At 65.4% G+C, this 114,990-nt stretch carries 105 protein-coding genes, 7 tRNA genes and 1 pseudogene (2 of these 113 only partly in view); 69 read left to right on the plus strand and 44 right to left on the minus strand.

Features of this window, described 5'->3' with window-relative positions; translation table 11 throughout:
* Positions 1-105: the 3' portion of a type II secretion system F family protein gene (locus tag E3T35_RS00435; protein WP_134377588.1), read on the plus strand. Its footprint begins 774 nt before the window's first position; the window shows 105 of its 879 coding nt (coding positions 775-879); its start codon lies off the left edge, out of view; it ends in the stop codon at positions 103-105.
* Positions 106-309: 204 nt separating this feature from the next.
* Here the strand turns inward: E3T35_RS00435 and E3T35_RS00440 are convergent.
* Positions 310-380, minus strand: a tRNA-Gly gene (locus tag E3T35_RS00440).
* Positions 381-563: 183 nt separating this feature from the next.
* Here E3T35_RS00440 and E3T35_RS00445 point away from each other — a divergent pair.
* The 5 genes from E3T35_RS00445 (at position 564) to clpX (ending at position 4,995) form a co-directional block, all read left to right on the plus strand.
* Positions 564-637 (plus strand) — tRNA-Pro (locus E3T35_RS00445).
* A 43-nt stretch (positions 638-680) separates the two neighbouring features.
* Positions 681-2,105, plus strand: a complete 1,425-nt coding sequence (tig, locus tag E3T35_RS00450; RefSeq protein ID WP_166789795.1) for a trigger factor — start codon at positions 681-683, stop codon at positions 2,103-2,105.
* A gap of 165 nt (positions 2,106-2,270) precedes the next feature.
* The gene (locus tag E3T35_RS00455; RefSeq protein WP_134377589.1) at positions 2,271-2,873 is read left to right on the plus strand and encodes an ATP-dependent Clp protease proteolytic subunit; all 603 of its coding nucleotides are present in this window, start codon (positions 2,271-2,273) and stop codon (positions 2,871-2,873) included.
* 27 nt (positions 2,874-2,900) lie between these two features.
* A complete protein-coding gene (locus E3T35_RS00460) occupies positions 2,901-3,584 on the plus strand; it encodes an ATP-dependent Clp protease proteolytic subunit (RefSeq protein ID WP_092339947.1) in 684 nt (227 codons plus the stop codon).
* A gap of 133 nt (positions 3,585-3,717) precedes the next feature.
* A complete protein-coding gene (gene clpX, locus E3T35_RS00465; RefSeq protein WP_134344106.1) occupies positions 3,718-4,995 on the plus strand; it encodes an ATP-dependent Clp protease ATP-binding subunit ClpX in 1,278 nt (425 codons plus the stop codon).
* Between the two features lie 116 nt (positions 4,996-5,111).
* On the opposite strand, the gene E3T35_RS00470 is transcribed toward clpX, so the two are convergent.
* Complete coding sequence (locus E3T35_RS00470) at positions 5,112-5,876, minus strand: hypothetical protein (RefSeq protein ID WP_134377590.1); 765 nt, start codon at positions 5,874-5,876, stop codon at positions 5,112-5,114.
* Positions 5,877-6,019: 143 nt separating this feature from the next.
* Positions 6,020-8,083, minus strand: coding sequence for a M3 family metallopeptidase (locus E3T35_RS00475; RefSeq protein ID WP_134377591.1), 2,064 nt, complete (start codon positions 8,081-8,083; stop codon positions 6,020-6,022).
* Between the two features lie 62 nt (positions 8,084-8,145).
* Between E3T35_RS00475 and E3T35_RS00480 the strand changes: the two genes are divergently transcribed.
* Positions 8,146-8,979, plus strand: a complete 834-nt coding sequence (locus E3T35_RS00480; protein WP_134377592.1) for a methyltransferase domain-containing protein — start codon at positions 8,146-8,148, stop codon at positions 8,977-8,979.
* Positions 8,980-8,993: 14 nt separating this feature from the next.
* Here E3T35_RS00480 and E3T35_RS00485 read toward each other — a convergent pair whose 3' ends face one another.
* The 9 genes from E3T35_RS00485 to E3T35_RS00525 form a co-directional block, all read right to left on the minus strand.
* Positions 8,994-9,350: a GntR family transcriptional regulator gene (locus E3T35_RS00485; RefSeq protein ID WP_134377593.1), complete on the minus strand. Its 357-nt coding sequence runs from the start codon at positions 9,348-9,350 to the stop codon at positions 8,994-8,996.
* Positions 9,351-9,360: 10 nt separating this feature from the next.
* Positions 9,361-10,017, minus strand: a complete 657-nt coding sequence (locus E3T35_RS00490) for a hypothetical protein (RefSeq protein WP_134377594.1) — start codon at positions 10,015-10,017, stop codon at positions 9,361-9,363.
* A gap of 78 nt (positions 10,018-10,095) precedes the next feature.
* Complete coding sequence (locus tag E3T35_RS00495; protein ID WP_092339953.1) at positions 10,096-10,365, minus strand: hypothetical protein; 270 nt, start codon at positions 10,363-10,365, stop codon at positions 10,096-10,098.
* Positions 10,366-10,368: 3 nt separating this feature from the next.
* On the minus strand, positions 10,369-10,815 hold the full coding sequence (locus E3T35_RS00500) for a GNAT family N-acetyltransferase (protein ID WP_134344100.1): 447 nt from the start codon (positions 10,813-10,815) through the stop codon (positions 10,369-10,371).
* 8 nt (positions 10,816-10,823) lie between these two features.
* Entirely contained in the window at positions 10,824-13,433 is a 2,610-nt protein-coding gene (gene valS, locus E3T35_RS00505) for a valine--tRNA ligase (RefSeq protein ID WP_134377595.1), read from the minus strand.
* 122 nt (positions 13,434-13,555) lie between these two features.
* Positions 13,556-15,244 carry an ABC transporter ATP-binding protein gene (locus E3T35_RS00510; RefSeq protein ID WP_198420984.1) on the minus strand — a complete coding sequence of 563 codons (1,689 nt, stop codon included), beginning with the start codon at positions 15,242-15,244 and terminating at the stop codon, positions 13,556-13,558.
* Positions 15,241-16,119, minus strand: a complete 879-nt coding sequence (locus E3T35_RS19540) for an ABC transporter permease (protein WP_134377597.1) — start codon at positions 16,117-16,119, stop codon at positions 15,241-15,243. The genes E3T35_RS00510 and E3T35_RS19540 overlap by 4 nt, the downstream gene beginning before the upstream one ends.
* Positions 16,116-17,138: an ABC transporter permease gene (locus tag E3T35_RS00520; protein WP_370449280.1), complete on the minus strand. Its 1,023-nt coding sequence runs from the start codon at positions 17,136-17,138 to the stop codon at positions 16,116-16,118. The genes E3T35_RS19540 and E3T35_RS00520 overlap by 4 nt, the downstream gene beginning before the upstream one ends.
* A complete protein-coding gene (locus E3T35_RS00525) occupies positions 17,123-18,781 on the minus strand; it encodes an ABC transporter substrate-binding protein (RefSeq protein ID WP_134377598.1) in 1,659 nt (552 codons plus the stop codon). Before E3T35_RS00525 ends, E3T35_RS00520 begins: the two co-directional genes overlap by 16 nt.
* 392 nt (positions 18,782-19,173) lie before the next feature.
* On the opposite strand from E3T35_RS00525, the gene ileS reads away from it, so the two are divergent.
* From ileS to ndk, 4 genes are all read left to right on the plus strand, one after another.
* Positions 19,174-22,581, plus strand: coding sequence for an isoleucine--tRNA ligase (gene ileS, locus E3T35_RS00530; RefSeq protein WP_134377747.1), 3,408 nt, complete (start codon positions 19,174-19,176; stop codon positions 22,579-22,581).
* A gap of 70 nt (positions 22,582-22,651) precedes the next feature.
* A complete protein-coding gene (locus E3T35_RS00535) occupies positions 22,652-24,022 on the plus strand; it encodes a folylpolyglutamate synthase/dihydrofolate synthase family protein (protein WP_166789804.1) in 1,371 nt (456 codons plus the stop codon).
* Positions 24,019-24,465, plus strand: a complete 447-nt coding sequence (locus E3T35_RS00540) for a DUF4233 domain-containing protein (protein WP_241987615.1) — start codon at positions 24,019-24,021, stop codon at positions 24,463-24,465. Before E3T35_RS00535 ends, E3T35_RS00540 begins: the two co-directional genes overlap by 4 nt.
* On the plus strand, positions 24,462-24,884 hold the full coding sequence (ndk, locus tag E3T35_RS00545) for a nucleoside-diphosphate kinase (RefSeq protein ID WP_092339961.1): 423 nt from the start codon (positions 24,462-24,464) through the stop codon (positions 24,882-24,884). Before E3T35_RS00540 ends, ndk begins: the two co-directional genes overlap by 4 nt.
* Positions 24,885-24,943: 59 nt before the next feature.
* Here ndk and E3T35_RS00550 read toward each other — a convergent pair whose 3' ends face one another.
* Complete coding sequence (locus tag E3T35_RS00550) at positions 24,944-25,543, minus strand: vitamin K epoxide reductase family protein (protein WP_241988677.1); 600 nt, start codon at positions 25,541-25,543, stop codon at positions 24,944-24,946.
* Between the two features lie 945 nt (positions 25,544-26,488).
* On the opposite strand from E3T35_RS00550, the pseudogene E3T35_RS20110 reads away from it, so the two are divergent.
* Positions 26,489-27,673 (plus strand): annotated as a pseudogene (locus E3T35_RS20110) (Rne/Rng family ribonuclease); the annotation flags it as partial.
* 198 nt (positions 27,674-27,871) lie between these two features.
* On the opposite strand, the gene E3T35_RS20115 reads toward E3T35_RS20110, so the two are convergent.
* Complete coding sequence (locus tag E3T35_RS20115) at positions 27,872-28,174, minus strand: pentapeptide repeat-containing protein (protein ID WP_370449289.1); 303 nt, start codon at positions 28,172-28,174, stop codon at positions 27,872-27,874.
* Between the two features lie 787 nt (positions 28,175-28,961).
* On the opposite strand from E3T35_RS20115, the gene E3T35_RS00560 reads away from it, so the two are divergent.
* From E3T35_RS00560 to E3T35_RS00570, 3 genes are read left to right on the plus strand one after another with little or no spacing between them, the layout of a single operon-like run.
* Positions 28,962-29,945: a permease gene (locus E3T35_RS00560; protein ID WP_241988678.1), complete on the plus strand. Its 984-nt coding sequence runs from the start codon at positions 28,962-28,964 to the stop codon at positions 29,943-29,945.
* Positions 29,935-30,708 carry a TIGR03943 family protein gene (locus tag E3T35_RS00565; protein ID WP_134377602.1) on the plus strand — a complete coding sequence of 258 codons (774 nt, stop codon included), beginning with the start codon at positions 29,935-29,937 and terminating at the stop codon, positions 30,706-30,708. The genes E3T35_RS00560 and E3T35_RS00565 overlap by 11 nt, the downstream gene beginning before the upstream one ends.
* Complete coding sequence (locus E3T35_RS00570) at positions 30,698-32,185, plus strand: hypothetical protein (protein ID WP_134377603.1); 1,488 nt, start codon at positions 30,698-30,700, stop codon at positions 32,183-32,185. Before E3T35_RS00565 ends, E3T35_RS00570 begins: the two co-directional genes overlap by 11 nt.
* A 6-nt stretch (positions 32,186-32,191) precedes the next feature.
* Here the strand turns inward: E3T35_RS00570 and E3T35_RS00575 are convergent, their stop codons facing one another.
* Entirely contained in the window at positions 32,192-32,464 is a 273-nt protein-coding gene (locus E3T35_RS00575; RefSeq protein WP_092339966.1) for a DUF4031 domain-containing protein, read from the minus strand.
* Between the two features lie 249 nt (positions 32,465-32,713).
* Here E3T35_RS00575 and rplU point away from each other — a divergent pair, with 249 nt between their 5' ends.
* The 14 genes from rplU (at position 32,714) to E3T35_RS00645 (ending at position 42,290) form a co-directional block, all read left to right on the plus strand.
* Entirely contained in the window at positions 32,714-33,022 is a 309-nt protein-coding gene (rplU, locus tag E3T35_RS00580) for a 50S ribosomal protein L21 (protein ID WP_134377604.1), read from the plus strand.
* 18 nt (positions 33,023-33,040) lie between these two features.
* Positions 33,041-33,298, plus strand: coding sequence for a 50S ribosomal protein L27 (gene rpmA / locus E3T35_RS00585; RefSeq protein ID WP_035836705.1), 258 nt, complete (start codon positions 33,041-33,043; stop codon positions 33,296-33,298).
* 158 nt (positions 33,299-33,456) lie between these two features.
* Positions 33,457-35,118: a GTPase ObgE gene (gene obgE / locus E3T35_RS00590; protein WP_104129904.1), complete on the plus strand. Its 1,662-nt coding sequence runs from the start codon at positions 33,457-33,459 to the stop codon at positions 35,116-35,118.
* A complete protein-coding gene (gene proB, locus E3T35_RS00595) occupies positions 35,115-35,921 on the plus strand; it encodes a glutamate 5-kinase (protein ID WP_134377605.1) in 807 nt (268 codons plus the stop codon). Before obgE ends, proB (E3T35_RS00595) begins: the two co-directional genes overlap by 4 nt.
* 154 nt (positions 35,922-36,075) lie before the next feature.
* The gene (gene proB / locus E3T35_RS00600) at positions 36,076-36,882 is read left to right on the plus strand and encodes a glutamate 5-kinase (protein WP_092339970.1); all 807 of its coding nucleotides are present in this window, start codon (positions 36,076-36,078) and stop codon (positions 36,880-36,882) included.
* Between the two features lie 44 nt (positions 36,883-36,926).
* Entirely contained in the window at positions 36,927-38,195 is a 1,269-nt protein-coding gene (locus E3T35_RS00605) for a glutamate-5-semialdehyde dehydrogenase (protein ID WP_134377606.1), read from the plus strand.
* A 131-nt stretch (positions 38,196-38,326) separates the two neighbouring features.
* Positions 38,327-38,542, plus strand: a complete 216-nt coding sequence (locus E3T35_RS00610; protein ID WP_134377607.1) for a hypothetical protein — start codon at positions 38,327-38,329, stop codon at positions 38,540-38,542.
* A 15-nt stretch (positions 38,543-38,557) separates the two neighbouring features.
* Positions 38,558-39,151, plus strand: coding sequence for a nicotinate-nucleotide adenylyltransferase (gene nadD, locus E3T35_RS00615; protein ID WP_255409998.1), 594 nt, complete (start codon positions 38,558-38,560; stop codon positions 39,149-39,151).
* Positions 39,148-40,221, plus strand: coding sequence for a hypothetical protein (locus E3T35_RS00620; RefSeq protein WP_134377608.1), 1,074 nt, complete (start codon positions 39,148-39,150; stop codon positions 40,219-40,221). Before nadD ends, E3T35_RS00620 begins: the two co-directional genes overlap by 4 nt.
* Before the next feature lie 118 nt (positions 40,222-40,339).
* Complete coding sequence (gene rsfS, locus E3T35_RS00625) at positions 40,340-40,753, plus strand: ribosome silencing factor (protein ID WP_092339974.1); 414 nt, start codon at positions 40,340-40,342, stop codon at positions 40,751-40,753.
* A 73-nt stretch (positions 40,754-40,826) separates the two neighbouring features.
* Positions 40,827-40,902: transfer RNA gene (locus tag E3T35_RS00630), tRNA-Ala, on the plus strand.
* 192 nt (positions 40,903-41,094) lie between these two features.
* Complete coding sequence (locus E3T35_RS00635; RefSeq protein WP_092339975.1) at positions 41,095-41,436, plus strand: Lsr2 family protein; 342 nt, start codon at positions 41,095-41,097, stop codon at positions 41,434-41,436.
* A 98-nt stretch (positions 41,437-41,534) separates the two neighbouring features.
* The gene (locus tag E3T35_RS00640) at positions 41,535-41,855 is read left to right on the plus strand and encodes a YchJ family protein (protein ID WP_370449281.1); all 321 of its coding nucleotides are present in this window, start codon (positions 41,535-41,537) and stop codon (positions 41,853-41,855) included.
* A 99-nt stretch (positions 41,856-41,954) separates the two neighbouring features.
* Positions 41,955-42,290, plus strand: coding sequence for a TIGR02611 family protein (locus E3T35_RS00645; protein ID WP_134377610.1), 336 nt, complete (start codon positions 41,955-41,957; stop codon positions 42,288-42,290).
* 17 nt (positions 42,291-42,307) lie between these two features.
* Here E3T35_RS00645 and E3T35_RS00650 read toward each other — a convergent pair whose 3' ends face one another.
* The gene (locus tag E3T35_RS00650) at positions 42,308-42,688 is read right to left on the minus strand and encodes a hypothetical protein (protein ID WP_104090451.1); all 381 of its coding nucleotides are present in this window, start codon (positions 42,686-42,688) and stop codon (positions 42,308-42,310) included.
* A gap of 179 nt (positions 42,689-42,867) precedes the next feature.
* Here E3T35_RS00650 and E3T35_RS00655 point away from each other — a divergent pair, with 179 nt between their 5' ends.
* From E3T35_RS00655 to E3T35_RS00685, 7 genes are all read left to right on the plus strand, one after another.
* Positions 42,868-43,902, plus strand: coding sequence for an LLM class flavin-dependent oxidoreductase (locus E3T35_RS00655; RefSeq protein WP_134377611.1), 1,035 nt, complete (start codon positions 42,868-42,870; stop codon positions 43,900-43,902).
* 143 nt (positions 43,903-44,045) lie between these two features.
* Positions 44,046-46,232: a glycogen debranching protein GlgX gene (gene glgX, locus E3T35_RS00660; protein ID WP_134377612.1), complete on the plus strand. Its 2,187-nt coding sequence runs from the start codon at positions 44,046-44,048 to the stop codon at positions 46,230-46,232.
* A 10-nt stretch (positions 46,233-46,242) separates the two neighbouring features.
* Positions 46,243-48,630 carry a malto-oligosyltrehalose synthase gene (gene treY / locus E3T35_RS00665; protein ID WP_241988679.1) on the plus strand — a complete coding sequence of 796 codons (2,388 nt, stop codon included), beginning with the start codon at positions 46,243-46,245 and terminating at the stop codon, positions 48,628-48,630.
* A complete protein-coding gene (gene treZ / locus E3T35_RS00670; protein WP_134377613.1) occupies positions 48,627-50,381 on the plus strand; it encodes a malto-oligosyltrehalose trehalohydrolase in 1,755 nt (584 codons plus the stop codon). Before treY ends, treZ begins: the two co-directional genes overlap by 4 nt.
* A 58-nt stretch (positions 50,382-50,439) precedes the next feature.
* Entirely contained in the window at positions 50,440-50,961 is a 522-nt protein-coding gene (locus E3T35_RS00675) for a hypothetical protein (protein ID WP_134344081.1), read from the plus strand.
* The gene (locus E3T35_RS00680; protein WP_134344080.1) at positions 50,958-51,704 is read left to right on the plus strand and encodes an enoyl-CoA hydratase/isomerase family protein; all 747 of its coding nucleotides are present in this window, start codon (positions 50,958-50,960) and stop codon (positions 51,702-51,704) included. Before E3T35_RS00675 ends, E3T35_RS00680 begins: the two co-directional genes overlap by 4 nt.
* A gap of 201 nt (positions 51,705-51,905) precedes the next feature.
* Complete coding sequence (locus tag E3T35_RS00685) at positions 51,906-52,901, plus strand: hypothetical protein (protein ID WP_134377614.1); 996 nt, start codon at positions 51,906-51,908, stop codon at positions 52,899-52,901.
* Between the two features lie 121 nt (positions 52,902-53,022).
* Here the strand turns inward: E3T35_RS00685 and E3T35_RS00690 are convergent, their stop codons facing one another.
* The 6 genes from E3T35_RS00690 to E3T35_RS00715 all read right to left on the minus strand — a co-directional run bounded on the left by E3T35_RS00690 (position 53,023) and on the right by E3T35_RS00715 (position 59,778).
* Positions 53,023-54,417 carry a DUF2079 domain-containing protein gene (locus E3T35_RS00690; RefSeq protein WP_134377615.1) on the minus strand — a complete coding sequence of 465 codons (1,395 nt, stop codon included), beginning with the start codon at positions 54,415-54,417 and terminating at the stop codon, positions 53,023-53,025.
* A gap of 400 nt (positions 54,418-54,817) precedes the next feature.
* Positions 54,818-56,242, minus strand: a complete 1,425-nt coding sequence (locus E3T35_RS00695; RefSeq protein WP_134377616.1) for a dihydrolipoamide acetyltransferase family protein — start codon at positions 56,240-56,242, stop codon at positions 54,818-54,820.
* Positions 56,242-57,261: an alpha-ketoacid dehydrogenase subunit beta gene (locus E3T35_RS00700; protein WP_134344076.1), complete on the minus strand. Its 1,020-nt coding sequence runs from the start codon at positions 57,259-57,261 to the stop codon at positions 56,242-56,244. Before E3T35_RS00700 ends, E3T35_RS00695 begins: the two co-directional genes overlap by 1 nt.
* The gene (gene pdhA / locus E3T35_RS00705; RefSeq protein WP_134377617.1) at positions 57,258-58,400 is read right to left on the minus strand and encodes a pyruvate dehydrogenase (acetyl-transferring) E1 component subunit alpha; all 1,143 of its coding nucleotides are present in this window, start codon (positions 58,398-58,400) and stop codon (positions 57,258-57,260) included. Before pdhA ends, E3T35_RS00700 begins: the two co-directional genes overlap by 4 nt.
* A gap of 109 nt (positions 58,401-58,509) precedes the next feature.
* Positions 58,510-58,998, minus strand: a complete 489-nt coding sequence (locus E3T35_RS00710; protein ID WP_134344074.1) for an Lrp/AsnC family transcriptional regulator — start codon at positions 58,996-58,998, stop codon at positions 58,510-58,512.
* Positions 58,999-59,004: 6 nt separating this feature from the next.
* Positions 59,005-59,778 carry an oxygenase MpaB family protein gene (locus E3T35_RS00715; RefSeq protein ID WP_134344073.1) on the minus strand — a complete coding sequence of 258 codons (774 nt, stop codon included), beginning with the start codon at positions 59,776-59,778 and terminating at the stop codon, positions 59,005-59,007.
* 218 nt (positions 59,779-59,996) lie between these two features.
* On the opposite strand from E3T35_RS00715, the gene E3T35_RS00720 reads away from it, so the two are divergent.
* Entirely contained in the window at positions 59,997-60,557 is a 561-nt protein-coding gene (locus E3T35_RS00720) for a YceI family protein (protein ID WP_092339990.1), read from the plus strand.
* A gap of 50 nt (positions 60,558-60,607) precedes the next feature.
* Here the strand turns inward: E3T35_RS00720 and E3T35_RS00725 are convergent, their stop codons facing one another.
* Positions 60,608-61,462: a phosphotransferase family protein gene (locus E3T35_RS00725; RefSeq protein ID WP_134344072.1), complete on the minus strand. Its 855-nt coding sequence runs from the start codon at positions 61,460-61,462 to the stop codon at positions 60,608-60,610.
* 207 nt (positions 61,463-61,669) lie between these two features.
* Entirely contained in the window at positions 61,670-61,960 is a 291-nt protein-coding gene (locus tag E3T35_RS00730) for a DUF4287 domain-containing protein (protein ID WP_134344071.1), read from the minus strand.
* Between the two features lie 127 nt (positions 61,961-62,087).
* Between E3T35_RS00730 and E3T35_RS00735 the strand changes: the two genes are divergently transcribed.
* The 4 genes from E3T35_RS00735 (at position 62,088) to E3T35_RS00750 (ending at position 66,250) form a co-directional block, all read left to right on the plus strand.
* Entirely contained in the window at positions 62,088-62,675 is a 588-nt protein-coding gene (locus tag E3T35_RS00735; RefSeq protein WP_134344070.1) for a DinB family protein, read from the plus strand.
* A 149-nt stretch (positions 62,676-62,824) separates the two neighbouring features.
* Entirely contained in the window at positions 62,825-63,859 is a 1,035-nt protein-coding gene (locus E3T35_RS00740; RefSeq protein ID WP_241987612.1) for a nitronate monooxygenase family protein, read from the plus strand.
* Positions 63,860-64,034: 175 nt separating this feature from the next.
* Positions 64,035-65,510: an amino acid ABC transporter substrate-binding protein/permease gene (locus E3T35_RS00745; RefSeq protein ID WP_241987611.1), complete on the plus strand. Its 1,476-nt coding sequence runs from the start codon at positions 64,035-64,037 to the stop codon at positions 65,508-65,510.
* Entirely contained in the window at positions 65,507-66,250 is a 744-nt protein-coding gene (locus E3T35_RS00750) for an amino acid ABC transporter ATP-binding protein (RefSeq protein ID WP_134344068.1), read from the plus strand. Before E3T35_RS00745 ends, E3T35_RS00750 begins: the two co-directional genes overlap by 4 nt.
* A gap of 131 nt (positions 66,251-66,381) precedes the next feature.
* Here the strand turns inward: E3T35_RS00750 and E3T35_RS00755 are convergent, their stop codons facing one another.
* From E3T35_RS00755 to E3T35_RS00775, 5 genes are all read right to left on the minus strand, one after another.
* Positions 66,382-67,425: an aromatic acid exporter family protein gene (locus E3T35_RS00755; RefSeq protein ID WP_134377619.1), complete on the minus strand. Its 1,044-nt coding sequence runs from the start codon at positions 67,423-67,425 to the stop codon at positions 66,382-66,384.
* Between the two features lie 47 nt (positions 67,426-67,472).
* On the minus strand, positions 67,473-67,745 hold the full coding sequence (locus E3T35_RS00760; RefSeq protein ID WP_134377620.1) for a hypothetical protein: 273 nt from the start codon (positions 67,743-67,745) through the stop codon (positions 67,473-67,475).
* A gap of 163 nt (positions 67,746-67,908) precedes the next feature.
* Positions 67,909-69,513, minus strand: a complete 1,605-nt coding sequence (locus E3T35_RS00765; RefSeq protein WP_134344065.1) for a tripartite tricarboxylate transporter permease — start codon at positions 69,511-69,513, stop codon at positions 67,909-67,911.
* On the minus strand, positions 69,514-70,053 hold the full coding sequence (locus tag E3T35_RS00770) for a tripartite tricarboxylate transporter TctB family protein (RefSeq protein WP_134344064.1): 540 nt from the start codon (positions 70,051-70,053) through the stop codon (positions 69,514-69,516).
* Between the two features lie 2 nt (positions 70,054-70,055).
* Complete coding sequence (locus E3T35_RS00775; RefSeq protein ID WP_134377749.1) at positions 70,056-71,054, minus strand: tripartite tricarboxylate transporter substrate binding protein; 999 nt, start codon at positions 71,052-71,054, stop codon at positions 70,056-70,058.
* 180 nt (positions 71,055-71,234) lie between these two features.
* Here E3T35_RS00775 and E3T35_RS00780 point away from each other — a divergent pair, with 180 nt between their 5' ends.
* Positions 71,235-72,911, plus strand: a complete 1,677-nt coding sequence (locus tag E3T35_RS00780) for an ATP-binding protein (protein ID WP_134377621.1) — start codon at positions 71,235-71,237, stop codon at positions 72,909-72,911.
* On the plus strand, positions 72,904-73,590 hold the full coding sequence (locus E3T35_RS00785) for a response regulator (RefSeq protein WP_166789792.1): 687 nt from the start codon (positions 72,904-72,906) through the stop codon (positions 73,588-73,590). Before E3T35_RS00780 ends, E3T35_RS00785 begins: the two co-directional genes overlap by 8 nt.
* Before the next feature lie 14 nt (positions 73,591-73,604).
* Here E3T35_RS00785 and sepH read toward each other — a convergent pair whose 3' ends face one another.
* Entirely contained in the window at positions 73,605-74,738 is a 1,134-nt protein-coding gene (sepH, locus tag E3T35_RS00790) for a septation protein SepH (RefSeq protein ID WP_134377622.1), read from the minus strand.
* A 200-nt stretch (positions 74,739-74,938) separates the two neighbouring features.
* On the opposite strand from sepH, the gene E3T35_RS00795 reads away from it, so the two are divergent.
* Positions 74,939-75,232, plus strand: a complete 294-nt coding sequence (locus E3T35_RS00795) for a DUF4193 domain-containing protein (protein WP_092112645.1) — start codon at positions 74,939-74,941, stop codon at positions 75,230-75,232.
* Between the two features lie 9 nt (positions 75,233-75,241).
* Here the strand turns inward: E3T35_RS00795 and E3T35_RS00800 are convergent, their stop codons facing one another.
* Positions 75,242-75,694 carry a DUF3093 domain-containing protein gene (locus E3T35_RS00800; RefSeq protein WP_092340004.1) on the minus strand — a complete coding sequence of 151 codons (453 nt, stop codon included), beginning with the start codon at positions 75,692-75,694 and terminating at the stop codon, positions 75,242-75,244.
* A gap of 38 nt (positions 75,695-75,732) precedes the next feature.
* On the opposite strand from E3T35_RS00800, the gene dut reads away from it, so the two are divergent.
* From dut to dxs, 5 genes are all read left to right on the plus strand, one after another.
* Complete coding sequence (gene dut, locus E3T35_RS00805) at positions 75,733-76,230, plus strand: dUTP diphosphatase (RefSeq protein ID WP_134344060.1); 498 nt, start codon at positions 75,733-75,735, stop codon at positions 76,228-76,230.
* A 35-nt stretch (positions 76,231-76,265) separates the two neighbouring features.
* Positions 76,266-76,856 (plus strand): DUF3710 domain-containing protein, encoded by a 591-nt coding sequence (locus tag E3T35_RS00810; RefSeq protein ID WP_134377750.1) that lies wholly within the window; start codon positions 76,266-76,268, stop codon positions 76,854-76,856.
* A gap of 18 nt (positions 76,857-76,874) precedes the next feature.
* Entirely contained in the window at positions 76,875-77,693 is an 819-nt protein-coding gene (locus E3T35_RS00815) for a DUF3159 domain-containing protein (protein WP_134377623.1), read from the plus strand.
* 209 nt (positions 77,694-77,902) lie between these two features.
* Positions 77,903-80,749, plus strand: a complete 2,847-nt coding sequence (locus E3T35_RS00820) for an aconitate hydratase (protein ID WP_134377624.1) — start codon at positions 77,903-77,905, stop codon at positions 80,747-80,749.
* 130 nt (positions 80,750-80,879) lie between these two features.
* Positions 80,880-82,829, plus strand: a complete 1,950-nt coding sequence (gene dxs / locus E3T35_RS00825; RefSeq protein ID WP_134377625.1) for a 1-deoxy-D-xylulose-5-phosphate synthase — start codon at positions 80,880-80,882, stop codon at positions 82,827-82,829.
* Positions 82,830-82,967: 138 nt separating this feature from the next.
* Here the strand turns inward: dxs and E3T35_RS00830 are convergent, their stop codons facing one another.
* The 4 genes from E3T35_RS00830 to E3T35_RS00845 all read right to left on the minus strand — a co-directional run bounded on the left by E3T35_RS00830 (position 82,968) and on the right by E3T35_RS00845 (position 88,252).
* Complete coding sequence (locus E3T35_RS00830) at positions 82,968-85,133, minus strand: 3-hydroxyacyl-CoA dehydrogenase NAD-binding domain-containing protein (RefSeq protein ID WP_134377626.1); 2,166 nt, start codon at positions 85,131-85,133, stop codon at positions 82,968-82,970.
* Positions 85,130-86,335: a thiolase family protein gene (locus tag E3T35_RS00835; protein ID WP_104090423.1), complete on the minus strand. Its 1,206-nt coding sequence runs from the start codon at positions 86,333-86,335 to the stop codon at positions 85,130-85,132. The genes E3T35_RS00830 and E3T35_RS00835 overlap by 4 nt, the downstream gene beginning before the upstream one ends.
* Positions 86,336-86,445: 110 nt before the next feature.
* A complete protein-coding gene (locus E3T35_RS00840; RefSeq protein WP_134377751.1) occupies positions 86,446-87,642 on the minus strand; it encodes an HRDC domain-containing protein in 1,197 nt (398 codons plus the stop codon).
* Between the two features lie 19 nt (positions 87,643-87,661).
* Positions 87,662-88,252, minus strand: a complete 591-nt coding sequence (locus tag E3T35_RS00845; protein ID WP_092340012.1) for a DUF3000 domain-containing protein — start codon at positions 88,250-88,252, stop codon at positions 87,662-87,664.
* 64 nt (positions 88,253-88,316) lie between these two features.
* Here E3T35_RS00845 and E3T35_RS00850 point away from each other — a divergent pair, with 64 nt between their 5' ends.
* A complete protein-coding gene (locus tag E3T35_RS00850; protein ID WP_134377627.1) occupies positions 88,317-89,528 on the plus strand; it encodes a S9 family peptidase in 1,212 nt (403 codons plus the stop codon).
* Positions 89,529-89,531: 3 nt separating this feature from the next.
* On the opposite strand, the gene E3T35_RS00855 is transcribed toward E3T35_RS00850, so the two are convergent.
* Positions 89,532-89,960, minus strand: a complete 429-nt coding sequence (locus E3T35_RS00855; protein WP_241987609.1) for a SufE family protein — start codon at positions 89,958-89,960, stop codon at positions 89,532-89,534.
* Positions 89,957-90,862, minus strand: coding sequence for a sulfurtransferase (locus tag E3T35_RS00860; protein WP_134377628.1), 906 nt, complete (start codon positions 90,860-90,862; stop codon positions 89,957-89,959). The genes E3T35_RS00855 and E3T35_RS00860 overlap by 4 nt, the downstream gene beginning before the upstream one ends.
* A gap of 134 nt (positions 90,863-90,996) precedes the next feature.
* Here E3T35_RS00860 and zapE point away from each other — a divergent pair, with 134 nt between their 5' ends.
* Both zapE and E3T35_RS00870 read left to right on the plus strand, forming a co-directional pair.
* On the plus strand, positions 90,997-92,049 hold the full coding sequence (gene zapE, locus E3T35_RS00865) for a cell division protein ZapE (RefSeq protein WP_134344051.1): 1,053 nt from the start codon (positions 90,997-90,999) through the stop codon (positions 92,047-92,049).
* Positions 92,050-92,205: 156 nt separating this feature from the next.
* Entirely contained in the window at positions 92,206-93,432 is a 1,227-nt protein-coding gene (locus tag E3T35_RS00870; protein ID WP_134344050.1) for an ammonium transporter, read from the plus strand.
* Positions 93,433-93,557: 125 nt separating this feature from the next.
* Here the strand turns inward: E3T35_RS00870 and E3T35_RS00875 are convergent, their stop codons facing one another.
* Complete coding sequence (locus E3T35_RS00875; RefSeq protein WP_134377629.1) at positions 93,558-94,739, minus strand: MarP family serine protease; 1,182 nt, start codon at positions 94,737-94,739, stop codon at positions 93,558-93,560.
* A 166-nt stretch (positions 94,740-94,905) separates the two neighbouring features.
* Here E3T35_RS00875 and E3T35_RS00880 point away from each other — a divergent pair, with 166 nt between their 5' ends.
* Positions 94,906-95,637 (plus strand): YqjF family protein, encoded by a 732-nt coding sequence (locus E3T35_RS00880; protein WP_092340019.1) that lies wholly within the window; start codon positions 94,906-94,908, stop codon positions 95,635-95,637.
* A 20-nt stretch (positions 95,638-95,657) separates the two neighbouring features.
* On the opposite strand, the gene E3T35_RS00885 is transcribed toward E3T35_RS00880, so the two are convergent.
* The 3 genes from E3T35_RS00885 to E3T35_RS00895 all read right to left on the minus strand — a co-directional run bounded on the left by E3T35_RS00885 (position 95,658) and on the right by E3T35_RS00895 (position 97,224).
* Complete coding sequence (locus E3T35_RS00885) at positions 95,658-96,302, minus strand: SDR family oxidoreductase (RefSeq protein WP_134344048.1); 645 nt, start codon at positions 96,300-96,302, stop codon at positions 95,658-95,660.
* A 36-nt stretch (positions 96,303-96,338) separates the two neighbouring features.
* Positions 96,339-97,052, minus strand: coding sequence for a M50 family metallopeptidase (locus E3T35_RS00890; protein WP_134377630.1), 714 nt, complete (start codon positions 97,050-97,052; stop codon positions 96,339-96,341).
* Between the two features lie 96 nt (positions 97,053-97,148).
* Positions 97,149-97,224: transfer RNA gene (locus E3T35_RS00895), tRNA-Val, on the minus strand.
* A gap of 442 nt (positions 97,225-97,666) precedes the next feature.
* Between E3T35_RS00895 and E3T35_RS00900 the strand changes: the two genes are divergently transcribed.
* The 16 genes from E3T35_RS00900 to E3T35_RS00975 all read left to right on the plus strand — a co-directional run bounded on the left by E3T35_RS00900 (position 97,667) and on the right by E3T35_RS00975 (position 112,124).
* Positions 97,667-97,738: transfer RNA gene (locus E3T35_RS00900), tRNA-Gly, on the plus strand.
* Positions 97,739-97,811: 73 nt separating this feature from the next.
* A tRNA-Cys gene (locus E3T35_RS00905) sits at positions 97,812-97,885 on the plus strand.
* A 60-nt stretch (positions 97,886-97,945) separates the two neighbouring features.
* Positions 97,946-98,017 (plus strand) — tRNA-Val (locus tag E3T35_RS00910).
* A gap of 202 nt (positions 98,018-98,219) precedes the next feature.
* Positions 98,220-100,205: a threonine--tRNA ligase gene (gene thrS / locus E3T35_RS00915; RefSeq protein WP_241988698.1), complete on the plus strand. Its 1,986-nt coding sequence runs from the start codon at positions 98,220-98,222 to the stop codon at positions 100,203-100,205.
* A gap of 10 nt (positions 100,206-100,215) precedes the next feature.
* A complete protein-coding gene (locus tag E3T35_RS00920) occupies positions 100,216-100,824 on the plus strand; it encodes an HIT domain-containing protein (RefSeq protein ID WP_370449290.1) in 609 nt (202 codons plus the stop codon).
* 102 nt (positions 100,825-100,926) lie between these two features.
* Positions 100,927-101,829 carry a pyridoxal 5'-phosphate synthase lyase subunit PdxS gene (pdxS, locus tag E3T35_RS00925; protein ID WP_134344045.1) on the plus strand — a complete coding sequence of 301 codons (903 nt, stop codon included), beginning with the start codon at positions 100,927-100,929 and terminating at the stop codon, positions 101,827-101,829.
* A 26-nt stretch (positions 101,830-101,855) separates the two neighbouring features.
* Positions 101,856-102,482, plus strand: coding sequence for a pyridoxal 5'-phosphate synthase glutaminase subunit PdxT (pdxT, locus tag E3T35_RS00930; protein ID WP_134344405.1), 627 nt, complete (start codon positions 101,856-101,858; stop codon positions 102,480-102,482).
* A gap of 74 nt (positions 102,483-102,556) precedes the next feature.
* Complete coding sequence (locus tag E3T35_RS00935) at positions 102,557-103,111, plus strand: DUF1697 domain-containing protein (protein ID WP_134377632.1); 555 nt, start codon at positions 102,557-102,559, stop codon at positions 103,109-103,111.
* Positions 103,112-103,186: 75 nt separating this feature from the next.
* Complete coding sequence (locus E3T35_RS00940; protein ID WP_092340026.1) at positions 103,187-103,951, plus strand: YebC/PmpR family DNA-binding transcriptional regulator; 765 nt, start codon at positions 103,187-103,189, stop codon at positions 103,949-103,951.
* 4 nt (positions 103,952-103,955) lie between these two features.
* On the plus strand, positions 103,956-104,582 hold the full coding sequence (gene ruvC / locus E3T35_RS00945) for a crossover junction endodeoxyribonuclease RuvC (RefSeq protein WP_092340027.1): 627 nt from the start codon (positions 103,956-103,958) through the stop codon (positions 104,580-104,582).
* Positions 104,579-105,244, plus strand: coding sequence for a Holliday junction branch migration protein RuvA (gene ruvA / locus E3T35_RS00950; RefSeq protein WP_134377633.1), 666 nt, complete (start codon positions 104,579-104,581; stop codon positions 105,242-105,244). Before ruvC ends, ruvA begins: the two co-directional genes overlap by 4 nt.
* On the plus strand, positions 105,241-106,305 hold the full coding sequence (gene ruvB / locus E3T35_RS00955; RefSeq protein ID WP_134377634.1) for a Holliday junction branch migration DNA helicase RuvB: 1,065 nt from the start codon (positions 105,241-105,243) through the stop codon (positions 106,303-106,305). Before ruvA ends, ruvB begins: the two co-directional genes overlap by 4 nt.
* Before the next feature lie 105 nt (positions 106,306-106,410).
* Positions 106,411-106,797, plus strand: a complete 387-nt coding sequence (gene yajC, locus E3T35_RS00960) for a preprotein translocase subunit YajC (protein WP_092340030.1) — start codon at positions 106,411-106,413, stop codon at positions 106,795-106,797.
* A gap of 149 nt (positions 106,798-106,946) precedes the next feature.
* Positions 106,947-108,668 (plus strand): protein translocase subunit SecD, encoded by a 1,722-nt coding sequence (gene secD / locus E3T35_RS00965; protein WP_134377635.1) that lies wholly within the window; start codon positions 106,947-106,949, stop codon positions 108,666-108,668.
* Positions 108,668-109,687 (plus strand): protein translocase subunit SecF, encoded by a 1,020-nt coding sequence (gene secF / locus E3T35_RS00970; protein ID WP_134377636.1) that lies wholly within the window; start codon positions 108,668-108,670, stop codon positions 109,685-109,687. The genes secD and secF overlap by 1 nt, the downstream gene beginning before the upstream one ends.
* A 181-nt stretch (positions 109,688-109,868) precedes the next feature.
* Positions 109,869-112,124, plus strand: a complete 2,256-nt coding sequence (locus E3T35_RS00975) for a bifunctional (p)ppGpp synthetase/guanosine-3',5'-bis(diphosphate) 3'-pyrophosphohydrolase (RefSeq protein ID WP_134377637.1) — start codon at positions 109,869-109,871, stop codon at positions 112,122-112,124.
* On the opposite strand, the gene E3T35_RS00980 is transcribed toward E3T35_RS00975, so the two are convergent.
* The 3 genes from E3T35_RS00980 to E3T35_RS00990 all read right to left on the minus strand — a co-directional run.
* Positions 112,121-112,735, minus strand: a complete 615-nt coding sequence (locus tag E3T35_RS00980) for a type IV toxin-antitoxin system AbiEi family antitoxin (RefSeq protein ID WP_134377638.1) — start codon at positions 112,733-112,735, stop codon at positions 112,121-112,123. The genes E3T35_RS00975 and E3T35_RS00980 overlap by 4 nt on opposite strands.
* A 116-nt stretch (positions 112,736-112,851) precedes the next feature.
* Entirely contained in the window at positions 112,852-114,084 is a 1,233-nt protein-coding gene (locus E3T35_RS00985) for a DUF349 domain-containing protein (protein ID WP_134377639.1), read from the minus strand.
* Positions 114,085-114,195: 111 nt separating this feature from the next.
* Positions 114,196-114,990: the 3' portion of a peptidylprolyl isomerase gene (locus E3T35_RS00990; RefSeq protein WP_134344038.1), read on the minus strand. Its footprint extends 6 nt past the window's final position; the window shows 795 of its 801 coding nt (coding positions 7-801); its start codon lies off the right edge, out of view; it ends in the stop codon at positions 114,196-114,198.

Genomic DNA, 114,990 nt, shown 5'->3' on the forward strand with positions numbered 1-114,990 from the left:
CCGGTCAAGGTCATCTTCCCGCTCGTGTTCTGCATCCTGCCGGTGCTGTTCATCGTGCTGCTGACGCCCGCGGTGATCAACATCATGAAGGTCTTCTCGCTCTGAGCCCGGGGAGATCGTGACCAGGCTTGGACAGAACCGCCTCCGCTGCAGCAGCGGAGGCGGTTCTGTGTGGGGTGAATCGTGGCTGGTCAGGCACGTACCGGGGACTTCTTGGGTAGAAAACTACGGTGCTAGTCACGGGTTGCACCTCACCTTGCGGGAGACACGCAGAACCGAAGCCATCTGGCTTCGGTCCCCTCAATTGGGAGGGGTCGACGGGAATCGAACCCGCGTCATAAGTTTGGAAAACTCAGGCTCTACCATTGAGCTACGACCCCACGCCCAACATTCGAGCACTGGGATAGCGTAGTACAAGAAACCGGGCACCGGATGCCAGTGCGGGCGCATCCGCTCGAATGCCGTGCATTAGACTGGCTGAGGTCAATCCGGCTGTCGCAAGCTTCTGCCTGCGCCGACAGATTGATTCCCCAACAAAAGTAGTACCGACGGATCGAACGATCCGGGGCGTAGCTCAGCTTGGTAGAGCGCTCGTTTTGGGGGCGAGAAGTCGCAGGTTCAACTCCTGTCGCCCCGACATTACCCGCAGCACACCGTTTCAATACACAGGAGAGTCTCGAGTGAAGTCCACGGTCGAAAAACTGAGCCCCACGCGCGCCAAGCTCACCATCACGGTGAGCCCCGACGAGCTGAAGCCAGCCATCACCCACGCCTACGGCCACATTGCCGAAGACATCAACATCCCCGGTTTTCGTAAGGGAAAGATCCCGCCCGCGATCATCGACCAGCGCGTCGGCAAGGCTGCCGTTCTGGAACACGCCGTCAACGAGGGCCTCGACGGTTTCTACCGCGCCGCCGTCGAAGAGAACAAGCTGCGCCCGCTGGGTCGCCCCGAAGCCGACATCGTCGAATGGCCGAGCAACACCGACTTCTCCGGTGACCTGCTTCTCGCCATCGAGGTTGACGTGCGCCCCGAGATCGACCTGCCCGACTACGCCGGCCTCAAGCTCACCGTCGATGCTGTCTCGGTCTCCGACGAAGAAGTCGCCGAAGAACTCGACAAGCTGCGCAGCCGTTTCGGCACGCTCATCACCGTTGACCGCCCCGCGAAGACCGGCGACTTCGCCCAGATCGACCTGAACGCCGCGATCGACGGCGACGAGGTTGACACCGCCAGCGGAATTTCCTACGAGGTCGGCTCCGGCGACCTCATCGACGGCATCGACGAGGCGCTCGATTCGCTCAGCGCCGGCGAGACCACCACCTTCAACTCCGACCTCATGGGCGGAGACCACGAGGGTGAGACGGCCGAGATCACGATTACGGTCATCGCTGTCAAGGAGCGCGAACTGCCAGAGGCCAACGACGACTTCGCTCAGATCTCGAGCGAGTTCGACACGATCGCCGAGTTGACCGAGAGCCTCAAGGTTCAGGTCGAGAAGTCCAAGGCCTTCGGTCAGGGCAGCCAGGCCCGCGAGCGTCTCATTGAGACGCTGCTTGGTTCGGTCGACGTTCCGATCCCCGCCGCGATCATCCTCGACGAGGTGAACCGTCACCTTGAGGGCGAAAGCCGTCTCGAAGACGACACCCACCGCGCCGAGGTCACCGAGGCTAGCGAGAAGACGTTCCGTCAGCAGATTCTGCTCGACACGATCGCCGAAGCGGAGCAAGTCAAGGTCAGCCAGGACGAGCTCACCCAGTACCTCATCCAGGGCGCCAGCCAGTACGGCATGGACCCGAGCGAGTTTGTACAGACGCTCAACACCAACGGTCAGATTCCGTCGATGGTCGCCGAGGTTGCCCGTAACAAGGCCCTCGCCATCGCCCTGGGCAAGGCCGAGGTCGTTGACTCCAACGGCAAGCCGGTCGACCTGAGCGAATTCACCGGCCCGGTCGCTGATGATTCCGCCGACGACGCCGCTGTCGAAGCGGATGCCGCCACCAGCGACGACGACGCCCCCGTCGTCGAAGCCGCCCCCGTCGTCGAAGCCGACGCCGAGGTTGAAGAGAAGCCCAAGAAGAAGAAGGCCGCTGCCAAGAAGTAGCGCTTGTTTGCGTGAACGGGCCGGCTGGAATCTTTCCAGTCGGCCTTTTGCATGCTGAGGGAGCCGTGTGCGCGGCCCGGTAATCTGCCGAGGGCGAACAGAGCCGTTTTCGCTCGCGCGCTCCGATAGATTCATTGAGAAGCGACAACTGAAACGGAGCACGACATGGCCGACCCGACACCCACCAACGGTGTATTTGACCGACTGCTGAAGGACCGCATCATCTGGCTCGGCTCAGAGGTCCGTGACGAAAATGCCAACGAGATCTGCGCCAAGATCCTGTTGCTGGCAGCCGAAGACTCGAATCGAGACATCTACCTCTACATCAACTCACCCGGTGGTTCGATCACCGCCGGAATGGCAATCTACGACACGATGCAGTTCGTACCCAACGACATTGTCACCGTCGGTATCGGCATGGCCGCCTCGATGGGGCAGTTCCTGCTGACCAGTGGAACCAAGGGCAAGCGGTACATCACCCCGAACGCCCGGGTGCTGCTGCACCAGCCGTCCGGCGGATTCGGTGGCACGGCCGCCGACATCCAGACCCAGGCGCGCCTCATTCTCGACATGAAGCAGCGACTGTCAGAGATCACGGCCGCGCAGACCGGCAAGACGCCAGAGCAGATCAACGCCGACGGTGACCGCGACAACTGGTTCAGCGCTCAGGAAGCCCTCGAATATGGTTTCGTCGATCACCTCCGCGCATCCGCTTCGGATGTCATCGGCGGCGGCGGCACTGACCCCGACGCGGCAGTCACCAAGTAGTCCACCGAAACTGAACAGGAAGAAATCATGACTATCCCCACATTCGGTGGAACGGCCTACAGCTCGATGGGCGGCTCGACCAAGAACGCTCCTGAATCTCGCTACATTCTCCCCACCTTTGAAGAGCGCACCGCCTACGGCTACAAGCGCCAGGACCCCTACGCCAAGCTGTTCGAAGACCGCATCATCTTTCTCGGTGTGCAGGTCGACGACGCCTCGGCCGATGACGTCATGGCCCAGCTCCTCGTGCTCGAGAGTCAGGACCCCGACCGCGACATCACCATGTACATCAACTCGCCCGGCGGTTCGTTCACCGCTATGACGGCGATCTACGACACCATGCAGTACATTCGCCCGCACGTGATGACCGTGTGCCTCGGCCAGGCGGCATCCGCTGCCGCCGTGCTGCTTGCCGGTGGTACAGCGGGCAAGCGTCTCGCCCTGCCGAACGCGCGCATCCTCATTCACCAGCCCTCGGTTGGTGGCCAGGGCGGCGGCCAGGCCTCGGACATCGAGATTCAGGCAGCCGAGATTCTGCGCATGCGCGTCTGGCTTGAAGAGACCCTCGCTCACCACTCCAACCGGAGCGTGGAGCAAGTCAACAAGGACATTGACCGCGACAAGATCATGAGCGCGGCCGAGGCCCTCGAATACGGCCTGATCGACCAGGTTCTGACCAGCCGCAAAAACCTTCCGATGCTGGTCAAATAGCCTGTGCCCTGAACCGGTACGACTGGCGCGTCGCCTGCGGGCGGCGCGCCGTTTCGGTTTATGGCGTGCTGCACGTAACTGTCACACGCACAGGCTAGGCTCAATTGCAGCGAGACCAATGGAGGAGGCTGACATGGCCCGAATCGGTGAAAGTGCCGACCTGCTCAAATGTTCCTTCTGCGGAAAGAGCCAGAAGCAGGTACAACAGCTCATCGCCGGCCCCGGCGTGTACATCTGCGACGAATGCGTCGAGCTGTGCAACGAAATCATCGAAGAGCGACTGGCTGAAGCCGGCTCTGAAGCCATCGCCGGCGAGTTCGACCTCCCCAAGCCCAAAGAAATCTTCGGCTTCCTCGAGGAATATGTCATCGGGCAAGAACCCGCCAAGCGTGCCCTCGCCGTCGCCGTTTATAACCACTACAAGCGCGTGCGGTCACGAGCCACGCTCACCGCCGCTGAGGCCATTCACGACGACGTTGAGATCGCCAAGTCCAACATCCTGCTGATCGGCCCCACCGGCTGCGGCAAAACGTACCTCGCCCAGACTCTGGCCAAGCGCCTCAACGTTCCCTTCGCCGTAGCGGATGCGACGGCCCTCACCGAAGCCGGCTACGTCGGTGAAGACGTCGAGAACATTCTGCTGAAGCTCATTCAGGCCGCCGACTACGACGTCAAGCGGGCCGAGACCGGCATCATCTACATCGACGAGATCGACAAGATCGCGCGCAAAGCCGAGAACCCGTCCATCACCCGCGACGTGTCGGGCGAGGGCGTGCAGCAGGCGCTGCTGAAGATTCTCGAGGGCACCATCGCGTCGGTCCCCCCGCAGGGCGGGCGCAAGCATCCGCATCAAGAGTTCATTCAAATCGACACCACGAACGTGCTGTTCATCGTGGCCGGTGCGTTCGCCGGGCTCGAAGACATCATCTCGTCCCGCGCCGGCAAGAAGGGCATCGGCTTCGGTGCGCCCCTGCACATCAAGGGCGACGACATCAACCTGTTCAGCGAAGTGCTGCCCGAAGACCTGCACAAATTCGGGCTGATCCCCGAGTTCATCGGCCGACTTCCCGTCGTCACGACCGTCACCCAGCTCGACCAGGTGGCCCTCATGCAGATTCTCACTGTTCCCAAGAACGCCCTGGTGCGTCAGTACCAGCGCATGTTCGAACTCGACGGGGTGGAGCTCGAGTTCGAGCAGCCGGCCCTCGAGGCCATCGCCGACCTCGCCGTGCTGCGTAAGACCGGTGCCCGTGGGCTGCGAGCCATCCTCGAAGAGGTACTCGGCCCGGTCATGTTCGAGGTGCCGTCCAGCACCGACGTGGAGCGGGTCATCATCAACCGCGACACCGTGCTGAACAACGCTCCGGCCGAGATGGTGTTGCACAAGACCCGCCAGGTCAAGTCCGCCTAGCAGCGTACGCGTTCAGGTGCGTCAACCTCCGGGTTGAGCGAGGCCGTCACTCTTCTGCCGCCGTGGTGGGGAGGGCGGAGTGCAATCGGTGTGTGGGTCGTAGTCTGCGGGGGTGCTCAGTCGACATGTGAGGTGTTGCGACGTATCTGGCGGACTTCGAATCGGGTACTCACGACGATGCCGGCCGTGGTGCGTTCGATACTGAGCGCGGCAAGAGTTGCGGCGAGGGCCAGCAGCGCTCCGGCTGCCTCAAGACTCTCCTCCACGCCCAGCAGTACGTGGTATTCGAGGCTCGCACGAGCGAGGTCATCTTGGCGCCCGCCAACGATGTACCCGGTGAGTGCTTCGATTCCGACCGCGCCGAGCAGGTAGATCGTGCCCGCGACGATGAGCCTCCGCCGAAGACGGCGGTCAATTCGTCGAGCGATCCACAACACCACCAGGCCAGCGGCGATGGCGAGCGGCACCCCGAGGGCGAGCCACGCGAACGTGAACGACGAACCGAGATTGAACCGGGCCAGCTTCTCATGCAGCTGGGCGATCTCATCGGCAGACATCTCAAGTGCGACAGCGCCGAGGAAGAAGTACGGCAGCGCGGCCCTGCCCTCGTGTCGCGCGGTGAATCCGACGACGCCGAGGGCGACGCCGACGCCCGCCAGGAGAAGGCCGGAAATCCAGGCCCACAGGTTGGCTTCACCATCGGCGTAGAGCAGACTCGCCGTTCCGCTGAGAAGAGCCCAGCCCGGTACGGAGCTGTCGATGTTCTCGCGGATGAAATGCAGCACCAGTCCGGCCAGCAGCATCCCGGCCAAAACGATGGCAACGATCCACAAGAAGCGCCGCCGGCCCGCGCCCTGGCGTGACAGTTCCGGAGTGTCCATGGTCATGTAGCTTACGGCCAGACCGAGCCGGTCGCATCCTCAATCCTGAGGGTGCAGGGTCCACCTGCCGCTCAGTAGACAACTTCGTGGGGTGTGGTGCCACCTGCACCCCACGAAGTTGTCCAGTGAGCGGATGCCGCGGTCTAGTTGAGGCCGCGGCGGTCGAGCAGCGGCTGCAGCTCGGCATCCCGACCGCGCCAGTGCCGGTAGGCCTCCAGCGGGTCCGTGGTGCCGCCGACTCCGAGCAGTCGGTCCCGAAAACGATCACCATTGGCACGAGTGAGGCCGCCGTTCTCCTTGAACCATTCGACGGTGTCGGCGTCGAGTACTTCACTCCAGATGTAGGCGTAGTACCCGGCGTCGTACCCGCCCGAGAAGGTGTGGGCGAAGTACGTGCTGGCGTAGCGGGTGGGAACTGCGGGGTTGTCGAGACCGACGGAAGCAAGGGCATCCGCTTCGAACCTGGCAACGACGGTGACGGTCGTGTCGGCATCGATCCGGTGCCAGGCCTGGTCGAGCAGCGCTGCGGCCAGGTATTCACTGGTGAGGAAGCCCTCATTGAAAGCCGACGACGCCTGGATGCGGTCAACGAGCTGCTGCGGCATCGCCTCACCGGTCTGGTAGTGGCGAGCGTAGTTGGCCAGCACCTCGGGCCAGAGCATCCACATTTCGTTGACCTGGCTGGGAAACTCGACGAAGTCGCGGTAGACATTGGTGCCGGAGAACTTGGGGTAGGTGGCCCGGGCGAGCAGGCCGTGCAGGGCATGGCCGAATTCGTGGAATAGGGTCGTGACCTGGTCGTAGGTGAGCAGGGTCGGCTGTCCGGCGGCAGGCTTGGAGACATTGAGGTTGTTACAGACCACGGTCGTCTCGGTGCCGAGCAGGGTGGACTGCGCGACCAGGGCGTTCATCCAGGCCCCGCCACGCTTGGAATCGCGGGTGTAGAAATCGCCGATGTACAGCCCGAGGGCCGAGCCATCTTCGGTCGTGACCTCGAACACCCGCGACTCGGGGTGCCAGCCGACCAGATCGGGCCGAGCGGTGAAGGTGAGGCCATAGAGCTGGTGGGCCGCGTAGAAGACCCCGTTGGCCAGCACGCTCTCGAGCTCAAAATAGGGACGCATGGCGGCGGTGTCCACGTCGTACTTGGCCCGGCGTACCTTCTCGGTGTAGAACGCCCAGTCCCAGGCGGCCAGCTCGAAACCGCCGCCCTCGGCGTCGATCACGGCCTGCAGGTCGGCCTGCTCCACGCTGGCGTTCCGCGCAACGGCCGGCGCGAGACGCCCGAGCAGATCCCAGACCGCGCCGGGAGTCTTGGCGGTCTCATCGGCGGTCACGTAGGCGGCGTGGCTGTCGAACCCCAGCAGGCGGGCGCGCTGGGCCCGCAGGTGGGTGATCTCGATCACGAGCGGCCGGTTGTCGCTCGCAGCTCCCGCGTCATCTGAGCGGATGCCGCGGGCCCGGCTCGCTGCCAGCAGCCGTTCGCGCACCCCGCGGTTGGTGAGGCTCGCCAGGTAGGGGTGCGAGGTGGGCAGCACGAGGCTGATCAGGTACTTACCGTCGAGCTGGCGTTCCCGCGCAGCCTCCGCGGCGGCCGAGATCTCACCGTCGGTGAGCCCGTCGAGCTCGGCCACGTCGTCAATGACGAGGGCGAGCTCGTTGGTGTCGGCCAGCAGGTTCTTTTCAAACCGGGTGGTGAGGGTCGACAGCCGCGAGTTGAAATCACGCAGAGACTGCTTATCGTCGTCGCTCAGGCCGGCCCCGGCCAGTGTGAACTCGGTGAAGTACCGGTCGAGCAGGTAGAGCGACTCGGCATCGAGTTCGAGATCGGAGCGCTGGGCATGCAGAGCGGCGATGCGGGCATACAGGGCGGGGTCGAGCCTCATGGCATCGGCGTGGGCGGCCAGCAGCGGCGCAAGTTCTTCTTCGAGGTCGTTGGTGAAGTCGCTGGAGTCGGAGGAGCTCTTGTTGAAGAAGACTTCGGCCACCCGCGACAGCGTCTGCCCGCTGCGCTCGAGCGCGACAAGCGTGTTTTCGAAGGTGGGGGCATCCGCTGTGTGGGTGATTGCCCCGACCTCGGCGAGCTGCTCGGTCATGCCCTGCAGAAAAGCCGGGCGGTAGTGCTCGTCACTGATCGACGCGAACGGCGGTAGCTGGTAGGGCAGAGTACTGCGGGCGGAAAAGGGATTGTTCACGGTGGAAGCCATGCCTCCACCCTAGCCAAACCCGCCGGCCCGGCCCGGTCACCGGCTGCGCGTAGGATCTCACCATGACCCACCTGACCGGCAGTTCAGAGTCCGCTCCACGTGACGAATACACCCACGGGCACCATGAGAGCGTGCTGCGCTCGCATACCTGGCGCACGGTCGCGAACTCGGCGGCCTACCTCATTCCAGAATTGCAGGCCGGGAGCGTGCTGCTCGATGTGGGCTGCGGCCCCGGCACGATCACGGTCGATCTGGCCCATCGGCTCGCTCCGGGCCGCGTGGTCGGCATCGACGCGTCGAGCGATATCGTCGCGCGCGCGACCGGCCTGGCCGCCGATGAGGGGGTACACAACGCGAGTTTCCAGGTCGGGGACGTCTACGCACTCGCCTGGCCCGATGCGACGTTCGATATCGTGCACGCCCACCAAGTGCTGCAGCACCTGGCCGACCCGGTCGCGGCGATGGCCGAGATTCGCCGGGTGCTCAAGCCTGGCGGCGTGTTCGCCGCCCGCGACGTCGACTACGGCGGAGTCATGATCGCACCGAACATCGACGGCCTGGTCGACTGGATGCGGGTCTACCGCGAGGTTCACTCCTGGAACGGAGGTGACCCCGATGCCGGTAGGTCGCTGAAGGCCTGGGCCCGGCGGGCCGGATTCACCGCGGTGACCAGCAGCGCATCCATCTGGTGCTTCGCGTCGGATGCCGAGCGCGAGTGGTGGGGCGAATCGTGGGCGGTGCGAGTGACCGAATCAAGTTTTGCAGCGCACGCTATCGAGTCGGGGCTGGCCGACCTCGCCGATCTCAAACGGATGGCCGTGGGCTGGCGCGAGTGGGTACGCGACCCCAACGGCTGGTTCGGCATGCCGCACGGCGAGATTCTGGCCCGAGCCTGACGCGAGGCCGCGAATCAGGGCAGGCGGGGCCACTCGGCGCGCACCGCACTCAGCGCGTCGTCGAGACTGACCCCGCGCTGCTGCAGGGCGTGCACGAAGCGTCGAGCGCTGGCCCGGGATTCGTCGTCGAGGCACTGATCGGCGCGAACCCGGGTGCCGCTGCCACGGCTGGTTGAGATAAGCCCGGCCGCTTCCAGCGCCGCGTAAGCGCGCGCGATGGTGCCGGTCGCCACGCGTAAATCGGCCGCGAGCTGGCGCACCGACGGCAGGCGATGGTCGGCCGCAAGCGTTCCGGCGCGGATCTGATCCGCCAGCTGCGCGCGGATCTGTTCGAACGGAGGTGTGGGGTGCTCGTCGTCGAGGGTGATCATGCGCGGGTGGTCATGACTCGCGAGCGGATGCCGCATCCACTGCCGGGGTGCCGACGACGGCAACCCGGCCGAGTGGCTGCCTGGTCGCATCAAGAATAGCCAGGATGACCAGAACCCCGCCGAGCAGAGCGACCACCAGCCCGGCGATGACCTCGGTGAGGCCGATGGCGGCGGCCGGCTGCACGGAGGAGAGAGCAACCCCGCCCGGGGCGAAGACGGTCGCGGCGTTGCTGGTGGTCCAGCCGGCGAACAGCAGAACGCCCCCGAAGTACAGAAACAGCGCTCCGGAACTAAGCTGCATGACCACCCGCGTGGCCAGAATGCGCACGGCACGATCGAGGTCGCTGAATTGTTCGGAGCGTGCGGCCGAGGCGATGCGGCCGAGCGCGAACAGAGTCGCTGCGGCGAGCAGCACAGTCAGGCCGATCAGCGGCAGGCCGTACCAGCCGGGCTGGGCCTGGTTGACCAGGTCGAGCGCCCAGAGCACCACGCCGCCGGCCGCGAGGGCGCTGATGTTGCGCACCATGATCGAGCGGGCGAACCGGCGCGCTCTGACCGTGCCAATGTCGTCAACCGTCACGACCAGGCCGGCCAGGCGCTTGCGGCTGCCCACCCGAACAACCCCGACAACGATGAAGACGAGGACGAAGTAAAGGAGAAAGAGCACGCTGGCCACCTTTCGTGTATCACTAGGATAATACACAGACGGTAGCATGTGTATCACCGAGAGGCTACACGGGCGAAGCTAGATCCATTCCTCGTCGTCGTCATCGACAGTGGTCGACGGCTGTGTGATGGTGGCGCTGTCGTCCACCGGGTTGTAGCGGATGATGGTGCCATCGTCGAGCTCGATCACCGGCTTGGACTCCAGCCAGGTCAGCGTCCAACGCCAGGTGCTGGTGTCGACGGCGAGAGCTGTGGAGTCTTCCTCGACGGCGCGCACGGCGATTTCGACAACGTGCGGAAGACCGGTCGGCAGGGTGCCGCCGAGGGTCCACCGGGTACCCAGTTGCATGGTCTAGACGTCGATTTCGTAGGTGACCCAGTCGGTACGCGTGCCAAGCTGGTCATAGAGCACCTGCGCGGTCGCGTTGTCGGCCGCGGTCAGCAGCTGAACCTGGGCGAGTTTGTGCTGTCGGGCGTAGTCCTTGGTGAACTCCATCAACTGGGTGCCGACGCCTTGGCCGCGAGCGTCCTCGGCGACGTAGAGGTCGTCCAGGAACAGTGCGAGGTCACCGCTGAGCGTGCGCGGCACGCTGCGGTAGTGCGCGAAGCCCACGAAGTCACCGTCGTCGTTGACCGCGACGGCGCCGTCGAGGTCGTTGTTCGCGTCGATGATCCAGCTCCAGACCTGCAGGGCTTTCTGGTCGGTTAGTTCGCTCTCGTAGAACGCGCTGTAGCCCTCGAACAGGCCCAGCCAGGCGAAAAAGTCTTTATCGCCCAGCGGGCGCACGGTTACGGACATCTGGTCTCCTAGCTTTCCAACACGGTGGCGAACACGATCTCGGTCACAGCGAGTTCGCTGCCGTCGACAAAGGTTAGTTCTTGAATCCGACCGACCGCTTTGAGATCAGCGGCGGCCAGGGTGAGCAGTGCGATCTCGGCGGGTGCACCGCATATTACTGCGGAATCCACCTCGGACTTCTGCGACGCTTTCGCATCAGTCTTGGCACGACGGATGCCCGTCAGCGCCCGGCTGGCCAAATCAAGCAGAGCGATGTTGCCGGTGGCGACCTCGTCGCTGCCGAGCAGGTCGGCCGCGATCGGCCACGGAGCGGTGTGCACCGAGCCCGCGTTCGACCACGACCACGCCTCTTCGGTCGCGAACGGAACAAACGGTGCGAACAGGCGCAGCAGGGTGGCCAGCGCGGTGCGCAGCGCGGCAACAGCGGATGCCTGCGCCGGGCCGGGCTCGCCGTAGGCGCGTTCCTTCACCAGTTCGAGGTAGTCGTCGCAGAAGGTCCAGAAGAAGCTTTCCGTGGTTTCCAGGGCGCGCGCGTGGTCGTAGTTCTCGAACGCGGTCGTGGCCTGGGCGACTACGGCGGTGAGACCGGCGAGCATGCTCTGGTCGACCGGCTCGGTGATCGGGGCGTCGATGCTGCCGGCAGACATGGAGACGAACTTGCTCGCATTGAGAATCTTGATGGCCAGGCGTCGGCCGATCTTGATCTGCGTCGGGTTCTGCGGGTCGAAGGCCGCGTCGGTGCCTAGGCGAGAGGATGCCGCCCAATAGCGCACCGCGTCGGAGCCGTGCGTTTCGAGCATGTCGGCCGGGGTGACCACGTTGCCCTTCGACTTCGACATCTTCTTGCGGTCGGGGTCCACGATGAAGCCGCTGAGCGCGGCGTGCTGCCATGGGGACGTGCCGTGCTGCTGCTCGGCGCGCAGCAGGGTGGAGAACAACCAGGTGCGAATGATGTCCTGGCCCTGCGGGCGAAGCGAGTACGGGAAGACCAGCTCGAACAGCTCCGGGTCGCGTTCCCAGCCGCCGGCGAGCTGCGGGGTGAGCGAGGAGGTGGCCCAGGTGTCCATGACGTCGACCTCACCGACGAAGCCGCCGGCCTGGCCGCGCTGGCTTTCGGTGTAGCCGGGTGCGGCATCCGATGACGGGTCCACCGGCAGCAGGTCGCGGGTGGCGACGATCGGCTGGTCGAAGACGGGGTTGGCGCCCTCGTCGAGCGGGTACCAGACCGGCAGCGGCACGCCGAAGAAACGCTGGCGGGAGACGAGCCAGTCGCCGGTGAGACCGTTGACCCAGTTCTCGTAGCGCACCTTCATGAATTCGGGGTGCCAGGCCAGCTCGGTGCCGTGCTCGAGCAGGCGCGAGCGCAGCTTCTCGTCGCGAGCACCGTTGCGGATATACCACTGCCGGGTGGAAACGATTTCGAGCGGCTTGTCGCCCTTTTCGAAGAACTTCACCGCGTGCACGATCGGTTTCGGGTCACCGATCAGGTCGCCGCTGGCTTTCAACAGCTCGACCACGGCGGCCTTGGCGCCGAACACGGTCTTGCCAGCGAGTTGCGCATACGCTGCACGCCCGGCTTCGGAGGTGATCGCCTCTGGCACGTCGGCAATGATTCGGCCGTCGAAGCCCATGATCGCGCGATTGGGCAGGTCGAGCTCGCGCCACCAGACCACGTCGGTCACATCGCCGAAGGTGCAGATCATGGCGATGCCTGACCCCTTGTCCTTCTGGGCGAGGTGGTGGGCGAGCACCGGAACTTCGACACCGAACACGGGGGTCGTCACCGTGGTGCCGAACAGGTGCTTGTAGCGTTCGTCATCCGGATGCGCCACCAGGGCCACGCAGGCCGGCATCAGTTCGGGACGGGTCGTCTCGATCTCGATCGTCGTTCCGTCGGGCTTTGCGAACGACACCCGGTGGTATGCGGCCGGCATGTCTTTGTCTTCGAGTTCGGCCTGGGCCACCGCGGTGCGAAAGGTGACGTCCCAGAGCGTGGGCGCCATGGCCTGGTAGGCCTCGCCTCGTTCGACGTTGCCGAGAAAGGCGAGCTGTGAGGTGAACAGGGCTTCCGGGCCGATGGTGCGGTAGGTCTGGGTCCAGTCGACACTCAGACCGAGGGTGCGCCAGAGGGCTTCGAACTGCTTCTCATCTTCTTTGGTGAGGGTTTCGCACAGCTCGATGAAGTTGCGGCGGCTGACGGGCAGCTGATCGGCAGCCTTGGTGCTCTTGCCGTCGCCACCCTCGAACGGCGGCACGAAGTTCTCGGTGTAGCCAAGCGATGGGTCGCAGCGCACGCCGTAGTAGTTCTGCACGCGCCTCTCGGTGGGCAGGCCGTTGTCGTCCCAGCCCATCGGGTAGAAGACGTTCTTGCCGCGCATCCGCTGGAACCGGGCGACGACGTCGGTGTGGGTGTAGGAGAACACGTGCCCGATGTGCAGCGAACCGGAGGCGGTCGGCGGGGGAGTGTCGATCGAGTAGATCGTTTCGCGGGTGGCGTTCTCCCGGGCGAAGCGGTAGGTTCCATCGGTGTCCCAGCGGGATTCCCACTTGGCTTCGAGCCCTTCGAGGGCGGGCTTTTCGGGAACGTTGGATGCGGGGGCGCGATCGGTGTTGGTCATACTTCTCCGGTTCGGTATTCGGCACCGTGTCGATGGTGAGGTGCCTCGTGTGCCCATCTAATCTACCTGATCGGTTCTTTTTCCCCGAACGGGGGCTTCCGGTACGGCTTGTCGGCGTGGGATCAGGCCGACAAGCGGGGCACGGCGGCGAGCAGCTGTGCTGAATACGGATGCTGCGGCTCGGCAAACACGCGCAGCGCTGGACCGAGCTCCACGATGCGGCCCGCACGCATGACCGCGATCTGATCGCTGACGTGCGCCACGACACCGAGGTCGTGTGAGATGAAGACGAGGCTGAGCCCGCGTTCCCGCTGGACGTCGTCGAGCAGGTCGAGCACCTGGGCCTGCACGGTCACGTCGAGCGAGGAGACCGGTTCGTCGCAGATGAGAATCTGGGGCTTCCCGGCCAGGGCACGGGCGATACCGACCCGCTGCCGCTGCCCGCCGGAGAGCTCGAGCGGACGTCGGAGCAGCACCGTGGCGGCGAGGCCGACCTCGTCGAGCAGGGTCGCGAGCCGCGCCGTCGTCTGCGGCGTGCGGCGCTGTCGGCCAAGGCTCAGGGCGTCACTGAGGATCTCGGCGACGCTCCAGCGCGGATCGAACGAGCCGAGGGCATCCTGATAGATCGCCCCAACGCCGGGGCGCAGAGCACGCCGCGTTTTCTCGCGGGCCGTGCTCCAGGGCTGGCCGAACACCCGAACCTCGCCGTGCTCCGGCGTGAGGAGCGCGAGCAGAAGTCGCGCCGTCGTGGTCTTGCCGGAGCCGGATTCGCCCACAATTCCGAGGGTGCTGCCGCGGGGCAGGGCGAACGAGACCGTATCCACGGCGAGCTGCCGGGTACCGTCGGGGTGTCGAAAACTCTTGGACAGGCCGATGGCTTCGAGCACGATGGTGTTGTCGGCGGGAGTCTTTTGAACAGAGTCGATCGCGGTATCGGGAATGTTCGGGGTGTCGGCTTCGCTCAGCCTCGTGCCGCGCGGCTTGTCGGCGGGTATCGCGGCGACCATGCGCCGGGTCTGTTTCTGCTCGGGCCACCCCAAAACCCGCTCGGTACGGCCGGTCTCCACCAGCACGCCATCGTGCAGGACTGCCACCCGGTGCGCGATGCGGCTGACCACGGCGAGGTCATGACTGATCAGCAGCACGGCGGTGCCGGCACCGGTGATCTGCTCGAGCAGCGCCAGGATCTGGGCCTGAACGGTCACATCGAGGGCCGTCGTCGGTTCGTCGGCAATGAGCAGCGGCGGGCTCAGCGCTATCGCCGCGGCAATCAGGGCGCGTTGGCGTTCCCCGCCGGAAAGCTGCCCGGAGAGCTTCTGCACCTGCAACTCGGGGTCTGGCAGACCGACGGCGTCGAGCAACTCGAGCACCCGCTCTGCCCGCGCGGAGGCGCCGAGACCGGTGTGCAGACGGAGGGAGTCGGCGATCTCCCGGCCGATCGGTCGCAGCGGGTCGAGCGAGACCAGAGCATCCTGCAGCACCAGTCCGACGTCCTTGCCGCGGCGGGCCTGCCAGGCAGGCTCGGTCAGGCCGAGCACGCTGTGGCCGCCGAGCTCGAGCCGGTCGGCGCTGACCCGGGCGTTCGCACCGGCCAGACCGAGCAGGCTGCGGGCGGTCACGCTCTTTCCCGAGCCGGATTCGCCGACGATGGCGAGGCACTCGCCCGGCGCGATATCGAAGGATACGCCCCGGACAACCGGTGCGGCTGCGCCGAATCCCACCCGCAGATTACGTACGGACAACGCGGCAGCGCGCTCACTCCGAGATGTGTCGCCGTTCCGGCGTGCCGCGCTCGTGTCTGCCTCGCTCATGCGTGCCTCATTCGACGGTCGATGCTGCGGCCGAGCACAGTGGCGGTGACGGCGGTCAGCACGATGAACAGACCGGGAAAGAAGCTCATCCACCAGGCCGATGTGATGTAGGTGCGTCCGGCCGAGAGCATGGCGCCCCATTCCGCGGTCGGCGGTTCGGCTCCGAGCCCGAGGTAGCTGAGAGTGGCTGCCCAGACGATGGCCTGGCCGATGCCGAGGGTCGCGAGCACGAACAGGGGAGCAAGGGTGTTCGGCAGGATGTGGCGCAGCAGAATCTGCCAGCGGGTGCGTCCGAGCACGGTCGCGGCCTCGACGAAGGCAGCGGAGCGCACCGAGATCAGCTGGGCCCGAATAATGCGGGCATACCCGGGCGCGGTCGACAGCCCGACAGCGATCGTGGCGGTCGCCACGCCGGGGCCGAAGATCAGGATGAACAGCAGGGCCAGGAGCAGTCCGGGAAAAGCGAACAGCACCTCGAGAACTCGGTTCACGGTGAAGTCAACGACGCGGCCGAGCATTCCGGCCAGGGTGCCCAGCACGATGCCGAGCCCCAATCCGATCGCGGTGGCGGCGCCGCCGATCAGGAGCGAGTACTGGGTGCCGTGAACGACCCGGGTGTAGATGTCTCGACCCGATTCATCGGTGCCGAAGCCGTGCGCGCCGGAAGGCGGCTGAAAGGCCGAAAGTGGGTCGATGCCGAGCGGGTCGCCCGGGGCGAGCAGCTGCGGCACCACGGCCGATGCCAGCAGGAACAGGGCGAGCACTGCGGCCGCTGTCTCGGCGACGCCGACGCGTCGTCGTCGACCAGACTGTGCCGCCCGGTCGGGCTGGCCGGCCTGCGCGGCCAGCCCGACCTGCACCTCCAGGTCGCTCATGAGAGGCGCAATCGGGGATCGACCAGACGACTGACGGCATCCGTCAGCAGGGTCATGAGAATGTAGGCGACCGCGACGATCATCACGACGCCGATCACCACGGGAACGTCACGCAGGGTGACCGCGTTCAGCAGGGTGCGGCCGAGGCCGGGGCGAGCGAAAATGGTTTCGACCACGACCGCGCCGCTGATCAACGAGCCGAAGGCCCAGCCGGACAGGCTGATCGCGGGCAGGGAGGCGTGGCGTAGCGCGTGGATCCAGCGCACGCCGCTCTCGCTTTCGCCGCGGGCGCGGGCCGAGAGCACGAACGGGCTCTCCAGGGCGCGGAGCAGGGATTCGCGCATGATCTGGCCGAGAAATCCGGCCAGCGGTATGGCCAGGGTGAGTACCGGCAGCACCAGGCCGAGGGCGCCGCCGGTGCTGATCGGCGGCAGCACGCCGAGCCAGATGCTGAACACGACGATGAGCGAGGTGGCCAGCCAGAAATGCGGCAGCGCTGCCGCGACGATTTCGAGCGCCGACCCCACCCGGGAGGCGATCCGACCGCTTAGGGTAGACCAGGTCGCCAGGGCGAGGGCGAGCAGCCAGGCCAGGGCCAGAGCGTGCACGGCCAGCAGCAGGGTGCCGCCGAGCTGGCTCAGCATGAGCGACCCGACGTCCTGGTTGAGGGCGTAGGACCGGCCCAGGTCGCCGGTTGCGAGCCGGCCGAGCTGGGCGAAATACTGCACGATCACGGGCTGGTCAAAGCCGTACTCGGCGTTGACCGCGGCGAGGGCTTCCGGAGAAGCCTGCGATCCGGGGCCGCCGAGCACGGCCTGGGCCGGGTCGCCCGGAATGAGGCGCACCGCGAAGAAGGTGACGGATGCCACCGCCCACAGTACGAAGACCGCTCCGCCCAGGCGGGCGAGAACGCGTCTCAGCAGGCGCAGCACGGCCCGGCGTCGACCGGGAGCGCTGTCAGAGGCCGGTCGAACCGACCCCGCCCCGGGCCGATCGGGCGGCGCTACCGGTTCAGCCACGTGTCGTAGAGCGTGGGCACGGCCACGGTCGGCAGGGTGCGCAAGCCTATGACGTCGCTGCGCAGCAGGTAGTGGTTCTGCTGGTCGTAGAGCGGCAAGATGTAGAAACCCTCCAGAATGCGGTTCTGGGCGTCGGCGTAGAGCGAGGCGCGCTCGGCGGCATCCGTGGTGCGCGCCGCGGTCGTCAGCAGCTCGTCGATGGCGGGGTCATTGACCTGGGCCAGGTTGGCGAAGTACCCGCTCGGCGCCGGCACGATACTGGCGGAGTGGTACAGAATGCGCAGCACGTCGGGGCCGACCTTGGTGTACGGCGCGCTCACCGCGTCATAGTCGTTACTGGCGAGGGCGGCGTACCAGCTCGAGAGGTCCATCGGGGCCAGCTTGACCTCGAAGCCGGTCTCCTTCGCCGTGGCCTGAATCTGTTCGAACACGCTCTGCTCGGCCGGGATCGACTGGTTCGTGCTCACCGGAAACTCCACGCTCAGCCGCACGCCGTCTTTGATGCGGTAGCCGTCGGCATCCGTTTCGCCCCAGCCGGCCGCCTGGAGCAGCGTAACGGCGGCGGCCGGGTCGTAGTCGAACAGTGCGGGGTTCGAGACGGCGGTGCTCTCTGCGCTCGACAGGGCCGAATACGACCGGGTGGCGGTGCCCTGGAAGAGGCTCGAGACGGCGTCGTCGACGTTGGCTGAGCGGATGAACGCCTCACGAACGCGCACATCGTTGAAGGGGGCCTGACCCGAGTTCAGTTCGATGCGGTTGGAGGCACCGGGTCGCGGAGAGTCGAGCTGCTCGATCGAATCGCTCTGCTTCGCCTGCACGATGGTGTCGGGCTGGGCGTTGTCGATCACGTCGACCTCACCGGACTGCAGGGCGGCGTAGCGGGAGGCGGAGTCGGGGATGAACCGCCAGATGACCTTGTCGAGGTAAGCGGGGCCGGCGTGGGCGGCATCCGCTGGTGGGGAGACGTAGTCGTCATTGCGCACGAGGGTGATCGCGTTCTGCTTCACCCAGCTGTCCACGAGGAACGGGCCGGTACCGACCGGGCTCGCGCAGTTCTCGTCCTGGCTGCGCTCGAGCGCGGTCGGCGATTCCATGGCGAGCCAGGTCTGGGAGAGCGATTCCAGCAGGGCGCTGTCCGGTTCGCTGAGGGTGAAGCGCACCACGGTGGGGGAGACCGCTTCGGTGCCGGTGACCTTACCGAGCGCGAGATAGCCGGTCGACGACAGGGTTGTCGGGTCTTGCAGGTGGACGATATTGGCCTGCACGGCCGCCGCGTCGAACACGGTGCCGTCGGTGAAGGTCACGTCAGAGCGCAGGGTGAAGTCCCAGGTCAGGCCGTCCTCGCTCGGGATCCAGGACTCGGCCAGCCACGGGATGATCGTGCCGGCGGTGTCCCGGGAAACGAGAGATTCCAGGTATTGGGCGCTGACCAGCGCCTGAGGAAAGTTGCCGCCGACGTGCGGGTCGAGGCAGGTCGGTTCGGCGTCGCCCGAGGCATAGGTGAGCGTGCCGCCGGTTTTCGGTTCCCCGACCGGTTCGTTCGAGCCGGCCGGGGTGCAGCCGGCGACGAGCAAGCCCAGGGCAATGATGCCGGTGGTGGCGGCGAGCAGACGACGGGTGCGCCAGGGGTGCCGAAGGGGCATGAAGAATCTCTTTTCCCGGCGGATGCGCGCCGAGTTTGCGTTCACAGGTATGCCTTGCGGGGCACCCCTCAACGTTAGGCTACGTCGGGCCAACGGGGGACAGTCAGTACGCGCATCCGTTCTTCTGCCGACATATCAGTCACGAGCATTCATCCGGTACGATTAAAACGAATGACAGTGACCCGGCCATCACCGGGAAGTCTTCGGAAGAACAGCTGGAAGCCCTCGGGCAGCCAGCTCAGTAGAACCGAACGAGTCGGGCCCGTTACAGCCTGTGAACAAGCGGTCATCCGGCAGTTTCGGGTGGCAAGCGAGGTGGTACCGCGGCGATTTCTCCAGAATCGTTCGTCCTCGTGGAGCAGGGCCCAGTGACCCGTCCCGGTAGGAGAAGCATTTTGTACCCCAAGAGCCGCAATACCCAAAACGGTGCCACACCCGGCGAAGCCATCGTTCCGTCGCCGAATTTTCCGGCCCTCGAGACCGAGGTGCTGGAATTCTGGAAGAACGACGACACCTTTCAGGCCTCCATCGACCAACGCGCCGGCGCCGAGGAATGGACCTTCTACGACGGCCCGCCGTTCGCCAACGGTCTGCCGCACTACGGCCACCTGCTCACCGGCTACGCCAAGGACCTGTTCCCCCGTTTTCAGACCATGCGCGGCAAGCAGGTGCACCGCCGGTTCGGCTGGGACACCCACGGTCTTCCCGCTGAGCTGGAGGCGGAGCGCAAACTCGGCATCACGGACAAAAGCCAGATCGAAGAGATGGGCCTCGCCGCATTCAACGCGGTCGCCCGCGAGTCGGTGCTGGAATACACCAAAGACTGGGAAGAGTACGTCACCCGCCAGGCCCGCTGGGTTGACTTCAAGAACGACTACAAGACCCTCGACATCACCTTCATGGAATCGGTAATCTGGGCGTTCAAACAGCTGCACACCAAGGGCCTCGCCTACGAGGGCTACCGAGTGCTGCCGTACTGCTGGCGCGACCAGACCCCGCTGTCCAACCACGAACTGCGCATGGACGACGACGTCTACAAGATGCGCCAGGACCAGACCGTCACCGTGACCTTCCCGCTGATCGGCGCCAAGGCGGAGACGCTCGGCCTCACCGCCGTGCGCGCCCTGGCCTGGACCACGACCCCGTGGACCCTGCCGACGAACTTCGCGCTCGCCGTTGGCCCCGAGATTGTCTACGCCGTCGTTCCGGCCGGCCCGAACGGTACGCCCGACGCCGAGGTGCTGCGCGAAGGCACCGATACCGCAGCGACTGTGCTCGGTGCCGAATACCTCATCGCCATCGATCTGGTCGGCAACTACGCGAAGGACCTGGGCTACGAGAGTGCCGCCGAGGCATCCGCTGCCGTGTCGCGCACAATTATCGGCAGCGAGCTCGAGGGCGTCAGCTACGACCGCCTGTTCGATTACTACGCCGACGAGTCGGTCTGGGGCACGCAGAATGCGTGGCGCATCCTCGTGGCCGACTACGTCACCACGAGCGACGGTACCGGCATCGTGCACCAGGCTCCCGCTTACGGCGAGGAGGACCAGAAGATCGGTGAGGCCGCCGGCATCCCGGTGATCCTCTCGCTCGACGACGGCGGCAAGTTCCTCAGCGACGTTCCCGACGTCGCCGGAGCGCTCTGGAGCGACGCCAACAAGCCGCTCACCGCGCTGCTCAAGGCCAACGGCCGGCTGCTGCGCCAGGCCAGCTACGAGCACTCCTACCCGCACTGCTGGCGCTGCCGCAACCCGCTCATCTATAAGGCCGTCTCGAGCTGGTTCGTGCGCGTCACCGACTTTCGCCCGCGCATGGTCGAGCTCAACCAACAGGTGAACTGGGTACCCGAGAATGTGAAGGACGGCCAGTTCGGCAAGTGGATCGGCAACGCCCGCGACTGGTCGATCAGCCGCAACCGTTACTGGGGCTCACCGATCCCGGTCTGGAAGAGCGACAACCCCGATTACCCCCGAACGGATGTCTACGGCTCGCTCGACGAGTTGGCCGCCGATTTCGGGGTGCGCCCCACCGACCTGCACCGCCCTTACATCGACGAACTGACCCGTCCGAACCCGGACGACCCCACCGGCCAGTCGACGATGCGCCGCATCACGGACGTGCTCGACGTCTGGTTCGACTCCGGATCGATGCCGTTCGCCCAGGTGCACTACCCGTTCGAGAATCGGGAATGGTTCGAAGCGCACAACCCGGCCGACTTCATCGTGGAGTACATCGGACAGACTCGCGGCTGGTTCTACCTGCTGCACGTGCTCTCCACCGCCCTGTTCGACCGGCCGGCCTTCAAGAACGTGGTCAGCCACGGCATCGTGCTCGGCAACGACGGCCAGAAGATGTCGAAGTCGCTGCGCAACTATCCCGACGTCAATGAGGTCTTCGACCGCGACGGCGCCGACGCCATGCGCTGGTTCCTGATGAGCTCGCCGGTACTGCGCGGCGGCAACCTGGTCGTCACCGAGGAAGGCATTCGAGAGGGTGCTCGCCAGGTCATGCTGCCGCTCTGGAGCACGTACTACTTCTTCACCCTGTACGCGAACGCCTCGGGTACTGACGGTGCCACCGGCTATGAGGCCACCTGGCGCACCGATTCGACCGACGTGCTCGACCGCTACCTTCTGGCCAAGACCCGGGACCTGATCGTGGGCGTCACGGCCGACCTCGAAGCCCTCGACAGCACGGTCGCCGCGGCGCGCCTGCGCGACTTCGCCGACGTGCTCACCAACTGGTACGTGCGCCGGTCGCGCGACCGGTTCTGGGGTGGCGCGGCTTTCGGTGCCACCGAGCACGAAGCCTTCGACACCCTGTACACCGTGCTCGAAACCGTCTGCCGGGTGACCGCGCCGCTGCTGCCCCTCGTCACCGAGCGCATCTGGCAGGGCCTCACCGGCGGTCGCAGCGTGCACCTCGAAGACTGGCCGGACGCCACCCTGTTTCCCGCCGACGAGACCCTCGTCACGGCGATGGACCAGGTGCGCCTGATCAGCAGCACCGTGCTCTCGCTGCGCAAGCAGGCCGGCCTGCGCGTGCGCCTGCCGTTGACCAACCTCACCGTCGTCACCGGCAACACCGCGGCGCTCGGAGCCTTCAGCGGCATCCTGCGCGACGAACTCAACGTGAAGACGGTCACCCTGATCGAGCTCGAAGACGACAGTGCCGCCGCATACGGAGTCACGAGCAAGCTCGTCGTGAATGCCCGCGCCGCCGGTCCGCGCCTCGGCAAGCAGGTGCAGCAGGTCATCAAGGCCGCCCGCGCCGGCGACTGGAGGGAGACCGACGGCCGTGTCACGGCCGGCGGCATCGCCCTGGAACCGAGCGAGTACGACCTGACCCTCGAGGCGAACAGTGACGCCGACGACGGCGGAGCCGCACTCGCCCTGCTGCCCGGCGGCGGATTCACGCTGCTCGCCACGAATACCACGCCTGAACTCGAGGCTGAGGGGTTCGCCCGCGACCTGATTCGCGCCGTGCAGGACACCCGCAAGTCGGCCGGTTTTCAGGTGAGCGACCGCATCCGTCTCGATCTGGTCTTTCAGAGCGAAGCGGATGCCGACAGCTTCGACCTCGCCCTCGGCGTCGACGTCGCGGCGGAAACTCTCGCCACGAGTTTCACAACGCACCGCCCGTCAACCGGCGAATTCTCGGCCGAGCTCCCGTCGGAGTGGCTGGAAGCCCGGGTCGGCGCGCCCGTCGAGCACTACGTTCGCTTTGAAGCCGACCACTATGTCAATCTGGGCGCCGTCATCGTGGCCGTCGCACGCGTGAATGGAGCAATCCTTGTCTGACAACGACAATCCCACTGACGACACCGCTGACTGGAAGAACATCACCGGTCGCGGCGACGACGAGGAGCCGATGAATCAGCCGGCCCCGCTCGACGCCTTCCGCGAAGCCGGAGACGCCGTCTTCGCCGAGCTTCTGCAGCGGGTGGGGGAGGCCCAGCCGCAGCCGCGCCTGGCGCCCACCCGGCGTGCCCTCGACTTTCTCGGCGACCCGCAGGGCTCGTATCCGATCATTCACGTGGCCGGCACCAACGGTAAAACCAGCACGAGCCGCCTGGTCGAGAGCATCGTGCGGGCGTACGGGCTGCGCACCGGCCTGCTGACCAGCCCGCACCTGGTGCGTCTGAACGAGCGCATCGTCATTGACGGCGAACCGATCAGCGACCAGATCCTGGCCGCGAACTGGGCCGATATCAAGCCCTACCTGCAACTCGTCGACACAGAACTCGAAGCTGCCGGGGATGTCCCGCTGACCTTCTTCGAAGCGCTGACCGTGCTGGCCTTCGCCTGCTTCGCCGACGCGCCGGTCGACGTGGCCGTGATCGAGGTCGGCATGGGCGGTGAGTGGGATTCCACCAACGTCGCCGACGGCCAGGTCGCGGTGTTCACCCCGATCGCGCTCGACCACACGCTGCGCCTTGGCAACACCGTCGCCGAGATCGCCCGCACCAAGAGCGGCATCATCAAGCCGGCGGCATCCGTTGTCTCCGCGGCGCAAAGCGCCGACGTGCGGGCCGAGCTGGATCGTGCGGCAGAACTGAGCGAGTCGACCCTGGCCCACGAGAATGAAGGCTTTGAACTGCTTTCGAGCACCGTGGCCGTTGGCGGCCAGGTCATCTCGGTGCGCGGTCTGGCCGGCACATACACCGAATTGTTCCTGCCGCTCTACGGTACCCATCAGGCGCAAAACGCCGCGGTGGCCATCGCCGCCGTCGAATCGTTCCTCGGCGCTGGCAGCCAGGCCCTGGTCGGTGACCTGCTCGCCGAGGGCCTCGCCACGGCGACCTCGCCCGGCCGCCTGCAACTCGTCGGCATCGAACCGACGGTGCTCGTGGATGCCGCGCACAACCCGCACGGAGCGATGGCCCTCGCCGCCGCGCTCGAGGCCTACTTCGACTTCGACGACATCGCCGTGGTCGTTGGAGTCCTCGCCGACAAGGACGCCGAGGGCATCGTCGCGGCGCTCGCCCCTCAGGTCGACCGCTTCTACGTCACGGAGCCGCACTCCGAGCGGGCCGTGCGCATGGACGACCTGGCCGACAACATCGCCAAGTGGACCAGCGACGAGGTCACCTTCCGCTTCGACGATCTGGCCGCTGCGCTCGAGAGCGCCCGCGAGTGGGCGGCCGAGGCGCCCAAACGCGCTGTGCTGGTCACCGGCTCGATCGTGCTCGTCGGCGAAGCGATCACGCTCGCCGCCGCCGGGGAATGGATGGAGAAGTGAGCCTCGTGGCCGACGGCGCTGACGAGTCTGGCGCAGGCAGGTCCGGCGCAGGCCGGTCTCGCCGGTCGTCGGGGCCGCGCTCGGTGAAACGGTCGCTCGCCACGATTTTGCTCGGCTTCGAGACGATCGTTGTCTTTCTCGGTGCCGTCGTCACCCTGGGTCTCGTGTCGGTGGCGACCGAACCCACACCGGTCTCGCCGCTGGCCGTCATCATCGGAGGCGTGTTGCTCGTGCTGGCCATGGTCGGCCTGATCGGACTGCTCCGCTACAGGTGGTCCTACCCGATCGGCTGGGCGCTGCAGGCGATCATCATCGCCACCGGGTTCGTCACCCCGGCCATGTTTTTTGTCGGCGCCCTCTTTGCCGCCATGTGGGCCTACTGCATGATCACCGGCTCTCGAATAGATCACACGAATCCAGATCAACCCAAGGAGATTGCATGAACACCCCGATCGAAGAAACCCTCGTCTTGGTCAAGCCCGACGGCGTTGCGCGCAACCTGACCGGCGAGATTTTGCGCCGCATCGAGGCCAAGGGCTATTCCCTGGTTGACCTGAAGCTGGTTGAACCCGACCGCTCGCTGCTGGCCGCGCACTACGCCGAGCACGAGGGCAAGCCGTTCTTCGAACCCCTCGTCGAATTCATGGAAAGCGGCCCCATCGTCGCCTTCCGCATTGCCGGCAACCGCGTCATCGAGGGTTTCCGAGCCCTGGCCGGTACCACCGACCCGACAACTGCAGCTCCCGGCACCATTCGCGGTGACCTCGGTCGTGACTGGGGTTCGAAGGTTCAGCAGAACCTCGTGCATGGCTCCGATTCGCCCGAATCCGCCGCTCGCGAGCTCGCGCTCTGGTTCGACTAACCAGAGCGTCACGAAAGGCCCCGTCTCGTTTTCGAGGCGGGGCCATTCTGGTTGTGCAACTAAAGACGGTTGAGCACGTCCATGTTGACCTGCGCCACGATGAAGAACACGATGTAGCAGACGATCGTGATGACGAAGATCCAGGAATACGCGGCTCCGGCGAACCGGCGAACGGATGCCCCGCCCGGCAGATTCCCGACCTTGAAGTTGTAGAGGGTCACGGCCAGAAAAGCCGGAATGGTCACCGCCCAGGTCACCATGCACCATGGGCACAGCACATCGAGCACGAAAATGCTCTGGCCGATCAACCAGATCACGAATATGATCGCGGCGAGCATACCGATGTTGAAGCCCACCCAGAACCAGCGGGCGAATCGGGCCCCGGCCAGAATGGCCACGCCGATCGTGATGACCACGCTCCAGGCGGCGAGTCCGATCAGCGGGTTCGGAAAGCCGAGGATGGCGCCCTGTGGGGAGGCGAGATTGGTCGCGCAGCCGATGAGAACGCTGAAGCTGCAGCTCAGTTGAGCGTTCTTGTCTTCCAGCAGGTGGAGCTTGTCGAGCGTGAGCGCGAATGCCGCCGCAAACGCGATGATCCCGGCGATGATCAGGAAAATAGCCAGGCCGGTTGGACGCTGAGAACGCTCTGTCGTTGGCACTCTTGTGATTATGCCACTCGCGCTGCACGGCTTTGTGCGATTACATGCGATAATCGTGGGTAGTCGTTGAGCCGCGCTCAAGCAGACGCCACTGAGCTTAATGAGTCTTAATGAGTACAGAGCTTGCCTGGGCAACAGTCGCCCGGAATTAGGGTCCCACGATCCGAAGTATTTGCAGCCAGAGCACAGTCCCCGAGCACAGTTTCGACCAAGACCGGGGGGCAAAGCCGGTTGCCGCAGTAAAAAATTCGCGGGGTTTTCACGAAGGTGACAACCTCGCACGAGAGAGTAACCGGTGGGTGGCGCGGTCATCCACAGCGGTCAAGGAGCGCACCAGTGATGGTGGAAGACAACGAAAACAAGAAACGCAAGAGCCTGTTCGGCACTCGCAAATCAACCCGGAAGGCGCCGGTCACCCGGTCGACCGCCGCCCCAGCAGCCGAGGCACCCGCAACGCCGGTCGTCGCCGAGCCAGAGCCCGCCAGGGTCACCATCGCGGAGTACAACAACGTCACCGGAGCGCAGCAGATGACCGACGTCACGCCCGATCTCGCCGCCGACGACAAGGCGACAGTACCCGTGCGCCGGTCGTTCTCCCTGCTGTTCCAGGCGCCGGAGATCCTGCCGATGCCGGCGCGCACCGGCATCCGCCAGTCGCACCAGGACGACGACGACGACGAAGAAGAAACCACGACGGTTCGTCGTCGTGCCCGTCGTCGCACCGGCGACGAGAGCCGCTCAGGCACCGACGACCCGGCCAACACCGTCGTCAAGGTGCGCGCCCCGCGCGAACCCGAGCTCATCACCGAACCCCAGCGCATCAAGGGATCCACACGGCTTGAAGCCAAGAAGCAGCGTCGCCGCGACGGCCGTGATGCCGGGCGCCGTCGCCCGGTCATTACCGAGGCCGAGTTCCTCGCCCGCCGCGAGTCCGTCGACCGTCTCATGGTCGTGCGCGCCAAGCACAACAAGATCCAGATCGGCGTCCTCGAAGACGGCGTGCTGGTCGAGCACTACGTGGCCAAGAATCAGGACGCCTCGCTCATCGGCAACGTCTACCTGGGCCGGGTGCAGAACGTGCTCCCGAGCATGGAAGCCGCGTTCGTCGACATCGGACGCGGCCGCAACGCCGTGCTCTACTCCGGTGAGGTCGACTGGGACGCTGCCGCCGAGAACTCCGGCAGCAGCAACCAGGCCCGCCGCATCGAGCTGGCCCTCAAGCCCGGCGACAAGGTCCTTGTGCAGGTCACCAAAGACCCGATCGGTCACAAGGGCGCCCGCCTCACCAGCCAGGTGTCCCTGCCTGGCCGCTACCTCGTTTACGTGCCCAACGGTTCGATGAACGGCATCAGCCGTAAGCTCCCCGACACCGAGCGTGCGCGCCTGAAGAAGATCCTCAAGGAGGTTCTGCCCGACAATGTCGGAGTCATCGTGCGCACCGCCGCCGAGGGCGCCACCGACGAGCAGCTCACCGTCGACGTCAACCGACTGCGCGAACAGTGGGCGCACATCGCGGAGCAGGTCGAATCGGCCCAGGCCCCCGCCGAGCTGCACAGCGAGCCCGACCTGCTGGTCAAGATCGTGCGCGATGTTTTCAACGAAGATTTCCAGCGGATGGTCGTGGCCGGCCCTGACGTGCGCGCCACTATTGAGACCTACCTCAGCCAGGTAGCTCCCGACCTGCTCGAGCGCGTTGAAACCTACGAGGGCGAGGTCGACGCGTTCGACGAGTTCCGCATCTCGGAGCAGATCGAGAAGGCTCTCGACCGCAAGGTCTGGCTGCCGTCCGGCGGATCCCTCGTGATCGACCGCACCGAGGCCATGACCGTCGTCGACGTCAACACCGGCAAGTTCGTCGGCAGCGGCGGCAACCTCGAAGAGACCGTCACCAAAAACAACCTCGAAGCGGCCGAGGAGATCGTGCGCCAGCTGCGCCTGCGCGACATTGGCGGCATCATCGTGGTCGACTTCATCGACATGGTGCTCGAATCGAACCGCGACCTGGTGTCGCGTCGCTTGATCGAGTGCCTCAGCCGCGACCGCACCAAACACCAGGTGGCCGAGGTCACCTCGCTCGGACTCGTACAGATGACCCGTAAGAAGCTCGGCCTCGGCCTGCTGGAGTCGTTCAGTGAAAACTGCGAGGCCTGCGCAGGTCGCGGCATCATCGTGCACCACGACCCGGTGATCAAGCACCGCCAGACCGCGCAGCCGCCGCAGGAGCGCCGACCGCGCGCCAAGGCCGGCAGCTCCGCCCCCAATAACAGTGGCGGCAGCAACGCCTCCAGCACTGGCGGCTCCGGCAGTAACCGGGACAACGGGCACAACTCAGGTCAGCGCGACAGCGCTTTTGACGCGCCGAAGAGCGGCCAGGGCACCCACGGCATCACCGAGGACGCCAAACAGGCTCTCGCACTGATCGCCGCGCGCACCATCACCCGCACCGGCTCGATCTCGATCATTCCGCCCGAAAGCAGGGAAGCGGATGCTGACGCAGCGACCATAGCGCCGGTCACGACCGAATCTGCCCACACCGATTCGGCCGGCACCGTGCAGGTCGGTACCGTGCAGGTCGGTACCGAGCAGGTCGGTACCGAGCAGGTCGGCACCGCACCGGTCGACGCCGAGCACGCCGACACGGCGAACGCCGAGCAGGCCGGACCGGCAGGCGCCGAACCGGCGAGCACCGAGCGTTCACGCGGTCGGCAGTCGCGGTCGCGCGGCCAGAACGCGCGCACCCAGCAGTCGCGGTCCGAGCAGGCCCGCGCCCGCCAGGCCAGCACGGAACTGGCCAACGCGCAGCAGGCCGGCACGGAACTGTCTAGCACGCAGCAGGCCGGCACGGAACTGTCTAGCACGCAGCAGGCCGGCACGGAACTGTCTAGCACGCAGCAGGCCGGCACGGAACTGTCTAGCACGCAGCAGGCCGAGCCCGAGGCATCCGCTGCCCCCGTCACTGAGCAGTTCGTCGCGACGAAAGCAACGGATACCGCACCCCGCACCCGCGGTGGGCGCAGCACCCTCGCAGCCGGAGCGCCGACCGTTTCAACACCGATCGTGCCGACCCCCGCCCCCGACACATCGGAGTCTGTTGACATCCTCGACATTCCGGTGAAGAAGTCCACACGCACCACCCGGCGCCCCAGCAAGCAGGTCACCGACCAGCTGCTGGATTCGGTGCTCGACTCGCTGCCGGAACCGAAACTTCCCGGTCAGGGACGCGCGCGCAGCCGTCGCGTCACGACCGCCGGCGGTTCCGCCGGGCAGGCCATTTTGACCGCAACCGGTTCGGCGACCTCAGCGTCGACGTCCAGCCAGCCGCCGCACGGCGACTAGGCCCAAACAGAAGTCAGACGGTAACGCAATCGGCGGGCAGCTCCCTCTCCTGCGGCGATGGCCTCTCGGCCTCACCGCGGGGGTGTTGGTGGTGCTCGCCGTTTTCGTCGTGCGGGCGCTTTCGCCCGCCTTCATCGACGAGCAGCTGAGCGATTTCCAACTGCCCGACCGGGTGCAGGACACCCTGACCCTGGCGATCAGCGTCATCATCGAGTCGGTGCCGTTCGTATTTCTGGGCATCCTACTCTCGGCGGTCGTGCAGGTTTGGCTGCCGCACGGCGTTCTGGCCCGGCATCTGCCACGCAACCCCATTCTGCGGCGCGCCACGATCTCGCTGCTCGGCATGTTCTTTCCGGTCTGCGAGTGCGGCAACGTGCCGCTCGCCCGCGGATTCATGGTCGGTGGGTTCACCGTCTCCGAATCGATCACCTTTCTGCTCGCCGCGCCCATTCTCAACCCGATCACCATAATCACCACGCACCAGGCCTTCGGCTGGGACGGCCACATTCTGGTCGCGCGGCTGGTCGGCGGATTCCTCATCGCCAACGTCGTAGGCTGGCTGTTCAGCAAGCACCCCGACCCGCAGAGCCTGCTGACGACCAGGTTCGCGGCCGCCTGCGCGGTCGGGTCCACGAGCGGGCACGATCATGCACACCACCGGGAGAGCCGGTTCAGCCAGACCACCGAGATCTTCATTCGCGAAACATCGGTCATCATGCCGGCCCTGTTCATCGGCTCCGCCGTAGCCGCCCTCACCCAGGTGTTCGTGCCGCGGTCGGTGCTGCTCGCGCTCGGCAGCAACCCGGTCTGGTCGGTGCTCGCCATGATGGCGCTGGCTTTCATCGTGGCGGTCTGCTCCAACGTTGACGCGTTCTTCGTGCTGTCGTTCGGCAGTACCTTTCTGCCCGGCGGAATCGTGGCGTTCCTCGTGTTCGGTGCCCTGATCGACGTCAAGATGCTCGCCCTCATGCGCACGACCTTCACCAGTCGCACCCTGGTGCAGATCACGGTCGTGGTGGGCCTCATGAGCGCCGCGCTCGGATTGCTGGTGAACTATGTTGCCTGACCGAAAGCTGTTCGGGGCCCTCCGCTATTGGGCTGAGCGCTGGCAGGGTGTGCTGCTCAGCCTCGTGGTCGTTGTCGCGACCCTGTGGCTGGCCCTGAGCGGCCAGCTCGGCCTCTATATCCACCCTCGCTATTTCGTTTTCACGATCGCCATGGCCGTGGTCGGGCTTGTGCTCGTCGCCGCCGGGTTCGCCCGTCGACGCGGTTTTGAGGTCGAACGCAGCGGTCGGGTCCAAACGACTCTGACCGGGGTCGGAGTCGGGCTGCTGCTGATCATGGGCGTCGCCATGGTCGTGGTCCCGCCGACCACCCTGACCAGCGCCACGGCAACCCAGCGCGAGGTCAATTCCGGCGGGCTCGGCACCGACGACGACGCCGACCAGGCCGCGGCGCTCATCGGCACCGGCGACTTTGAGCAGCTCAGCGTGCGCGAGTGGGTCTCCCTGCTCGCGCAATCCTCCGATCCGGCCTTCTACGCCGACAAAACCGCTCAGGTCACCGGGTTCGTCACGCCTGACGCCAAAGACCCCGATAACGTGTTCTATGTGGCCCGGTTCGTCGTCACCTGTTGCGCGGTCGACGCCCAGCCGATCGGCGTTCCGGTCTACCTGCCGGGCTGGCAGGCCGAGTACAAGGTCGATGACTGGGTGCAGATCACCGGCCGGTTCGAGCTGAGCGTGAGCGCATCAGCGAGCGATCCACTCGCGATCACCCCGGTCGAGATCCTTCCCGTAGACCAGCCGAATGACCCCTATGTCTACTGACCCCTCTGCTGACCTGTTGACCGGGCAACCGCTCCCGGCACGGTCGACCCGCCCATTCCGCCGTACCCTCTGGATACTCGTCGGCGGCCTGGTCGCGGCCTGCGTTGCCCTGGTCGCCGTCAACCTGCTGACCGGCCCCCGGCTCACCGACGTCGACGTCGACACCACCGCCGTGGTCTCTTCCGCAAACGCGCGCCTCGTGCTCGCGACGAACCGTCAGTTGACCGACATCGCCCCGGAGCAGGTGAGTATCGAGCCGTCCGCAGCCTTTCAGGTCACCACGAGCGCGAATTCCGTCGTGATCTCCTTCCCGCAGCCACTCGCCTACAACACCGACTACGCGGTCTCCGTGCAAGGCATTACCGGCACGGCCGTCGACCGAGAATCGACCGTCAGGGCAGCCTTCAGTACGAGCGAACCCTCGCTGTACTACCTCAGTCGCGCGGCGTCGGCCGCCGAAGCCGGCACGCGCGGCACGGACCGCATCCTGCGGACCACGACCGGCAGGGCTGACACCGAGGTGGCCTTCGAGTCGGCGAACATCCAGCAGTTCGTGCCGATGGGCAGCGAACTCGCCGTGGTCACGGTGAACCCCGATCTGGCCAACGCGCTCTATCGCGTTGATGCCGACGGTACCGCCGAAGCTCTCAACCTGCCCGGTGTCGGCCTCGTGCAGGATCTGCAAGCCGCGCCCGGCCAGTCCCTGCTCGGTTTTCGTTTCACCAGCGCAGCGGATGCCGCAGGCCCGCACTACGACAACGTGCTGTTCGTGCTCGACCTGCGCACCAACAATGCCACTGCGGTCCCCGCCCTCGAGGGTGGCCCGCTGAGTGTTACGACCTGGGGATTCATGGCCAATCGCGCCGACATCGTTGCACAGCAATTCGATTCGACCTTGCTGCTGATCAATCCGCTAAACCAGTCCGGCGGCAACCCGCTCGAGAATGAACCCGAATTCGACCCATCGGTACCGCTCGGGCAATTCGCGAACCTCACCGCGTTCGCGCCCGACGGCGTGCGCATCGCCGTGTCGGACCGCGACGGCCAGTACGTGCTTGATCTGTCGCAGGGCACAGAGTCCGCCATCGTGCCGCAGAGCGTGGAAGGCACCACCCAGTACACCGCCGAGCTGCGCTTCCTTGCCGGGGGAGCCGGCACGGACTCCGACAGCTACGTGCAGCGCGTCGCCGAGTTCGACGCCGCTACCGGTTCGGTCAGGCAATATCTCTCGCTGGTGCAGGGTGGTGAGGCGCGCACCATCTATGCGCCGGCATCCGCTGACGAAACCATTGTTGGATTCGAGCTCTCGCCGAACGACCAGTTCCTGGCCGTGCAGATCGTGCCGAACCGTGAGACCGAGCGCTCCGACGGATACCCGGTCAATGCTCAGGCAACGGATGCAACGACCCTGTTCGTGAACGTGGCTACCGGCGCGGTGCGCCGCAGCGTGCTCGGCTTCGACGCCACCTGGCAGTAGCCGAGGCTACAGTCCGCGCCGCTCCCGGGCGGTCACACGCAGCCCGCTGGAGCGCAGCCGCACGATCATCTCCCGAAAGCTCACCGGCACGGCCCCGGCGGCCACCAGGTCCGCGTAGCGGCCTTCAGGCACGTCGTAGTGGTCGAGGTCGAAGCCACGCCGGGGAATACCGGCCTGAGCGGCGAAAGCGTGCAATTCGTGCAGATTCGAGTCGCTCACGAGGTGTGCCCACACCGTTCCGTGCGCCGGCCAGCTAGGCTGATCGATAAGTATTGCCATGATCGAAGTCTACGAGCCGCCCTGTGTTTCAGAAGTGGTTCAGACACGCCGTGCCGTTGGTTTGACCACGGGTAGCGGATCAGGTAAAGTCAACCCTTGGTGTGCGTTAGATAAATAAACGCGAATACCAAGGTTTTCTGAGTGCGCTGGGCCAACCGGTCCGTGTACTGCAGTGAATGCAGCAGTCAAGTTTGAGCAGTGAGTTTCCGCAAATTGGAGCCTCAGGCTCCCCAGAGATTGGTACGTAAAGTGGTTTACGCAGTTGTGCGCGCCGGAGGGCGGCAGGAGAAGGTAGAGGTCGGTACCATCGTGACGATGGACCGAATCAAGGCTGACAAGGACGGCAACGTCGAGCTGGCCGCTGTGCTCCTCGTCGACGGCGACAAGATCACCACTGACGGGGCGTCACTGGCCAAGGTCAAGGTCACCGCTGAGGTTTTGAACAACCTTCGCGGTCCGAAGATCGTCATCCAGAAGTTCAAGAACAAGACCGGGTACAAGAAGCGTCAGGGGCACCGTCAGGAGCTCACTCGCGTTCAGGTTACCGGCATCGCCTAGGCCAGAGGAGATAGACAGATGGCACATAAAAAAGGTGCGAGTTCCACTCGCAACGGTCGTGACTCGAACGCTCAGCGCCTCGGCGTGAAGCGCTTCGGCGGTCAGGTTGTCGGCGCGGGCGAGATCATCGTTCGGCAGCGCGGCACGCACTTCCACCCCGGCGTCAACGTCGGCCGTGGCGGCGACGATACTCTCTTCGCTCTCGAAGCCGGCTCCGTGCAGTTCGGCGCCAAGGGTGGCCGCAAGGTCATCAACATCGTGGTTGCAGCCGAGTAGGTTTTTACAGCACAGTATTTTTCGTACACAACGTCAGGGCGGGCTTCGGTCCGCCCTGACGTGTTTGTTCAGCACTTTTTGTAGCACATCGTTCCACGCACGGGTTTCATAGCACCTCGTTTTGAAGCATTTCTTGCGCCACCTGAAAGGGGCACTCCATGGCCACATTCGTTGACCACGTGACGCTGCATTTACGAGCGGGCAATGGAGGAAACGGATGCGTTTCGGTCAAGCGCGAGAAGTTCAAACCTCTTGCCGGTCCCGACGGCGGTAACGGCGGCAGCGGCGGAGACCTCGTGCTCGTGGCCGATCCCAGCACGACCACCCTGCTCGGCTTCCACCGGTCACCGCACCGCAGTTCCGACAACGGCGGCCCCGGCATGGGCGACCACCGCAATGGCCACAACGGCGAGATGCGCGAGCTCATGGTTCCCATCGGCACCGTGGTCAAGGACATCGAGGGCAACCAGCTCCTCGACATGGACGAACCCGGCCTGCGCCTCATCGTCGCGCCCGGCGGCCAGGGCGGGCTCGGCAACGCCGCCCTCGCCTCGACCAAGCGCAAGGCCCCCGGCTTTGCCCTGCTCGGCACGCTCGGCTGGGAAGGCGACGTCTACCTCGAGCTCAAGACCGTAGCGGATGTCGCGCTCGTCGGGTACCCTTCGGCTGGCAAGTCCAGCCTGATCGCCGCCATGAGTGCGGCTCGGCCCAAAATCGCCGACTACCCCTTCACCACGCTGCACCCCAACCTCGGCGTCGTCGAATCGGGTGAGTCGCGCTACACCATTGCCGACGTGCCCGGCCTGATCGAGGGCGCGAGCGAGGGCAAGGGGCTCGGCCTTGAGTTCCTTCGCCACGTTGAACGCTGCACCGCCCTGCTGCATGTGCTGGACTGTGCCACGCTCGAGCCCGGTCGCGACCCGATCAGTGACCTCGACGTCATTCTCGGCGAACTCGACGCCTACCCGGTGCCCGACGGCCAAAAGCCGCTGCTGCAGCGCTCCCAGCTCATCGCCCTGAACAAGATCGACGTGCCGGAAGGCCGCGAACTGGCCGCCTTCGTCAAGGCCGACCTCGAAGCCCGTGGCTACCGCGTATTCGAAATTTCCAGCGTCACCCACGAGGGCCTCAAACAGCTCAACTACGCCCTCGCCGAGGTCGTCGAACAGGGCCGCGCCGAGGCTGCCGCAGCCGAAGCGAAGAAGCCGCGCATCATCATCCGTCCCAAGGCCGTCGATGAGGGCGGCTTCGTCATCAAGGTCGAGGGTGGCACCTTCGGCAACATTTACCGCATTCTCGGTACCAAGCCGGAACGCTGGATTCAGCAGACCGACTTCACGAACGATGAGGCCGTCGGCTTCCTCGCCGACCGACTCGCCAAGCTCGGTATCGAGAATGAGCTGTACAAGTCGGGAGCCATCGCCGGCTCGACCGTCATCATCGGCCCCGGCCACGGTGTCGTCTTCGACTGGGAGCCCACGCTCACCTCCACCGCCGAACTCATCACGGCTCCCCGCGGCACCGACGCCCGCCTTGACGAGCCTAAACGTCGCACCAGCAACGAACGCCGCGAGGAGTACTTCGGCCGAATGGACGCCAAGTCCTCGGCCCGCGCCGAACTCATTCGTGAGCGCGAAGCCGGCATGTGGCAGACCGGCGAGGAGGAACACAACGAAGACGTTCGCCTCGCCGACGTGGAATTGAACTTCTCCACGCCGGCCGACGCCGCCGAGCCCGAAACCGCGCCAGACACCGGCATCGAAACGGATGCCAATGCTGACGAGACTGAGACAGACCCAACGGAAGAAGTACAGAAGTGAGTGGCTTAGCCAGGGACAACGTAGCGGGCGCGAAACGCGTCGTGGTGAAGGTCGGGTCTTCGTCGATCAGCGGCGAGAACTCCGAGCAGATCACCCCACTCGTTGACGCCCTGGCTGAGGCCTACGGTCGCGGCACTGAGGTGGTACTCATCTCCTCGGGCGCGGTCGCCACCGGCATGCCCTTCCTGAACCTTGATGAACGCCCCAGTGACGTCGCCACCCAGCAGGCCGCCGCCGCTGTCGGGCAGAATGTGCTCATCTTTCGGTACCAGGAAAGCCTCGACAGGTACGGCATCGCTGCCGGTACCGTGCTGCTGACCGAGGGCGACGCTCTCAAGGAACCGCACCGAAGCAACACCCGGCGCGCACTGGAACGACTGCTCGACCTGCGCATTCTGCCGGTCGTCAACGAGAACGACACCGTGGCTGTCTATGGCTTGCGGTTCGGCAGCAATGATCGCCTCGCCGCCCTGGTCGCAACCCTCATCCAAGCCGACCTGCTGATCATGCTCAGCGACGTCGACGCGCTCTACACCAAGCCGCCGCACCTGCCGGGCGCTGAGAAGCTCGACTTCATCGCCGCGGACGACCCGCTCGACGGGTTCGAGTTCAGTTCGAGCGGAGCAACCGGAGTGGGCACCGGGGGAGCGAGCACGAAGGTGGTCGCCGCCCGCCTCGCCACCAATGCTGGCACCGCCGTTCTGGTCACCTCGACCGAACTGGCCGCTGCAGCCCTGCGTGGCGAGCACGTCGGCACCTGGTTCGAGCCGACGGCAAGCGAAGAGCGTCGCGCGCTGCTCTGACCGAGCCGGCGCACCAGCTGCGCTAAACTGCCGGTGGTCGCACGGCGCGTCCATTATTCTTGCCGGAGGGCCAGATTCATGTGGGGTTGCACGTCCTTATTGGGGTCAGCGTGAATGGCTTCAGCGTTAATGTAGCCAACCGAAATATCACCCGATGAGGGCGCACTCGCAGCAGGTTGTTCGATCGGCCGCGCGTATCGTGGTCAAGGTGGGCTCCTCGTCGATCAGTGGCGAGAATTCCGGGCAGATCGCGCCCTTGGTCGACGCCTTGGCTGAAGCGCATGCCCGGGGCACCGAGGTGGTTCTGGTGTCGTCCGGTGCCATTGCCATCGGCATGCCGTACCTCCAGCTGCAGGAGCGGCCGACCGACCTGGCTACCCAGCAAGCGGCGGCATCCGTTGGTCAGAATCTGTTGATCTTTCGGTACCAGGACAGCCTCGACCGCTACGACATCGTGGCCGGTCAGGTGCTGCTGACGGCGAGCGACCTCGACAACGCCACCCACCGCGGCAACGCCCAGCGCGCCATGGAGCGCCTGATGGCGCTGCGTATTCTTCCGATCGTCAACGAGAATGACACCGTAGCCACCCACGAGATTCGATTCGGCGACAACGACCGACTGGCCGCCCTCGTCGCCACCCTGATCGGTGCCGACCTGCTCGTGCTCCTCAGCGATGTGGATTCCCTCTACACGTGCCCGCCGGACCTGCCCGGTGCTGAGCGCATCAGCCACGTGGCATCCGGTGACCCGTTGGTGGGGATGGAATTCGGCGCGACTGCCGTCAACGGGGTTGGCACCGGGGGAGCGAGCACCAAGGTGACGGCGGCGCGCATCGCGGCCCAGGCCGGAACCGCCGTGCTGGTCACGGCGACCGGGTTGGTGGCCGAGGCGTTGCGCGGGGATCCGGTGGGAACCTGGTTCGAACCGTCGCCAGCACCGTCAGCACTGCGTATTTCCTGAGAGCCGAGAATAGTCTCATGGTTCGCCTCCCGTAAACTAGGTTCATGTTGCAGTCTCTGAACGATGTAGCCCAGCTCACGCCCACCCTCGAGGCCGCTCGCGCCGCCTCCCTGCCGCTCGCTTCAGCGCCGACAGAGCTAAAGAATAAAGCGCTGAAATTGATTGCGCAATCGCTGCGCGACCACGCCGCGCAGATCGTGACGGCCAACCAGGTCGACCTCGCTGCCGGCGCCACCAACGGCCTCAGTGCCGGACTGCTCGACCGGCTCAAGCTCGACCCGCCGCGCATTATGGCCCTCGCCGACTCCGTCGACCAGATCGCGCTGCTGACCGACCCGGTCGGCCAGGTCGTGCGCGGCAGCAGCCTGCCCAACGGCATCAAAATCAGCCAGGTGAGTGTTCCCTTCGGCGTCATCGGAGTCATCTACGAAGCTCGCCCGAACGTCACCGTCGATCTGGCCGCCCTCGCCTTGAAAAGCGGCAACGCCGTCGTGCTCCGCGGTGGTTCCGCTGCCGAGAACAGCAACCGAGTACTCATCGACCTGGTGCAGGCGGCGATCACCGACGCCGGACTCAACCCTGATTCGGTGCAGACCATCGATCCCTTTGGTCGGGCCGGCGCGACCGAGCTCATGAAGGCTCGCGGCTACGTCGACGTGCTCATTCCCCGTGGCAGCGCCAAGCTGATCCAGACCGTGGTTCGTGAGTCCCAGGTGCCGGTCATCGAGACCGGTGCCGGCGTCGTGCACGTCTTCCTCGATGAGACGGCTACCAAGCAGTGGGCGATCGATATCGTGTACAACTCCAAGACGCACCGTCCGAGCGTCTGCAATGCCCTGGAAACCCTGCTCGTACACCGCAGCGCAGCTGAACGCTTGCTTCCCGATGTGTTGGACAAGCTCACGGCGTCCGGTGTCACCATCCATGCGGATGCCCGCACCCGCGCGCTCTATCCGGCCGCTGTCCCGGCGACCGACGATGACTGGGGCACCGAATACATGAGCCTCGACATTTCGGTGGCGATTGTCGACTCCCTCGATGAGGCCATGGACCACATTCGTCGCTATTCAACCGGGCACACCGAGTCGATCATCACCAACGATCTGCAGAACGCTGAGCGCTTTCTGAACGAGGTCGATTCGGCCTCGGTCATGGTCAACGCCTCCACTCGCTTCACCGACGGCGGAGAATTCGGCTTCGGTGCCGAGGTGGGTATCTCCACCCAGAAGCTGCACGCTCGTGGGCCGATGGGTTTGCCAGAGCTGACCAGCACAAAGTGGATCGTGCGCGGCACCGGCCAGGTACGCGCGTAGTTTCACACGCGGGTGCCGGTCAAGTGCGCCGGTCAAGCTAGAATGAGGCGACGGCGTGAGCCGTCAGGCGCGCGACCCGTCGCGGCCAACTGGGGCCGCGCCCGACTGCGCGGCGCGTGAATGGAGAACCGATGTCTTTTGTGAGTGCCGTGCTAACCGAGGTCGAGCACATCGCCTTGCCGTTGCCGCTCATCGTCTACCCGGTGGTGGCCGCCGTGTTGTTCCTGGCCCTCGGCGTCGTGCTGTGGAGCTTTCGTGATGTGTCCAACCGCCACAGCGGCAAGGCTGACGCCTACGCCGCCGCGCATGGCGGACACGGTGGTACCACCGGCACCGGTGGCCACTAGAAGCCTGATCTTAACGTGACAGTTCGTCGCCTTCGCATCGGCGTGATGGGCGGAACGTTCGACCCTATTCACCATGGGCACCTCGTCGCCGCCAGCGAGGTGGCACAGAGCTTCGACCTCGACGAGGTGATCTTCGTGCCCACCGGGCAGCCGTGGCAGAAAAGCGGCGTCACCCGCGGCGAACATCGCTACCTGATGACGGTGATTGCGACCGCGTCCAATCCGCGGTTCACGGTGAGTCGGGTGGATATTGACCGGGTCGGCCCGACTTACACCATTGATACGCTGCGTGATCTGCACGAAGAACGTCCGGATGCCGAATTGTTCTTCATTACCGGAGCGGATGCGATCACCCAGATTCTCGGCTGGAAAGACGTGCGTGAACTGTGGCAGCTGGCACATTTCGTGGCTGTGAGTCGCCCGGGCCATGAGCTGAGCGTTTCGGGATTACCGAACCAAGACGTAAGCTTGTTGGAAGTTCCGGCACTGGCTATTTCGTCCACTGACTGCCGGGCACGGGTCAATCGGGGATTCCCGGTCTGGTATCTGGTCCCCGACGGGGTCGTCCAGTACATCTCAAAGCATCATCTGTATCGGAGTGTGGCATGACGTCGGGAGACCCTCAGCCGCTCAGCCGACGTCAGGCGCGCGAACTCGCCCGCGAACAGGGTGACGAAGCTGCCGCGGTGTACGACGCAATCCCGACCCTCGACGTTCCGGTGCTGGTCCCCGCCGCGCTTCGCCCGGCATCGTTTGCTCCATCGGCACAGACCTCGACATCACGGCGAACGAGCCGGAACCACACGGCTCCCGATCCGAAAGAGCTTCAGGACACCGTCGATAAAGTTCCAACCCCGGGTGCAGCCGAGCCCGACCCGTCGGTTCCGGCATCGCACACCCTGAGTCGCCGGGAATTGCGCGCACTGCACGCACGTGAAGACGAGGAACGGGCTCTCAATACTGGGGACCTCACGACCCCCTCCGATCAGCCCGCCGACGCTGAAACTACTGCTGCTGGGCCGGTTGACCCTGAGCTGGTCGAGGCCGAGCTGATCGAGCCCGAGCCCACCACGCCGGTCGCCGTCGACCCGGTCGAATCCGAGCAGATGTACGCCGAGCCGATCGTGGCCGAGCCGATCGAGGCGCCGGATCCGACCATCAGTGACAAGACCGGATGGATGCCGCCGATCGGACACTGGTCGGTCGATGCGGATGCTCCGCGCGTCGACGTATCGCAGCCTGACCAGTCGCTCGACGAACTGATCAACCGTGGTATCGGGGCCGGGGGCATTCCCACCACCACGAACGCGCTCATCCTGCCGTCGATTCCCCACCAGCCGAGCAGCGTGAGTCCCATCTCCAATACGGGCGAGATCATGATCACGGGGTCATTCGACCTGCCGCGCAGTCTTGGCTCGACCGGCGCCCACCCGAATCTGTTCGATTCGTCCGAGATGGACCACCTGATGGACCAGCTCGACGCCGATCAGCTAGGCGGGGACTCGGCCCCGGTCAGTGCGAGTCGCGCCGTGAGCACGCACGCGTCTACCCGCGGGATGTTAACCCCGCCCAAGAATCAGCGTGCCTCACTTCCCACCGTTTTGGTCATCGCCACGGCCGCACTGGCCGTGAGTGTTCTGGCGCTCTTCGTGACCGGCTACCTGCTGGGTCTCTTCTAGTGCCCCGCGCCATGCATCCGTGTCTTTCCTTCCTCGCGGGCCTCTTCGGCTCGCTCGTTTCCCCTATCATCGCCACAAGCGCATTCGCGCCTCGCGGCACAATCTCAAGGATTCATTCATGACCACGTCACCCCACGCCCTCGAGCTGCTTGCCATCGCCGTCGCCGCCGCCGACTCCAAGGGAGGCGAAGATCTCGTTGCCCTCGACGTCTCCAACCCGCTTCCCCTCGCCGACATCTTCTTCATCGTCACTGGTCGGTCGGAGCGCAACGTTGTAGCCATTGCCGGCGAGATTGAAGACAAGCTGATCGAGGCCGGCCACAAGCCGCTGCGGCGCGAGGGACGCGCTGCCGGCCGCTGGGTGCTCGTTGACTTCGGTGACCTGGTCGTGCACGTTTTTCACGAAGAAGAGCGCCAGTACTACTCCCTGGAGCGACTGTGGAAGGACTGCCCGGTGATTCCGACCGGGATTCCCGCCAAAGTGACGTCAAACGAGGCCGCCGATGAGGCTGCCGACGAGGTCGCGGAGTAGCTTCGGTTTCGCAGATCCCAATCTGTGTTGTAAGCTAACAAAGTTGTTTCGGAGCAATTCGAAACAACAATCTGGGTCCGTGGCGCAGCTGGTAGCGCACCTGCATGGCATGCAGGGGGTCAGGGGTTCGAATCCCCTCGGATCCACCAAATATGAAGTAGCCCCGACATTGTCGGGGCTATTTTTTTGTGATGCGTCGTGTAAAAGTTGTGAATGCAAAAGAAATACCGCGTGGCGGGTATCGGAAAAGGAGTTCGGCAGCCATAATTCGTTAGTGGTTATCGCCACACGCGAATGTATCCATCCCGAATGTATTCGACACCTCATTGGAGAATCTCAGAATGAAGAAGACCACGGTTCAGCTGCTGGATGACCTTGACGGCACCGTTATTGAAAATGGCTCCGGAGCAACCGTTTCCTATGCTTTCGAAGGGGAATCGTACGAGATCGATCTGTCCGCCGAAAACCTCGCTGAATTTCGCGCCGCGATCAAGCCATACACAAATGTTTCCCGACGCGTTGGCTATGTGCCCGCTAAGTCACGCGGTACCAGTTCGGCCGGTTCGGACCGGGCCGAGCTCCAGGCCATTCGTGCCTGGGCTGCCGCCAACGGCGTTGCCGTATCCGACCGTGGGCGCATTGCCGGCACCGTGCGCGAGGCCTATGCCAGGGCGCAGGCCTAGCAGAGCCCGAACAGACCATTACTCTGGATCAGCGGTGTCCCTGCCTGAGCGAGGGCACCTATGTCGTCTGTTGCGGCCGCTTTCACAGCGGTGCTGCGGTGCCGCCGACGGCCGAATGGCTCATGCGATCTCGGTATAGCGCCTTCTGCCGGGGTGAGGCGCAGTATCTGCTTCAGACGTGGCATCCGTTGACCCGACCGGAATCACTCGAACTGGACCCGGCGATAACTTGGCGACGGCTCGATATCGTGCGTACAGAGCGCGGTGGTTTACTCGATAGTGAGGGCGTCGTGGAATTCGCAGCGCACTATCGTGAAAACGGCATAGCGGGTCAGCAGAAAGAAGTGAGCCGCTTTCTCAAGGTTGACCGCCAATGGTATTACCTCGATGCCGTTCCAGACAGCCTGAACTCCAGATAGCCACTTCCAGCCGCATGGCCGGGATGGAATCTCAGAGGGCGCGTCACCGCGGTCGATATCGGGCGGCCACCTCCCAGAAATCTGGCTTAGATTGGGTAGATGTCTGAGCATCTCTCCCGCGATATCGCCAGTGGCAGTGACCCGCGGCATCCGGTGCGGCGGGCCCTGCGACGAGCTCGCGCGTGGGTTGACGGGCACCCCTATTTACTCTTCGCCTATCGCCTCGGGGTCGGGCTGCTCGGCACAGTGATTGTTGTTATCGGCATTATTCTGATTCCCCTGCCTGGGCCGGGGTGGCTGATCGTCTTCCTGGGACTCGCCGTGCTCGGAACGGAATTCGCTTCAGCGCGTCGGCTCGGCGGGTTCCTCAATCGGATTGTCACGCGGGTCTGGGCCTGGTGGCGTTCGCGTCGCGACCGTCCGGTGGCCGGCTGATCTGACCGCAGGCGCGCTCAGCGAGCGGTCAGAAACAGCGCGGCCAGCAGCGCGATGTAGACGATGACGAAAATTGCCGGCGTGACGAATCGCACGACATTGACCCAGGGCGCCATGGCCACGATGCTCCGGGTGAGCGCGCTGGGCGTCTCCAGGCCACGCAGGTCGGTGATGACGGCGAGGCCTTCATTGGCCGCGGCGATCTGGGCCAAAGCTCCGAAAATGCCCGAGGCTAGCAGGATGCCCGCCGCGGCGATGCGCACGGAGAGCTCTGTCGTGCCGAGGCCCAGGGCGAGAAAGCCCACGATGGCCGTGAGCAGGAAGGTCGGCGCGGCCTGGGACGCGATGATGTGTCCGCGGGCTTTCACCCAGGCAGTGATGAGCTCGGATTCGGTCATGGCTGGCTCCATTCTTCGGGTGCCGCACGGCACCTGGCTCTATTCTGGCCGCTCCGGCAGATCGTACGGTTCTTTCAACCGTGCGAGTCTGGGTGAAACGGAATAACAGCGGCCGGGCCAAGGTTCCACCGGTGTATGCATGTGCATAGAAAAGACTCGTTCTGAGAGGCTGTACCCGCGTGACGCACAAACTTGAACTGGGACTCGATACCTTCGGTGACGTCACCTTCGACGCCGATGGGCGGCCGCTGGCTCAGCCACAGGTGCTGCGCAACGTCGTGGCCGAAGCCGTGCTGGCCGACCAGGTCGGCCTGGATTTCTTCGGCATCGGCGAGCACCACCGCGCCGATTTCGCGGTGTCAGCACCCGAAGTGGTGCTCGCCGCGATCGCCGGCCAGACCAGCCGGATTGGACTGGGCTCAGCCGTGACCGTACTCAGCTCCGACGACCCGGTGCGGGTCTACCAGCGCTTCGCCACGCTCGACGCCCTGTCGTCTGGACGCGCGGAGGTCATTCTCGGGCGCGGTTCGTTCACCGAATCCTTTCCGCTGTTCGGCCTGGATCTCGGTGACTATGAGCAATTGTTCGAGGAGAAGCTCGAATTGTTCACCGAACTGCTCAAAGAACAGCCGGTGACCTGGTCCGGTCAGACCCGGGCAGCCCTGAACGACCAGACCGTGTTTCCGCCGACCGAGTCCGGAGCGATCAAGACCTGGATCGGTGTGGGCGGCAGCCCTGAGTCGGTCATTCGCGCCGCGCACTACGGTCTGCCGCTCATGCTCGCCATCATCGGCGGTGCGCCGCTCGCCTTCGCGCCTCTCGTCGACCTCTACCACCGCGCCCTGGCGCAGTTCGAGAAGCCCACGCTGCCGATCGGTGAGCACTCGCCCGGCTATATCGCCGAGACGGATGCTCAGGCTCGCGACGAAATGTGGCCGCACTACGAGGCGATGCAGAACCGCATCGGTCGGGAGCGCGGCTGGGGCCCGGCTACTCGGGAACGTTTCGAGCAGGATGCCGGCCCCGACGGCGCCGTGTTCGTGGGTTCACCCGAGACCGTGGCCACGAAGATCGCCACGGTGGTGCAGGGACTCGGGCTCAGCCGGTTCGACCTGAAGTACAGCATCGGCACGCTCCCGCACGAGAAATTGATGAACAGCATCGAGCTCTTTGGTATTCGGGTCGCACCGCTCGTGCGCGAACAACTCGGCTAAGCCTGCCCGGAGCGGCTCGGAAGACCGGATATGTCGGCGGATGCCTGTAGCGTATTCTCCAAGCGCGAGTCGGTCATCCGTCGGCGCTGTCTTGTCGCCTCTGTCGCACCTGACCGTGTCCCATCTTCATCCCGAGGAGTCTCATGGAAACCTGGCCCGGAACCGCCTACCCCCTTGGCGCTACGTTCGATGGGAGCGGTACCAACTTCGCCCTGTTCAGCGAAGCCGCCCAACGTGTCGAGCTGTGTCTTATCGACGAAGACGGCGGTGAGACGAGGGTCGACGTGTGGGAATCATCCGCTTTTATCTGGCATTGCTACCTGCCGCTGGTGCAGCCGGGGCAGCGCTACGGGTATCGGGTGTACGGCGACTACAACCCGGCGGCCGGTAGCCGAGCCAACCCGAACAAGCTGCTGCTCGACCCATACGCCAAGGCCACCACGGGGGCCATCGACTGGGACCCGTCGCTGTTCTCCTACGATTTCGACGACCCGGATTCGGTGAACGACGAGGACTCCGCCTCGCACATGATGCTCGGCGTCGTCGTCAACCCGTTCTTCGACTGGACCGGTGATCGATCCCTCCGCACCCCCTACAGCGAGTCTTTCATCTACGAGGCACACGTGAAGGGCCTGACCAAGCTGCAGGAGTCCGTGCCCGAAACCCAGCGCGGCACCTACGCGGGCCTGGCGCATCCGTCGGTGATCGACCACCTGCAAAAGCTCGGTGTGACTGCCATCGAGCTGATGCCGGTGCACCAGTTCGTCAATGACGGCACCCTCGTGGAGCAGGGGCTCGGCAACTATTGGGGCTACAACACGATCGGATTCTTCGCGCCGCACAACGCGTATTCCTCGACCGGTGACCTCGGCCAGCAGGTGCAGGAATTCAAGGGAATGGTGCGCAGCCTGCACGCCGCGGGCATCGAGGTCATTCTCGACGTGGTGTACAACCACACCGCCGAGGGCAACCACATGGGTCCGACCCTGTCGTTCAAGGGCATCGACAACGAGGCCTATTACCGCCTGATGGACGACGACAAGCGCTACTACATGGACTACACAGGGACCGGCAACACCCTCAACGTGCGGCACCCGCACGTGCTGCAGCTCATCATGGACTCGCTGCGCTACTGGGTGCTCGAGATGCACGTCGACGGCTTTCGGTTTGACCTGGCCAGCGCCCTGGCCCGCGACCTCTACGAGGTCGACAAGCTCTCCACCTTCTTCGAGCTCGTGCAGCAAGACCCGATCGTCTCGCAGGTCAAGCTCATCGCCGAGCCGTGGGACGTCGGCCCCGGCGGCTATCAGGTCGGCAATTTTCCCTCCCAGTGGTCGGAATGGAACGGCAAGTACCGCGATACTGTGCGTGATTTCTGGCGGGGGGAGCCATCCACTCTCGGCGAATTCGCCTCCCGCGTCGCCGGATCGGCCGACCTCTACGAGCACTCCGGGCGCCGTCCGATGGCGTCGATCAACTTCGTCACCGCGCATGACGGCTTCACCATCGCCGATCTCGTGTCGTACAACGAGAAGCACAATGACGCCAACGGCGAAGACAACAAAGACGGCGAGTCGCACAACCGCTCCTGGAACTCGGGCGTCGAAGGTCCCAGCGATGATCCGGAGATTCGTGGGTTGCGCGCGCGGCAGGCACGCAACTTCATTGCGACGCTGCTTTTGTCGCAGGGGGTTCCGATGCTGCTGCACGGCGATGAGCTGGGCCGAACCCAGCAGGGTAACAACAACACCTACGCGCAGGATTCCGAGCTGACCTGGGTGCACTGGGACGAAGCGGATGTGCCGCTGATCGAATTCACGGCGGCCGTTTCCCGCCTCCGCCGCGAGCACCCGACGTTTCGGCGCAGTCGCTTCTTCGACGGTCGCCCCGGTAACCGCGTCGCGGGCGAATCGCTGCCCGATATCGTGTGGCTGGGCACCGATGGTGAACCGATGGCGTCGGAAGACTGGGACGAAAACCTCGCTCGCACGGTCGCCAAATTCCTCAACGGCAACGGAATCCGTGAGCGAGACGTGCGCGGTCAGGACGTCACCGACGACAACTTTCTGCTGTTGTTCAACGCCGACGCCGAAGACGTCGAATTCACGCTGCCACCCGACGAATATGCCCCGGCCTGGGAAATTGTGGTCGACACCGCCGGTGAGGGGGCCGATTCCATCGCTCGTCCGGCCGGAGCCATCCAGACCGTGGCCGGTCGTTCCCTCGTGGTCCTGCGCGCCTATCACGAACCCGAAGTTGCACCGGATCACTCCGTCGCCGCGTCACTGGCCGGTGCCACCGGTCTGATCACGCTGCCGGGCCACAGCTGAGGGCCGTTCGGTGACCCTTGACGCAGATCTTTTCGTGACGGTGCCCGTCGTCGCGCCGTTGTCGACCTACCGCCTGCAGATCACTGCGGGTTTCGACCTTGACGCGGCCGCAGGGATCGTCGATTACCTTCGCGATCTCGGTGCCGACTGGGTCTACCTGTCGCCGCTGTTGACGGCCGAAGACGGATCGGAGCACGGCTACGACGTCGTCGACCACTCCCTGGTCGACCCAGCACGCGGCGGGGCGGATGCCTTGGGTCGCCTGGCCACTGCCGCGCATCGGGCCGGGCAGGGCGTGCTCGTGGACATCGTGCCCAACCACGTGGGCGTGGCCACGCCGCGGCAGAATCCTTGGTGGTGGGACCTGCTGCAGAACGGCGAACAGTCACGGTACGCCGAAGCCTTCGACGTGGACTGGGAGTTCGGTAGCGGCAGAATCCGCATTCCGGTGCTCGGTGATGATCAGGGCGGCGATAGCCGCGGCGAGCTCGACCGGCTTGAGCTGGTCGACGGCGAGCTGCGCTACTTCGACAACCGGTATCCGCTGGCGGCCGGAACCGCCGACGACGGTGCCAGCCCGGCCGAGGTGCATGATCGCCAACACTATGAGCTCGTGAACTGGCGCCGCGCTGACGCGGAGCTCAACTATCGGCGCTTCTTCGCCGTGAACAGTTTGGCCGGCATTCGGGTCGAGGTGCCGTGGGTGTTCGAAGAGTCGCACCGCGAGATCGTGCGCTGGGTCAAGGACGGCCTGGTTCAGGGCCTCCGGGTGGACCACCCCGACGGCCTCGCGGACCCGGCCGGCTACCTCGAAGCCCTGCGCCGCGCCACCGACGGGGTGTACGTGCTGGTCGAGAAGATTCTCGAGGGTCCGGAACAACTTCCGTCGAGCTGGGCGACGGCCGGGACGACCGGGTATGACGCCCTCGCCGACGTGGACCGGGTGCTCGTCGATCCGGCCGGTCAGCCTGCCCTTGACGCCCTGGAATCACGGCTGCAGGGCGACTCCGTCGCTTGGAACGATCTGGTCTTTCGCAACAAGCGTGCGGTGGCCGACGGCATCCTTCGCTCGGAAGTGCTGCGCATCGCCCGTCTGGTACCGAACGACGAGGGGACCGACACCACCGCCGACGCCGTGGCCGAACTGCTGGCCTGGTTTCCGGTCTATCGCTCCTACCTGCCCCTCGGCCAGGGCCACCTGCAGGAGGCGGCGGAGCGGTCGATCACGCACCGCCCGCACCTGGAGGCCGAGATCGACCGGCTGCTGCCGCTGCTGGGAGACCCGGGGCATCCGGCGGCCGTACGTTTTCAACAGACTTCGGGCATGGTGATGGCGAAGGGTGTCGAAGATCGGGCCTACTACCGGTTCGGTCGGCTGACCTCGCTCAACGAGGTGGGAGCCGACCCCGACGAGTTTGCGGTGACGGTGGCCGAGTTTCACGACCGGCAGCGCGCGCGCCAGGCGGGCTTTCCGCGGTCGATGACGACGCTGTCCACCCACGACACCAAACGTGGCGAAGACGTGCGCGCCCGTATCTCGGTGCTCGCCGAGATTCCCTCCGAGTGGGAGGCCTCCCTGGACCAGCTGCGGGAGGCGCATCCGCTCGGGGACGCACCGTCTGAGAACCTGCTCTGGCAGGCAATCGTCGGCTCCTGGCCGGCCAGCCGGGAGCGACTCGCCGCCTACGCGCTCAAGGCGGCGCGCGAGGCCGGAACCATCACCACGTGGACAGAGCAGAACGCCGAATTCGAAGCGAAACTGGGGGACCTCGTCGCTTTCGCTACCAGCCCGGGGTCTACCCACGATCTGATTGCTGCGCTGGTCGAGCGGATGCAGCAGGCCGGCTGGAGCAACTCGCTCGCGCTCAAACTGCTGCAGCTGACCATGCCGGGCGTTCCCGACGTGTACCAGGGCAGTGAACTGTGGGAGACCTCACTCGTCGACCCCGACAACCGTCGCACGGTCGACTACACGCAGCGCCGCGAGTTGCTGACCCGCATCGACAGCGGATGGCTTCCCGAGGTAGACGAGACAGGTGCCGCCAAGCTGCTGGTCACCGCCCGGGCCATGCGGCTGCGCCGCGACCGGCCGGACCTGTTCACCCGCTACGCCCCGGTTCCGGTTTTCGGGTCGGGCGCGAGCCACCTCGTGGCGTTTGATCGCGGGGGAGCGATCACCCTGGCCACCCGATTGCCGATCGGGCTGCAGGAGGCGGGCGGTTGGGGAGACACGACGATTGCTGTGGCGGGGCGCGCCTATATCGATCTGCTCACGCAGGAGCGCTTCGAGGGCCCGAACCTCGACGTCGCCCAGGTGCTCGCGCACTACCCGGTGGCGCTCCTGGCGGCCGTCGATGACCGAAATCCCGTCACTACCCACACAGGACGACACGCATGAACGATCAGAAATTTGCCGTCTGGGCTCCTGACGCGCACGCCGTGCAGGTGCAACTCGGCCTCCGCCAGCTCGAGCTCACGGCGCGCGACGACGGGTGGTGGGAGCTGCCGGCATCCGCTCAACCACCGGTCACCGGACCGATCGACTACGGATTCATCGTGGACGGGCGCGGACCGTTCGCCGACCCCCGGTCGCGGCACCAGCCGGCCGGGGTGCACGCCCTCTCGCGCACCTTCGACGCCTCGGCCCACGTCTGGCAAGACGCCGACTGGACCGGTCGCCAGCTCGCCGGCGCCATCATCTACGAGCTGCACGTGGGAACCTTCACGCCCGAGGGCACCTTTGACGCGGCCGCGAGCCGGCTCGATCACCTGCATTCGATCGGCGTCGATTTCATCGAGCTGCTGCCGGTGAACGCGTTCAACGGCACGCACAACTGGGGCTACGACGGCGTGCTCTGGTACGCAGTGCACGAGGGCTACGGCGGCCCGGCCGGGTACCAGAACTTCGTCGACGCCTGCCACCAGCGCGGCATCGGCGTCATCCAGGACGTCGTTTACAATCACCTGGGGCCGAGCGGCAACTACCTGCCCCAGTTCGGCCCGTACCTCAGTGAGGCGGCCGGTAACACCTGGGGCTCGTCCCTCAATCTCGACGGTCCGCACTCCGACCCGGTGCGCCGCTACATTCTCGACAATGCACTGATGTGGCTCGGCGAATACCACGTCGATGGGCTGCGCCTCGACGCGGTGCACGCCCTGCGCGATACCAGCGCCACCCACTTGCTCGAGCAGCTCGCCGTCGAGGTCGCAGTGCTCAGCGCCGAAACCGGCCGGCCGCGCACCCTGATCGCCGAATCCGACCTCAACGACCCCCGGCTCGTGACGCCGCGCGAGGCCAACGGCTACGGTCTCGACGCACAATGGAGCGACGACTTTCACCACGCCGTGCACGTCGCCCTGACCGGCGAAACGACCGGCTACTACGCCGATTTCGAACCCCTCAACGCCCTCGCCAAGGTGCTCACCCACGGGTTCTTCCACGACGGCACCTACTCGAGCTTTCGCGAGCGCACGCACGGCCGCCGCATCGACCTCGAGCGCATGCCCACCTGGCGGCTGGTCGTCGCCTCCCAGAACCATGACCAGATCGGCAACCGTGCCGTCGGCGACCGGTTGAGCGAGCAGCTCGATACCGGCCAGCTGGCCATTGCCGCCGCGTTGACCCTGCTCGGGCCGTACACACCGATGTTGTTCATGGGCGAAGAATGGGGAGCCAGGACACCGTGGCAGTTCTTCACCTCGCATCCCGAACCGGACCTCGGCGCCGCCACGGCCCGTGGTCGCATCAACGAATTCGCCCGCATGGGCTGGGATCCGGCGCTGGTTCCCGATCCCCAGGACGCGAAGACCTTCGAGCGCTCAAAGCTCAACTGGAACGAAGCCGCCGAACCACAGCATGCTCGCCTGCTTGGGTTCTACCGCGACCTGGCCGCTGTGCGCCGCACCCGCCCGGACTTCACCGATCCCCGCTTCGACCAGATCGCCGTGGAATTCGATGCGGCAGCCGGCTGGCTGCGGCTGCACCGTGGCAGCACCCAGATCCTGTTCAATCTCGGCACCCAGCCGGTGCACGTTCCGGCGGGGGGCGGTGACATCGTGCTGTCCTTTGCGGCCGCGGGCGACGCCGTGCAGGGTCGGCTGCCCAACGCCCTGCAGCTGGCACCGCATTCCGTGGTCGTCCTGGCCTGATCGCGTCTGGCAAGATGGGGCTGACTGCTGCACGACCAGGCAGCAGAGAGGACCAGGCATGGGATCGTTTCTGTCGCCGACAACAGCCACCGCGCTCGTGCACCTGCTCAACCTGCAACCGGATGCCGCGCCCCTGGAACGGCTGCGCGCCATCCGCGCGCTGCAAGCAGCGCTCGAACACGACCCCGCCACGCTCGCCGCCGTGCGTGACGCTGTCGCGGCAGATACGTCGTGGGACGAGATCGCCGACGCGACCGGTCTCAAGGCACCAGCGGCCAAATGGCGCTGGGGCGGCACCGACGACGAGATCAGTGCCCGCCTGGAAGCGGGCCGCAAACGATCCGTGCGGCCCAGCAGCGTGCCCACCGACCTTCCCGGGCTGTCCGTCGCTGAGGCGGCGGCCGCGCGCGGAGTGAGCGCCCAAGCCATCTATCTGCAGGTGCGCCGCGGAACCCTGGTCAGTCGCACCGTGACCCTGCCCGACGGTCGCAGCTACAAGCGTGTGTTCCCGGCCGGCACGCCCGACCTCGAATCCAGTCCCGATTCCCGCCCCGACATCAATGGAGACGTCCCACTATGACGAGTACCCCGACCACCCTCACGATTGAACGCCGCGCCGACCGGGTGCACGTCGAACTCAACCGACCCGACGTGCGCAACGCCATCGACCAGACCATGATCGACGAGCTGCACGCGGTCTGCGCCGAGCTCGAGCAGCAGCCTCGCATCCTGATCATCAGTGGCGCGAACGGTGTCTTCGCCTCGGGCGCCGACATCGCCCAGCTGCGCGAACGGCGTCGCGATGACGCGCTGCTCGGCATCAACTCCGGGCTGTTCTCCCGCATCGCGAAGCTGCCGATGCCGGTCATCGCCGCCATCGACGGCTGGGCGCTCGGCGGCGGCGCCGAACTCGCCTACGCGGCCGACTTTCGGATCGCATCGACGAGCGCCAGGCTCGGCAACCCCGAGACGGCGCTTGGCATCCTGCCCGCCGCCGGCGCGCTGTGGCGCCTGGCCGAGCTGGTCGGGGAGCCGGTGGCCAAGGAGATCATCCTGGCCGGGCGCATCCTCGGCGCCGCGGAGTGCCTTGCTGTGCACCTGGTCACCGAGGTTCACGACCCCGACGACCTGCTGGCCGCCGCGCACGCGCTGGCCGACCGTATTGCGGCGCAGGATCCCCTCGCGACCCGGCTGGCCAAAGAGGTGTTCCACGCTCCCCGCGCGGCGCATCCGCTCGTCGATAACACGGCCCAGTCCATTCTGTTCGAATCGGAGGCCAAATTCACCCGAATGGATGCCTTCCTCGCCCGTCGCAAGCGCTGACCGCCCAGCCCGCCTGGGCCGCCGGAGTTCTCACGACGAATCTCGGTGGCGAATTCAGGAAATCCGGAGGCGCGGCGCTGGTACGGGCGATTCTGGTCTGTGCCGGTTCGTTTTTGCGGAATTCGCCACGGGAAAGGCCTGTGCTTGGATGGAAGGAGTGCGAGGGCGGACTGGTCTGCCCGCACTCGATCGGGGGACCTCATGACACTGGTGAACAGTTCGGCGCCGACCCGCCCGCGGGATATCGCTGCAGCGCTGACTCTGTGGCTGCCTTTCATGGCGGTCGTCGTCACCTGGCTGCTGTGGATCGATCGCCTGCCGGGCGTGCTGCCACGGCAGTGGGGGCGCGACGGCGCGGTGAGCTCGACGATGCCCACCTGGGGAATGGCCGTGATTGCGCTCGTGGTGAGCCTGGGTGCTGCCAGTCTGGCCACCTACTGGCTCCGCGAGCGGGGTGCGCCCAATCGCCGCCAGGCCTACCTCGGGCTCGGCCTCGCTGCGGGGCTGTCGTCGAGCCTGTGGCTGACCACGGCCGGCATCACCGTTGCTGCCGGAGCCGCGGAACCGAAAATGGGCGCCTGGGTGCTGCTCACCTTCGCCGCCTGCGGGTATGGTCTGCTGTCGTTTCTGATTGCCCAGAAATGGGTGACGCCGGCGACCGTAACGGAACTCCCGGAGACGACCGCCGCGACAGCGACCGCCGATCCCGCCGCCACCTGGACCAAGGTCGTGACGAGCCCGGTCATGGCTACGATCGGTGGGCTCATCGTGCTCGGTGGGGCCATCGGAATCGCGGCCCAACTGCGCGACGAGGGGCTGACCGGTACGGCCGCGGCCAGCGCCATGGCGGTGGCGATTGTCGTTCTCATCCTCACGGTCACGCTGCTCTTCGTGCAGGTTCGGGTGAGCGTGGACCACCGCGGGCTGCGCGTGGTGTCGCGGTTGCTGGGCATCCGTTTGAAGCAGGTGCCGCTCGACCAGGTGGAGTCCGCGTTCGCCGAGACCGTGAGCCCGTTTCACTCCGGTGGCTGGGGATACCGACTGACCGGCGGACGCTCGGCCGTGGTCATGCGTGGCGGGCCAGCCCTCGTGGTGAATCTGCGGCGCGGCAACCAGTTCGCCGTGACCGTCGACGACCCGCAGGGTGCCGCGGCCCTGCTGACCGGGCTGAGGGCCGCGAACCCGACGGCGCACTAGCGCCCGGGCCCACCTTATGGCCCGGGGCCCAGTTTCTAAACTGGGCCCGTGGACGGGGCCCGGGCCCCGTCCACGGTGCCGGGGGTCGCGAAGTACAGCGTGGGGAATGGACGCAAGGGGATCAGGGCGCATTGGCGTCGCGGCGCGCCACCTCGTACCCGTCGGCGGCATAGATCGTGGTGAATTCCACTCCGGGGTGCAGCGCCTCGCCCACCACCTGCGCCGACGTCCACTCGGCGGGCAGACCGCCGGCGGCAAGATCGATCACGAGGTAATCCGGCAGCGGATTCTTATTGCCGAGCCAATAGACATCCGTTCGTTCGACGAGATAGTTCATCAGCCCGATGTCTGATTCGACCAGCGCCCCGTCGGGCACAATCTGCAGTGCGGCGGTCGCAGCGGCGGCGCGATGCGTCGAAAAATGGGCCGGGACATCCGCCAGTTTGAACAGCGGCAGCGTCGTGGCGAGGACGAGCGCTGCGACAATCGAAACGGATGCCGCCAGCCGCCCGTATCCGCGCAGCCAGCCCCGCAGGCTGCCGCGAGCGAGCGCGATTCCATCGAGCACGGCAGCAAACAGGATGGGCATCAGCACGGCGCTGTACTGCCAGGTCGGACCCCAGTAGCCCGAATTCTCCGACAGGAACCGCCAGGCCAGAGTGGGCAGCAGCACGAGCGCCAGCGGCGACCGCACCGCGATGAGCCCGCCCGCTACGACCAGCAGAAGCAGAGTCACGCTCTTCTGCGGCTGAAATAATGCGGCCGGGTCCTGCAGAATGCCGAGCAGGTCGATGCTGCTCGAATAGGCCCAGGCGCCGTTCGGGTTGAGCAGCGGCAGAATGACCAGGCTGGCCAGGGCGAACCAGCCCACGCCCCAGACGGCCAGCCACACGCCGAGCGGATGCCGGCTGCGCACGGCCAGCACGATGCCCAGGGCGGCCACGGTGAGTCCGAGGTCTTCCTTCACGAACACGAGCGGCATCGCCCAGAGCAGGCAGGCCACCCACTGGCGCCCCAGAAAGGCGCACAGCGACAGCGCCAGCAGCGGAACGGCGAAGGCAATCTCATGGAACTGCGCCTCGACCGCCCCCTGCAGTCCCCAGCTGAACGCGAAGGCCAGCCCGAACAGCGTGCCGGTGAGTCGGCCGAGCAGCCGAACGGCCGCGTAGGTGAGGGCGGCGGCGGCAAGGCCGAACAGCGCGTTCTGCACCACCAGCAGGGTGAACGCGTGCGGGAAGACTACGAAAATGGGGCCGAGCAACACCAGGAGCGGATGAAAATGATCACCGAGCAGGTTGAAGCCCTCGCCCTTGATCGTGACAATGGGCGCCTCGAGCGCCGCGTACTGGCGAGCCAGCTGGGTGAAGATTCCCAGGTCCCAGGACGGTGCGGCGAAACTGCGCCACTGCAGGGCCGAGAACACGGTGAACAGCGCGGTTGTCACCAGCCCGACAGCGGCCGGAAGCACGAACGGAGCCAGCGCGGGTGTGAACTGGCCGCGGCGGATTCCCCTCATCCGACCACGCTAACGCACCCCGTGGCTGATCCTGTAGCAGTACGGGACCTTTGGTCCTAGGGGACCGATCCAGCAGGCGACACACTGAGAACGTGCCCCAAACAACGGCACATTCGGAGATCGCATGACACTCACTTGCCCCTTCTGCCGTTCGAAAGCCCGACTGAGCCCGAATCCCGCCCACGCCGAGCGCAATTCACTTCCCGTCTACATTCTCAAGTGTTCCGGATGCGACCACACCAGTGTGCGCGTCACCCCGGTTCGCGGCCAGCGGGACACAAACGCCGTCGGCGTCTGATTCACCGCATCACCCCGCTCATCCTCCCGGCGTCCCCCGCGCCGTCGAGGACAATAGGAACACCTTCGCATGCCCCATGCGAAGGTGTTCCTTTCTGTGCCCCTACAGATCGGCGAGCAGGCTCACCGGGTTTTCGATGCAACGGGCCACGTAGGTGAGAAACCCCGCAGCGGTTCCGCCGTCGCAGACGCGGTGATCGAACACCATCGACAGCTCAACGACGGTACGCACCGCGAGTGCGTGGTCGATGACCCAGGGGCGTTCGATCATGCGCCCGATGCCGAGGATCGCCGCCTCCGGATGGTTGATGATCGCCGCCGAACCGTCGACGCCGAGCGACCCGAAGTTGTTCAGGGTGAACGTTCCGCCGGTCAGCGCACTCGGCGCGAAGGTGCCGCCCTGGGATTGGGCCACGAGGGCGGCGATGGCGTCGCGCAACTGCCGGGTGCTCATCGCGTGTGCACCGTGGATGACCGGAACCATCAGCCCGCGCGAGGTTTGCGCGGCGATGCCGAGGTTCACGGCGCCGTGCTGCAGGATCTCCTGGCTCGCGGTGTCGACCGAGGAATTGAGCACCGGAAACTGCCGCAGGCCGGCCACGACGAAACGCGCGATGAGCGCCGTCACGCTGAATCGTTCGCCGGTGGCTGTGAGCAGCTGATCTCGCGCTGCGAACAGGGCGGTCGCGTCGACATCGAGCCAGATGGTGGCCTCGGGGATCTCCCGCCGGGACGTGGTCAGCCGCTGTGCGACGACCTTGCGCAGACCGGAAATAGGAATCCGGATGTCGGCGCTCACGTCGTCGCGACCGGCCGGCGTTGCGCTGGCCGCCGCACCCGTCGCCGCAATCACGAGAACGGGCGGCGCGGACGTAGGCGGCTCCGACGTGGTCAACGCGGACGTCGTCAACGCTCGAATGTAGTCCTCAACATCGCTGCGCAGCACCAGATCGTTCTGGCCGCTGCCGGCGAGCATGCTCGCGTCGAACCCATTCTCTCGTGCGAGTCGGCGCACGATCGGCGACACGACGGGGGAGCGGCGGGCCGCATCGATACGGACCGGTTCGACCGCCGCGGGAATCGGCGTGGGCGTTGGTGCTTTCAGCCGGGCCACGGCATCCGCTGTGGTGACCGTGCCGAATCGACCGGCGGCCACCGTGCGCGGCGGCCGGGTGCTCTCGGTGGTGCCGTAACCCACGAGAACCGCGCCGGAACCTTCGGACAAGGTACTGTTCGGCGCCGCGGCGACGGGAACTCCCACAGTGGCGCCAGCCGCGGACACATCGGTGGCGGCATCGGCAACCGTCAACAGCACCTGCCCGGCGTGGATGACCTGCCCGGGCTCACCGAACAGGCTCGCCACGACTCCGCCGTAGGGCGACGGCAGCTCCACGATGGACTTGGCCGATTCGACCTCGACCACGGCCTGGTCGATGACGATCGTGTCACCGGGAGCGACCAACCAGGCCACGATCTCGGCTTCGGTGAGACCCTCGCCGAGGTCGGGCAGCAGAAACTCGCGGCTCATCAGGACCACTCCCAGGTGGAGAGTGCGGCCAGAATACGGTCGGGGGTGGGCAAGAAGTACTCCTCGAGCTTGGGCGACGGGTACGGAATGTCGAAGCCGGTGATGCGCAGAATGGGCGCGGCCAGGTAGAAGAAGTTGCGCTCGGTCAGGCGCGCGGCGACCTCGGCGCCGTAGCCGCCGAACTGCGCGGCCTCGTGCACGATGGCGGCGCGACCGGTTTTACGAACGGATGCCCCCACCGTCTCGTCGTCGAACGGCGACAACGAGCGCAGGTCGATGACCTCGATCGAGAGTCCCTCGGCCACGGCCTGCTCGGCGGTGGCGAGAGCCGTTTTCACGGTCGGACCGTACGCGATGAGCGTGACGTCGGTGCCCTCCCGCAGCACGACGGCCTGGTTCAAAGGCTCGGTCTGCACCGGCAGCGCGAGGGAAGCCTTGCTCCAGTAGCGACTCTTCGGCTCCATGAAAATGACCGGGTCGTCGCTGCGAATGGCGTCGCGCAGCATGGAATAGGCGTCGGCCGGGTTCGACGGGCTCACCACGGTGAGTCCTGGCGTTGCCGTCCAGTAGGCCTCGGAGGAGTCGGAGTGGTGCTCGACGCCGCCGATGTCGCCGGCGTAGGGGATACGGATGACGATTGGCAGCGGGATCTTGCCGCGCGTGCGGTTGCGCATCTTCGCCACGTGCGACACGATCTGCTGGAACGCCGGGTAGCTGAACGCGTCGAACTGCATCTCCACTACCGGGCGCAGGCCGTACATGGCCATGCCGATCGCGGTGCCGACGATGCCGGCCTCGGCCAGCGGTGAGTCGCTCACCCGGGTCTCGCCGAATTCAGCGTAGAGCCCGTCGGTGACCCGGAACACGCCGCCGAGCGGTCCGACGTCTTCGCCGAACAGAACGACCGTCGGGTCGTCGACCATCGCGTCGCGAATGGCCGCATTGAGCGCCGCGGCCATGGTGAGGCTTTCGGGCGCGCGCACGGCGGTGCCCGTCTCCAGGGTCTGCTGCGGGCTCATCGGATGCTCTCTTTGTTAGCAATAGCGGATGCTGCGGCATCGCCGTCGAGTTCGGCCGCCAGAAAGGTGCGCTGCTCGGCCAGGGCGGCCCGCGGGGTGGAATAGACGTGCTCGAACAGTTCGAGCGGGTCGATGACCGCCTGCTCGGTCATGCACTCGCGAGTGGTCGTAGCGAGATCCTCGGCGGCGGCCAGAATCAACGCCCGCACCTCCTCGGTGAGTGCGCCCTGGGCGACGAGATACTTTTCCAGGCGTTCGATTGGATCGCGGCTGCGCCACAGGTCGACGTCGGCGGTCTTGCGGTAGCGGGTGGGGTCATCCGAGTTGGTGTGGGCTTCGATGCGGTAGGTGAGGCCTTCAATGAGCGTGGGGCCGCCGCCGCTGCGGGCACGGTCCATGGCCGCCGACACGACGGCGTACATGGCCGCGACGTCGTTGCCGTCCACGTAGTAGCCGGGCATGCCGTAGCCGATCGCCTTGTCGGCGATGGTGCGGCAGGCCATCTGCTTGTCGAGCGGCACGCTGATGGCGAACTGGTTGTTCTGCACGACGAAGACCACCGGGGCCTGCCAGACGGCGGCGAAGTTGAATGCCTCGTGGGCGTCGCCCTCGCTCGTGGCACCGTCACCGAGCAGGGTGAGGGCCACGGTGTCGTCGCGCTTGAGCTTCGCGGCGGTGGCGAGGCCAACAGCGTGTAGTGCCTGGGTGGCGAGCGGCGTGGCCTGCGGGGCGATACGGTGCTGCTGGTAGTCGTAACCGCTGTGCCAGTCGCCGCGGAACGAGGCGAGAATATCCTTCGGCTCGACGCCGCGCGTGAGCAGCGCGATGCTGTCGCGGTAGGTGGGAAACAACCAGTCCTGCGGGGCGAGCGACGCGACGGCGGCGATCTCGCAGGCCTCCTGCCCGAGCGCGGACGGGTAGGTGGCCAGGCGGCCCTGCCGGGTGAGGGCGGTCACCTGCACGTCGAATCGGCGGGCCACGACCATCTGGCGGTACAGATCGAGAAGGGTCTCCACGGGTGGGAGGGCGAAGCCGCCGCTCTCGTTCTGGGGGGCCGCACGGCCCTGATCGTCGATCAGACGCAGGGGTGGGGGTGCCAACTCGGCGGTCAGGCTCGGGTTCTCGACATTGAGGCTCATCAGGCAATGGTGCGCCCTTTTTACCGGCGCGGCTGCGCTTTTTCGCAGTTGTGAACGATTGGCCGATCCGCTGCCAGACGGCGGCCAAACGGCGTTCTGGAATCGTGAATCAGTGCCAGGCGTCCGGGGTGGCTCCGGGAGCGTGCCCGGTGATTTCGTCGAGAATCAGGTGTGACCGGGTCGAGATCACTCCCGGCATGGTGTGGATATCGCGGAGGATGGCCTGGCTGAGCTGCTCGTGATCGGGCGCGCTGACGGTGAGAATAATGTCGATGTCGCCGCTCACGGCCTGTGCCTTCTCGACGAAGGGCAGTTGCGCAAGCTGCGCGGCAATTTCACCCCAGGCCACGTCGCCGATCTTCACGACGACCAGCGCTGACACGTTGAGACCGAGCGCCTTGCGGTCAGTCTGGGCGCCGAACCCGGTGATCACGCCGTGGTTGATCAGCTTCTGTACCCGGGTGTGGGCTGCGGTGCGCGAGATGTGCACCTGCAGGGCCAGCTGGCGCATGGAAAGGCGGGCGTCACGGCTGAGCTCGGCGATGATCTGGCGATCGGTGCTGTCGAGTCCGGGGTGGGGAGTCTGCGGTTGCGTCATGAGTTTTCACACTACCGGCGCCAGCGCGGAAGCGTGGAGGGCGCGCAGGTAGTGATTCTTCGGCCAGTGTCGCAGCGCTTGAGGCAGCCGCGGATAGATCAAGCGGATGCCGCCCAGCACCCGCTCAAATCGTCGCTGCCGCCGGGTCGACCACGGCAGTTGGAAGAGTGTGCGAACGTGCGGGGGGAGTAACCCGGCGGTCATCAGACGGGCCAGGGGGAGGGCGGCGCGATACCAGAGCGGCGCCCTGCGGGAGTGCAACAGGTCGTGTGCGACGGTGCGGGTGGCGGCATCCGTGGTGAGGAGCGTCAACTGCTCAGTCCAATAGCGGCCGAATGCTGCCCGGTCGCTCGGCCAGAGCTCCGGCGGCACCTGCAGCGACGTACCCAGGCGTGAATACTCCCGGTAAACCGCATCGGCGGTGTCGTCATCGAGGGGCCCGTAGACCAGGCCGTGCAGGTGGGTGGCCGATTCGTACAGCGTTGCGGCGACCCAGAGCTGCAGTTCGGGGGTGAATGCGTTGTACTCAGGGGTCGTGCCGCGCGAATGCACCGGACCGTGCGCGTGGTTGACCCGTGCGGTCATCGCTTCGGCCTGGTCGGCATCGCCGAACACGATCGCGTAGACGTAGCTGAGGGTGCCGTTCAGTCGGTCGAGCGGCCGGGCAGCGAAGTTGCTGTGGTCGGCCACACCGTGTCCGATCGCCGGATTGGCCAGCTGCAGCAGGATGGCGCGGCCTCCGGCAGCGATCAGGATGCCCTCGCCAGCGACCCCCTGCATGTTCGGTGCGCCTCGTTGTCTCACAGCTACCTCCCAATAAACACGCAGAACCCCGTGACAGGGTGAGCCTATTCGGTCGGGCTGAGTTTAGGTCTCGTCTGAACGCCCGAATAGGGGGACATGAATATTTGTCTTTTGGGGAATACCACCGTCTTCTATGCGCTTGCATGTACCCGAGGGCGACAAATCCTGGGCCCACACACTTGAGGAGAACTTTTATGAGCGACACCAACGTACTGAGCATCCCGGGCTACAAGGCCGGAACCTGGACCATCGACAAGACCCACAGCTCCGTCAGTTTCAGCATTCGCCACATCGTCATCAGCAAGGTCAAGGGCACCTTCGACGACTTCGACGCCACTTTCGTCACCGGCGAGAACCCGCTCCAGACGAGCGTCACCGCGTCCGCCCAGGTTGTCTCGATCAACACCAACGAGCCGGGTCGCGACGGTCACTTGCGCACTGGCGACTTCTTCGACGCCGAGACCTACCCGACCATCGGCTTCGTGTCAACCGGCGTGCGCGTGGTTAAGGACGAGTACCTTGTCGACGGCAACATCACCATCAAGGGCGTCACCAAGCCGGCCACCTTCGAGTTCGAGTTCGGCGGCTTCGGCGGAGACCCCTACGGCAACTACAAGTTCGGCGCCACGGCCAAGACCGAGGTCAACCGCGAAGACTTCGGCCTCACCTACAACGCTGCCCTCGAAACCGGCGGCATGCTGCTCGGCGACAAGGTCACGATCACCCTCGAACTGCAGGCCGCGCTCAACGCGTAACCCGTAGTTTTCTCGTGAGCAGGGCCCCACTTCGGTGGGGCCCTGCTTCGTTAACGAGCCAGCAGGAGTATCCATTCGGTCAGGCGTCGACGCAACCCGGCACCATCCAGGTCGATGCGACCGAGGTCCTGATAGTTGGGCGCCCAGGTTTCCACCCGGGGGTAGGCCTTCAGGGCGGCGAACTGGTCCCAGCGGGCAACTTCGGGGGTGGGGGAGCCGAAGGCATCGTCGTAGGCGCGGGTGAATTCCTCGGCCACGGTCACGTCGTAGAGAAACACGAGGTCCTGGCGGCACCAGGCCAGGTCGTAGCCGCGCGGCGCGCGGCCGGCTCCCGACCAATCCACGATCCCGGTGAGGTGGCCCTCATGCCAGACAGTATTGCCCGACCAGAAGTCGTTGTGGGTGAGCACTCGCGGTTCGTCGTGGAGCTCTGTCCAGACCGGGTGCATCGGTGACGTGGCCGCTGGCTCGGTGAACAGCTCGGGGAGCGACGAGTCAACGGCCATAGAGTGGATGCGCGCAAGCGCCTGCCCGAGTTGCCGGGCGAAGTCCTGCGGGTCCTGCGGGGTAATCGAAGCCCGACCCGGAAGCAGCGTCGTGACGATGAGCGGGCATCCGTTCGGTATCCCGTCAACTTTCGCCGTGCCGTCTGGGTCGGCGGCGAGCAGTTGCGGTGCCAGCTCACCAAGATCGCCCAGCCCTGCAAGCACCTGAATCTCGCGGCGCACAGCGTTGTCACCGGGCGGGAACTCGCGCAGCACGAACTCGGCGCCATCGACTGTTCCGACGACGTTCGTTGTGGCGTGGGTGCCGCCGGGAAGCGTGCGCACCCAGTGCAGCTCGCTGACGGCGAGCTGCCGGGCGACCCACTCGAGCACGCCGGGGGAGACGGAGACGGTATTCATGTTTTAAAGCTACGGGTCTCGAGCTGCCTGACCTGCCGTCGAGTTGAGGCACCGCGAGATGACAACTTCGGTCCCGTGCTGTCCCTGGCCACGGGGCCGAAGTTGTCGTCTCGACGTTGACGTCCAACGTCCATGGGGCCGAACGTGTCGTCTCGCCCCGCGAACGTTCCCCGCGTCGGTGAGCCCGACCGCGCCCCCTCGTAGGAGTCACGCCGGGTGGGAGGACTTGCCGTCGAGCCACAGTTCGACGGACTCGTCGCGGTGCACGCCGTCGGTTCCGACGTGCTTCTCGCTGATCGTTGTGCCGTTCTTGATCACGTTGACGAGCGCCATCGCGTGGCCGCGCCCCAGACCGTAATCGGACTTGAGCCAGTCGATGATGGTGCCGGCCTTCGTCGCTGGGTCATCGAAACCCCGTTGGTGGGCGATGCCGACCAGGGTGCGCGGCGTCAGCCCGGTCTTCTCCTCGATCGCGTCGAGGTAAGCCTGAAACGACATGGGAGCCTCCTGAGTGAACAGCCTGTTGTCAGATAGTACGCAGATTTCGCGCCCGACCGGGTGATGGCGACGGCAGGCGTCCGCTTCCGGCCTATGCGGGACCGAGGCATGCTGCAAAGCTAAGGACATGGACGATTCTGCGGAGAAGACGACGCTGCTGCACTACCTGGCTTCTGGTCGTGAGGCCCTCATCTGGAAGCTCGACGGGCTCAGCGAGTACGACGTGCGGCGCCCGCTCGTGCCGACCGGCACCAACCTCCTGGGCCTGATCAAACACGTCGCGAGCGTCGAGGCCGGCTACTTGGGCGACACCTTCGGGCGACCGTTCCGGGAGGCGCTGCCCTGGCTCGACGATGAGGCCGAGATCAATGCGGATATGTGGGCAACGCCCGAGCAATCCAGGGGCTGGGTGATCGACCTGTTCCGTAGGGTCGGCGAGCACTCCGCCGCCACCATCGAGGCGCTGCCGCTCAACGCGCCGGGACGCGTGGCCTGGTGGCCGCCGGAGCGCAGCAACGTGACGCTGCACCAGATTGTCGTGCACATCATCGCCGAGACGCACCGGCACGCTGGGCACGCCGACATCGTGCGCGAACTCATCGACGGCGCTATCGGCCTGCGCGCCGACAATAGCAACCTCCCGCCCGGTGATGGTGCCTGGTGGCAGGCTTATCGGGAACGGCTGGAAGCGGCGGCCCGGTCGGTACGACTCTAGAGAGGATGCCCCAGCGGTCGTGGCACCGCCCCGATCTGTGCCAAGGTGCAAGAGGGGAACGGCTGATTCGGGCCCGCCGCCACAGTCCGACGCCAAATAGATCATCATTCCAGCTGCTGGAACAGCGGTCTAATCTATTGAGGAGCCCCGTGTTCACCCTGACAGCCCTTGAGATTCCTATCATTGCAGCCCCGATGGCCGGCGGAGCCTCGACTCCGAACCTCGCCCGTGCCGTCAGTGAGGCCGGCGGTCTGGGCTTTCTGGCCGGCGGCTACAAGACGCCAGAGGCTCTCGCAGAGCAGATCGTCGACGTGCAGCAGCGCACCGACCACGCGTTCGGCGTCAACCTGTTCATTCCGCAGCCACCGTTGACCGACCGCGCCGCCGTCGAGACCTACCGCGACGCGCTGGCTCGCGAGTACCCCGCCGCCACGTTCGGCGAGATCGCCGACGCCGACGACGATTGGTTCGCTGAGAAGGTGGCCGTGGTCATCGAGCACCGGGTCCCCGTGGTCTCCTTCACCTTCGGTCTGCCGCCGCGCGATGCAGCAGAGCGGATGCACGCGGCCGGTTCGTTCCTGATCGCCACCGTGACATCGGTGGCCGAAGCCCTGCAGGCCGTGGACCGTGGCGTCGACGCGCTCTGCGTGCAGGGGCCGGAATCCGGTGGGCACCGGGCAACATTCACGACGAGCGACGAACCGGGCACCCTGGCACTGGGGGAGCTGTTGATCGCGATTCGCGAGGTCGTGACGCTGCCGCTGATCGCGGCGGGCGGCATCCACTCTGGCGGGCAGATCGCGTCGCTGCTGGCCAACGGCGCCGCGGCCGTGCAACTCGGCACGGCGTTCCTTCGTACCGACGAGTCGGGCGCGAACCCGGCGCACCAGAGCGCCCTCCTCGAGCCGCGCTTCACCGAGACCGTTATCACCCGGGCCTTTTCCGGCCGGCCGGCGCGAGGCCTGAGCAACGCGTTCATCACCGCCCACGATGCCAGCGCGCCGCACGAGTATCCGCAGGTGCATCACCTCACCAAGGGCCTCCGAGCGGATGCCGCCCGTCGCGGCGACCCCCACGGCCTCGCTCTCTGGGCCGGCACCGGCTTTCGTGAGGCGAGCACCGGCCCCGCGGCAGCGGTGCTCTTGGGCCTCTGGATCGATGCGCAGGCTGCCGTCAGCTCGTAGACACATGCCTGACCGGCCGGAGGTCCGCTGAAAACCTGAGCGGCGCGCACCCCAAGGTAGGCTCGTTCGACAGGGTGTGCAGCATCCGCTACCCGGTGGATCAGCGTCGATCGGCGCGAAATACCCCTCTGGCCGCTAGGTGCGATCAGATCGTACGACAAGAAATGGCTCTCCTTTGCGCAAAATAACTAAATTCCGGGCGGCAAAGCTCACGGTCGCCGTCACGGCGCTGCTGGCTCTCGCCGGCGGATTCGTCGGCATCAGCGCCGCAGCCGCCAGCCAGCCCCAGGCCCAACCGAACACCGAGGTCACCGGCGAAACCTACGTCATCGGAACCGATACGACCTTTGCGCCGTTCGAGTACCGCAAAGACGGTGAACTGACCGGCATCGACATGGATCTCATTCGCGACATCGCGAAGAACCAGGGTTTCACCGTCGAGATCAAGTCGCTCGGCTTCGACGCCGCTCTGCAAGCGTTGCAGTCCAACCAGGTCGACGGCGTCATCGCCGGTATGTCGATCACCGATGAACGGCGGCTCATCTTCGACTTCTCCGACCCGTACTTCGACTCCGGCGTGCAGATGGCCGTCGCCGAAGACAACACGAAGATCACCGGGTACGCCGACCTGGCCGGCGAGAACGTCGTCGCCAAGCGGGGCAGTGAGGGCGAGACCTTCGCCAATTCGATCAAGGACGAGTACGGCTTCACGGTCAAGGCTCTGGCCGACTCGGCAACGATGTACGACGACGTCAAGGCCGGCAACTCCGTTGCGGTCTTCGACGACTATCCGGTGCTCGCCTACGGCATCAATCAGAACAACGGCCTGAAGTCGGTCACCGAGAAGGAGCAGGGCAGCTCCTATGGCTTCGCCGTCAACAAGGACCAGAACCCCGAACTCCTCGCCGCATTCAACACCGGCCTCGCCGAACTGAAGACCAGCGGCGAGTACCAGGACATTCTCGACACCTACCTGGAGCAGCCAGCACCGGCCGCGTCATCAGGCTTCTTCGGCCTGCTCAGCGACAGCCTGCCGGCCCTGATGAAGGGTCTCGGGCTCACCCTGCTCGCGACCGCCCTCTCCATCGTGATCGCCCTCGTGCTGGGCGTGCTGTTCGGATTCTTCAAGGTCTCGGAGAGCCGCGTGCTGCGCGGCATCGCGAGCGTCTACGTCAGCATCTTCCGTGGCACGCCGCTGCTGGTGCAGGCGTTCTTCTTCTACTTCGGCCTGCCGCAGCTCACCGGGCAGTCCATCGACGTGCTCACCGCCGGTGTGCTCACCCTGAGCCTCAACGCCGGTGCCTACATGACCGAAATCGTGCGCGGCGGCATCCAGTCAGTCGACCCCGGCCAGACCGAAGCCGGCCGCAGCCTCGGTCTCGGCTACGTGACCACCATGCGCCGCGTCGTACTGCCGCAGGCCGTAAAAATCATGACGCCGTCCTTCATCAACCAGTTCGTGATGACCCTGAAAGACACCTCGCTCCTGGCCGTGATCGGATTCGCCGAACTCACCTACCAGGGCCAGCAGATCTACGCCGCGAACTTCCGCACCGGTGAGACCCTGCTGATCGTGGCCGCGCTGTACTTCATCGTCATCAACCTGCTCACCATGCTCTCCAACAAGCTCGACAAGAGGTTCAACAAATGAGCAAGATCAGCGTCAGCAAGATTTCAGTACGTGGTCTCCGCAAGTCGTTCGGCTCCAACGAGGTGCTCAAGGGCCTCGACGTCGAGATTATCGAGGGCGAGGTCGTCTGCGTGATCGGCCCGTCGGGTTCCGGCAAGTCCACTTTTCTGCGCTGCCTGAACAAGCTCGATGAGCTGAGCGCCGGCACGGTCATCGTCGACGGCTTCAACCTGAGCGACAAGACGGTCGATCTCAATGAGGTGCGTCAGCACATCGGCATGGTCTTCCAGCACTTCAACCTGTTTCCGCACATGACCGTGCTGCAGAACATCATGCTGGCCCCGGTCGAGCTGAAGAAGGAATCCACAGCGGATGCCCGCGCCACCGCCCTGAAACTGCTCGACCGGGTAGGCCTCGCCGACAAAGCGACGGCTCGCCCCGCGCAGCTGTCCGGCGGCCAGAAGCAGCGCGTTGCGATCGCCCGGTCGCTCGCCGTGAACCCCGACATCATGCTGTTCGACGAGGCGACGAGCGCGCTCGACCCCGAAATGGTCGGCGAAGTACTGCAGGTTATCCGGGACCTCGCCGCCGAGGGCATGACCATGGTCGTCGTCACCCACGAGATGGGATTCGCCCGCGAGGTCGCCGACCGGGTCATCTTCATGGCCGACGGCGTCATCGTCGAGGAGGGCACGCCGGCCGAGCTGTTCGGCAACCCGCAACAACCGCGCACCCAGGACTTCCTCTCCAAGGTGCTCTAGCGGGTCCGACCGCGTCCCCTTCGGCGTCGCTCATTCGAGGCCGCGCCCGATACTGGGTGGCCGCTACGGAACCGCCGTAGCGGTCACCCGTTTCGGGCGCGCTCATGGCCGCGCGGCCAGTGCGACCGCGTTCAGGCGCGGTCGCCGACGATCTCCTCGCGCACCCGGCGTAGGTCTTCCATCAGCGAACCGATCAGAATCCAGTGGTCGGGGTGCGGCGTCACGATGCGCAGCGGCGCGGTCAGGGCGAGAATTTCGGGCGCCGGCGGTTCCGGCACGACCGAGAGGTCGCCCTCGGCTCGGGCGAGCAGCGCGAGGTCGTGCGCCGCCCGCGCCAGCTCCCGGGAGAACGCCTGAACGCTCGGCTCGTACTGCAGCGACTCGTCGTAATGATCGTGCAGGGCCCGGGTCATGCCGATCGCGCGCGTCACAAGCGTCGGCAACCGCTCGATCATGTCGTGATCGGCGTCGAGTGCTACCCGCAGCTTGGCCTTGCGCGGGTTGAGCATGAGGCTCTCCTCGGCCTGGGCGATGGCCTTCTCCGCCGACACCAGCATCGGCCGCAGCAGCCGGGCCTTGATCATCAGTTCCATCAGGTCGATCGGGGTCTGCGGGGTGCGCAGTGCCTCGGCGATGCGATCGAAGGTGTCTGCCAGCTCGCGTGCCAGCAGGCCGACGGCGTCGCGCGCGGGCGCGACCAGCACCGGGGGAACGATGAGCGCATTGATGATCAGGGCGATTCCGGCGCCGATGAAGGTCTCAATGATGCGGTCGAGGGCGTAGCCGGGCGTCGTGGCACCGAGGGCGAGCACGAGCATGGCGCTGATCGGAATCTGACTGGCCGACACCGGGGAGAGTCGCAGCGCCCAGGCTACGAGGATGCTCACCACGATCGTGCCGAGCACGACCCAGCTGGACTGGCCCAGGAAGAAGCCGATCGAGGAGGCGATGATGACGCCACCGATGACCCCGGCGGTGCGTTCGATCGCGCGGCCGAGGGTCTGGTTGACGCTCGGCTGCACCACGAGCAGGGCTGCGATCGCAGCGAAAATGGGCAGGTCGCTCGGCAGGAGCAACTGGGAGGCGAGCCAGGCCAGTCCGACGGCGACGGCCATCTTGACGACCTGCAGCATCGGGAGTCGTTTGGAGATGCGCAGGGCCGAGGTTAGTTTCACTGGTCAAGGCTAACCCGTAGACCGCAGAGTGAGACGGATGCCGGCTTTTACCGGTTCGGAGTCGGTTCCGGCCGAACCGGCAGCTCGAGAAACCGGGCGTAGTCGGCGACGCCCCGTTCGAAGTCGCGCTGGGTCTTCTCCGCCCGCGTCCGTGCCGCGGCAGTGTTCGGCTCCTCGGACAGCGAGGCCTCGCAGGTGACCCCCGACGCCGCAATCTTCTTGCGCCAGGTGCCCACGATCTGCCCGTTCGTGACCACGAGCGGCAGAAAGATGCCGTTCAGCCCCGGCACGACCCGCAGGAGGTTCTCCGCGGAGATCACGGGCCTGCACCGCGAGCATCCGCTCGGTGACCGCGATCGCATCGGCCAGCGGTTGCCCGGCCAGCCCCTGGGCTCCGAGGCGAAGGCGAACGACGTCGGCGCGGGAGAGGGCAGCTGGCATGACACCAGTATGCCGACTCCCGCGCCGTCGTAGCCGGTTGTGCTAGTTTCCGCGCCGACTCGGGCGCACCGCCCGAATCACCCGGGCACTGCCATCGGAGGTCTGGGTGCCGAAGGCATCGAACTGGTCCTCCGGAGGCCCGTCGGTCGGTCCGGCCCCTCGACCGAACCGCTGGCGCAGCGCCTTGATCACGGGCGGAACCACGAGGAACAGCACGATCGCGGTGTACATGACAACCGCAAGCGGTTCGCTCAGCAGAGCGGCCGGGTCTCCGGCGCTGATCTGCAGTGCGCGGCGCAGCTGGCGTTCCATCTCCGGACCGAGGATGGCACCGACGATGATCGGCAGCACCGGAAACCCGAAGCGGCGGGCCATGTAGCCGAGCGCACCGAGCAGCAGCAGGATCAGAATGTTGAAGGTCTGCATGCCGGCCGCGTAGGCGCCGAGGGTCGCGAAGAACAGGATGCCAGCATAGAGATACGGCCGCGGGATGCGCAGGAGCTTGGCCCAGAGCGGTGCGAGCGGCAGGTTGAGCGCCAGCAGCAGGGTGTTGCCGATGAACAGGCTCGCGATCAGGGTCCACACCAGAACGGGTTCGGTCTGGAACAGCAGCGGACCGGGGTGGATGCCGTACTGGTTGAACGCCGCGATCATCACGGCGGCGGTCGCCGTGGTGGGCAGACCGAGGGTGAGCAGTGGCACGAGCGTTCCGGCGGCAGAGGCGTTGTTGGCTGCTTCCGGCCCGGCCACACCCTCGATGGCGCCGTGGCCAAACTGCTCCGGATGCTTGGACAGCTTCTTTTCCGTCACATAGGACAAGAAGGTGGGGATCTCGGCGCCGCCGGCCGGAATGGCCCCGAATGGAAAGCCGATAACCGTCCCGCGCAACCACGGCTTCCAGGAGCGCTTCCAGTCGTCCTTGCGCATCCACGGTACCCCGACCGGGATGGTCGCGGGGGTGCCGTGCCGCAGGTGCGCGGCAATCCAGAGCGCTTCACCGACCGCGAACAGGGCGACGGCAATAACGACGACGTCGATGCCTTCGGAGAGCAGCGGCTGTCCGAAGGTCAGTCGCGCCTGACCGGACGTTTTGTCGAGGCCGACCAGGCCGATGGTCAAGCCAATGAACAGCGAGGCCAGGCCACGAATTCGACTCGAACCGAGCACGGTACTCACCGCGACGAAAGCGAAGACCATCATTGCGAAGTACGAAGGAGCTCCAAGCCCGATCGCGACCGCCACGACGAAGGGGGCGACGAAGACGAGGGCGCCGGTGGCGAGCGTGCCAGCCACGAATGAGCCGATGGCGGCCGTCGCCAGCGCCTGTGCACCGCGGCCGGCCTTGGCCATCTTGTTGCCTTCGAGCGCAGTAACGACCGAGGAGGATTCGCCCGGGGTGTTGAGCAGAATCGAGGTCGTCGACCCGCCGTACATGCCGCCGTAGTAGATGCCGGCGAACATGATGAGCGACCCGGTCACGTCGAGCGCGTAGGTGAGCGGCAGCAGCAGGGCAACGGTCATGGCCGGGCCGATGCCCGGCAGCACGCCGACGGCGGTGCCGAGCAGCACGCCGATGAGGGCGAACAGCAGGTTCTGCAGGGTCAGCGCGTTGCCGAACCCCTCCATCAGAAGGGTGAGGTTGTCCATTTAGAGAATTCCCGTCAACAGGCCGGCCGGCAGATTGATGCCGAGGCCCAGTACGAAGCCGTAGAACGTGCCAACAGCCAGAAGGATGCCGATCACGAGCGCCCAAATGAAGCGCCTTGAGCCGAGCAGCAGGGCGGAGCCGCAGAACAGCAGCGCGCTGCCGATCACGAAACCGAGAAAGTCCATCGTGAGGGCAAAGACGAGAATGAGGCCACCGAGGCCGAACACGGTCGGCCAGTGGGCCTTCTGCGTGAGGTCGATGTCCTCACCGTCTTCGGCCTGGGCGTGGCCGCCCCGCAGTACAGAGATGGCGAGGGCAATCGCACACAGGCCCAGGCCGATCGCGATGATCGTGGGAACGACCTGCGGTCCCATCACGCCGGCGTTGATGGCGGTGTGACGGATGTTCGCGGTATCGACCGCGATCACGATCGCGATTACGGCGAGCAGGGCGGCGACTCCGAGCTCGGAGCGACCGTGCAGGCGAGCCTGCAGGCGTCCTCGTAGCCCGGATTCTGCGTCTGTAGTGGGGGCGGTCATTCTTAGACTAGGCCCAGGGTCTTCAGCACGTCGGCGACGCGGGTGTCCTGCTCGGTAAGGAAGGTGCTGAAGTCGTCGCCGGTGATGAATGCGTCGGTCCAGCTGTTGTCGACCAGAACCTGCTTCCACTCGGGGCTGTCGTGCATGGCGGTGACGGCGTCGACGAGGCGCGCGATTTCAGCGTCGGTCAGTCCGGGTGCGGCCAAAAGTCCGCGCCAGTTCGTGAAGACCAGGTCGATGCCCTCTTCGGTGAGGGTGGGGGCGTCGATGACGGGAACGCGCTCCTCGCTCGTGACGGCGAGTACCCGCAGGTCGCCCGACTTCACCTGTTCCAGAAATTCACCGTAACCCGAGGCGCCGAACTGCAGCTTGCCGCCGAGGATGGCCGGCAGCAGTTCGCCACCGCCGTCGTAGGCCACGTAGTTGACCGTTGTCGGGTCGATGCCAATGGCATCCGCGAGCTGCATCGGCAGGAGGTGGTCCGGGCCGCCCGGGGACGAACCGCCGCCGACGGCGAAGGTGGCCGGGTCCGCTTTCCACGCGGTGACGAGGTCGTCGATGGTTTGGTAGGGGGAGTCCGCGGCGACGAAGATGGCGCCGGCTTCTTCGATGAGTCCGGCGATCGGGGTCGCGTCGGCGACCTTGGCATCGCCCTCGTTGGTGTACGCGGCGCCGACCACGCCGAGCCCCATCATGAGCAGAAAGTTGGCGTTACCGGTTTCGGTCAGGGTGCGGGCGAGGCCCACGGTTCCGCCGGCACCGGCCAGGTTGGTGACCTCTGTACCGGTGGCCAGGCCCAGGTCGTCCATCACCTTGACCGCGGCGCGGCCGGTGACGTCATAGCCGCTGCCCGCGGCATTGGGGATCATGACCTGCAGGTTTTCGATCGGGCCGCTGTCGGCGGCCTCGGTGTTCTTCGCGCTCGTGACTCCGCAGGCGCTGAGGGCGAGTGCCACGACCCCGGCGAGAACAACGGTGCTGGCCGTGCGGCGTGAACGCATGGTGCGTGCTGTGATTGGCATGCTTGAATCCTCTTCGATTTCTGGCGAGCCTCTTTGCTGGCCGAGTTCAGCCTGCGTGGTGGGCCGGTCGGACACAACTTGTGGCCTTAGTGAACGTTGTGTAGCTTGCGGTTGCAAACAGTGATTTCGGTTTGCCCCTTGCATGGGGCACTATTTCATATGGCCAAAGACGATCGAGAGCAGCTGACCCGGCGCGGGTCGGGCATCCGTTCGAGCCGTCTCAGCCTCACCCGCCAGCTCTTGCTGTTTCAACTCAGCCTGATCGGGCTCGTTCTGGTCGCTGTCACGGCCATCTCACTCGAACAGACCCGCAGCAGCTTCGAGAGCGGTGCTCAACGTCGCATGCTCACGGTTGCCGAATACGCGGCGGCCAATCCGCTCGTACGCAGCCTGCTCTCCAGTAAGGCGGTGCCCCAGCAGTTTTCGGTGCCGGTCGAGTCCCTCCGTACCACCACGGGGGTAGACCAGCTGCTCGTAACGGATGTTGACGGCCGCGTGATCGCCTCACCCGCCGATCCGCGGCTGCTCACCACCGACCTGGCTATCGACCCGACGCCCGACGAGTCGGACGCCGCGTGGGCCGGCATCGCGCCGATCGGCACCAATGATTACGTGGTCGCGCAGGTGCCGGTGCTGTCCAAAACCGGGGAGGTCGTGGGGTCCGTGGTCGCCGCCCGCCAGTTCCCAGCCCTAGCCGATCTGCTCGCGAGCGCGGTGCCGAACCTGCTGACCTATGTCGGGGTGGCGGGGGTGCTCGGCGTGACGGGGTCGCTGCTGCTGGCCGCGCGGGTGAAACGGCAGACGCTCGGGCTCGAGCCGGAGCAGATCGGCCGGCTGGTGGAGCACCGGGATGCCATGATCCACGGCATCCGGGAGGGAATGATCGCCGTCGACACCGACGGGCTCATCACACTCGCCAACGACAGCGCCCGCACCCTGCTCGGTCTGCCGGCTGATGCAGAAGGCCGGGCGATCGACACGGTGGGCCTCGACGACGAGGCGGTGCGGGCGCTGCGCCCGCAGGAGGTCGGTGAGATCGATACGGTGTTCGTGAACCGCGGGGTGCTGCTCGTGCTCAACCAGACGCTTATCCACCCGCCTCGGTCGCGGCCGGAGGTTGTGACGACCCTGCGTGACCGCACCGAGCTGGTCACGCTGCAGCACGACCTGGGCAGCAGCCGACAGGCCACCGACACCCTGCGCGCGCAGACCCACGAGTTCGCCAACCGGCTGCACACCATTTCGATGCTCATGCAGCTCGGCGACACCGAAGCGGCGGTGGAATACGTTGACGCCGTCACCCGTGACCGCACCGAGCTCGACAATTCGGTGTTGACGCGCCTGCAGGAGCCGGCGGTAGCCGCGCTCGTAATCGCCAAGACGTCCCTGGCCCGTGAACGCGGCGCGACGCTTGTCTTATCGCCCGAATCGAACCTCGGCCGGGTCGACGCCGAGCTCTCCGCCGACCTCGTTACCGTGATCGGAAACCTGATCGACAACGCCCTGGATGCCGTCACTGGGGCCAGGGAACGTGGGGTCCGGCTCGATGTGCGGGCGAGCCCTGGTGCAGCGGCTGCCGTGCTGGTGACGGTGAGTGACTCAGGGCCGGGGATCGACGCCGCACTCGTCGACCGGGTGTTCGAGGTGGGAGTCACGAGCAAATCGGCACTCGCCGGGGGAGACGCCCATGGTTACGGACTCGCTATCGTGCGCCTCGTCGCGACGCGTCGCGGGGGCACGGTGGGCTATCGGGCCGATCAGGGCACCGTGTTCGAGGCCGTGCTGCCGTTCGGCACGGCCGAATTGGTCGAGAACGAGGAACAGACCCGTGTGTGATGTGCTCGTCGTCGACGACGATTTCATGGTGGCGCGCGCCCACGAACGCATTGTGGCCCAGCAGAGTGGTTTCACCGTGGTCGGTGTTGCGGCGACCGGGTCGGACGCGCTGGTCCAGATCGCCGCCAAAGCCCCGCACCTCGTGCTCCTCGACATGTACCTGCCCGATATGACCGGGCTCGACGTGATCCGCCGGGCCCGCGAAGCCGGGCACGGCGTGGACTTTCTCGTGCTCAGCGCCGCCCGGGAGGCCGAAATGGTCACCGCGGCGCTGCAGGGCGGCATCGTGAGCTACCTGCTCAAACCATTCAAGATCACCGAGCTGCAAGCTCGGCTGGCCGGATACGCCGAGCGGCGCCGACTGCTCGGTGGCACCGGTGATTTGAGCCAGAGCGATCTCGACCAGGCGCTCGGGCGCGCATCCGCTCTTTCGATCGACCAGGCGGTCTCCGCGTTGCCGAAAGGCCTGAGCAAGGAGACGGCAGCGCTGACCGCTGCCGCCCTGTCGGCCAGCGACCCCGACTTGGCCGCTTCGGAGTGCGCCGAACTGCTCGGCCTGTCGCGCGTAGTCGCTCGCAAATATCTGGAGTATTTCGTGGCGACAGGGCAGGCTGTGGTCAGCCTGCGTTACGGCCAGACCGGCCGGCCGCAGCGTCGCTACGCCTGGCTGGCCGGCTGAACGCCGGCTACGGCTCAGCTGAGGTCGTCGTCGGTGCGGGCACCGAACACGATCTCGTCCCAGCTCGGCATCGAGGCTCGGCCGCGCTTGGGCGTGGTGCGACCGTGGTTGGTGCGTTCCTGGGCCCTGGCGGCCTGGTTGGCCCAGGCGTTGCCGGTTGGCTCCGGTGTGGTGGCCGGAGCAGCACTGGACTCATCGGTGACCGCGGCATCCGTGAGTGCAGCGTCGACCGGCGTCGCCCGACGCGGGCGCAACGGCTGTGCTGGGGCGGGCACCGAAACGGATGCCGTCTCCCCGCTCGACGCCGCCTCGCGTTCGCCGCGGCGGCGACGCAGAGACTCCAGCAGGTCGGCGGTTTCGCTCATGTTCGAGGCCGGCTCTGCAGCGCGCTTGATCGCAGCTTTCGACACCGCGTCGTCCCGACTCAGTGAGCGGGAGTACGGCACTGCCTCCAGGTTGGGGCTGGTGTCGTTCAGAATCTCGTCGGCGAGGGATTCCTTGAAGTTGAAGGCGTTGCTGTCGAACCGGGACACGTCGGCGGCGCTCGTCTCGGAGCCGACGGCGCGCAGGCGCGGAATCAAGGAGCCCTTGAGTTCGCCCTGCTGCGACAGTGCGACGGCCTCGCTGCCGACCGGAGACAGGGAGTTCTTCTTCGGTTCGAAACCCCAGCGGGCGTCGTGGTCGATCTCGTCGGCGGTGAAGGACAGCTTGACGATCCACCCGCCGCCGGGCTCCTTCCAACTCGCCCAGCGCTCACCGGTGGCACCGAGGGAGGCGAGGCGTTCCCGAATAACCGAACCGAAGTTGACGTTCTCGTCGATCGGGTCCGGATCGATGGCGGTGTGCACCGGAACACTCAGCGCCGAGGAGACGATGTACTCCCGTTCGGCCACGACCGGGCCTTCGAAACGGCGCACGTACTCGAGCGATGCGCCAGTGACCGCGGCCACATCCTCGGCGGACATGCCGGAGCGAATGTGCGCCTGGACTTCCCGCGGTGACAGTTTTGGAGCGTTGACACGTTCCGTCTGGGTTTGGCGAAGCCGGGACTGGAGAACCTCGTCGATGGCGATGCGATACCGGTCGCCATCTTCGGACGCTGCGAGCAGCGCACCGTTCTCAACCCCAATAACCTTCAATTCCTGCATGAAGACAAGCCCTCTCGCGATTACCGTTGGCTGCAAGACTGCCACGGGTTGATGCCTTTTTGCGGGAATACGCCGGGCGTGCCGCAAGTTGTTTCTTCGTGTCCGAATAAAAACATTGGCGGACGGTTTGCTATTCCGTCTGGATTGTTGGAAACTGTGCCCGCCGATTTCGTTTATCGGCGTAACTGAAATGGATGGGCATGGCAACCGATTACGACGCACCCCGAAAGACTGAAGACGACTCTGAGTCGATCGAGGCCCTCAAGGAACGTGTGCCAGACAAAATGTCCGGCAGCGTTGATGTCGATGACTCCGACAACCCCGGTGGGTTCGACCTTCCGGGCGCCGACCTGTCCGACCTGGACCTTGATGTCGTCGTTCTGCCCGCGCAGGCCGACGAGTTCACCTGCGTGAATTGCTTCCTCGTGAAGCACCGCTCGCAGATGGGACACGAGACCAAGCTCGGCACCGTCTGTCTGGAGTGCGACTCCTAAAGCCCAGCTTTACCCCACGTTGGCCGTTCGCGATTCATTGATCGCGGCGGCCAACTCTATTGGGTGGCGGCTGGAGATGACCCAGTACGGGGCCGGATCGGTCGCATCCACGATGGGCACGCGTACGACCGGCTTGATCCAGCCGCGAATGAGCAGCCAGGCCCTGGCATCCAGCCGAGGACCCCGCTCCTGCGTGGCTTCGGCCCCGTCGAAGACCGTCGCTTGGCCGAGCAACGTGGTCGAAATTGTGGCGGGGCCGGCGATCAACTCGCCGTTCTGCACGCGAACGACCGGTGACGCCAGCACGAGCAGCAGCACGCAGCCGCCGTACAATACGGCGGCCGTAACAATTCCGGCGAACAGGGAGATCGGCACGAGCACGAGAATGCTCGCTGGTATCACCAGAGCGGTGACGATGAATGCCCAGGCGTTGGGCCACAGTTTTTCACGGTAATCAGGCATGGCTCTATTCGATCAGATAACTGCACTACCCTCGACACGTGGCAGAAAGCGTCGAAGTCCTGATCCAGGCATCCATCCTCCCGAACTACGCACACCCCGGTGATGCCGGGGCAGACCTGCACGCGGCCGAGGCTCTCGAGCTCGCCCCGGGAAGCCGTGCACTTGTCGCTACCGGCGTGTCGATCGCCCTTCCCGATGGTTTTGCGGCGTTCGTCGTTCCCCGCAGCGGTCTGGCCGTCAAGCACGGCATCACCATCGTGAACGCTCCCGGAACAGTGGATGCCGGCTACCGCGGCGAAATCAAGGTGGCCCTGCTCAACACCGACCTGAACGAGTCGTTCACCATCGCGGTGGGCGATCGCATCGCGCAACTCATCGTCATGCCGGTCGCCCGAGCCACCTTCATCGCCGTCGACAAGCTTCCCGGCAGCCAGCGTGGTGAGGGCGGTTTCGGATCGACCGGCGTTCTGCCGCGCACTCAAGACAATGCACCAATGCCGGGCGCAGCCGCCCCGCAGACAGGAGATAACCGGTGAGTGACCTCACGAACTCGGGGGAGATCCCCGAATCCATGCCGAAATCGGCACCCGAAGACCGCGAGACCGAGGGCCCGCTCGACGAGTCGGAAGCCAACCCGGTACGTCCATACGTCGACCTCGGCGGTATCAAGATTCTTCCTCGCGAAGGACTGCACCTGCGCCTCGAAATTGAAGAGGGCAGCAAGCGGGTCGTGGCCATCGGACTCGACTTCGCCGGTTCCACCCTGCAGGTTCAGCCGTTCGCCGCGCCGCGCTCGAGCGGCTTATGGCACGAGATCCGCGACCAGATCGCCGACCAGATCGGCAAGCAGGGCGGCAGCACCACTCCGCGCGAAGGCCCGTTCGGCCCCGAACTCGTCGCCGAAATCCCGGTCGCGGCCGGCCAGGAAGCCGGTGGCGTCACGCGCCTCGCCCGCTTCATCGGCGTCGACGGCCCGCGCTGGTTTCTTCGCGGCGTGATCGCCGGTGAGGGCGCCATCGATCCCGATGCCGCGTTGCAGATCGAAGACCTGTTCCGCAGCATCGTCGTGGTGCGCGGTTCGACCCCGATGCCGCCGCGCGACCTGATTCCGCTGCGCATGCCGGCCACCCCCGCTGGCACAACCGAAACCGCCGCAGTCTGACCGGCGTCTTGCCACGCCATGAGTGACACCGCCAAAGACCAGCCCGATCAGCCGGAGCTGCCAACCGTGCCGGGTGAAGCAGGCTCGCCAGACAGCGCCGTCCCGCCGTCCACCTCCGCGCTGTTCGCCGAGTCGATGGCCGGTGCGGCCCGCCGCGCCGGCTTCGGTGCGGCGACGGAGGGCGAGCCGATCAGCGGCCAGGCCCTGCTGAAGGCGATGGGCGGCATCCGCGGCTTGATCGAAGCAGTGCTGCCCGGCCTGGTTTTTCTGTTCACCTATTCGATCACCATCGACCCGTCGACCGATGTGACGAGCGATCCGATCGGCACGTTGTTGCCGTCGCTGATTGCACCCCTCGTGATCGGCGTCATCTTCGTCGCGCTGCGCGCGATCACCAAGCAGACCACGACCCCGGCTCTCGGTGGCCTGGTCGGAACCATTATCAGCGTTGCGCTCGCACTGTTCTCCGGCAAACCGTCCGACTTCTTTCTGGTCGGCCTGTGGACCAACGCCGGTTACGGCGCCGCCCTGCTCATCTCGGTGCTCGTGCGCTGGCCACTCATCGGCGTGGCCGTCGGGTTCTTGATGGGCGACGGCGTCGCCTGGCGCCTCGACGCGAGCAAGCGTCGGGTCCTGACCATTTTGACTCTGTGCTGGACCGGCCTTTTTCTCGGCCGCCTCGCCGTTCAGCTGCCGCTCTACCTGGCCGACAACGTCGAACTGCTCGCCTCGATGAAGCTGCTCATGGGCATCCCGCTCTACGCGCCGCTACTCGTCGTCTCCTGGCTCATGGTGCGATCGGTTTATCGCAAAATGGATGCCGCTGACGCGGTCTGAATGACGACGGAGAGACCCCCGCGCCCTGCTAGAGTTATCTTGACGTCAAGATAGTTGTTCGGTGAGAAGTCGCCAGCACAACTCGATGGAAAAAGGCAGCCCCTGGCATCCGCTGGTTAGGCTTGCCTTGCTGGCACGAGGCTGTGCCTGCCACAAGAATTGAGGACTGCCGCCGGTATCCCGTCGGCTCCCACAACGGAGAGGGCATTGTGTCGGAATCAACAAAGACCACGGTTAATAGCTTCGGAGCCAAAGACACCCTGCGCGTCGGTTCGACGGACTATGAGGTCTTTCGTCTGGACGCGGTCGACGGCTACGAAAAGCTGCCATACAGCCTGAAGGTGCTGCTGGAGAACCTCCTCCGCACCGAAGACGGCGCCAACATCACCGCCGAGCACATTCGTGCCCTCGGCGCGTGGGTACCCACCGCGGAGCCCGACACTGAGATCCAGTACACGCCGGCTCGCGTCGTCATGCAGGACTTCACCGGCGTTCCCTGCATCGTCGACCTCGCCACCATGCGTGAGGCACTCGTCGAACTCGGCGGCGACGCCAAGAAGATCAACCCGCTCGCCCCGACCGAAATGGTCATCGACCACTCCGTCGTCGCCGATCTGTTCGGAACGTCGGACTCGTTCGAGCGCAACGTCGAGATCGAATACGAGCGCAACGGTGAGCGCTACCAGTTCCTCCGCTGGGGCCAGACCGCGTTCGACGACTTCAAGGTCGTTCCCCCGGGAACCGGCATCGTGCACCAGGTCAACATTGAATACCTCGCCCGCGTGACCATGACCCGCGAGGTGGGTGGCGTCCTGCAGGCCTACCCCGACACCTGCGTCGGCACCGACTCGCACACCACCATGGTCAACGGCCTCGGAGTGCTCGGCTGGGGCGTCGGCGGAATCGAAGCAGAAGCAGCAATGCTCGGCCAGTCGGTCTCCATGCTCATCCCCAAGGTTGTCGGCTTCAAGCTTTCGGGCATCATCCCGGCCGGCGTCACCGCAACGGATGTCGTGCTCACAATCACGCAGATGCTCCGGGGGCACGGAGTAGTCGGCAAGTTCGTAGAATTCTACGGATCGGGTGTGGCATCCGTTCCGCTCGCGAACCGCGCCACCATCGGCAACATGAGCCCCGAGTTCGGCTCGACGGCCGCCATGTTCCCGATCGACGATGTCACCCTCGGCTACCTGCGCCTCACCGGTCGCAGCGAGGAGCAGGTCGCGCTGGTCGAGGCCTACTCGAAGCTGCAGGGCCTCTGGCACAACCCCGACCAGGAGCCGATCTTCAGCGAGTACCTCGAGCTCGACCTCTCCACGGTCGTCCCCTCGATCGCCGGACCGAAGCGCCCGCAGGACCGCATCATCCTCTCCGAGGCCAAGACCCAGTTCGAACGCGACCTGGACAACTACGCCAACGCGCCCGTCTCCCTCGTGGACGCGGCAATAGAGGGTACTTTCCCGGCCTCCGACCCGATCGGCCTCACCCCCCAGGACGAACACACCGCGCACAACCACGCGTTCGAAAGCGGCCTGGCCCGTCACACCAGCCACCCGACGCAGTCGCACCCGCAGCCCACCGACGTCACCCTCGCCGACGGCCGTGAGTTCACGATCGACAACGGCTCGGTTGCCATCGCCGCCATCACCTCCTGCACCAACACGTCGAACCCGAGCGTCATGCTCGCGGCCGGCCTGCTGGCCCGCAACGCGAGCCTCAAGGGCCTCAAGAGCAAGCCGTGGGTCAAGACCACGCTCGCTCCCGGCTCCAAGGTCGTCACCGAGTACTACGCGAAGGCCGGCCTCAACGGCTACCTCGAAGACCTCGGCTTCTATCTGGTCGGCTACGGCTGCACCACCTGCATCGGCAACTCGGGCCCGCTCGAAGACGAAATCTCTTCTGCCGTGCAGGAGAATGACCTCGCCGTTACCGCCGTGCTCTCCGGTAACCGCAACTTCGAGGGACGCATCAACCCCGACGTGAAGATGAACTATCTGGCCAGCCCGCCGCTCGTCATCGCCTACGCCCTCGCCGGCACGATGAACTTCGACTTCGACGCCGACTCGCTCGGCACAGACCATGAGGGCAACGATGTGTTCCTCAAGGACATCTGGCCCGACGCCGACGAGGTGCAGAAGACCATCGACGAGTCCATCGACTCGAACATGTTCGAGACCCAGTACGCCGGCGTCTTCGACGGCGACGAGCGCTGGCAGTCGCTCGAGACTCCCGTCGGCGATACCTTCGCCTGGGACGCCGAGTCCACCTACGTCCGCAAGCCCCCGTACTTTGACGGCATGAGCCTGGAAACCAGCCCGGTTGTCGACATCTCTGGTGCCCGCGTGCTCGCCAAGCTCGGCGACTCCGTCACCACTGACCACATCAGCCCAGCTGGTTCGATCAAGGCAGACGGCCCCGCCGGTCGCTATCTGGCCGAGCACGGCATCGAGCGTGGCGACTACAACTCCTACGGCTCGCGTCGGGGCAACCACGAGGTCATGATTCGCGGAACGTTCGCGAACATCCGTCTGCGCAATCAGCTCCTCGACAACGTCGAGGGTGGTTTCACCCGTGACTTCAGCGTCGCCGGAGGCCCGAAGGCCGACATCTACGATGCCAGCCAGAACTACCAGGCCGCCGGTACCCCCCTCGTCATCTTCGGTGGCAAGGAGTACGGTTCGGGCTCCAGCCGTGACTGGGCAGCCAAGGGCACGAGCCTTCTCGGTGTCAAGGCCGTCATCGTGGAGAGCTTCGAGCGCATCCACCGCTCGAACCTCATCGGCATGGGCGTTGTGCCCCTGCAGTTCCCGGTGGGGCAGAGCGCCGACTCGCTCGGCCTCGATGGTACCGAGATCGTTTCCATCTCGGGCATCACCGAGCTGAACAACGGCACGACCCCGAAGACCGTGCACGTGACCTGCGCTCCGAGTGAATTCTCGGCCGCCGGCAAGGCAGCGGTCGAATTCGACGCCATCGTGCGCATCGATACCCCGGGCGAAGCCGAGTATTACCGCAACGGCGGCATCCTGCAGTACGTTCTGCGCTCGCTCGTCTAGACCGGCACGCGCACTGCTGGTGGGCGCTCCACCAGTACGACAGCGGCGCGTAGACTCGATTCATTCGAGTCTGCGCGCTGGTTTGGTTTGATGAGCAGTCGTGGGAACGTACGACGTGAAAGGACGACGGATGACTCTTCTGGAGACGATTCATGGTCCCCGGGACCTCGATGGTCTCTCGAAAGAGCAATTGCCGCAGCTGGCCGCGGAGATTCGCGCCTTTCTGGTGCGCGAGGTCTCCAAGACGGGTGGCCACCTCGGGCCGAACCTCGGCGTGGTGGAACTGACCATCGCCATCCACCGGGTCTTTCACTCGCCGACCGACGCGATCGTCTTCGACACGGGGCACCAGTCCTACGTGCACAAGCTGCTCAGCGGGCGGCAGGACTTCAGCAAGCTGCGGCAGTTGGGCGGCCTGGCCGGCTACCCGCAGCGCTCCGAGTCCGAACACGACATCGTCGAGAGTTCCCACGCCTCCAGCTCGCTGTCCTGGGCAGACGGAATCTCCCGGGCCTTCGAGATCACCGGCCAGAACGACCGCCACGTCGTCGCCGTCGTCGGCGACGGAGCACTGACCGGGGGAATGACCTGGGAAGCGCTCAACAACATCAGCGATGACAACACCCGCAAGCTCATCATCGTGGTCAACGACAACGGGCGCTCCTACGCGCCGACCATCGGCGGCATGGCCCGCTTCCTCAACACCATCCGCACTCGCGCCAGTTACCGGGATGCGTACCTCACCAGCAAGGACGTATTCGATCGCCTCGGTTCGCCCGGGCGGGCCGTCTGGCGCGGCGTACGCGGCGGCATGCACGGGTTCCTCGCCCGCGTCACCAACAACGACGCCCTGTACTCCAACCTCGACATCAAATACATCGGCCCCATCGATGGCCACGACGTGCACGCGATGGAAGAGGCTCTGGCCCAGGCCAGGGGCTACGGAGCGCCGGTCATCGTGCACGCCATCACCCAAAAGGGCAAGGGCTACGACCCAGCCGTGCAGGACGTGGCCGACCAGTTTCATGCCGTCGGACAGATCGACCCGGAGACCGGGGAATCGGTCGAAGAACCCGGCGCCCAGTCGTACACGTCGGTCTTTGCCGACGAACTGCTGAAGCTCGCTATCGAGAACGATCGAATCGTCGCGATCACCGCCGCCATGCTGCGGCCCACCGGGCTGCACAAGATGGCCGAGCGCTTCCCGTCCCGTGTGCACGACGTGGGAATCGCCGAGCAGCACGCGGTGACCAGTGCGGCCGGGCTCGCCTTCGGTGGCCTGCATCCCGTCGTGGCACTGTACGCAACGTTCATCAACCGGGCCTTCGACCAGGTGCTCATGGACGTGGCCCTGCACAAAGCCGGCGTCACCTTCGTGCTGGACCGCTCCGGCGTCACCGGGCCGGACGGTCCCAGCCACCACGGTATGTGGGACCTCGCCATTTTGCAGGTCGTACCCAATATCCGCCTGGCCGCGCCGCGCGATTCCGCGCGACTGCGTGAAGAACTGGCTGAGGCCGTCGCGGTCGACGACGGACCAACGGTAGTGCGCAACCCCAAGGGCACGGTCGGCCACGAATACGATGCCATTCGCCGTCTCGACGACGGCGTTGACGTGCTCCAGGAGGCGACCCAGCAGGATGTCCTCATCGTGACGGTCGGTCCGATGGCGGCTATGGGGCTCGACGTGGCCGACCGGCTGGCAGCGCAGGGGATCGGCGCAACGGTCGTCGACCCACGCTGGGTCGTTCCCGTGCCGCAGAGCATCATCACCCTCGCCGCCGCCCACCGCATCGTCGTCACGATCGAAGACGGCATTCGGGTCGGCGGGATCGGCACGCGAATTCGTCAGGATCTGCGCGAGGCCGGCGTCGACACAGCGGTGACCGAACTCGGCCTGCCCGACCAGTTCCTTGATCACGGTACCCGGGCCGAGATTCTCGAGCGGGTCGGCCTCACCCCGCAACGCATCGCTCGCGATGTCGTTGCCATGGTGCTCGGCAGCAAGATTCCAAACGCCCGACCGCTGCCGGCCGATCACACCGACACCGGTGCCATCCAGGTAACCCGGCGCGACTAACTCCCGCCCGGCACGCGCGTCCCGAATACGGACGGGGCCCAGGCCCCGTCCACGGGCCCAGCTTATAAACTGGGCCCGTGGCCATAGGGTGGGCCCGGTCGTGCAGACCGGGCCCTGTTCTCGTTAGTGCAGTGCTCGCTAGTTCTGAGCGGATGCCGCCCCGACCGCAGCACCGATCCCGCGGATCGGCGGGGTGTGGAACGTTCCGCCGAAGACCCGCTCGCTCGCGCCGACCCGGTCGAGGTACGGGGTGATCCCGCCCATCTGGAACGGCCAGCCGGCACCGAGGATCATGCACAGGTCGATGTCCTCGGCCGCGTGCACCACGTCGTCGTCCAGCATCCGCTTGATCTCGTCGCCCAGGCCATCTTCGACCCGCTGCAGAATCTGCTCGGCCGTCATCGGAGTGCTTCCGCCGGCGACGATCTTCAGCGCGCCCTTGTCGAAGCCCGTGCGGCGGCCCTTGCCATCGCGCTCGAGGATCTTGCCGTGTTCGGCGAGCTTGTGCAGGTTGTCACTCTCGAAGAACCGGTCGGGGAACGCCGCATGGTGCGTGTCGAGCACGTGAGCGCCCACGGTGAGGCCGACCAGCTCGAGCAGCTCGAACGGGGTCATCGGCAGCCCGAACGGCGCCACAGCGGCCTCAACGACCTCGAACGGGGTTCCGGTGTCGACGGCGTGCATCGCTTCACCGAGCAGCTTGGCCAGCACCCGGTTCACCACGAAGCCGGGGGTGTCCCTGGTGATCACCGCGTTCTTGCGCAGCTTGCTGGCGATCACCATCGCGGTCGCGAGGGTGACCTCGTCGGTCTGCGGGGTGTTGACCACTTCGATGAGCGGCATGACCGCCACCGGGTTGAAGAAGTGGAACCCGACCAGGCGCTCCGGGTGGGCCAGCTTCGACCCGATCTGTTCGACCGAGAGCGACGAGGTGTTCGTGGCCAGAATGGCCTCGGGCGAGATGTACTTCTCGATCTCGGCGAACACCGACTGCTTCACGTCGAGCTCTTCGAAGACGGCCTCGATCACCCAGTCGGCGTCGGAGAACAACGACTTGTCGGTGGTACCCGTGACGAGCGCGCGAAGCCGGTTGGCTTCATCCGCTGAGATGCGGCTCTTGGTCTCGAGGGCCGCGATCTCGCCGTGGATGTACGCCACACCCTTGTCGACGCGTGCCTGGTCGAGGTCGGTGATGACCACTGGCACCCGGAGGCGACGCACGAAGAGCAGCGCGAACTGGCTGGCCATGAGGCCCGCGCCAATCACGCCGACCTTGGTGATCGGGCGGGCCAGTTTCTTGTCCGGCGCTCCGGCGGGGCGCTTGGCGCGCTTCTGCACGAGGTTGAAGGCGTAGATACTGGCCTGCAGCTGGTCTCCGGCGATGAGACCGGCCAGGGCCACGTCCTCACGCTCGAAGCCCTCGGCGCGCGTGCCGCTCTTGGCCGCCTGCAGCAGGTCGAGTGCCACGTACGGCGACTTCGCGACCTCGCCAATGCGGTTCACCAGCATCTTGCGGGCGATGCCGACGGCGACGTCCCACTTCACCAGGCGTTCGATCTTGCCGGGCACATTCGGGCGGGCCACCTTCGTCGTGCCAGCGATGACGCCGTCGGCCCAATCGATGGAGTCTTCGAGGAACCGCGCCGACGTGAACATGACATCAGCGATTCCGAGGGCGAGGGCATCCGCTCCGGTGAGGGTGCGGTTGTTCTTGAGCGGGTTCTCGATGATGACCTTGAGGGCGTTCTCGATGCCGATCAGGTTGGGCAGCAGGTAGGATCCGCCCCAGCCGGGGATCAGACCGAGAAACACCTCGGGCAGCGCGATCGCCGGCACGGCCGCGTCGACGGTGCGGTAGCCGGCATTCAGGCCGATTTCGAGGCCGCCGCCGAGCGCGAGCCCGTTGATGAACACGAACGAGGGTACGCCGAGAGTGTCGAGCTTGCCCAGGGCGTGGTGACCGAGCTGGCTGAGCAGCTTGCCGGCTTCGAGCGAGGGAATCTCGGCCACCTTGCTGAGGTCGGCGCCGGCGGCCAGGATGAACGGCTTGCCGGTGACGGCGACACCGTGGATCTCGCCGCGCCCGGCACGGGCTGTCAGCTCGTCCATGGTGGCGGCGAATTCGAGCAGGGTGACCGGGCCGAGCGTGTTTGGCCGGGTGTGGTCGCGCCCGTTGTCGAGGGTGACCAGGGCCAGGGTGCGGCCGCCACCGAGCGGCACGTCGCGCACGAACGAATGCGTGACGACCTCGTCGGCCGAGATCGCGACGAGCGAGGAGAAATCGAGGGAACTGTAGTCGGTCATCGCTTGGCTGCCTTCTTGTTGAAGTGCGGGTTTTCCCAAATCACGGTGCCGCCCTGGCCGAGGCCGATGCACATGGCGGTCAGACCGTAGCGCACCTCGGGGTGCGACTCGAACTGGTGGGCGAGCTGGTTCATCAGGCGAACGCCCGAGGAGGCGAGCGGATGCCCCAGCGCGATCGCCCCGCCATACTCGTTCACGCGGGGATCTTCGTCGTCAATGCCGAAGTGGTCGAGAAAGGAGATGACCTGCACGGCAAAGGCTTCGTTGAGCTCGAACAGGCCGATGTCGGTGATCGATAGGCCCGCCTTGCGCAGCGCCTTCTCGGTGGAGGGCACCGGCCCGAGGCCCATGACCTCCGGTTCAACGCCGGCGAAGGCGAAGCTTTTCATGGTCATCTTCACGCCGAGGCCAAGTTCCTTGGCCGTGGCGCCGCTGGCCAGCAGGCAAGCGGATGCGCCGTCATTCAGGCCGGAGGCGTTGCCGGCCGTAACGCGGCCGTGCGAACGGAACGGCGTGCGCAGACCGGCGAGGCCCTCGAGTGTGGTCTCCGGGCGCGGTGCCTCGTCCCGGGTCGCGAGGCCCCAGCCGGATTCGCTGCGCGTGGCAACGGGAATCAGGTCCGGCTGAATGTTTCCGGCCTCGTAAGCCGCGGCGACCTTCTGCTGGCTGCGCAGTGCGAACCGGTCGGAGCGTTCCTTGGTGTACGACGGGAACCGGTCGTGAATGCGTTCGGCGGTCGCGCCCATGTTGAGGGCGTCCTCGCTGACCAGACGCTCGGAGAGGAACCGCGGGTTCGGGTCGGCCCCGAACCCCATCGGGTGGCGGCCCATGTGCTCGACGCCGCCGGCGATGGCGAGGTCGTAGGCGCCGAAACCGATCGATGATCCCATCATGGTGACGGCGGTCATCGCCCCGGCGCACATCCGGTCGATGGCGAAACCGGGAACCGATTTCGGCAGTCCGGCCAGCAGCGCGGCCGTGCGCCCCAGGGTCAGTCCCTGGTCGCCGGTCTGGGTCGTGGCCGCGATCGCGACGTCGTCGATTCGTTCCGGCGGGACGCCGGGGTTACGTTCCATCAGCCCGATAATCGCCTTGACCACGAGGTCATCGGCTCGGGTGTTCCAATACATGCCCTTTTCGCCGGCGCGTCCGAACGGGGTTCGAACTCCGTCCACAAAAACGACTTCTGCTCTCTCGGCCACAATGCCTCCCGTAGATGATTCACGCAGACGCGGCCGCTTGGCATCGCATCTGCAAGGTCTGGTCCGATCCTAGGGTGGCAAAAATGGCCGCCCGAATCGTTTGCCGGTTTCTACGACTCCAGATCCGAGGCCGGGTCGGCCGTTTGTGGAACTTCTACAAAAGCATCCGCTATTAATTGTGCGGTCACGTCAACTTGCCAGTGCCGTGCTCCCAAAGTGGTCAAGGCTTCTCCAACGGATGCCGCATCCAGCGGCTCCGGCGGCGTCCAGGCGACCCGACGCAGGTAGTCGGGCGTGAGCAGATTCTCCAGGGGAATCTCGACCTCGTCTGAGAGGGCCTGCAGTGCGGCGCGTGCCGCTTTGTAGCGCACGTCGGCTTCCGGATTGCGGTCGGCCCACGCCCGAGGCGGTGGCAGGGTGTCGTTGCTCGCCTTGAGCGCGGGCAGGTCAGTGGTGGCGCGGCCGCGCTGGATCGCAGCCCACCAGCGGTCGAGCTCGTTGCGGCTCGCCCGACCATTGAACTCGCGCAGGTCGGAGAGCGCCTGCCGGGTCGCCGGAAGAACCCGGGCGGCAGCGAGCAGGGAGGCGTCGGGCACGAGACGGCCCGGGGAGACGTCCACGTCGCGCGCGAACTCGTCGCGGGCCAACCAGAGTTCCCGGGCGACAGCGAGGTTGCGCTGGCTGCGCAGCGAGTGCAGACCCGACAGTCGCCGCCACGGGTCGACTCGGGCGGCCTTGGCCTCCTTGGACAGGGTCGCGGCGAATTCCTGGGCGGCAATCTCGGTCTTGTCGGACTCGACCAGCAGGTCGACCATGCGATCGCGCAGGTCGGGCAGGAGCTCGACGTCGAGGGCGGCGTAGACCAACCAGGATTCGGGCAGGGGCCGGGTCGACCAGTTCGCCGCTGAATGTTCCTTGGCGAGGTGAATTCCGAGCAGCTCTTCCACCACGGCGCCGAGGCCGACCCGCGGAATACCGAGCAGCCGCGCGGCAAGCTCGGTGTCGAAGATGTGTGCCGGGTCGAGGCCGACCTCACGCAGGCAGGCGAGGTCCTGACTCGCGGCGTGCAGGATCCATTCCTCATCGGCCAACGCTTCGTTCAGCTCGTAGAAATCGCCGATCGGCGGCGGGTCGAACAGAAACGTGCCGGCGCCGCGGCGATAGATCTGAATCAGGTACGCGCGTTGCGAGTAGGTGAAACCGGATGCCCGCTCAGCGTCGACCCCGACCGGCCCGTTACCGGCGGCCAGGGCGGCGGTGGCGGCGAGGTAGGCCTCGCGGGTGTCAACGACCTGGTGTTGGACGATGCTCTGCTTGGACTGCGATTCAGCCACGGGCTGCTCGGCGTGCTGACAACATACTGACTCCTTCCCCAGCGGGAGGGAGGCCGGCCAGCATGCAGAGCAGCTCGCCCCAGCCCTCGACGTGGGCGGTGAGATTGTGATCCAGGGGTGTCCACGACGCGCGCAGCTCAATCTGCGCGCCATCCCCCTGTTTGGCGAGTTCGCCAAAGCCTGACGAGATTATTTTAGTCGCCGTTCCGGAGGCCGCGGTGTACCGGGCCTTGCGGGAGTTGAGAGCGTCGACGAGCCAGGCCCAGGTGACCTCGGCCAGAAACGGGTCGAGGCCGATCTCCACTTCGAGCGGTGCCTGCGCGAAACAGACCACGCGAAAGGCTCCGTTCCAGCCTTCGGGCTCCTCCGGGTCATAGAGCAGAATGAAGCGACCGGTACCCAGGTCGGAATCGCTTCCGTGCCGCACCGGCTGGATATTCGCGGCCAGGGCGATCGAATACGGGGCGAGCTGGGCGGGCGCGGCAATTTCGGTGACGACTAATTCGGCCCGGCTCGTGGCGCGGCGAATCGCGGTCAATGCCGCGGCAAACTCCGCGGGGAGCGATTGATCTGTTTCGGGCACGTCTGCAGACTAGAGTTTTTTCTGGGTGTTGTCCGTGAGGCACGCCGACCAGTCGGAGGTGCACATGCACGACCCACAGCCCTCAAACGGGCGTCACCACCACGTTCTGCGTGCGATTCTCGGCCTGACCGGTCTCGTCGTCGCGGGCTCCGCCGTAGCTGTCGTGAGCGCCGTCGGTGTGCTCTCTGCGGTCATGGCAAAGACCATCGTCACCCCGCCGACAGCGCGGACCGACGACACCATGGTCGTCGCGGTCGACCTGCCGAACGCGACCATCACGCTGCAACGCCACCGCGATTCCGTGCTGCCTGGCGACTACAGCTTCTTCTTCAGCGCCGGCACCGGCCACGCCCGGGTCGGTGAGATCACCGCGCGCACGGCGACGACCGTCACCCGGCGCATCCTCGCTGTCGACTACGGTGACCTTCAGGTGGCCCGCCGTGGCCGGTTCAGCGGCTGGCTCTATCAGGGCCCTGCCGATCTGGGCTTCGAATGGACCGAGGTCGCCGTTCCCGCACCCCTCGGGCTCGCTCCCGCGTGGCTCTTTCCAGCGGATGCCGCGGCCCGGTCGACACGGTGGGTGATCCAGGTGCACGGTCGGGCGGTGCGCCGCGAGGAGGCCTTGCGGGCGGTGCCGGTCTTTCGCGCGGCCGGTTACACGTCGTTGCTCGTCTCCTATCGCAACGACGGCGACGCCCCCGCGAGCGCTGACGGTCGGTACGGCCTCGGCGACACCGAATGGCCCGACGTGGACGCCGCGATCGACTATGCCGCCGCGCACGGTGCGACGAGCATCGTGCTGATGGGCTGGTCGATGGGCGGCGCCGTGGTGCTGCAGACGCTCACCCGCAGCGCGCACCCGCACCGGATCAGCGGTGTCGTGCTGGAATCTCCCGTGATCGACTGGACCGACGTTGTCGCAGCGCAAGCGAGAGACCGGCGGCTGCCGGTTCTGATCGCCCGCGGCGCGGTCGCAGTTATGGGCGCAGGCTGGGCCAGGCGCCTCACCGGGCAGACCGAGCCGATCGATTTCAAGCGGCTCGACTTCGTGGCCAGGGCGCGCGACCTGCACCGGCCCATTCTGCTGCTGCACAGCGACGACGACGGCTTCGTGCCGGCCACCGGGTCGCGCCGGCTGGCCGGGCTCCGGCCCGACACAGTGACCTTCGTGGCGTTCAGCGAAGCCCGGCATACCAAACTGTGGAACTACGATCCCGCCCGCTGGAACGCCGAGATCGCGGCCTGGCTGGCCGCGCTGCCGAGTTCCGCGGTCTGAGGATCAGGCGGCGAGGCGATCCCGGAGCTGACGTTTGGCCCGGCCGAGCATCGCGCTCATGCCGCGCAGGCGCAGCGGAGACACTGCCTCGCTCAGACCGATCGACTGCGAATAGTCGTCGGGAACGGCCAGCACCTCCTCGGCGCTAAGGCCGTCCAGGCCCTGGGCCAGGATCGACGCGAACCCGCGGGTGGTCGGCGACTCTCGCGGTGCTGTCGCGTGCAGGTGAAACGCGCCGTCGGCATCCACTTCGACGAAGATGAACACCGGGGACTGGCATTCAACGACTCGTTCGAGCAGATCGGGGTGGTCCTGAAATTTCTGCGGAAGTTCGGGCAACTCGTTGGCGAATTCCAGCAGCAGGAGCAAACGGTCCTTCTGCTCGAGCGCGAGAAAGTCCTCGCGAATCTCATTCAGCAGGTCCGTGCTCACGGGCGCGGCGCCGGTGCAGTTCCGGGCGCGCTGCCGACCGCGATCGGCACGGCCACGGCGTTGCCCCATTCGGTCCAGGAACCGTCGTAGTTGCGCACGTTGTCGAAGCCGAGCAGGTGGGTCAGCACGAACCAGGTGTGGCTCGACCGCTCGCCGATGCGGCAATAGGCGATCACGTCGTCGCCCGCGGCGAGTCCAGCTTCGCCTAGGTAGATGCCGTCGAGTTCGGAGCGGGTACGAAAAGTGGAGTCGGTGGCCGCGGCCCTGGCCCACGGGACGGAGGCGGCGGAAGGAATATGGCCGCCGCGCAGGGCGCCCTCTTCGGGGTAGGCGGGCATCGTCGTGCGGGCGCCGCTGTATTCCTCGTCGGAGCGCACGTCGATGAGCGGGTTACCGAAGTGAGCGAGAACATCCGCTTTGAACGCACGAATCGGGGCATCATTACGCTCGATCACGGGGTAATCTGTGGGGGTGACCGGGGATGCCTTCGTGGTGATCTCGCGGTCTTCGGCGAGCCACTTGGTGCGTCCGCCGTCGAGCAGGCGAACATCGTCGTGGCCGAACAGGGTGAACACCCAGAGGGCATAGGCGGCCCACCAGTTGCTCTTGTCGCCATAGATGACGACCGTGCTGTCGCGGGTGATGCCCTTGCTGGTCATGAGCGCGGAGAAGGCAGCACCGTCGATGTAGTCACGGTTGACCTTGTCGTTGAGGTCGGTGTGCCAGTCGATCTTCACCGAGCCGGGGATGTGCCCCACCTCGTAGAGCAAAACGTCTTCGTCGGACTCAACAACGACCAGTCCGGCGTCACCGCGGTGTTCGGCCAGCCATTGGGTCGAAACCAGTTTGGATGGGTGGGCGTAGGCGGCAAACTTTTCGGTCGGGTCGAACGGGGCAGACATGTAACCTCCATGTGGACCGGATGCATACGGATTCGGGTTGACCGCGGATTAGGCTTATCTGGCCCACCACTTAAACTTACGCGGTGCCGGCATCCAGCGCATTCGCAGCAGCAGAACGAGAACGGGCGTTTCCAATGGCACCAGAGGCCCACCAGAAGGCACAGCACACGGTTCCGCAACTGGCCGAACGCACCCCCAGCATCACGGGCCGGGAAATCGTGGCCGAGTTGGTGCCGCCTCCCCAGTTTGAACACGCCTCGTTCGAGAATTACCGGCCCGATCATGACTACCCATCTCAGGTCGCGGCCGTCGAAAAGTTGCAGGAGTTCGTGAATCCGCGGCCGGCCGGGTTCTTCTCTCGTCGCCGCCAGGCCAAGGACGACCTGCCCGGCATCTACCTGGACGGTGGGTTCGGTGTCGGCAAGACGCACCTGCTCGCCGCGCTCTGGCATGCCGCGACCGGCCCAAAATATTTCGGAACTTTCATTGAGTACACGGCTCTGGTGGGGGCGCTGGGCTACCAGGAGACCATCAAGGAGCTGCGCAGCGCGAAGCTCATCTGCATCGACGAGTTCGAGCTCGATGATCCGGGCGACACCATGGTGATGACCCGGTTGCTCGGCGAACTGGTCGCCACCGGCACCCGCGTCGCCGCCACGTCGAACACCCCGCCCAACTCGCTCGGCGAGGGCCGGTTCGCCGCCCAGGACTTTCTGCGCGAGATCTCGGCCATGAGTGCCAACTTCGAGACCCTGCGCATCGACGGCCTCGACTACCGTCGCCGCAATGTCACCGGTCAGGCCGTGGCTGTGGAGCCTGAGGCACGTGAACACCTGGTCAACACGCTGCTCGGGCGCGGTTCCAAGGTCACCGAAGACGATTTCGGATCCCTGATTCGTCACCTCGGCACGGTGCATCCGTCGAAGTACGTCAAGGTCATTCGCGACGTCGAGGTCATCGCCCTGCGCGGCGTTTTCCTGCTGACCGATCAGTCAGACGCCCTGCGGCTGGTGGCGTTCATCGACCGGGTCTACGACGCTGAGATTCCGATCGTCGCCAGTGGGCGCCCACTCAATGAGGTCTTCGACGACGAGATGATGGCAGGCGGGTACCGCAAGAAATACCAGCGCTCCCAGTCGCGCATGGTCGCCCTCACCACGGGAGAACTGCCGCCGCACACCGACTGACCACGAAACCTTGCGTTAACAATTAGCCGATGCTCGTAACCGATGCGAAACACTACGGGACGTTTGTTGTAACACCCACCCCAGATACTTGACTCGTATCCGAGGTAGGTCGCCTCGCGCTACACCCTGCACATTCGAGACGCGTAAGGACAATCTATGGATACCGGAAGCATTGCATGGGGGCTCACAGCCACCGCACTCGTGTTGTTTATGACACCAGGTGTCGCCTTCTTCTACGGCGGACTGGTCAAGGCCAAGAGCGTCATCAGCATGATGATGATGAGCTTCGGCGCGCTGGGCCTGATCAGCGTCCTGTGGATCCTGTACGGCTTCAACATGAGCGCCGTCAACGGACCCACGGAATTCGCTGGTAACCCGTTCTCCGACTTCGGCCTCGGCAAGCTGGCGATGGGCGAGACCGGAAGTATCGACCTTCTCGGCGCCACTTACGGAGCCACCTTCGCTATCATCACGGTCGCCCTCATCAGCGGTGCCGTCGCTGACCGGGCCAAGTTCGGCTCGTGGATGATTTTTGCCGGCGTCTGGGCAACCCTCGTGTACTTCCCCGTCGCAGCCTGGGTCTGGGGCGGTGGCTGGATCATGAAACTCGGTGAGACTCTCGGCCTCGGTGATATCGCTGTGATCGATTACGCCGGTGGTACCGCCGTACATATCAACGCCGGTGCTGCAGCACTCGCTCTCGCCCTGGTACTCGGCAAGCGCGTCGGCTTTCAGAAGGGCATCACCAAGCCGCACAACGTGCCGCTCGTGCTCATCGGCGCCTCCATCCTCTGGTTCGGCTGGTTCGGGTTCAATGCCGGAGCTGAATGGCTCAACGGCCTCGAGAATGTCGGCATCATCGTCGTCAACACCCTGGGTGCCACGGCAGCGGCCATCCTCGGCTGGATGCTCGTCGAGAAGTTCAAGGACGGCAAGGCCACGTCGGTCGGCGCCGCGTCCGGCGCGGTCGCGGGCCTGGTCGCCATCACCCCGGCCTGCGCCAACCTCGAGCCTGGCTGGGCACTGCTGCTCGGTGCCGTCGCCGGTGCCGTCTGCGCCCTTGCCGTCGAACTCAAGTTCAAGTTCGGCTTCGACGACTCGCTCGACGTGGTCGGCATCCACCTCGTCGGTGGCGTCATCGGAACCCTCTACCTCGGCTTCTTTGCCATCGGTACCGGTCTGTTCACCGGCGGTGACCTGAGTCAGCTCCTTGTGCAGGCCATCGCAGCCTTCGCCGTTCTCGCCTACTCCTTCGTTGTTGCCTATGTTCTCGGTTTCGCAATCGAGAAGACCATCGGCTTCCGCATCAAGAACGAAGACGAACTGGCCGGAATCGACACGAGCGTGCACGGCGAAGAGGGCTACGCCCTCGAGCGTGTCTAGCTTCTGACTCCCGCCCGGCTCTCGGGCAACGGGGCGGTACAGAGTTCGGGTTGATCCCGGCTCGGTACCGCCCCTTTTGGGTGCAGGCCCGCTCTACTGTTCTAGGGACGAGCGGATGCCGCGGCTCAGCCGCGAACGCAGGTTCCGGAGGAGACCGGGGCGTCGAGGCTGGGCGCGAGGCTGATGACCGGATGAACCTCTTCGAGCGCGAGGGCATAGCCGACGTTCTCAGTGTTGCTGGCCTTGGCAAAGATGACGCCAACGACCTGACCGGATTCGCTGAGCAGCGGCCCGCCCGATTCGCCCTGCTGCACGTCGGACGCTACGGTGTAGACTTGGCGGGGCGTCGGATCCTGGCCATAAATGTCGGCGACACTGATGGTGCCGATCGAGATGACCTGCGCCGGGTCGGAGACGTACGGACCGCCAAAGGGATACCCGTCGGCGACTGCTCCTTTGCCCGCAGCGAGATTAGCACCGACGGTGAGTGGTGCAGCGCCGAGGCCCGGCACCGAAATGATGGCAAGGTCGTCGACCGGGTCAAAATACACGATCTCCCCGGCCATCGATTCGCCCGCCGGCGTTTCCACGACGGGTTGGCCTACTCCGGCGACCACGTGCGCGTTGGTGATGACGCGGCCGTCAGAGACCACGAAACCGCTGCCGGACTGGCTCTGTCCGCAGGCATAGGCCGTTCCGGTGATGCGCACAACCGACTGCGCGGCCACGGCCAGTGCCGGGCTGCTGGTATCGGCTTCGGCTGCATCCGGTGTCGGTCCGGTGAACGCGTCGACGATGCGCGGCAGCCCCTGCTGCACGGCTACCGAGCGCAGCTCGGCCATCAGTGACTTCACCGGGTCAGGGGTGAGCGAGTCAATACCGGAGACGACAGTGGATGAGGCGATCGCGGGGGAGAGGAAAGGAATACCGAGGGCGCCGATGCTGAAAGCCACCATCGACGCGACCAGGGCGGAGGCGACGGCAGCGAAGGCCGCGCCGAGCACCCGATTGATCGTGCCGAGGGGCGAACGCTTCTTTCGGCGTCCGACCATGCCGCCGGCCGATGTACCGAGAGAGTGGCCAATGAGCACGAGCAGAACGGCGACCGCGATGGTGCCGGGGGTGCGCCACTCCGGGGCGGGAATCCAGCCTCCGACGAGCGGAACCACGAAGAAAGCGGCGATGCCGCCGAGCACTGCTCCGACGATTCCGGTGAGGCTCTGCAGCAGGCCGCTCCGGTAGCCGTTAACGAGGGCAACGAATAAGACCAGAATCAGAAAGAGGTCGAGAACGGTCGAGCCCGGCATTCGTCTCCCTCATCTGGTCTATATCGACGATTCCGTCTTCTTCATGTTTACACAGACCGCCTCCGCGATTGCTGAGCGGGGCGGCCTCGGGGCCCGCATTCCCGGGCGATCAACAGGCGCAGTGGGTGCCCAGCGAGTACCGTGAGACCAGTGAGAGAGGAATTACGTGACGAACGCCGGGGCTTACCCCATTTCAGCGATTGCGCCGCCGCTGGCCGGACGGGCCGTGGCGAGTCAGCGCTGGTCGCACCTTGTATTTCTGCACTGGCGAGTAGATGCTGCGCTGGTCGCGCCGCTCCTGCCGGCCGGCCTGGTGCCCGATGAATACGACGGTTCGAGCTGGGTCGGCCTGATTCCGTTCGTGCTCGATCGCGCGACCATCCTCGGCAGCCCGCCTATCCCATACGTGGGCACCTTCGTCGAAGTGAATGTGCGGCTGTATGCCAAAGACTCCCGGGGCCGTCGCGGTGTCGTGTTCGTGTCGCTCGAGGCGAGCCGCCTCGCGGCCGTATTGGCCGCCCGGGCTCTGTTCTCGCTGCCCTACGTCTGGTCGCGCACCCGCCTCCGGGTGGATTCCGGCCAGTACCGGTACACGTCGACGCGCCACGGTGACGCCACCAGGCGCACCGAGGTCGTAGCTCGCCCTGGAGTTGTCGCCGTGGTCGATGACCCGCTGGCTGACTTTCTGACGGCGCGCTGGGCGCTGTTCACGAGCATCCGTGGTCGCACCGTGCATCTCCGCAACCACCACGAGCCGTGGCCGTTGTACCGTGCCGAGCTCGTGAGCCTCGATGACACCCTGCTGGCCGCGGCCAGTTTCGCTGGCTTAGCCGATCGCGCGCCGGATTCCGTGCTCTATTCGCCCGGCGTCACGACCTGGTTCGGTCGCGGCACCTGACTCTGGATCTGAGCCCCGGACTAACCGGCGATGGCGTCGATGATCGGCACGTCGCCGTCGGTGAATTCGATGAATTTGCCCACGGTGTTGTCGTTGGCCAGCACGGCGGCGGCTACGAGTGCCACGTTCTCGCGTGACGTCGTGCCGGAGGCGTCGGCACCAACCGTGATGGCGCCGGTCGCGGCGTCCAGGGTCAGCGCGCTCGGGCCGAGAATGGTCCAGTTTAGCGACGTAGCGCGCAGGTAGTCGTCTGCTGCGGCCTTGGCCTCGTAGTAGGCGAACATGCCGTCGTCGGGGGAGGCTCCATGGTCGGCGCGTGACCCTTTATAGGACACCATGATGTAACGGTAGATGCCGGTCTGCGCGGCCGCATTGATCGAGCGGATGGCCGCGTCCCGGTCGACCGCGTAGGTCCGGTCAGCGCTGCCTCCTCCCGCGCCCGCCGACCAGACCACAGCGTCGTGCCCGGCCAGTGCAGTAGCGAGCTGGTCTGTGGTCAGATTCTCGACATCCGCTACGACCGGCGTAGCACCGGTCGCGCTCACGTCGGCGGCGTGCTCGGGGTTGCGAATAAGCGAGCTGACGTCGTGGCCGTCAGCCGTCAGCAAACGGGCAAGGTGGAGGGCAACTTTTCCGTGCCCGCCGATGATGGCAATTTTTGTCATGTCATCAACCTTGCCACGGTTGGCTGCGTACGGTACTCAGATTTGGATGAAGCCGAGCAGGCGCGCGCTGAAAGCCAGACAGCCCACCTGCACGACGACGAAAACGACTACCCAGACGATCCCCGGAATATGGGTGAGCCTCGCAAGCTGGTCGGCATCCGATGAGGAACCAGCCCGGCGCGACCGGGATTGCTGCAGCTCCAGCGACGTTCGCAGCGAACCGAGGAGCAGAAACACCGTGACCAGCAATGCAAAAATCCCCTGCACCTGGGGGGAGCCAAACCAAGAGACACCGAAAACCACGGCGCCGGTCACGGCCACCGACCAGAGTCCGAACCAGTTGCGAATCTGCACGAGCAGCAGGGCCAACAGCACCAGGAGTACCCAGAGCAGGCCCACGTCGTAGCCGAGGCTGAGCAGCCAGGCGGCGCCCAAACCGAGCAGCGCAGCGGCCGGGTAGCCGGCCAGCAGGGTGAAGATCATGCCCGGTCCGCTCGGTCGCCCTCGACTCACCGTGAGCCCTGACGTGTCCGAATGCAATCGGATGCCGCCCAGCCGCCGCCCGCAGAGCAGCGCGACGACGCCGTGGCCGCCCTCGTGCACGATGGTGACGGCGTGACGGGCGAGGCGCCACACCGGCGGAAACAGCACGATCACGGCGGCCGCTGCAACGGTCAGCCACGCGACTATCGGTTCCAATCCGGCATGCGGTGTCGTCATGCGGAGCCAGATGTCAAGAAGCACGTCCATGTCTCTCAGACTAGGTTGCCCCAGGCCGCTCTCCCCGCTCTCGTGTACGCAGGGGGCAGGTAACGCAAAAAACCCCCTCGTGAAAGGGGGTTTTCGTGGTGGGCGATGCGGGACTTGAACCCACGACCTCTTCCGTGTGAAGGAAGCGCGCTACCAGCTGCGCCAATCGCCCAATTGCAGTCGCAGGGAAACCGAAGTTTGCCTTGCGACTTTTGATACTAGCCCAGACTGGAGTGTCGCCGCACATCGACCCCGAGCCGGGTGTGGCGCGTGCGCCCCTGGCCCGGTGAAGGCCGTCTTTCGGGCGCGGTCGACCACAACTTTCGGGCGCGCGGGAGCTACGTCGCTGCGCGCGAAGCGGAACTGGTGCGCAGCGGCGCAGCTCCAGCGCCTCGCATTACGCGGGTATTGCGGCCAGGACCGCACGCGCGCGTACTGGCCTAAGTCCCGCGTACTGACGCAACTCCAGTGCCGGTCCGGAGGCGATCTCAGGGGCAACCGGGCCGCCCCGACCCCGCCCGCACCACACGGCGCAACACGCCGTAGACGGCTCGGTTTGGTTTCCGTCTTGCTATTCAGCTAGAGTCTCTGAGTACGCAGAAATGCGGACAGTTGCGGATGTGGCGCAGTGGTAGCGCATCACCTTGCCAAGGTGAGGGTCGCGAGTTCGAATCTCGTCATCCGCTCAAATGAACTGGAATCGGCCAATTGGCCGGTTCCAATTCGTTTGGTATGAACCCATATGGTGTGAACCCACATGGTGGATTGGCCGAGAGGCGAGGCAGCGGCCTGCAAAGCCGTTAACACGGGTTCGAATCCCGTATCCACCTCCATTCTTTGAGCACGTCCTAAAGATGAGCATGTACGAGAGAATGAGCACTTCCCAGAATCTTGGGCGATTGGCGCAGCGGTAGCGCGCTTCCCTGACACGGAAGAGGTCACTGGTTCGATCCCAGTATCGCCCACAGAGCAGTTCCCACAGAAACCCCGGTTCGCCGGGGTTTTTTTGTACCCAAACCGCACCGGTGCACGAACGCACGCCCCGTCTCGATGCCGACCGACGAACAACCCCGCGCGCGCCGCTAAAGTTGACGGGTAGGCAATCAATAGGGAGTTATACACGTGGCTGACGGCTTTGCGCTTTTCACCGATCGATCTGTTGTCGCGATGCGCGTCAACGGTGAGTTGAAAGATCTGGCGGCCACCGTGTTGCCGACGGATGCTGTCGAACCGGTCAGCATAAATTCTCCCGACGGCCTCAACATTTTGCGCCACTCCGCCACCCACGTGCTGGCCCAGGCCGTGCAGACCGTCAACCCGGCCGCCCGCCTCGGCATCGGCCCGTTCGTCACCGACGGTTTCTACTACGACTTCGACGTGGCCGACCCGTTCACGCCCGACGACATCAAGGCACTCGAAAAGGCGATGGACCGCATCATCCGCCAGGGCCAGCGTTTCGTGCGCCGCGTAGTCACCCACGATGAGGCACGCGCCGAGCTGGCTACCGAACCGTACAAGCTTGAGCTCATCGGCATCAAGGGCGGCCCCGGGGAGGGCGGCGAGGCTGCCGCCAACAACAGTCCGACGGCCGACGAAGAATCGGTCGAGGTCGGCGGTGCCGAACTCACCATCTACGACAACGTCGATGCGAAGACGGGGGAGACGGTCTGGAAGGACCTCTGCCGCGGTCCGCACCTGCCGAACACCCGCATGATCGGCAACGGCTACTCGCTCACCCGCCTGGCCGCAGCGTACTGGCGCGGCTCGGAGAAGAACCCTCAGCTGCAGCGCATCTACGGCACCGCCTGGCCCACCAAAGATGAGCTGCGCGCGTATCAGACCCGTCAGGAAGAGGCTGCCAAGCGCGATCACCGCAAGCTTGGCGCCGAACTCGACCTGTTCAGCTTCCCAGAGGAGATCGGTTCGGGCCTCGCGGTGTTCCACCCCAAGGGCGGCATCATCCGCCAGGAGATGGAGAACTACTCCCGCAAGCGCCACACCGAGGCTGGTTACGACTTCGTCTACTCGCCGCACATCACCAAGTCGACGCTGTTCGAAACCTCGGGCCACCTCGATTGGTACCGCGAGGGCATGTTCCCCCCGATGCACCTCGACGAGGAACGCGACGACACCGGTCATGTCACCCGCCAGGGCGTCGACTACTACCTGAAGCCGATGAACTGCCCATTCCACAACCTCATCTTCAAGTCCAGCGGTCGCAGCTACCGCGAACTGCCGATGCGCTTGTTCGAATTCGGATCGGTCTACCGGTACGAGAAGTCCGGCGTGCTCAACGGCCTTACCCGCGTTCGCGGCATGACGCAGGACGACGCCCACATCTACACCACCAAGGAAGGCATGAAGGAGGAGCTCACCAGCACCCTCAACTTCGTGCTGCAGCTGCTCGCCGACTACGGTCTTCAGGACTACTACCTCGAGCTCTCCACCAAAGACCCAAAAAAGTTCGTCGGCACCGACGAGGCGTGGGAGGAAGCCACCGTAACGCTCCGCGAGGTTGCCGAGGCATCCGGTCTCGATCTGGTCGCCGACCCGGGCGGAGCCGCGTTCTACGGCCCCAAGATCTCGGTGCAGGCCAAGGATGCCATCGGGCGCACCTGGCAGATGTCGACCATCCAGCTCGACTTCAACCTGCCCGAACGGTTCGACCTCGAATACACCGCGAATGACGGCAGCCGCCAGCGCCCGGTCATGATTCACCGCGCCCTGTTCGGCTCGATTGAGCGTTTCTTTGCCGTGCTCACCGAGCACTACGCCGGAGCCTTCCCGGTGTGGCTGGCCCCGGTGCAGGTAGTCGGAATTCCAGTGTCGGAGCAGTACGGCCCCTTCCTCGACGACGTGATCGCCACCCTGAAGAAGGCCGGCGTGCGCGCCGAAGTTGACCATTCTGACGATCGCATGCAGAAGAAGATCCGCACGCACACCAAGGCCAAGGTGCCGTATCAGCTCATCGTGGGCGAAGATGACCAGGCCAACGGCGCGGTCAGCTTTCGCTTTCGCGATGGTACGCAGCAGAACGGGGTGCCGGTAGACGAGGCCGTGCAAATCATCGTGAAGTCGATCGAGAACCGCGCGCAGGTGACCACGACTCCGGTCGCCCCGGTCGCCCCTGCTGTGACCGAAGTGCAGGCGTAGCGTGCCGGCCATTCCCGCAGATCGACTGCGCGGTTCCGACGCCGTCGACGCCGGCGCGGGGGAGACCGCTGCCGAGTTCGCCGGTGTTCCGGATGCCTTTCAACGGCTGTGGACGCCGCATCGGATGGTTTACATCCAGGATGGGCAGCAACCGCACCCCGACGACTGCCCGTTCTGCATCGCGCCGACCCTGGACGATGAGAAGGCGCTGATCGTGGCGCGGGGTACCCACGCCTACGTGCTCCTCAACCTTTTTCCGTACAACAGCGGCCACCTGCTGGTCTGTCCGTATCGGCACGTCGCCACCTACGACCAGGCCACGCCGGAGGAGATCGCCGAAATCGGCGAGTTCACCCAGATCGCCATGCGGGTGCTCACCCAGGTGTCGAACTGTGAAGGCTTCAACATCGGTATGAATCAGGGACGTATCGCCGGGGCCGGCATCGCCGAGCACCTGCACCAGCACATCGTGCCGCGCTGGGCCCTAGACTCGAATTTTTTTCCGATCATCGCCGGCACCAAGGCCATCCCGCGCCTGCTCGGCGACGTGCGTCGGGAAATGGCCGAGGGCTGGCCCGTCGCCGGGGCGTCTACGGCTGCCGCCACAAGCACTCTCTAGCTTTTTTTCACGGCCGGGCGCGTGCTGGTGCGCCCCGGTCCTCGGCTCACACCCACCAGGCTCCGACCAGACCACCACCATGCAAGGAATAGGATCGTAGTTATGACTGAATCAACCTCTGCCGAGCAGTTCGGATCGAGCCGCGTCAAGCGTGGACTCGCCGAAATGCTTAAGGGCGGCGTCATCATGGACGTCGTCACCGCTGCCCAGGCTCGTATTGCTGAAGACGCCGGCGCTGTCGCCGTCATGGCTCTCGAACGCGTTCCCGCCGACATCCGCTCGCAGGGTGGCGTGGCCCGTATGAGCGACCCCGACCTGATCGACAGCATCATCGCCGAGGTCAACATTCCGGTCATGGCGAAGGCTCGCATCGGCCACTTCGTCGAAGCACAGATTCTCGAGGTGCTCGGCGTCGACTACATCGACGAGTCCGAAGTGCTCAGCCCGGCCGACTACATGAACCACATCGACAAGTGGAACTTCACCATTCCCTTCGTCTGTGGCGCTACCAACCTCGGTGAGGCGCTTCGCCGCATCAACGAGGGCGCGGCCATGATTCGATCCAAGGGCGAGGCCGGCACCGGCGACGTCTCCGAAGCCACCAAGCACATCCGCACGATCAACGGCGAGATCAAGCGCCTCACCTCGATGAGCCGTGACGAACTCTATGTCGCCGCCAAGGAACTCCAGGCTCCCTACGAGCTCGTCGCCGAGATCGCCGCCACCGGCAAGCTGCCGGTGGTTCTGTTCACCGCCGGAGGCGTGGCTACCCCGGCCGACGCCGCCATGATGATGCAGCTCGGCGCTGACGGTGTGTTCGTTGGCTCCGGCGTCTTCAAGTCGGGCAACCCCGAACAGCGTGCCGCCGCCATCGTGAAGGCTGTCACCTTCTACGACGACGCCAAGGTCATCGCTGAGGTCTCCCGCGGCCTCGGTGAAGCCATGGTCGGCATCAACGTGTCGGACATCCCCGCCCCGCACCGCCTCGCTGAGCGCGGCTGGTAGCCAGACCGTTCGTGACGATTCTCTCGATGGACACCCGACCGGCAGAGGCTGCTGTACCGGCAGGACTGCGGGTTGGGGTGCTCGCCCTGCAGGGCGATTTTCGTGAGCACGCGCAGGTACTGCGCGAGCTCGGCGCGAACGTCGCCCTGGTGCGCCGTCCGGAAGAATTGCTCCAGGTCGACGGTCTGGTCATTCCGGGCGGCGAATCGAGCGTCATGGACAAGCTCGCCCGTACCTTCGGCCTAGCCGAACCGCTCCGCGCAGCCATCCGCGGCGGGCTGCCCGTCTATGGAACCTGCGCGGGGCTGATCATGCTCGCCGACACGATTCTCGATGGCATGAACGGCCAGCAGAGCCTCGGCGGACTCGACATCGCCGTGCGCCGCAACGCCTTCGGTTCGCAGACCGCTTCCTTCGAGACCGACCTTGACATTGCAGCGCTCGGTGACAAGCCGGTGCACGCGGTGTTCATTCGCGCCCCGGTGGTCGAAACCGTCGGCCCGCTGGCGACCGCCTTGGCCGCCCTCGACGACGGCCGGTGCGTCGCCGTGGAACAGGGAAATCTGCTCGGCACGTCCTTTCACCCTGAGATCACCGGTGAATACCGTTTTCATCAGTATTTCCTGCAGAAACTGGTCGCCGCCGCCCGCTGATGCCAGGCCCAATTGTGCCGGGCGCGCGAGTGTGGCTAGGGTTCAGACATGACTCAGACACCCGGTGGTCAACGATGACCCGATATGTAGCACTGCTCCGTGGCATCAACGTCAACGGCATCACCATCGCCATGGCCAATCTTGCCGACACCTTTCACGACCTCGGTTACACCGACGTCAAAACCGTGCTGGCGAGCGGCAACGTCATCTTCAGCATCGACAGGCCGCTCGTCGACAAAGCGGATGCCGCGGCCCTCAAGGCGCGCATCGAAGCGGCCCTGACCGCCCGGTTCGAGTACGAGGCCTGGATCGTGCTGGTCGACGCCGAATCGCTCGACCGGATCGTGCGTGCCTTTCCCTTCACCGCCGATCATGACGGCTGGCATTCCTATGTCATGTTCTCCTCCGACCCCGGTCATCTCAGTGAACTGGCCGGTCACGCCAAGGAGCTCGAGCCGTCCGACGAACGCATCGAACTCGGCCACGGCGTGCTGTACTGGGAGGTTCGCAAGGCCGTGGGCATCAAGAGCGCCTTTAGCAAGAAGAGCGCCAAGCTCAAGTACCGCGACACGACGACCACCCGCAACCTGCACACGCTGCACAAGCTGCTGGAAGTCACTCCGGGATAGACTGATCCGGCACTAAGCGTGCACCGACTTCGCAGCGCTCACTTAATTTTGACGTAGCACAACAACGGGAGATGTATGTCCGGGCATTCCAAATGGGCCACTACCAAGCACCAGAAGGCGGTCACCGATTCCAGGCGGGCCAAGGCGTTCGCCAAGCTCATCAAGAACATCGAGGTCGCGGCCCGACTGGGCGGCGCTGACCTCTCGGGTAACCCCACGCTGGTTGACGCTATCCAGAAGGCCAAGAAGACCTCGGTCCCCAACGACAACATCGACCGCGCAGTCAAGCGCGGTGCCGGGCTGTCGGGCGAGCAGGTGGACTACACGACGATTATGTACGAGGGCTACGCCACGCACGGTGTCGCGATCATGATCGAGTGCCTCACCGACAACAAGAACCGTGCCGCAGCCGAGGTGCGCACAGCAATGGCCCGCAATGGCGGCGCCATGGCCGATCCGGGCAGTGTCGCCTACAACTTTCACCGCAAGGGCGTCGTTGTGGTCAAGCACCTGCCGACCCTCACCGAAGACGACATCATGCTCGCCGTTCTCGATGCCGGCGCCGAAGAGGTCATCGACGAGGGGGACACTTTCGAGGTCCACTCCTCCGTTGGCGATCTCGTCGCCACCCGCACCGCGCTGCAGGCCGCCGGAATCGACTATGAGTCAGCTGACATCGCGTTCATTCCGTCGCTCAAGATTGAGGTCGACGCCGAAACCGCCCGCAAAGTGTTCCACCTGATCGACGCGATGGAAGACCTCGACGACGTGCAGAACGTGTACTCGAACTACGACCTATCGGCCGAGGTTCAGGCCGCACTCGCAGCCGAGTCCGAGTAGTTCGATGGCGGTCCGGGTTCTCGGCATCGACCCGGGCCTCACCCGCTGCGGTGTGGGCGTGGTCGATGTCGAGGGCAACCGCTCCGCCCGTCTGGTCGATGTGACCGTGCTGCGGAGCGCCGCCGACCTTCCGCTGGAGCGGCGGCTGCTGTTGTTGTCCCAGGGTCTGGAAGAGATGCTCGACCGCCACCGGCCGCAGTTCATCGCCATTGAGCGGGTCTTCGCCCAGCACAACGTGCGCACCGTCATGGGCACAGCGCAGATCAGCGGGGTCGCCCTGCTGCTCGCCGCGCAGCGCGGTCTGCCGGTAACCCTGCACACTCCGAGCGAGGTGAAGGCCGCCATCACCGGTTACGGTGCCGCCGATAAGAAGCAGGTCGGCACCATGGTCGCCCGCATCCTTGGGCTGACCGAGATTCCCAAACCAGCTGACGCAGCGGATGCCCTCGCGCTCGCGATCTGCCACGCCTGGCGCACCGGAGCATCCGGTGGCACCCTGCCGACCGTCGCCTCGGTGAAAGCTGCCACGGTCACGACGGGCGCGCTGACGCCAGCGCAGAGGGCCTGGCGTGCCGCCGAACGTGGGTCGGTGCCAGCAGCGTCAGCGGTGCCCCGTAGTCTTAAGCGGTGATCTCTTCCGTACGTGGCCCTGTCCTTTCAGCTGTCGGCTCAACCGTCGTGATCGAGGTTGGGGGAGTCGGCCTCGGCGTCCAGGTGACGCCAGCCACCGCACTCGGCCTGCGTATCAATGACGAAGCCCGGCTGGTGACCACCCTCATCGTGCGTGAAGATTCGCTCACTCTCTATGGCTTTCCCACTGCCGATGAGCTTGCGGTCTTCGAACTCCTCGTCGGTGTGACCGGTGTGGGTCCCAAGTCCGCCCTGGGCGTGCTCGCGGTGCTCAGCCCCAACCAGATCGCGCAGGCCGTCGCCGGCGACGACGACGGCGCCTTCCGCAAGGTCAGCGGCATCGGACCGAAAACCGCCAAACTCATCGTTCTCTCCCTGGCCGGCAAGCTCGCCGTCACCGCGGCGACGTCTCCAACCCGCGCAGCCCCGGTGACCTCAGTTGCGGCCAGCGTGCAGGCCGCGCTGATCGGCCTCGGCTGGTCGGAGCGCGTGGCGGCCGAGGCCGTCGACGATACCCTCACCGAGTTGGCGGATGTCGCCGGTGACGACGCTGCGCCGCCGGCGGTGGCCGCAGTGCTTCGGTTGGCCCTCGGCCGCCTGGGTCCGGCAGCGCACCACGCCACCGGGTCGGCGGCCGCGAGCAACGGAACGGGGCGCTCATGAGCACTGATCCCGCTGTCGAAAACTCCGCCATCAAACTGGTCAACCCCTCGCTCGAAAGTGAGTCCGAGCTAGCCTTCGAGGGCGCTCTGCGCCCGGCGAGTCTGGCCGAATTCGTCGGCCAGAAAAAGGTACGTGGGCAGTTGCAGCTGCTGCTGACCGCCGCGACCATGCAGAATCGCACGCCAGACCACATCCTCCTGGCTGGCCCTCCCGGCCTCGGTAAAACCACCCTGGCCATGATCGTCGCTTACGAGGGCAACCGCCCGCTGCGCATGTCGAGTGGTCCGGCCATCCAGCACGCCGGCGATCTCGCGGCCGTGCTGTCGTCCCTGGTTCCCGGCGAGGTGCTGTTCATCGATGAAATCCATCGCATGGCACGCTCCGCCGAGGAGATGCTCTACCTCGCTATGGAAGACTTTCGCATCGACATCATGGTGGGAAAGGGTGCTGGCGCCACTTCCGTTCCACTCGACCTGGCCCCATTCACCCTGGTCGGTGCCACGACCCGGTCTGGCCTGCTGCCGAACCCTCTGCGGGACCGTTTCGGTTTCACCGCCCACCTCGAGTTCTACGCCGAGAGCGAGCTCGAACAGGTGTTGGCCCGGGCAGCGCAGCTCATCGAGCTGCCGATCAAGAAGGATGCCCTCGCCGAGATCGCCGGACGGTGCCGTGGCACACCGCGCATCGCGAACCGCCTGCTGCGCCGCGTGCGCGACTATGCGCTCGTGCACGGGGGAGCTGCCGACATCGCCGCGGTGCACGCAGCCCTCGAACTCTACGACGTCGACGCGATCGGCCTCGATCGGCTCGACCGGGAGGTCATGAAGATCATTTTGACTCGTTTTGGCGGCGGACCGGTGGGGCTCAATACCTTGGCCGTGTCGGTGGGGGAAGAGTCCGAAACTGTCGAAGCGGTCGTCGAGCCCTTCCTGGTGCGGATAGGCTTCCTCACGCGCACCCCGCGAGGGCGCGTTGCCACCAGCGCAGCGTGGCAACATTTTGGCCTCGTGCCGCCCCCGGGCTCGACTGCACAGGGCAGTACGACCCTTCTTGACCTATAATTCAATTTGGCCCGCCTGTCTAGAGGCATATTCTCTAGGCCCGCTGTCGGGTCTTCACTCGCAGCTTCGGCCACCCGCGCCGCAATCGAAAGGTTTCACCGCTCTATGGATTCTTTGACTCTCGTCATGCTGGCCGTCCTGGCCGTACTCGTCTTCTTCATGTTCCGCAACGGCCGCAAGCGCAAGAGGGACCAGGAGGCCCTGCAGGCCACCATGGTTCCCGGCGCCGACGTCATGACCAACTTCGGCATGTACGGCACGATCATTGCCATCGATGAAGAAGCCAACAAGGTCGAGCTGCAGATCGCGCCCGGCGTCATCGTCGAGATCCACCGCCAGACCATCGCTCGCGTGGTTGAGCCGGTTGTCGCCGACGAACTCGACGACGAGAGCGTTCAGGCCATCGACTCGCTGAACGAGCCGGAATTCGGCCAGCGCGTTGCCGACCTTGACACCGACACGACCGACCAGCCCAAAAAGGGTGACGCGTAGTCGTTTTTCGGCAGGCTTAGTTCGGTACGGCCTATTTCGTAGGGCATACTCGCTTGGCATGTTTATTTATTGCACGAAACGCACGTAATGCATCAAGCGGCGCGTCCACACACTTTGGTGTGGGCGCCAACAGAAAGCTGAGTTCATAGGTGGCTAAGTCGTCTCCGGTCAAGAAGGCCTGGCGTTCCCTGACCTGGCTTGGCGTGATTATCGTCGGCCTCATCGCCCTCAACGCGTTCGGTGTATTCACCCAGAACGGATCGTGGACGCCGAAACTGGCCCTCGACCTCGAGGGCGGAACCCAGATCATCCTCGCCCCGCAGGTGGAGAGTGGCGCGACAGTCACCTCGGAGCAGCTCGACGAGGCTGTTGGGATCATTCGACAGCGCATCAACTCGTCTGGAGTGTCGGAAACAGAAGTCAACACTCAGGGCGGTCGAAACATCGTCGTCTCGATTCCAGGCACCCCCGATGATGCCACCCTGGAGCGCATCAAGTCCTCGGCGAAACTCGAATTTCGGGCCGTACTCGTAGCCGGGCAGCCGTCCGGCCAGACCGTCGGGGCCGACGGCACGGCAACTCCGGCGCCGCAGGCGACGGTTGATCCGAGCCTGTCGACCACACCGGCCGTTGCACCGACCGACGCAAGCGACCTGAACTACGTCACCCCGGCTCTTCAGGCCGAGTACGACGCCTTCGATTGCAACAAGATCAACAGCACCAACGTGGCACCCGCCGACCAGCCCCTGATCACCTGTGAGACCGACGGCTCGGTCAAATACATCCTCGGCCCGGTCGAGGTCGACGGTTCCACGATCTCGGACGCGACCAACGGCCAGCGCACCACTCAAAACGGCGCGACCACCGGCGAGTGGGCCGTCAACATCGTCTTCAACAGCTCGGGAACCTCGAAGTTTGCAGACGTGACGACCCGCCTGTTCAGCCTGACCGGTGTGCAGAACCAGTTCGCCATCGTGCTCGACGGCCACGTGATTTCGGCCCCGGCCACCCAGGGCGCCATCCTCGACGGCAAGCCTCAGATCACCGGGTCTTTCGATCAGGAAAGTTCCAAGGCCCTGGCTGACCAGCTCAAGTTCGGTGCACTCCCGATCAGCTTCACCGTGCAGAGCCAGGACACCATCTCGGCAACGCTCGGTTCGACCCAGCTGCTCAACGGCCTCATCGCCGGCCTGATCGGTCTGATCCTCGTCGTCCTCTACTCACTCGCTCAGTACCGCCTGCTCGGTTTGGTCACCGTTGCGTCCCTCGGCGTGGCAGCGGTGATCACCTACCTGTTGATCACCATCTTGTCCTGGCGTGAAGGCTACCGTTTGTCACTGGCCGGCGTCGCCGGTTTGATCGTGGCCATCGGTATCACCGCCGACTCGTTCATCGTCTACTTCGAACGCGTCCGTGACGAGTTGCGTGATGGACGCGGGCTGGAGTCCTCGGTCGAGGCCGGCTGGAAGCGAGCCTTCCGCACCATCGTCGCCTCCGACGTCGTCAACTTCCTCGCCGCCGCCGTGCTGTTCGTGCTCGCCGTCGGCAACGTACGCGGCTTCGCCCTCACCCTGGGCCTCACCACCATCGTCGACCTCCTCGTGGTCAGTCTGTTCACCCACCCGATGCTGCAACTGACCGCCCAGACCAAGTTCTTCAACGAGGGCCACAAACTCAGCGGCCTTGATCCGCGAGCCCTCGGTGCTGTCTATCGTGGTCGAGCGCGGTTTGAACCCTCGGCTTCCGTGTCGGCGACCAAGGTCTCCTCCTCGAGTAAAGAGGCGGCGAAACGACAAACCATCGCGGAGCGCAAGGCTTCCGAGCTCGTGGGTACCAGCACTGATCGATCAACGGACGGGAAGGATTCCTGATGGCCAGCTTCTCGAAATTTGGAAATGACCTCTACACGGGCGCTCGTTCGCTGAACATCGTCGGGCGTCGCAAGCTGTGGTACCTGATCGCCGGCGGCATGATCCTGATCGCGCTGGTCGGCCCGTTCCTGCTGCGCGGCGGCTTCGTTTTCGGCATCGAGTTCACCGGCGGCAGCGAGTTCGTCGTCTCGCAGACGAGCAGCCAGTCAGAGACCACCGCAACGGATGCCGTTTCCAGCGTCGTTCCGAATGCCGTACCAAAGGTTTCCACCGTCGGCACCGATGGCGTTCGAGTACAGACCGACCAGCTGTCGGAAGGCGAGACGACCGGAGTGCGCGACGCATTGGCCACCGCCTACAACGTGTCCGTCAAGGAAGTCGCCACCTCCTTCATTGGCGCCACTTGGGGGCAGGACATCACCGGGCAGGCACTGCGTGCCCTGGTCGTGTTCCTCGTGCTCGCCGGCATCATCATGGCCATCTATTTCCGCACCTGGAAAATGTCCGTGGCGGCCATGGTCGCCCTGCTGCACGACCTGGTCATCACCGCGGGGTTCTACGGAATCACCGGTTTTGAAATCACACCCGCGGCCGTGATCGGATTCCTCACCATTTTGGGATATTCGCTCTACGACACCGTCGTGGTCTTCGACAAGATTCGTGAGAACACCAACTTCGACGGGTCCGGCTCGAGCCGGACCTTCTCCGAGTCGGTCAACCTCGCCGTGAACCAGACCCTCGTGCGCTCGATCAACACTTCCGTGGTCGCGGCTCTGCCCGTGGCATCCATTTTGTTTATCGGTGCGTTCGTCTTGGGTGCCGGCACGTTGCGCGACATCTCGCTCGCGCTGCTCATCGGAATTCTGGTCGGAACCTACTCGACCATCTTCATCGCATCACCGCTGTACGCCCAGCTGCGCAACAACGAGGACGCTATTCGCAAGCACGACAAGAAGGCCCTCGCTGCTCGCGCCAAGGCCTCGGCCCCGGCCGCTGCCGCTGCCAGCGTCACCGCCTAGTCAGCTCAGCTGGCACGACCGGAACGGCCAGTCCCTGCGGACTGGCCGTTTCTGCAGATGACTGGGTAGGCCCCGCACAGAGCGTTATGCCGGAGGCGTACGGACTGCGCCCTCGGAACCGGCATAATTGATGGAACGCAACCCCGCGTCTTTCGGCGGGCGTGACGCACGAGGTGAGACTATGACGGACACGACGACCCCCTCCCCGGCCTCGCTGCGCCGTCTGGTTCCTCGCATCTTCTCTCGGGCCCAGCCCGCCGGTGCTGTTGACCGCCTGATCAAGACGGTGCGGTTGAACCACCCGAAGGTCGACCTGTCGATCATCGAACGCGCGTATACCGCCGCCGAGCGAGCGCACGACGGACAGCTGCGTCGCAGCGGCGAGCCGTACATCACCCACCCAGTCGCCGTGGCGCAGATTCTGGCCGACCTGGGCATCGGTACCAAAACCATTGCGGCCGCCCTGCTGCACGACACCGTCGAAGACACCGATTACACCCTCGACGCCCTGCGGGCCGACTTCGGCGATGAAATCGCCATGCTCGTCGATGGTGTCACCAAGCTCGACAAGGTGAAGTACGGCGACTCGACCCAGGCCGAAACCGTGCGCAAGATGATCGTCGCGATGTCCAAGGACATTCGCGTCCTCATTATCAAACTTGCCGACCGGCTACACAACGCCCGCACCTGGGGCTTCGTTCCCAACGAATCCGCCGTGCGCAAGGCCACCGAGACCCTGGAGATCTACGCCCCTCTCGCGCACCGCCTGGGGATCCAGACGATCAAGTGGGAACTCGAGGACCTCTCCTTTGCGGTGCTGTACCCCAAGCTCTACGCCGAAATTGAAAGCCTGGTCAAGCAGCGTACTCCGCAGCGCGAAGAGTTCGTTCAACAGATCATCGACACCATCAACGACGATCTCAAATCGGCGCGCATTCGCGGCAAGGTTGCCGGTCGCCCCAAACAGTACTACTCGATCTACCAGAAAATGGTCGTGCGCGGCCGCGATTTCGACGAGATCTACGACCTCGTCGGTATCCGCGTGCTCGTGAACTCGGTGCGGGACTGCTACGCGGTGCTGGGATCCATCCATGCCCGCTGGACGCCGCTGCCCGGCCGGTTCAAGGACTATATTGCCACCCCGAAGTTCAACCTGTACCAGTCCCTGCACACCACCGTGCTCGGGCCGAGCGGTCGCGCGGTAGAAATTCAGATTCGCACGACCGAAATGCACCAGCGTGCCGAATTCGGCGTCGCCGCGCACTGGAAGTACAAGGAGCAGGTCAACGGCAAGAGCGCTGGCGGACCCGGCCCGCAGAGCGATACCGATATGGCTTGGCTCGCCCATATTTCTGACTGGCAGGCCGAAACGGCCGACCCAGGCGAGTTCCTGGACTCCCTGCGGTACGAGATCGGTGCCAAAGAGGTTTACGTCTTCACGCCGAAGGGCCGGGTCATTGGCCTCCCGTCCGGCGCGACCCCGGTCGACTTTGCCTATGCGGTGCACACCGAGGTGGGACACCGCACCATGGGAGCCAAGGTCAACGGCCGGTTGGTGCCGTTGGAGAGCGAGCTGATCACCGGCGACGTGGTCGAGGTGTTCACCTCGAAAAACCCCGACTCCGGCCCGAGCAAAGACTGGCTGAACTTCGTCAAGAGCCCCAGGGCCCGCAACAAGATTCGGCAATGGTTCACCAAGGAACGCCGCGACGAGGCCATCGAGCAGGGCCGGGACGCGATCGCCCGCGCCATGCGCAAGCAGAACCTTCCGCTGCAGAAGCTGATGAACCAGGACTCGTTCGCGGAGGTCGCGGCTCAGCTTAAGTACGAAGATGTGTCGGCGCTTTATGCCGCCGTCGGTGAAGGTCACGTTTCAACCCAGTCAGTGCTCGAGAAGGTCGTCTCTTCGGTACAGAGCATCGAAGACAACGACAGCAACGACTTTCCGGTCGCCGCGCGCGGACGGCCGCAGACCACCCGCAACGGAGATTCCGGAGTGCTGGTGCGCGGTGCACCGGACATTCTGGTCAAACTGGCCCGCTGCTGCACCCCGGTGCCCGGCGACAAAATCGTCGGATTCGTCACGCGCGGCGCAGGCGTCTCTGTGCATCAGGCCGCCTGCCACAATGTGCAGTCGCTGCTCAAAGAACCCGAGCGCATGATCGAGGTCGAGTGGGCGCCAACCTCGAAGAGTCTGTTCCTCGTGCACATCCAAATCGAAGCCCTTGACCGCTCCGGTCTGCTCTCCGACGTCACCCGGGTCTTGTCGGAGCACCACGTGAACATTCTCTCTGCCACCGTCAACACGTCGAGCGATCGCCTCGCGCTCAGCCGCTTCGTCTTTGAGATGGGGGACACCACCCACCTCGACCGCGTACTCAATGCCGTGCGTCGTATCGATGCCGTGTACGACGTGTACCGGGTTAGCGACGGCTAACCTGCGGTACTGCGCGCGCAGCCCTGCTGGCGCAGCGCAAACAGTGGTGCGCTGACGGCCGTGAAGCGCGCGACAGCGAGAGCGCTGTGAGCGGGGCTGCCTCGCTTGCAGAGGCGGATGGCGGCCGACACGTCGGGGTACTGGCCGTAGTGCAGGAGGCGGGCCAGGAGGGCACTCAGCTCTGACGTGGTCGATGGTGACACCGTCGGCGGTGAAACCGCATAGCGGGCGAGATCGACGGCGGTGCGCAGGGGTGTGGTGACCCGCACCCCCGAGATGGTGCGCACGTCATCGGGCGTTCGCACAATTTCACGCACCGATGCCCGAGCCGACCACAGAGTGGTGGTACGCGCGCCGATCAATACACAGAACTGGTGGCGCCGCGGCTCCGGCGTGACGCCGTAGATCCACGCGGCGGTGAGCTGTTCGGCGATGGCGCGGGGCGGGACCAGCTGGCCGGCGGCGATTGCGCGGGTATCGCATCCGTCTATTTCATCGATCACGCACCAGGAGTCCGCGATCTGAAAGACCTGGCCGTCGAGGCGGGCGGCGTAGAGCTCGGCCAGTGGCAGGTCGTTGAGGGTGAGCGGTCGCCCCGGTGGATTCGTCATGCCACCAGAGTGACGCTTAACCAGGTCCAGGCCCCCGAAGGAGCCTGGATCTGTGGAGAAGCTGGTTGCGTGCGCCGAGTGTGGATAACTAAGTGCCTGCGTGCAAGTGCTGCCGGTTACTGGCCGATTGCCTTGAGCCAGGCCTTACGGGCCTCGAGCGCTTCGGTGGCGTCCTTGATGGCCCGGGCGTTCTGACCCTTCTGCGCGGTAGCCAGCTCGGCCTCGAGCTTGGCGATCGCGTCGTTCAGCTGCCCGGCCAGACCCTCGGTACGAGCCTTGGTCTCGGGGTTGTTGCGCTTCCAGTGATCGTCATCGAGCTTGCGCACGACGGCTTCCACCTTGCGCAGGCGATCCTCGATCGGCTTGACCTGATCCCGCGGGACCTTGCCGATGTCATCCCACTTGCGCTGGATCAAGGTGAGCGTGTCGCGAGCGGCGTTGCGGTCGGTGGTAGTGAGCAGGGTCTCGGCCTGCGTGAGCAATTCGAGTTTGAGTACCAGGTTCGCCGAGAACTCCTCGTTGTCCTGGGCTTCAACTTCACTCTTAACGGCGTAGAGCACGTCGCCGGCAGCTTTGAACTTGGCCCACATGGCGTCGTCCTGTTTCTTGCCGCTGCGGCCAGCTTTCTTCCACTCATCGAGCAGGTTGCGATACGACGAAACCCCATCGGCACCCTGGGGGGCGAGGGCCTCAGCCTGTTCGATCAGGTGCTGCTTCTTGGTCCGCACGTCTTTATGGGCGCTGTCGAGCTCGGCGAAGAACGCCTTACGGTTCTGCTCGATCGTGGTGCGTGCGGCCCGGAAGCGCTTCCACAGATCGTTGGCCTCGCCCTTGGGAATGCGCGGGGCGTCGTGCTGGTGTGCCTGCCACTTGGCGAACAGCGCGTCAAGAGCGGCGCTGGTCTGCTTCCACTGCGTCTTGGCCGGATCTTCGGCGGCGAGACGCTCGGCCTCGGTCACGATCTCGGCCCGCTCAGCGACGGCGGCAGCGGATGCGGCCTTGGTTTCGAGGCTCTGCTGCTCGGTGAGCTCACTGACAGCACCGCCGAGAGCGCCGAGGCGCTCGGCCAGGGCGGCAAGGTTTCCGACCGCGTTGGCATTGGCGACGGCAACTTTGAGGTTGGCGACCGACTTGGCGATGTCTGCGGCCGGAGCGCCACCCTTCGCACGTTGCTCGAGCAGGGTAACCTGCCCGTTGAGCTCAACGTACTTACGCTCGAAGTAGGCCAGGGCCTCTTCCGGAGTGGCATCCGGATACTGACCGACGGCGCGTTCGCCGTCTGCCTCGCGCACGTAAACCGTGCCGGTTTCGTCTACGCGACCCCATGGTTGCTGATCTGTCGTAGTCAAGAGCCTCACCTTTGCTGAGTTGTTGTGTGTGGATCCGCGGGAGTGAAGAGTGCGGAACCTAAGAAATACCCTGATAAGCCTATTGCAATAGCGCAGGGGTGACGATCGATCCTACTGAAGTGTTAAGCCCGTGATCGTCGTTGGCACCGTCGGGGCGCCGTCGCCGGAGCCGTCCGCGGTGCCGGCATCCGTGATCTGGGCCTTGAGCTCGTCCAGTCCGCTCGTGACGTGACCGAGCACGGTGTAGCCGCCGCCCGCGTCGGAGGGGATAGTCGTGTCGTCGTAGACCACGAAGAATTGGCTTCCCATGCTGTATCCGTTGCCGCCCTGGCGAGCCATGGCGAGGGTACCGGCCGGGTAGACGTTATCGGCCGGAGCGTTTTCGACCGGACCATAGCTGTAACCGGGACCGCCGGATCCGTCGCCGGCGGGATCGCCGCACTGCAGCACGAAGAAGCCGCCGTCGGTTAGGCGGTGGCAGCTCACGCCGGTATAGAACCCGCTCTGGGCGAGGCTGACCGTGGACGAGACGCCCTGGGGCGCGCGCGCACCGTCCAGCTCGATGCCGAGGTTGACATCGTTGAGGCTCAGGGTGCCGGTCCAGGTGCGCCCCTCGGCGATAGTGCTTGCGGGCACGTCGCCGGTGTTGGCACCGGCCGCTGCCGTGGGGGTCGGCGTTGGACTGGACGTTGCAGCTGCCGTCGGCGCCGGGGTACCCGGGCCGCCAGCGAAGTAGAACACCTGGGCGATCACGATCAAGGTCAGCACCACGAGGAGTCCGCCACCGGCGATCAGGTTGTCCCGCACGCGCCGCTTCGTCTGGTGCTCGTGCACCGCCCGTCGGGCCTGGTAAGAACGAACACGTCCGCGCTCTTCACGTGCCGCACGCTCGAGCTTGTAATTCGA

The organism is Cryobacterium sp. TMT1-2-2 (genome assembly GCF_004403505.1).
Taxonomy (GTDB): domain Bacteria; phylum Actinomycetota; class Actinomycetes; order Actinomycetales; family Microbacteriaceae; genus Cryobacterium; species Cryobacterium flavum.

Excerpts from the sequence above, each read along its gene's own strand:
- E3T35_RS00455 (WP_134377589.1), top strand. The coding sequence starts at position 2,271 with ATGGCCGACCCGACACCCACCAACGGTGTATTTGACCGACTGCTGAAG.
- E3T35_RS00460 (WP_092339947.1), top strand. The coding sequence starts at position 2,901 with ATGACTATCCCCACATTCGGTGGAACGGCCTACAGCTCGATGGGCGGC.
- clpX (WP_134344106.1), top strand. The coding sequence starts at position 3,718 with ATGGCCCGAATCGGTGAAAGTGCCGACCTGCTCAAATGTTCCTTCTGC.
- E3T35_RS00470 (WP_134377590.1), bottom strand. The coding sequence starts at position 5,876 with ATGGACACTCCGGAACTGTCACGCCAGGGCGCGGGCCGGCGGCGCTTC.
- E3T35_RS00475 (WP_134377591.1), bottom strand. The coding sequence starts at position 8,083 with ATGGCTTCCACCGTGAACAATCCCTTTTCCGCCCGCAGTACTCTGCCC.
- E3T35_RS00480 (WP_134377592.1), top strand. The coding sequence starts at position 8,146 with ATGACCCACCTGACCGGCAGTTCAGAGTCCGCTCCACGTGACGAATAC.
- E3T35_RS00485 (WP_134377593.1), bottom strand. The coding sequence starts at position 9,350 with ATGATCACCCTCGACGACGAGCACCCCACACCTCCGTTCGAACAGATC.
- E3T35_RS00495 (WP_092339953.1), bottom strand. The coding sequence starts at position 10,365 with ATGCAACTGGGTACCCGGTGGACCCTCGGCGGCACCCTGCCGACCGGT.
- E3T35_RS00500 (WP_134344100.1), bottom strand. The coding sequence starts at position 10,815 with ATGTCCGTAACCGTGCGCCCGCTGGGCGATAAAGACTTTTTCGCCTGG.
- valS (WP_134377595.1), bottom strand. The coding sequence starts at position 13,433 with ATGACCAACACCGATCGCGCCCCCGCATCCAACGTTCCCGAAAAGCCC.
- E3T35_RS00510 (WP_198420984.1), bottom strand. The coding sequence starts at position 15,244 with ATGAGCGAGGCAGACACGAGCGCGGCACGCCGGAACGGCGACACATCT.
- E3T35_RS19540 (WP_134377597.1), bottom strand. The coding sequence starts at position 16,119 with ATGAGCGACCTGGAGGTGCAGGTCGGGCTGGCCGCGCAGGCCGGCCAG.
- E3T35_RS00525 (WP_134377598.1), bottom strand. The coding sequence starts at position 18,781 with ATGCCCCTTCGGCACCCCTGGCGCACCCGTCGTCTGCTCGCCGCCACC.
- E3T35_RS00535 (WP_166789804.1), top strand. The coding sequence starts at position 22,652 with ATGAATCAGCCGGCCCCGCTCGACGCCTTCCGCGAAGCCGGAGACGCC.
- ndk (WP_092339961.1), top strand. The coding sequence starts at position 24,462 with ATGAACACCCCGATCGAAGAAACCCTCGTCTTGGTCAAGCCCGACGGC.
- E3T35_RS00565 (WP_134377602.1), top strand. The coding sequence starts at position 29,935 with ATGTTGCCTGACCGAAAGCTGTTCGGGGCCCTCCGCTATTGGGCTGAG.
- E3T35_RS00570 (WP_134377603.1), top strand. The coding sequence starts at position 30,698 with ATGTCTACTGACCCCTCTGCTGACCTGTTGACCGGGCAACCGCTCCCG.
- E3T35_RS00575 (WP_092339966.1), bottom strand. The coding sequence starts at position 32,464 with ATGGCAATACTTATCGATCAGCCTAGCTGGCCGGCGCACGGAACGGTG.
- rpmA (WP_035836705.1), top strand. The coding sequence starts at position 33,041 with ATGGCACATAAAAAAGGTGCGAGTTCCACTCGCAACGGTCGTGACTCG.
- obgE (WP_104129904.1), top strand. The coding sequence starts at position 33,457 with ATGGCCACATTCGTTGACCACGTGACGCTGCATTTACGAGCGGGCAAT.
- proB (WP_092339970.1), top strand. The coding sequence starts at position 36,076 with ATGAGGGCGCACTCGCAGCAGGTTGTTCGATCGGCCGCGCGTATCGTG.
- E3T35_RS00605 (WP_134377606.1), top strand. The coding sequence starts at position 36,927 with ATGTTGCAGTCTCTGAACGATGTAGCCCAGCTCACGCCCACCCTCGAG.
- E3T35_RS00610 (WP_134377607.1), top strand. The coding sequence starts at position 38,327 with ATGTCTTTTGTGAGTGCCGTGCTAACCGAGGTCGAGCACATCGCCTTG.
- E3T35_RS00620 (WP_134377608.1), top strand. The coding sequence starts at position 39,148 with ATGACGTCGGGAGACCCTCAGCCGCTCAGCCGACGTCAGGCGCGCGAA.
- rsfS (WP_092339974.1), top strand. The coding sequence starts at position 40,340 with ATGACCACGTCACCCCACGCCCTCGAGCTGCTTGCCATCGCCGTCGCC.
- E3T35_RS00635 (WP_092339975.1), top strand. The coding sequence starts at position 41,095 with ATGAAGAAGACCACGGTTCAGCTGCTGGATGACCTTGACGGCACCGTT.
- E3T35_RS00645 (WP_134377610.1), top strand. The coding sequence starts at position 41,955 with ATGTCTGAGCATCTCTCCCGCGATATCGCCAGTGGCAGTGACCCGCGG.
- E3T35_RS00650 (WP_104090451.1), bottom strand. The coding sequence starts at position 42,688 with ATGACCGAATCCGAGCTCATCACTGCCTGGGTGAAAGCCCGCGGACAC.
- glgX (WP_134377612.1), top strand. The coding sequence starts at position 44,046 with ATGGAAACCTGGCCCGGAACCGCCTACCCCCTTGGCGCTACGTTCGAT.
- treZ (WP_134377613.1), top strand. The coding sequence starts at position 48,627 with ATGAACGATCAGAAATTTGCCGTCTGGGCTCCTGACGCGCACGCCGTG.
- E3T35_RS00675 (WP_134344081.1), top strand. The coding sequence starts at position 50,440 with ATGGGATCGTTTCTGTCGCCGACAACAGCCACCGCGCTCGTGCACCTG.
- E3T35_RS00680 (WP_134344080.1), top strand. The coding sequence starts at position 50,958 with ATGACGAGTACCCCGACCACCCTCACGATTGAACGCCGCGCCGACCGG.
- E3T35_RS00685 (WP_134377614.1), top strand. The coding sequence starts at position 51,906 with ATGACACTGGTGAACAGTTCGGCGCCGACCCGCCCGCGGGATATCGCT.
- E3T35_RS00690 (WP_134377615.1), bottom strand. The coding sequence starts at position 54,417 with ATGAGGGGAATCCGCCGCGGCCAGTTCACACCCGCGCTGGCTCCGTTC.
- E3T35_RS00695 (WP_134377616.1), bottom strand. The coding sequence starts at position 56,242 with ATGAGCCGCGAGTTTCTGCTGCCCGACCTCGGCGAGGGTCTCACCGAA.
- E3T35_RS00700 (WP_134344076.1), bottom strand. The coding sequence starts at position 57,261 with ATGAGCCCGCAGCAGACCCTGGAGACGGGCACCGCCGTGCGCGCGCCC.
- pdhA (WP_134377617.1), bottom strand. The coding sequence starts at position 58,400 with ATGAGCCTCAATGTCGAGAACCCGAGCCTGACCGCCGAGTTGGCACCC.
- E3T35_RS00710 (WP_134344074.1), bottom strand. The coding sequence starts at position 58,998 with ATGACGCAACCGCAGACTCCCCACCCCGGACTCGACAGCACCGATCGC.
- E3T35_RS00715 (WP_134344073.1), bottom strand. The coding sequence starts at position 59,778 with ATGCAGGGGGTCGCTGGCGAGGGCATCCTGATCGCTGCCGGAGGCCGC.
- E3T35_RS00720 (WP_092339990.1), top strand. The coding sequence starts at position 59,997 with ATGAGCGACACCAACGTACTGAGCATCCCGGGCTACAAGGCCGGAACC.
- E3T35_RS00725 (WP_134344072.1), bottom strand. The coding sequence starts at position 61,462 with ATGAATACCGTCTCCGTCTCCCCCGGCGTGCTCGAGTGGGTCGCCCGG.
- E3T35_RS00730 (WP_134344071.1), bottom strand. The coding sequence starts at position 61,960 with ATGTCGTTTCAGGCTTACCTCGACGCGATCGAGGAGAAGACCGGGCTG.
- E3T35_RS00735 (WP_134344070.1), top strand. The coding sequence starts at position 62,088 with ATGGACGATTCTGCGGAGAAGACGACGCTGCTGCACTACCTGGCTTCT.
- E3T35_RS00750 (WP_134344068.1), top strand. The coding sequence starts at position 65,507 with ATGAGCAAGATCAGCGTCAGCAAGATTTCAGTACGTGGTCTCCGCAAG.
- E3T35_RS00765 (WP_134344065.1), bottom strand. The coding sequence starts at position 69,513 with ATGGACAACCTCACCCTTCTGATGGAGGGGTTCGGCAACGCGCTGACC.
- E3T35_RS00770 (WP_134344064.1), bottom strand. The coding sequence starts at position 70,053 with ATGACCGCCCCCACTACAGACGCAGAATCCGGGCTACGAGGACGCCTG.
- E3T35_RS00775 (WP_134377749.1), bottom strand. The coding sequence starts at position 71,054 with ATGCGTTCACGCCGCACGGCCAGCACCGTTGTTCTCGCCGGGGTCGTG.
- E3T35_RS00780 (WP_134377621.1), top strand. The coding sequence starts at position 71,235 with ATGGCCAAAGACGATCGAGAGCAGCTGACCCGGCGCGGGTCGGGCATC.
- sepH (WP_134377622.1), bottom strand. The coding sequence starts at position 74,738 with ATGCAGGAATTGAAGGTTATTGGGGTTGAGAACGGTGCGCTGCTCGCA.
- E3T35_RS00795 (WP_092112645.1), top strand. The coding sequence starts at position 74,939 with ATGGCAACCGATTACGACGCACCCCGAAAGACTGAAGACGACTCTGAG.
- E3T35_RS00800 (WP_092340004.1), bottom strand. The coding sequence starts at position 75,694 with ATGCCTGATTACCGTGAAAAACTGTGGCCCAACGCCTGGGCATTCATC.
- E3T35_RS00810 (WP_134377750.1), top strand. The coding sequence starts at position 76,266 with ATGCCGAAATCGGCACCCGAAGACCGCGAGACCGAGGGCCCGCTCGAC.
- E3T35_RS00815 (WP_134377623.1), top strand. The coding sequence starts at position 76,875 with ATGAGTGACACCGCCAAAGACCAGCCCGATCAGCCGGAGCTGCCAACC.
- dxs (WP_134377625.1), top strand. The coding sequence starts at position 80,880 with ATGACTCTTCTGGAGACGATTCATGGTCCCCGGGACCTCGATGGTCTC.
- E3T35_RS00830 (WP_134377626.1), bottom strand. The coding sequence starts at position 85,133 with ATGACCGACTACAGTTCCCTCGATTTCTCCTCGCTCGTCGCGATCTCG.
- E3T35_RS00850 (WP_134377627.1), top strand. The coding sequence starts at position 88,317 with ATGCACGACCCACAGCCCTCAAACGGGCGTCACCACCACGTTCTGCGT.
- E3T35_RS00860 (WP_134377628.1), bottom strand. The coding sequence starts at position 90,862 with ATGTCTGCCCCGTTCGACCCGACCGAAAAGTTTGCCGCCTACGCCCAC.
- zapE (WP_134344051.1), top strand. The coding sequence starts at position 90,997 with ATGGCACCAGAGGCCCACCAGAAGGCACAGCACACGGTTCCGCAACTG.
- E3T35_RS00870 (WP_134344050.1), top strand. The coding sequence starts at position 92,206 with ATGGATACCGGAAGCATTGCATGGGGGCTCACAGCCACCGCACTCGTG.
- E3T35_RS00875 (WP_134377629.1), bottom strand. The coding sequence starts at position 94,739 with ATGCCGGGCTCGACCGTTCTCGACCTCTTTCTGATTCTGGTCTTATTC.
- E3T35_RS00885 (WP_134344048.1), bottom strand. The coding sequence starts at position 96,302 with ATGACAAAAATTGCCATCATCGGCGGGCACGGAAAAGTTGCCCTCCAC.
- E3T35_RS00890 (WP_134377630.1), bottom strand. The coding sequence starts at position 97,052 with ATGGACGTGCTTCTTGACATCTGGCTCCGCATGACGACACCGCATGCC.
- thrS (WP_241988698.1), top strand. The coding sequence starts at position 98,220 with ATGCGCGTCAACGGTGAGTTGAAAGATCTGGCGGCCACCGTGTTGCCG.
- pdxS (WP_134344045.1), top strand. The coding sequence starts at position 100,927 with ATGACTGAATCAACCTCTGCCGAGCAGTTCGGATCGAGCCGCGTCAAG.
- pdxT (WP_134344405.1), top strand. The coding sequence starts at position 101,856 with ATGGACACCCGACCGGCAGAGGCTGCTGTACCGGCAGGACTGCGGGTT.
- E3T35_RS00935 (WP_134377632.1), top strand. The coding sequence starts at position 102,557 with ATGACCCGATATGTAGCACTGCTCCGTGGCATCAACGTCAACGGCATC.
- E3T35_RS00940 (WP_092340026.1), top strand. The coding sequence starts at position 103,187 with ATGTCCGGGCATTCCAAATGGGCCACTACCAAGCACCAGAAGGCGGTC.
- ruvC (WP_092340027.1), top strand. The coding sequence starts at position 103,956 with ATGGCGGTCCGGGTTCTCGGCATCGACCCGGGCCTCACCCGCTGCGGT.
- ruvB (WP_134377634.1), top strand. The coding sequence starts at position 105,241 with ATGAGCACTGATCCCGCTGTCGAAAACTCCGCCATCAAACTGGTCAAC.
- yajC (WP_092340030.1), top strand. The coding sequence starts at position 106,411 with ATGGATTCTTTGACTCTCGTCATGCTGGCCGTCCTGGCCGTACTCGTC.
- secF (WP_134377636.1), top strand. The coding sequence starts at position 108,668 with ATGGCCAGCTTCTCGAAATTTGGAAATGACCTCTACACGGGCGCTCGT.
- E3T35_RS00975 (WP_134377637.1), top strand. The coding sequence starts at position 109,869 with ATGACGGACACGACGACCCCCTCCCCGGCCTCGCTGCGCCGTCTGGTT.
- E3T35_RS00980 (WP_134377638.1), bottom strand. The coding sequence starts at position 112,735 with ATGACGAATCCACCGGGGCGACCGCTCACCCTCAACGACCTGCCACTG.